Below are 115,343 nucleotides of genomic sequence, written 5' to 3' on the forward strand. Positions count from 1 at the left end.
GTGGGCACGGAGGAGAACCTCGCCGAGCACCTGACCGCGCTCTCGCAGGGCGCTGCGGTGGCCGGTGGCGGGTTGGTTTCCGGCCGTTCGGTGTTGGTGTTCCCGGGTCAGGGTTCGCAGTGGGTGGGGATGGCTGCGGAGTTGTTGGTCGGGTCGGAGGTGTTTGCGGGGCGGATGGCGGAGTGCGGTCGGGCTCTGGCGCCTTTTGTGGATTGGTCGTTGGGGGAGGCGCTGGGTTCGGAGGCGCTGTTGGCGCGGGTCGATGTGGTGCAGCCGGTGTTGTGGGCGGTGATGGTGTCGCTGGCGGAGGTGTGGCGTTCGTTCGGCGTCGTTCCGGACGCCGTGGTCGGCCACTCGCAGGGCGAGATCGCCGCGGCTGTGGTGGCGGGTGGTCTGAGCATCGACGACGGGGCTCGGGTGGTCGCGCTGCGCAGTCGGGCGATTCGGGTGTTGGCGGGGCGTGGCGGTATGGCGTCGGTGCCTTTGCCGGTGGGGGCGGTGCGGGAGCGCATCGCGGGGGGCTCGTTGTCGGTGGCGGCGGTGAACGGTCCGTCGTCGACGGTGGTGTCGGGTGACGCGGACGCGGTCAGCGCGCTGGTGGAGGAGTTCGTGGCGGAGGGGGTGCGGGCGAGGCTGATCGACGTCGATTACGCGTCGCACTCCGCGCACGTGGAGGAGATCCGCGAGCAGTTGCTGTCCGATCTGGACGGGATCGTTCCTGTGTCGGGTTCGGTGCCGTTCTTCTCGACGGTGACGGGCGGTTGGTTGGACACGGAGGCCCTGGACGCCGAGTACTGGTACGGCAACCTCCGGCAGACGGTCGAGTTCGCGGACGCCACGGAGGCGTTGCTGGGGGAGGGTTTCCGGTTCTTCGTGGAGTCGAGCCCGCATGCGGTGCTGGGTGTGGCGGTGGGGGAGTTGGTGGAGGCCGCGGGTGTGGACGCGGTGGTGCTGGGGACGTTGCGTCGGGGTGAGGGCGGCGTGGCGCAGGTGTTGCGTGCGGTGGGTCGTGCGTGGGAGTGCGGGTTGGCGGTGGACTGGTCGGTTGCGTTCCCGGGCGCGCGGCGGGTCGAGCTGCCGACGTACGCCTTCCAGCGCAGCCGCTACTGGCTCGACGTTCCGACCACGAGCTGGGACGTCGCCTCGGCGGGTCTCGCCACGACCGGGCACCCGCTGCTCGGTGCGGTGACGCAGGTCGCGGACTCCGAGGAGCTGCTGCTCAGCGGCCGGATCTCGCTGCGCACCCACCCCTGGCTCGCCGACCACGCGGTGTCGGGCGTGGTGCTCCTGCCCGGCACGGCCGTCCTCGAACTCGCGCTGCGTGCCGGGGCCGAGGCGGACTGCCCGGTGGTCGAGGAACTCACCCTCGGGTCGGCCCTCGTGCTCCCGGACGAGGGTGCTGTTCACCTGCAGCTCCGGGTCGCCGCGCCCGACGGTGACGGTCGGCGCAGGCTCAGCGTGTTCGCCCGCACGACGCGGGACGCCGATGCGCCCTGGACCGAGCACGCCACCGGCACCCTGGCGCCCAGGCCGGCCGGGGACCCGGTCGGAGCCGCGGCCGGCCTGCTGAGCTGGCCGCCGTCCGGGGCCGAACCCGTGGACACCGGCGACCTCTACGAGCGCTTCGCCGAGGCCGGCTACCAGTACGGCCCCGCCTTCCGCGGCATCCGTGCCGCGTGGCTCCGCGACGGCGAGGTGTTCGCCGAGGTGGTGCTGCCGGAGCCGCAGCACGCCGACGCCGCCGGGTGCGTGCTGCACCCCGCGCTGCTGGACGCGGCCCTCCAGACCGCCGCACTGCTGCCCGACCAGGACGGCCGGGCCCGGCTGCCCTTCAGCTGGAACGGTGTGACCGGCGGGATCACCGGGGCCACCACGCTGCGGGTGCGGCTCGCCGCCGACGCGCCGGACACCGTGACTCTGCACGCCCACGACCTGTCGGGACGGCAGGTGCTCGGCGTGGCGGGCCTGTCGCTGCGGCCCCGGGCCGCGGGCGGTCCGCTCTCCGCGACCGCCCACGCCGACCTGCTGTACCGCCTCGACTGGACCGCGTCCGCCGCCCAGGCCGACGGCGCCGTGCCCACCTGGGCCGCCCTCGGCGACGCCGTCCCGGGCGCCGGGGCGTGGCAGGACCTCGACGCCCTGGGGGCGGCCCTCGGCGGGGGTGCCGCTCTCCCCGAGGTGATCGTGGCGGCCGTCGCCACCGCCGACCTGCCCGACCCCGCTGACCGGGTCCGCGTCACCGCGCACCGGGGCCTGGCGCTGGTGCAGCAGTGGCTGGCCGACGAGCGGTTCGCCGAGGCCAGGCTGGCCCTGCTCACCAGGGACGCGGTCCGGACCGGACCGCTGGACCGTCCCGTCGACCCCGCCCAGGCCGCGCTGTGGGGCCTGGTGCGCAGCGCGCGGGCCGAGCACCCCGGGCGTTTCGTCCTCGTCGACGCGGCCGGGACCGGCGAGCCGGCGGACGACCTGCCCGCGGCGCTCGCCGCCGGGGAACCCGAGTTGGCGCTGCGGACCGGGCCGCCGCTGCTGCCGCGGCTGGTCCGCGGCGGCCGGCCGGACGGCACGCTGCCCCTGCCGGACGGTGCCGCCTGGCGGCTCACCACCGACGGCCGGGGCTCCCTGGAGGACATCGCGGCGGAGCCCGCTCCTGCGGCCCTCGCCCCGCTGGGCAAGGGCGAGGTGCGGATCGCGGTGCGCGCCGCCGGGCTGAACTTCCACGACGTCATCGCCGCGCTCGGACTGGACCCCGACCCCGAACAGCAGGGCCTGGGCAGCGAGGGCGCCGGAACGGTCGTCGAGGTCGGCCCGGGGGTGGACGACCTGGTGCCCGGGGACCGGGTGATGGGGATCTTCGGGGGCGCGTTCGGCCCGACCGTCGTCGCCGACCGCCGTACCGTCGCCCGGATACCGGCGGGCTGGTCCTTCGCCCGCGCCGCCTCCGTGCCGGTGGTGTTCCTCACCGCCTACTACGGCCTGTTCGATCTCGGCGGACTGCGGCGCGGGGAGTCGGTGCTGGTCCACGCCGCGGCCGGCGGGGTCGGCATGGCGGCGGTCCAGCTCGCCCGGCACGCCGGTGCGCGGGTGTTCGCGACCGCCTCCCCCGCCAAGTGGGACGTCCTGAAGGCCGGCGGACTGGACGCCGGGCACATCGCCTCGACCCGTACCACCGACTTCGCCGAGACGTTCCTGACGGCCACCGGCGGGCGGGGCGTCGACCTCGTACTCGACAGCCTGGCGCGGGAGTTCGTCGACGCCGGTCTGCGGCTGCTGCCGAACGGCGGCCGGTTCGTGGAGATGGGCAAGACCGACGTCCGCGACCCCGGGGCGGTCGCCCGGCAGCACCCCGGGGTGCGCTACCGGGCGTTCGACCTGATGGAGGCCGGTCCGGAGCGGATCGGCGAGATGCTCGCCGACGTCCTGGACCTGTTCGAGCGGGGGGTGCTGCGTCCCCTGCCCGTCACCGGCTGGGACGTCCGGCAGGCCCCGGCCGCGCTGCGCTCGCTCAGCCAGGCCCGGGGCGTCGGCAAGAACGTCCTGCTGCTGCCCGCCGCGCCGGACCCGGAAGGGACGGTCCTGGTCACGGGGGCCACCGGCACCCTGGGGCGGCTGCTGGCCCGGCACCTGGTCGTCGCACACGGCATGCGGCACCTGCTGCTGGCGGGCCGCCGGGGCGGATCCGCCGACGGAATGCCGGAGCTGGTGCGGGAACTGACCGGACTCGGGGCGTCGGTGACCGTCGCCGCGTGCGACGTCGCCGACCGCGCCGCGCTCACCGCGCTGCTCGGGTCGGTGCCGGCCGCGCACCCGCTGACCGCCGTCGTCCACGCGGCCGGTGTCCTGGACGACGCCACGATCGCCGGGCTGACTCCGGACCGGCTCGACCGCGTCCTGCGGCCCAAGGCGGACGCGGCGCTGGCCCTGCACGACCTCACCCGGGACCTCGACCTCGCGGCGCTGGTCCTGTTCTCCTCGGGCGCCGCCCAGTTCGGCGCGGCCGGGCAGGCGAACTACGCCGCGGCCAACGCGGTCCTCGACGCCCTCGCCGCCGAACGCCGGGCCGAGGGGCTGCCCGGCCTGTCCATCGGCTGGGGCCTGTGGGAGGAGCGCAGCGGGATGACCGCCGCGGTCACCGCGGGGCGGGGCGCCGGGGCGGGCGCGCTGACCTCGGCGGAGGGCCTCGCCCTGTTCGACGCGGCGCTGGACTCCCCGTACGCCTACCGGCTCGCGGCCAGGATCGCCCCGTCCGTGCTGCGGGCGGACGACCGGCTGCCCGCCGTGCTCCGCGGCCTGGCCCGGCCCGCCCGGGCCGCCGTCTCCGCCGCCGCGGCACCGGTCCGCTCGATGGCGCAGCAGCTGGCCGAGCTGCCCGAGGCCGAGCTGCACCGGACCCTGCTCGACCTGGTGCGCGGCAACGCGGCGGCGGTGCTCGGCCACAGTTCGCCGAACCTGATCCGCCCGGCCCGCCCGTTCAAGGAGGTCGGCTTCGACTCCCTCACCGGGGTCGAACTGCGCAACCGGCTGATGTCCTCGACCGGGTTGCGGCTGCCGGCCGCGCTGGTCTTCGACCACCCCACCCCGGAGGCGCTGGCCCGCCACCTCGCCGAGCGGGTCACCGCCGCCCGCCCGACCGGCGACGCGGCGGTCCGGGCCGGGCTGGACGCCCTGGAGACCCTGCTCGACGCCCTGCCGCCGGACGGCGTGAGCGACGAACTCGCCGCCCGGATAAGGGAAGTGCTGTCCCGTCCGCTGCCCGGCGGGACTCCGCCCGCCACCGCCCGGACCACCGGCGACGTGGACGATCTGGCCCCCGACCTGATCGAGGCGGCCAGCGACGACGAGATGTTCGACTACATCGACCGGCAGCTGGGATCCGCATGACCGGGGCACCGTTCCGCGCACCCTGCGCACCCCGTGCAGTCCGAGACGAGACCCGAGCAGCCCGAGACGAAAGCAGCGGTGTCCAGTGAGCGACCAGAGGATGCGCGACTACCTCAACCGGGTGACCATCGACCTTCGGGACACCCGGCAGCGGCTCCGGGAGGCCGAGGCGCGCACCAGCGAGCCGATCGCGATCGTGGCGATGAGCTGCCGCTTCCCCGGCGGTGTCCGCACCCCGGAGGACCTGTGGGACCTGCTCGCCGAAGGCCGTGACACCGTCGCGCCCGTCCCCGGCGACCGGGGCTGGGAGACCGCCTGGCCGTCCGGCGGCGCCGTCCCCGGGCAGGGGGCGTTCCTGGACGGCGCGGCGGACTTCGACCCGGAGTTCTTCGGCATCTCGCCGCGCGAGGCGGTCGCGATGGACCCGCAGCAGCGGCTGCTGCTGATGGCGTCCTGGGAGGCCGTCGAACAGGCCGGCATCGACCCGCTCACCCTGCGGGGCAGCCGCACCGGGGTGTTCGCCGCAGCCATCGACCAGGGGTACGCGACGCTGGGCGCCGGCGCCGCCGAGGCCGTCCAGGGGTTCCTGATGACGGGGAACTCGATGAGCGTGATGTCCGGGCGGGTGTCCTACGCGCTCGGCCTCGAAGGCCCCGCCGTCACCGTGGACACCGCCTGTTCGGCCTCGTTGGTGGCGCTGCACCTCGCGGCGCGGGCCCTGCGGGCCGGTGAGTGCTCGCTCGCCCTCGCCGGCGGGGTCAGCGTGATGGCGCTGCCGGCGGTGTTCGTCGAGTTCAGCCGGCAGGGCGCGATGTCCCCCGACGGCCGCTGCAAGCCGTTCGCGGCGGCCGCGGACGGCACCGGCTGGGGCGAGGGCGTGGGGATGCTGCTGCTGGAGCGGCTGTCGGACGCGCGCCGCAACGGCCACCCGGTGCTGGCCGTGCTGCGCGGTTCGGCGATCAACCAGGACGGCGCCAGCAACGGCCTGACCGCCCCCAACGGCCCCTCCCAGCAGCGGGTGATCCGGGCGGCGCTCGCGGACGCGGGGCTGACCACGTCCGACGTGGACGCGGTGGAGGCGCACGGCACCGGCACCACCCTCGGCGACCCGATCGAGGCGGACGCGCTGCTGGCCACGTACGGCCAGGACCGGCCCGCCGGGCGTCCGCTGTGGCTGGGGTCGCTGAAGTCGAACATCGGGCACACCCAGGCCGCCGCCGGGGTCGCCGGGGTCATCAAGACGGTGCTAGCGCTGCGGCACGGGGTCCTGCCGCGCACCCTGCACGTGGACACGCCCACCCCGCACGCCGACTGGTCCTCGGGCGCCGTCGAACTCCTCACCGAGGCCCGCGACTGGCCCGCCGTCGACCGGCCGCGCCGGGCCGGGGTGTCCTCGTTCGGCATGAGCGGCACCAACGCGCACGTCGTCCTCGAACAGGCGCCGGAGCCGGAACCGGCCGACGGATCGGAACCGGCCGACGGGCCGGAAGCGGTGGCCGCCGGACCGGACGCCGCGCCCGGGGCCGTGCTGCCCTGGGTGCTGTCCGGCCGCACCGCGTCCGCGCTCGGGGACCAGGCGGCCCGGCTGCGCGCCCGGCTCGCCACGCACGCGCCCGCACGCCCCGCCGACCTCGGGTTCTCGCTGGCGACCACCCGGTCCGCCTTCGAACACCGGGCCGTGGTGATCGGCGACGGGCACCCCGCCCTGCTGGACGGGCTCGCCGCCCTGTCCGGACCGGGCACGGACCTCCCCACCGCCCCGGCCGCGCCCACGCCCGCCGACGTCGTCGCGGGCACCGGCCGGGTCGTCGAGGGCCGGACGGCCCTGGTGTTCCCCGGCCAGGGCTCCCAGTGGGCCGGCATGGCACGGGACCTGCTCGCCACCAGCCCCGCCTTCCGGGACCGCCTCGCCGCCTGCGACGCCGCGCTCTCCGCCCATGTCGACTGGCGGCTCCCCGCCGTCCTGGAGGGCGCGCCCGGCGCGCCCTCCCTGGACCGGGTGGACGTGGTGCAGCCGGCGCTGTGGGCGGTGATGGTGTCACTGGCCGCGCACTGGGAGTCCTGGGGTGTCCGGCCCGACGCCGTGGTCGGCCACTCCCAGGGCGAGATCGCCGCCGCGGTGGTGGCGGGAGCGCTGAGCCTGGAGGACGGGGCGAAGGTCGTCGCCCTGCGCAGCCGGGCCATCCGGGCGCTGGCCGGACTCGGCGGCATGGTCGCGGTGTCCCTGCCCGAGGACCGGGTCCGCGCCGAGATCGCCCCCTGGGCCGAGCAGCTGTCGGTGGCCGCCGTCAACGGGCCCGCCGCCGTGGTGGTCTCGGGGGAGACCCGGGCGCTGGCCGAACTGCTCGCCCACTGCACCGCACAGGGCGTACGGGCCCGCGCCGTCCCCGTGGACTACGCCTCGCACTCGGCGCAGGTCGAGGGGATCAGGTCCGAGGTGCTGGCCGCACTGGCCGACGTACGCCCGCTCCCGGCCCGGATCCCGCTGTTCTCCACCGTCACCGGCGACCGGCTCGACACCACCGCCATGGACGCCGACTACTGGTACCGCAACCTCCGCGGGACCGTCCGCTTCGACGCGGCCGTCCGCTCCCTGGTCGAGCAGGGCCACGAGGTCTTCGTCGAGGTGTCGCCGCACCCGGTGCTGACCATGGCCCTCCAGGACACCGTCGAGGCCGCCGGCACCGAGGAACCGCCCGTGGTCGTCGGCACCCTGCGCCGCGACGACGGCGGACTTCGCCGGGCCCTGCTCTCGGCCGCCGAACTGTGGGTGGCGGGCGCGGCCGTCGACTGGCCAGCGGTGTACGCCGGCACCGGCGCCCGGCGGGTGGACCTGCCCGGCTACCCCTTCCAGCTGCGCCGCTACTGGCTGGAGCCGGAGGCGTCGCCCGGCACCGGACCGGCCGCCGCCGACCCGCACGACACGGCCTTCTGGCACATGGTCGACCACGACGCCCCGGCCGAGATCGCCGCCCACCTCGCCGTCGACGAGGACGCCCTCGCCCCCGTCCTGCCGGCCCTGCGCGGCTGGCGCAAACAGCGGCGCGACGAGAGCGTCATCGACGCCTGGCGCTACCGCATCGGCTGGCAGCCGCTGCCCGACCCGCCGGCCGCCGGCCCCGCCGCCGGCACCTGGCTCGTCGTCCTGCCCGCCGGACACGACGACGACGCACGGGTGCGCGGCCCGCTGCTCGCCCTCACCGAAGCGGGCGCCACCGTCGTCACGGCCGAACTCACGGCCGCCGCCGTCCGCCGCACGGACCTCGCGGACACCCTCGCCGCCGCCCTCGGCGACCGCGTCCCGACGGGCGTGCTGTCGCTGCTGGCCGCCGACGACCGGCCGCACCCCGACCACCCGGCCCTGCCCACCGGGACGGCGCTCACCGTCGCCCTGGTGCAGGCCCTGGGCGACCTCGCCCTCACCGCACCCCTGTGGTGCGCCACCGCCGGGGCCGTCTCCACCGGCCCGGACGACCCGGTCACCCACCCCCGCCAGGCCCAGGTCTGGGGCACCGGACTGGTCGCCGCGCTGGAACTGTCCGCCCGCTGGGGCGGACTCGTCGACCTGCCCCCGGACCTCGACGCCCGCGCCAGGGCCCGCCTCGCCGCCGTCCTGACGGCCCCCGGCACGGACGGCGCCGGCCGCGAGGACCAGCTCGCCCTGCGCCCCACCGGCCTGCTGGCCCGCCGCCTGCGGCGCGCCCCCCGGACCGGCAGCCGTACGAAGCACTGGAAGCCCCGCGGCACCGTCCTGCTGACCGGCGGCACCGGAGCCGTCGGCCCGCACCTCGCCCGCTGGCTGGCCCGCAGCGGCGCCACCCACCTCGTCCTGCCCGGCCGCCGCGGCCCCCAGGCACCCGGCGCGGCCGAACTCGCCGCCGAACTCGCCGCCCTCGGCGTACGCCTGACCCTGCCCGTCTGCGACCTGGCGGACCGTCAGGCCGTGGCGGCGCTGCTCACCGGCCTGGAGTCGGCGGGCGACCCGGTCACCGCGGTCGTCCACGCGGCCGCCTTCGTCGCGCTCGCCCCGCTGGACGGCACACCGATGAACGCGTTCGAACAGATCGTCGCCGCCAAGGCCGCCGGCGCCGAACACCTCGACGCGCTGCTCGACCGCGAACTCGACGCCTTCGTCCTGTTCTCCTCGATCGCCGGAGTCTGGGGCAGCGGCGACCACGGCGCCTACGCCGCGGCCAACGCCCACCTCGACGCCCTCGCCCAGCACCGCCGGGCCCGCGGCCTCTCCGCCACCACCGTCGACTGGGGCATCTGGCAGGCCGAGAGCGCCTTCCAGGACCGCGTCGCCGGAGACGACGCCGACCTGTTCAACCTGGAACAGCACGGCCTGCCCCGCATCGCCCCCGACCTCGCCGTGCACGCCCTGCAACAGGCACTGGACGACGACGAGACCGTACTCGCCGTCGCCGACGTCGACTGGGAGCAGTTCGCCGCCGTCTTCACCTCCACCCGCCCCAGCCCGCTGCTCACCGGCGTCCCCGAAGCCCGCCGCGCCCTGGAGGCCGCGCCCGGCGACACGGTCGCGCCCGCCGCCGCACTGCTGCGCCAACGGCTCGCCGCCCTCGGCGAATCCGAACAGCACCGCCTGCTGCTCGACCTGGTCCGCACCCACGCGGCAGCCGTCCTCGGCCATCCCTCGGTGGACGCGATCCGGCCCGGCATGGCCTTCCAGGACATGGGCTTCGCCTCCCTCACCGCCGTCGAACTCCGCAACCGGCTCAACACCGCCACCGGACTGCGGCTGCCGTCCACGCTGATCTTCGACCACCCGTCGTCCACCGCACTCGCCCGGGAGATCCGCGCCGAACTGCTCGGCCGGCAGGCCACCGAGCCGCGCCCCGCCGAGCCGGACGCCGCCGCGCACCGGCCCGCGCCCGACGACGAGCCGATCGCGATCGTCTCCATGGCCTGCCGCTTCCCCGGCGGCATCGGCACCCCCGAAGACCTGTGGCGCCTGCTCGCCGACGGCGGCGACGCCGTCTCGGACTTCCCCACCGACCGCGGCTGGGACCTCGAAGCCCTCTACGACCCCGACCCCGACCGCCCCGGCACCTCGACCACCCGGCGGGGCGGCTTCCTGCACGACGCCGCCGACTTCGACGCGGAGTTCTTCGGCATCTCGCCGCGCGAGGCCCTGGCCATGGACCCCCAGCAGCGGATGCTCCTGGAGACCACCTGGGAGGCGATCGAACGCGCCGCCATCGACCCGGCCGCGCTGCGCGGCAGCCGCACCGGAGTGTTCACCGGCGTCAACTACGCCGACTACGCGGCCGTCGTCGCCCAGTCGGAGGAAGGCGAAGGCCACCTGCTCACCGGCAGCGCACCCAGCGTCGTCTCCGGCCGGATCGCCTACACCCTGGGCCTCGAAGGCCCCGCGGTGACCGTCGACACGGCCTGCTCCTCCTCACTCGTCGCCATGCACTACGCCGGCCGGGCCCTGCGCGGCGGCGACTGCTCCCTCGCCCTGGTCGGCGGCGTCGCCGTGATGGCGACCCCCGGTGCCCTGATCAGCTTCTCCCGGCAGCGCGGACTCGCCGAGGACGGCCGCTGCAAGGCCTTCTCGGACGACGCGGACGGCATGGGCATGGGCGAAGGGGTCGGTGTCCTGCTGCTGGAGCGCCTCTCGGACGCCCGCCGCAACGGCCACCCGGTGCTGGCGGTGGTACGCGGCTCCGCCGTCAACCAGGACGGCGCCAGCAACGGACTCTCCGCCCCCAACGGCCCCTCCCAGCAGCGGGTGATCCGGGCCGCGCTCGCGGACGCGGGCCTGACGGCGTCCGACGTGGACGTGGTGGAGGCGCACGGCACCGGCACCACCCTCGGCGACCCGATCGAGGCGCAGGCCCTGCTGGCCACCTACGGCCAGGACCGGCCCGCCGACCGGCCCCTGCTGGTCGGCTCCCTCAAGTCCAACCTCGGCCACGCCCAGGCGGCATCGGGTGTGGCAGGGATCATCAAGACGGTGCTGTCCATGCACCACGGGCAGGTGCCCCGCACCCTGCACGTCGGCAGGCCCTCCGGGCACGTCGACTGGACGCGCGGAGCGCTGGCCCTCGCGACCGAGCAGCAACCCTGGCCGTCCCACGGCCGCCCTCTCCGGGCCGGGGTGTCCTCGTTCGGCCTGAGCGGCACCAACGTCCACACCATCCTCGAACACACCCCCCTGACGGACGACGACCCGCCGGCCGAGCGCACCCCCCTGCCGGCGGTGCCCTGGCTGCTGTCCGCGAAGAGCTCGCAGGCACTGCGCCACCAGGCCGACCGGCTGCGCCGCCACCTGCACGGCGGCCCCGACGCCGACCCGCGCGACATCGGGTCCGCCCTGTCCGCGCGCACCGCCTTCGAATACCGGAAGGCGCTGGTCGGGGACCGGGACCAGCTCCACACCTTGCTGGGCCGGACGGCCGACGACGACTCGGGAGCGTGGGACGGCGGTCGCCCGGTCGACGGTCGTTCGGTGTTGGTGTTCCCGGGTCAGGGTTCGCAGTGGGTGGGGATGGCTGCGGAGTTGTTGGTCGGGTCGGAGGTTTTTGCGGGGCGGATGGCGGAGTGCGGTCGGGCTCTGGCGCCTTTTGTGGATTGGTCGTTGGGGGAGGCGCTGGGGTCGGAGGCGCTGTTGGCGCGGGTTGATGTGGTGCAGCCGGTGTTGTGGGCGGTGATGGTGTCGCTGGCGGAGGTGTGGCGTTCGTTCGGCGTCGTTCCGGACGCCGTGGTCGGTCACTCCCAGGGCGAGATCGCCGCGGCTGTGGTGGCGGGTGGTCTGAGCATCGACGACGGGGCGAAGGTCGTCGCGCTGCGGAGCCGGGCCATTCGGGCGCTGGCGGGCCGTGGCGGTATGGCGTCGGTGCCTCTGCCGGTGGAGGCGGTGCGGGAGCGCATCGCGGGCCGGTTGTCGGTGGCGGCGGTGAACGGTCCGTCGTCGACGGTGGTGTCGGGTGACGCGGACGCGGTGGCGGCGCTGGTGGACGAGTTCGTGGCGGAGGGGGTGCGGGCGCGGCTGATCGACGTCGATTACGCGTCGCACTCCGCGCATGTGGAGGAGATCCGCGAGCGCCTGTTGTCCGATCTGGACGGGATCGCTCCTGTGTCGGGTTCGGTGCCGTTCTTCTCGACGGTGACGGGCGGTTGGTTGGACACGGAGGTTTTGGACGCCGAGTACTGGTACCGGAATCTGCGGCAGACGGTCGAGTTCGGGCGGGCCACGGAGGCGTTGCTGGGGGAGGGTTTCCGGTTCTTCGTGGAGTCGAGTCCGCATGCGGTGCTGGGTGTGGCGGTGGGGGAGTCGGTGGAGGCCGCGGGGCTTGATGCTGCGGTGCTGGGGACGTTGCGTCGGGGTGAGGGCGACGTGGCGCAGGTGTTGCGTGCGGTGGGTCGTGCGTGGGAGTGCGGGTTGGGGGTGGACTGGTCGGTTGCGTTCCCGGGGGCGCGGCGGGTCGAGCTGCCGACGTACGCCTTCCAGCGCAGCCGCTACTGGCCCGAGCCGGCGCCCACCACGGCGGCGGATGTGGGCTCGGCCGGGCTCGACCCGGCCGACCACCCCGTCCTCGGCGCGGCCGTCGAGCTGGCCGACACGGGTGAACTGCTGCTCACCGGCCGGATCTCGCTGCGTACCCACCCCTGGCTCGCCGACCATGCGGTGGCCGGTACGGTCCTGCTGCCCGGCGCGGCCTTCGCGGAACTCGCGGTCCGTGCCGCGGACGAGGCCGGCTGCCACACGGTGGAGGAACTGACGCTCCAGTCACCGCTGTTGATACCCGCCGAGACCGCCGTCCGCCTACAGGTCCGGGTCGGTGCCCCGGACGCGCACGGCAGCCGCTCCCTGGACCTGTTCTCCTGCCGTGAGGACGCGGTGACCCCGCACTGGACCGCGCACGCCACCGGCACGCTCACCGCCGACGCCGCGACCCGCCGGCCGACGCCGGAACCCGCACCGGACGGTGCCGGCGCCTGGCCTCCGCCCGGTGCCGTACCGATCGCCGTCGACGACCTGTACGAGCAGTTCAGTGCCTCCGGGTACGGCTACGGACCCGCCTTCCGCGGGCTCACCACTGCCTGGCGCCGGGGTGACGAGGTCTTCACCGAGGTGCGCCTGCCCGAGGACCAGCACCGGTCCGCCGCCGGCTTCGGCGTGCACCCGGCCCTCCTGGACGCCGCCCTCCAGGGGCTGTTCCTGCGGGCCCGGCCGGACACCGAACCGGGCCCGGACCGTCCGTCCGCCGGACTGCCGTTCTCCTGGAGCGGAGTCGGGCTGCACGCCTCCGGAGCCACCGCGCTCAGGGTGCGGCTCGGCTTCCGGCCGGACGGCTCGGTGTCGATCGACGCGACCGACCCGAACGGCCTCCCGGTCGCGTCCGTCGAGGCGCTCGCCGTCCGTCCGATCGACTTCGACGCCCTCCGCCCGGGCGGCGGCCCGGAATCCCTCTACCGGGTGCAGTGGTCGGCGGTGCCCGCCACCGCCCCCGCCGAGCCCGTCGGACACTGGGCCGTCCTCGGCGGCGGGGACCTCTTCCCGGACAGCCGTCCGGACCTGGCGGCGCTCGGCGCCGCGCTGGACGGGGGAGCGCCTGCGCCCGCCGCGGTGCTGGCCTGGTGCGGCGACCACACCCCGGACCGCCCGTCCGCGCCCGACGCCGCCTCCGTGCACGCCGCACTGGACGACGCGCTGCGGCTCGTCCAGGACTGGCTGGCCGACCCGCGGTGGGACGACGGCACCCGGCTCGTGCTGGTCACCCGGGGAGCGGTCTCCACGGCGGCCGGTGAGGAGGTCACCGACCTCACCGGCGCCGCGGTCCGGGGCCTGGTCCGCTCCGCCCAGTCCGAGCACCCGGACCGCTTCCTGCTGATCGACACCGACGACCCGGCCGCCGTGGCCGGCCTGCTGCCCCGGGCACTGGCCGGAACCGAACCCCAACTGGCGGTACGCGGCGGACAGTTGCTGGCCGCCCGCCTCACCCGGGCCACCGTCGCCACGGACCCGGACGCACTCCCGGACGTCCCGTCCGGCATCGCCGGGGCCGACGGAACCGTCCTGGTCACCGGGGCCGGCGGCGCGCTCGGCGGCCTGGTGGCACAGCACCTGGTGACGGCGCACGGCGTCCGGAACCTGCTGCTCGTCGGCAGGCGCGGTGCCGACGCCCCGGGCCTGGCCGACCTCGCCGCCGAACTGCGCGGCCTCGGCGCCCGGGTGGACGTGGAGTCCTGCGACGTCGCCGACCGGGACGCGCTCGCCGCCCTGCTCGCCGGCATCCCCGCCGACCGTCCGTTGAGCGCGGTCGTCCATGCGGCCGGTGTCCTGGACGACGGGACGATCGAGTCGCTGACGCCCGGGCGGATGCACCACGTCCTGCGGCCCAAGGTCGACGCGGCCCTCAACCTGCACGCCCTCACCCGCGACCTGCCGCTGTCCGCCTTCGTCCTGTTCTCCTCCGCGTCCGCCACGGTCGGCAACGCCGGGCAGGGCAACTACGCGGCCGCCAACGCCTTCCTCGACGCGCTCGCCCAGCACCGCCGGGCCCTGGGCCTGCCCGCCCAGTCACTCGCCTGGGGCCTGTGGGCGCGCCGCAGCACCATGACCGGCACGCTCACCGCCGCCGACCTGCGGCGGATGTCCCGGGGAGGCACCGCGGCCATCGGCAGCGAAGAAGGCCTCGCCCTGTTCGACGCGGCGCTCACTCTGGACGAACCGCTGCTCGTCCCGGTCAAGATCGACCTCGGCCGGCTCCGGACGGCGGCCCGGACCGGACCCGTCCCGGCCCTGCTCTCCGCGCTGGTCCCCGGCGCCGCCCGCCGCCCCGCCTCCGGGGCGGACGCCGCCGAAGCGGACTCGCTGCGCCGCCGGCTGACCGAACTCTCCCCGGAGGAACGCGCCGCCACCCTGCTCGACCTGGTCCGGAGCCGGGCCGCCGACGTCCTCGGCCACGGCGGACCCGGGGCCGTCGACCCCGACCAGGCGTTCAAGGACCTCGGCTTCGACTCGCTCACCTCCGTCGAGCTCCGCAACCGGCTCGGCGCCGCCACCGGCCGCCGGCTGCCCGCCACCCTGGTCTTCGACCACCCCACCCCGGCCGCCGTCGCCGCCTACCTCACCGGGCGCCTGGCACCCGACGGGCCGGGCGACCCCGCCGGCACCGGGAAGGCCGCCGGGACGCCGGGCCGGGCCGACCGCGGGGACCACGAGATCGGCTCCCTGCTGGCCGCGATCCCGCCCGCCGCGCTGCGTCGGGCCGGCCTCCTCGACGCGCTCCTGGACCTCGCCGACCGGTCGCAGACACCGGACACGCCGACTCCCGCCGCCGACATCGACGCCATGGCCGTCGACGACCTCGTCCGGATGGCCCTGGGTGGCGAACGTGACTGACCGACAGCCGCAGAAGGAGAAGCCCAACCCCATGCCCACCGACACGGACCAGGTGGTCGCCGCCCTGCGCGCCTCGCTGGTGGACAACCAGCGCCTGCGGCAGGAGAACCGGCGGCTCCGCGACGACTCCGCCGAGCCCATCGCCATCGTGGCGATGAGCTGCCGCTACCCCGGCGGCGTCCGCACCCCGGAAGACCTGTGGGAGCTGCTGGTCAAGGAACGCGACGCGGTCTCGCCGTTCCCCACCGACCGCGGCTGGGACGTCGAGGGCGGCTTCGACGCCGACCCCGACGCCCCCGGCACCTTCTACGTCCGGGAAGGCGGCTTCCTCCACGACGCGACCGGCTTCGACCCCGGTTTCTTCGGCATCTCGCCGCGCGAGGCGCTGGCCATGGACCCGCAGCAGCGGCTGCTGCTGGAAGCGTCCTGGGAGGCGGTGGAACGCGCGGGCATCGACCCGACGACCCTGCGCGGCAGCCGCACCGGCGTCTACACCGGAGTGATCTACAGCGAGTACGGGTCCCGGCTCGGCCGGGTGCCCGACGAGGTGGAAGGCTTCCTCGGCACCGGCACCATCCCCAGCGTCGCCTCGGGCCGGATCGCCTACACCCTGGGCCTCGAAGGCCCGGCGGTCACCCTGGACACCGCCTGCTCGTCCTCCCTGGTCGCCATCCACCTCGCCTGCCAGGGCCTGCGCTCCGGCGACACCACCCTCGCCCTGGCCGGCGGGGTGACCGTGATGTCCACCCCCGGCCTGTACGTCGGATTCAGCCGCCAGCGCGGCCTGGCACCCGACGGGCGCAGCAAGTCCTTCTCCGCCGCGGCGGACGGAGCCGGGTTCGGCGAGGGCCTGGGCCTGCTCCTGCTGGAACGGCTCTCGGACGCCCGGCGCGCGGGGCATCCCGTGCTGGCCGTCATCCGCGGCTCGGCCGTCAACCAGGACGGCGCCAGCAACGGGCTGACCGCCCCGAACGGGCCCGCGCAGCAGCGCGTCATCAACGGGGCGCTCGCCAAGGCCGGACTCGCCCCGTCCGAGGTGGACATGGTGGAGGCGCACGGCACCGGCACCGTCCTCGGCGACCCGATCGAGGCGCAGGCGCTGATGGCCACGTACGGGCAGGACCGGCCCGCCGGGCGGCCGTTGCGGCTGGGCTCGCTGAAGTCCAACCTGTCCCACACCCAGGCCGCGGCAGGCGTCGGCGGGGTGATCAAGTCGGTGCTGGCGATGAGGCACGGCGTGATGCCGCGCACCCTGCACGTCGACCGCCCCTCGACCCGCATCGACTGGACCGAGGGCGCCGTCTCCCTGCTCACCGAGGCCGCCCCCTGGCCGGAGACGGGACGTCCGCGCCGGGCCGGGGTGTCCTCCTTCGGCGCCAGCGGGACCAACGCCCACGTCATCCTCGAACAGGCGCCGGCCGCCCCGGCAGCTTCCGCGGACACGCTCGACAACGAGCCCGGGACACCGGAGACCGCACCCGCCGCCGTCCCCTGGATCCTGTCGGCGCGCACTCCGGACGCGCTGCGTGCCCAGGCGACGGCGCTGTACGAGCGGGTGGTGGCGGAACCGGGACTGAGCGTGCTGGACGTGGGCCAGTCGCTGGCGGCGGGGCGTTCGCGGTTCGCGGAGCGCGCGGTGGTGGTCGGGGCGGACCGGGACGAACTCCTGGCCGGTGTCGCCGCCCTGTCGCGCGGCGTGCGCGCGGCGGGCGTGACGGTCGGCGGCGGGCTGCTCCCGGGCCGTTCGGTGTTGGTGTTCCCGGGTCAGGGTTCGCAGTGGGTGGGGATGGCCGCCGAGTTGTTGGTCGGGTCGGAGGTTTTTGCGGGGCGGATGGCGGAGTGCGGTCGGGCTCTGGCGCCTTTTGTGGATTGGTCGTTGGGGGAGGCGCTGGGGTCGGAGGCGCTGTTGGCGCGGGTCGATGTGGTGCAGCCGGTGTTGTGGGCGGTGATGGTGTCGCTGGCGGAGGTGTGGCGTTCGTTCGGCGTCGTTCCGGACGCGGTGGTGGGCCATTCGCAGGGTGAGATCGCCGCGGCTGTGGTGGCGGGTGGTCTGAGCATCGACGACGGGGCGCGGGTCGTCGCGCTGCGTTCCCGCGCGGTGGCGGCGTTGACGGGCAGCGGGGGCATGGCCTCGGTGCCGCTGCCGGTGGAGGCGGCACGGGAGCGCCTCGCCCCGTGGGCGGGCCGGCTGTCGGTGGCGGCGGTGAACGGCCCGTCGTCGGTGGCGGTGGCGGGCGACGCGGACGCGGTCACGGCGCTGGTGGAGGAACTCCTGGAGGAAGGGGTGTGGGCGACCCGCATCGAAACCGACTACGCGTCGCACTCCGCGCACGTGGAGGAGCTCCGCGAGCGCCTGCTCTCCGACCTGGCCGGCATCACCCCCCGCTCGGGTGCGGTGCCGTACTACTCCAGCGTGACCGGCGGCCTGCTGGACACGAAGGCCCTGGACGCCGAGTACTGGTACCGCAACATCCGGCAGACCGTCGAGTTCGAGCGGGCGACCCGCGCGCTCCTCGCGGCCGGGCACCGCGTCTTCGTCGAGTCCAGCCCCCAGCCCGCCCTGATGTACGCGATCGAGGACACGGCCGCCGACGCGGGCGCCCCGGAGACGCTGGTGCTCGACACCCTGCGGCGCGGGGCCGGAGGACTCCGCCGGCTCCAACTCGCCCTCGCCGAGGCACACGTCCGGGGCCTGCGCATCGACTGGGAACGCCTGTTCGCGGGCACCGGCGCCCAGCGGGTGGACCTGCCCACCTACGCCTTCCAGCGACTCCGCTACTGGCTCGACGCCCTGCCGGCCGACCGCGACCAGGCGGCCGCCGGCCAGTCCGCCGCCGACCACCCGCTGCTCGGCGCCGCGGTCGACCTGCCCGACGACGCGGGCACCCTCTTCACCGGCCGGCTCTCCCTGGCCACCCACCCCTGGCTCGCCGACCACGCCGTGGCCGGAACCGTGATCCTCCCCGGCGCGGCCCTCGTGGAGCTGGCCGCGCACGTGGGCCGCCGCCTCGGCTGCGCCCTCGTGGAGGAACTGACCCTCGCCGCCCCGCTGCCGCTGCCCGACGACCAGGCCGTGCAACTGCGGATACGGGTGGGCGCCGACGACGGCACGGGGCGGCGCCCGGTGGAGTTCCACTCCCGGCCCGAGGCCGACCCCGGCGCCGCCGACCGGCCCTGGACCCGGCACGCGACCGGCACGGTCGGCCCCCGGGACCTCTCGGCCGACCTGGACGACCCGGCCGACCTGGCCGACCTGGCCGACCCGGCCGATCCGGACGACCCGGTCGGCACGTGGCCCCCGCCGGACGCGGTCCCGCTCGACGTGGACGAACTGTACGGGCTGCTCGAAGCCCGGGGCGTCGCCTACGGTCCGGCGTTCCGGGGCCTGCGCGCCGCCTGGCGCACCGCCGACGCGATCCACGCCGAAGTGGCCCGGCCCGACGGCCTCCCCGGCAGCGCAGCGGACGGCTTCGGCGTGCACCCGGCCCTGCTGGACGCAGCCCTCCAGACCACCGGCCTGCGCGAAGGCACCGCGACCGCGGAGCCCGCCGACGGCGTCCCCCTGCCGTTCTCCTGGCAGCGCGTCGCGATCGAGACCTCCGACGCGTCGGTCCTGCGCGTCCGGCTGCGCCCCGACGGCCCGGACGCCGTCGCCGCGCGGATCACCGACCCCTCGGGGCGCACCGTGGCGACGGTCGGTGCGCTCACCCTGCGCACGGCGTCCACCGCCGCCCTGCGGGTGCCCTCCGGCTCCCTCTTCCACGTCGGCTGGACGCCGGTCACCGCCGGGCCCGGCCCGCGCCCGGTCACCCGCTGGGGACTTCTCGGCCCGCGGGACGAGCGGCTGCTGCCGGCCGCCTTCCCCACCGAACCCCGGTCCGCGACACCCGACGCGCTGCTGCTGACCTGCCCGCCGTCGGCCGACACCGCGTCCGCCGACACCGCGTCCGGGGACGCGGACCTCGCGGCGGTGCACGCGGTCGCGTCCGAGGTCCTGGACCGCGTCCGGGCCCACCTGGCCGACGACACCGCCGCCCGGACGCCCCTGGTGGTGCTCACCCGGGGCGCGACCGGCCCGCTCGGCGCGCAGCCGGAGCCGGCGGACCTCGGCGCGGCGGCCGTCTGGGGCATGCTCAGGGCCGCTCAGCTCGAACACCCCGACCGGTTCGTGCTGCTGGACGTCGAAGGGCCGGACCCGGACGGTCTCGGCGACGCGCTCGCCGACCTCCTGGCGGCGGGCGAACCGCAGGCAGCCCTGCGCGGCGGCGTCCTGTACGCGCCCCGACTGATACGGCCGTCGGCCACTGCGGCCACCACCACCGCCACTGCGGAGACCGCCCCCGCGTCCGAGACCCGGCCGGCCGGCGCGTTCGGGCCGGCCGGGGGGACGGTCCTGCTGAGCGGCGGCGGCGCTCTCGCGGCCGTCCTGGCGCGCCATCTGGTCGCCGCGCACGGGGTGCGCCACCTGCTCGTGCTGAGCCGCCGCGGGGCCGACGCCCCCGGCATGGCGGAGCTGACGGCGGAGCTGGCCGGGGCCGGGGCCGAACTGACCGCTGTCGGCTGCGATGTGTCGGACCGTCAGGCCCTGGCCGCCGCCCTGGCGGCCATCCCCGAACACCGTCCGCTGTGCGCGGTGGTCCACACCGCCGGAGTGCTCGACGACGGTCTGTTGGACGGGCTGACGGGGGAGCGGATGACCGCCGTCCTGCGGCCCAAGCTCGACGCCGCCCGCCACCTCGACCGGCTGACCCGCGGGGCGGACCTCGCCGCGTTCGTCGTCTTCTCCTCCGCCGCGGGCGTGCTGGGCAGCCCCGGCCAGGCGTCCTACTCGGCCGCCAACGCCGCGCTCGACGCCCTCGCCGCGGAACGCCGACGCCTCGGCCTCCCCGGCCTGTCCCTGGCCTGGGGGCCCTGGGAGCGGGTGAGCGGAATGACGGCGGAACTCGGCGGCCCCGAACGGCGGCGGATCGACCGGCGCGGCGCCCGCGGCCTCTCCGACCAGGAGGCGATGGCCCTGCTGGACACCGTGTGCGCCGCGGACACCGCCGTGCCGGGGGATGGGAGTCCCGTCGTGCTGGCCCATCTCGACCTCACCGTGCGCGGCGACGGCCCGGTGCACCCGATGCTGCGCTCCCTGGTCCGGCGCAGCGCGACCGCGACCGGGGCGAAGGGGACGCCGACGGCCGCCGCAGCGCTGCGGCGCCGGCTCGACGCCGCCGCCGACGCAGCGGAACGCGAGCTGGTCCTGCGTGAACTCGTCCTGGCCGAGGCCGCCGAAGTCCTCGGCCACGCCGACTCCGGGGCGCTGTCCGCGACGGTGCCCTTCCTCTCCGTCGGATTCGACTCGTTGACCGCGGTCGAACTCCGCAACCGGCTGGCCGCCGCCACCGGACTGCGGCTGCGGCCCTCCGCCGTCTTCGACAGCGGCACCCCCGCCGCGCTCGCGGCGCGCCTCGCCGCCGAGGCCCGGGAGGAGGACACCCCCCGGCCCGGAGCGGCGCCCGCGACCGGCGCCGCCGTGTTCGGCGCCGACGTCGACCCGGTGAGCGTGCTGTTCCGCCAGGCCTGCGCACTCGGCCGGATCGACGAGGGCATCGCGCTGCTCAAGACCGCCTCCGCCCTGCGCCCGGCCTTCCGCAGCGGCAGCGACCTCGCGGCCGCCGGCGCCGGCCCGCGGCTGCTGCGCCTGAACGAGCGCGCCGACGCCCCCGTACTCGTCTGCTTCGGCTCCATCGTCGCGCTCGGCGGCGCCCACCAGTACGCCCGCTTCGCCGCCCGCTTCCGGGACCGTTACGCCGTCGCCGCCCTCGACGCCCCCGGGTTCGTCCCCGGGGAGGAACTGCCCGCCGACATGTCGGCCCTGCTGGACTTCCAGGCGGAGACACTGCTCCGGGAACTGCCCGGGCGGACGCTCGTGCTGGCCGGCTCCTCGTCCGGCGGCACGCTCGCCCACGGAGTGGCCGCCGCCCTGGAGCAGCGCGGCGAGGGCCCGGCGGCCGTGGTGCTGCTGGACACCTACCTCTCCGACAACCAGGGCATCACCCAGTTCAACGATGTCCTGCTGGGCGGCATGTTCGACCGCGAGGACCGGGCGGCCCCGATGGACGGGGCCCGGCTGACCGCGATGGGCGGCTACTTCCGGCTGCTCGACGACTGGAAGCCCCCGGCGGTCCGCGCCCCGCTGCTGCTGGTCCGCGCCTCCACCCCGCTCGGCCGCCCGTCCGCCGAAGCCGGTGACTGGCGCTCGACCTGGGCCGGCGCCGACACCGTCGTCGACGTCCCCGGAGACCACTTCTCGATCATGGAACAGCATGTCGCGACCACCGGCGACGCCGTCGCCGACTGGCTCGACAGCACCCTCCGCACCCCCGATGCCCGGTGAGAACGAAGGAGAACCCGTTGAGCACAGCCCCGTACGACGATTCGCCCCCGCGACCCGCCCTCACCGTGCTGGGAGCCGGGGTGATGGGCGTCGGAATCACCGTCCTCGCCCTCGGACACGGCCTGCCGGTCCACCTGGTCGACATCGACCGGGACCGGCTCGACCGGGCCGCGGACCTGATCGACGGCGAACTCCGGCTGGCCGAACTGATGGGCGCCCTGCCCGACGGGACGCCCCGCGGCGCGCTGGTCACCGGCACCTCGCTCAAGGCCGCCGCCGGAGCCACCGCCGTCGTCGAGGCCGTCACCGAGAACGCCGCGATCAAGACCGCCGTGCTGTCCGAGGTCTCCGGACTGGTCCGGCCCGGCACCCTGCTGATCACCAACACCTCCTCCATCCCCGTCGACGAACTGGCCGGGGCCCTGGAGCGGCCGGAGGAACTGGTCGGCACCCACTTCATGAACCCGCCCTACCTGATCGGAACCGCCGAGGTGGTCCGCGGCGCCAGGACCGGCGACGCCGCGATGGCCGCCGTGGCGGGCCTGCTCACGGCACTGCGGCGGCGGGCGGTGGTCGTCCGGGACGCACCCGGCTTCGTGACCAGCCGCATCCTGCACCCGATGATCAACGACGCGGCCCGGGTCGTGGAGGAGGGCACGGCGAGCGCCGAGGACGTCGACGCCCTGATGCAGGGCTGCCTGGGACACCCCACCGGCCCGCTGCGCACCGCGGACCTGATCGGCATCGACAACCTCGTCGACTCTCTCACCGTGCTCCACGAACGCACCGGCGACGACGGCTGCCGCCCCACCGAACTGCTGCTCCGACTGGTCCGCGAGGGCCGGCTGGGCCGCAAGTCCGGGCGCGGCTTCTACGACTACACCTGATCACCCCACCCCGACGAGGAGACAGCCATGACCGCAGCGAACACGCCCGACACCCACGACCTGGAGAAGGAACTGCTGGGATTCCTGGAAGGACGCACCGGAACCGCCTGGGACGCCGACACCGACCTGTTCGACGCCGGCGGCCTGTCGTCGCTCTTCGCCATGCAGGTGGTGGTGCACCTGGAGAAGACCTACGCCATCACCGTCCGCGGCGCGGACCTGCGGCTCGACAACTTCCGCACCGTCCGGCGGATGGCGGAACTGGTGGGCCGGCTCCGGGTGCCCGCCGCCGGGGGCCAGCATGGGTGACGACCTGAACAGCGCGATGACCGACGTCACCCTGCGGGTCGGCGACCTGGCGGCGGAGTGGGACCGGACCGGCCTCATCCCGCGGGACCTGCTCCGCGAACTGGGCGCCGAGGGCCGGCTGTGCGCCGAAGTCCCGGCGCAGTACGGCGGCTGGGGGCTCGGCAGCACGGACAGCGGCGCCTACACCGCCCACGTGGGAAGCCTGTGCAGTTCGCTGCGCAGCGTGATGACCTCCCAGGGCATGGCGGCCTGGACCATCCAGCGCCTGGGCACCGCCGAGCAGGCGGCCGCCCACCTCCCCCGGCTGACCGGCGGCGAACTGGCGGCGGTCGGCTTCAGCGAACCCGGCGCGGGCAGCGACCTCTCGGCGATGACGACGACCGTCCGCCGCGACGGCGACGAGGTCGTCGTCGACGGACACAAGAAGTGGGTGACCGCCGCCCACTACGCCGACCTGCTGGTGATCGTCGGCCGTCACGAGGACGGCGCGGTGGCCGTGGTGGTGCCCGCCGACGCGCCCGGCGTCCGGATCGAGCGGATCGCCGACCCGCTCGGCTGCCGCGCGGCCGGACACGCCGACGTCCACCTCGACGGGGTGCGGCTGCCGGCCGACAGCATCCTGGGCGGCCACCCGCTGCCGCCCACCCTGCTGGTGACGACCGCGCTGGCCTACGGGCGGATGTCCGTCGCCTGGGGGTGCGTGGGCATCCTGCGGGCCTGCCTGGCGGCGGCCACCGCGCACGCCGCCGGCCGGGAGCAGTTCGGCCGGCCGCTGGCGGAGCACCAGCTGGTCGCCGGACACCTCGCCGACCTCTACACGGCCGAGCAGGTGGCCTCCCGGGTCTGCGAGCACGCCAGCCGCTGCTGGGACGAAGGGTCGCCGGACCAGGTGGTGGCGACCGTGCTGGCCAAGCACGTCAGCGCGACCCAGGCCGCCCGGGCCGCGGCGACGGCCGTCCAGGTCCTGGCCTCGGCCGGCTCCCGGGACGGGCACGCGGTGGCCCGGGCGTACCGGGACACCAAGCTGATGGAGATCATCGAGGGCAGCAACGAGCTGTGCCGGCTGATGCTGGCACAGCACGCCCTCTCCGCCCCGGGGACGCCGTGAGCGCGCCCGCAGCCGACGCGACGAGGAAGGACGACATGGCTGAGACCGTCAAGTGCCTGGTCTGGGATCTGGACGGCACCCTCTGGCAGGGCACCCTGCTGGAGGACGGCGAGGTGCACCTGCCGGACGAGATCCGCAAGGTGGTGATCGAACTCGACTCCCGCGGCATCCTCCAGTCCGTCGCCAGCCGCAACGACCACGAGCACGCCTGGGCCCGGCTGGAGGCGCTCGGCGTGGCCGAGTACTTCGTCCTGCCGGAGATCGGGTGGGGCGCCAAGTCCGAGTCGGTGCGCCGGATCGCCGACCGGCTGAACTTCGCGCTCACGGCCATGGCCTTCGTCGACGACCGGCCCGCCGAACGCGCCGAAGTGGCCTTCCACCTGCCCGACGTGCGGTGCTACCCGGCCGAGCAGGTCCTCGACCTCCCCGGACTCGCCGAGTTCACCCCCGCGACCAGCACCGTCGACTCCCGGCGGCGCCGCCAGATGTACCAGGCGGGCTTCCTCCGCGAGGCCGAGCGGGCGGCCGCCCCCGGCCCCGACGAGGACTTCCTGCGCTCCCTGGACCTGCGGATGCGGATCGGCCGGGCCACCGGCGAGGAGCTGTCCCGGGTCGAGGAACTCACCCTGCGCACCAGCCAGATGAACGCGACCGGGGTCCACTACCCGGACGCGGTGCTGCGCGGCCTGATCACCGACCCCCGGCACGAGGTCCTGGTGGTCACCCTCACCGACCGGTTCGGCCCGCACGGCGCGGTCGGCGTCCTGCTGCTGGAGCGGCACCCGGGCCTGTGGCACCTCAAGCTGCTCGCCACCTCCTGCCGGGTCGTCGCCTACGGCGCGGGCGCGACCCTGCTGAACTGGCTGGCCGACGCCGCCGCCCGGTCCGGGGTCCACCTGGTCGCGGACTTCCGGGCGACCGAACGCAACCGGATGATGGAGATCGCCTACCGGTTCGCGGGCTTCGAGGGCCTGGACGAAGCCCCGTGCCCGTGCGCCGCCGTCCTCGAACCGGCCCCGGAGGACACCGGACTCCAGCGCCTGCACCTGGTTCCCGGCCCGCGCGTGGTGTCCACCGTCATGCACGTCGACGCACCCGACCTGAACGTGCCGGAAGGGGGCCCGGGAACGCCGTGACCGCTGCGGGGCCCGGCGCGCCCGGGCCCCGGGAGCGCCGGGCCCCGGCCCGCCCGCTCTCAGCGCTTGCGGACGAGCGTGATCCCGTCGGCCATCACCAGCAGCGACAACTCCACCCGGGGGTCCTCGTGCAGCAGCCGGTTCAGCGCCCGGACCCCGGCGGTATCCGGGTCCACGGCGGCCGGATCGGCGACCCGGCCGAAGAAGAGCGTGTTGTCGACCACGATCAGCCCGCCGGGGCGCAGCAGCGCCAGCGAACTCTCGTAGTAGCGGACGTAGTTGGTCTTGTCGGCGTCGATGAACACCAGGTCGAAGCTCTCCGGTCCGCGCTCCGCCAGCAGCCCGTCCAGGGTCGCGGCGGCATCGCCGATCCGCAGGTCGATCCGCGAGTCGACCCCGTCGCGCTTCCAGAAGTCGGCGCCGATGGCCGGCCACCGCTCCTCGATGTCGCAGGACACCAGCACCCCGTCGGCCGGGAGGGCGCGGGCCATGCACAGGGTGCTGTAGCCGGTGAAGGTGCCGATCTCCAGCACCGCCCGAGCCCCCGTCAACCCGACCAGCAGGGCCAGCAGTTGGCCCTCCTCCGCCATCACCTGCATGGCGGTCCCGCCGGGCAGGTCCGCGGTGGTCTCCCGCAGTTCCCTGAGCAGATCGTCGTCGCGGAGGGAGACCTCCCGGACGTAGGCGAGCAGGTCGCGGGTGGCTGCTGTCTGGTCGGCCATGGCGAGGGGTCCTCTCGGAGGGGATCGGGTCGAACAGGATCGGGTCGGACAGGATCGGGTCGAAGGGTGCCCGGGTTGCCGGGACGGTCACCCGGCGCGCATGTACGCGTGATCGTGCTGCGGCACGGCGACCGCCTGCGCCCGCTCGTGGGCGTAGGCCCGCAGCAGTGCGTCCAGCCGGTAGCGGCCTTCCGCTGGCGCGCCCAGCAGGTTCGCCTCGACCAGCGCGTCCAGGGCCTCCTCGGCCTGGTCCTCGGAGCAGCCGAGCATCACCGCGACCCTGCTGCTGGAGACCGACCACGCTCCGGCGGCCCCCAGCGCGGTGAACACCTCGGCCGGGTCGACCCCGGCCGGAGCCGTCCGCCGGAGCCCGGCGTGGTCGGCGTCGAGGCAGGGCCGGACGCCGAGGTCGCCCGCGCACAGTTCGTCGAGCAGCCGCGGGGCCTCCGTGAGCCGCTGGGCGAAGCGCCCGATGCTCCAGTGCGGGCGTTCCAGCAGCCGGGTCCCCGCGATCCGGATCGCCAGCGGCAGGCCCGCGCAGGCCGTCAGCACCGAACGGGCCGCCCGCGGTTCGGCGCCGAGCCTGGCCGGGCCGACGATGCCGCCCAGCAGTTCCAGCGACCCGGCCTCGTCCAGCGGGCCGAGCAGAACGGTGCGCGCCCCCTCCAGGTCGGCCAGCCGCCGTCGGCTGGTCACCAGCAGTCTGCTGCCCCCGCTGCCCGGTATCAGCGGCCGCACCTGTGCGGTGCTGGAGGCGTTGTCGAGCACCACCAGCAGGCGGCGGTCCGCGGTGAGCGAGCGGTAGAGGCTCTCCCGTTCCGACTCCTCCCCGGGTATCTCGTCCCGGGGCACCCCGAGGTCCGCCAGGAACCGCGGCAGCACCTCCCGGGCCGTCAGCGGCCGCGCGGCTCCGCCGAGATCCGCATAGAGCTGCCCGTGCACCGAGGAACCGCGTACGGCGTGCGCCGCGTGCAGGGCCAGTGCGCTCTTGCCGACACCGCCCCGGCCGGTCACCACGGTCGTCGCCACCGTGCCCGCGGGCATCGTGCCGGTCGTGAGCAGGTGCTGCAGCCGCGCCAGTGCGGCGGAGCGGGCCGACAGCGGCAGCGGCACCGAGGGAAGCTGCGCCGGACTCGGCCGGCCGGCCCGCTCCCAGGCGGCGGTCGGCCCCGGCGCGACGGCCGCCGCCGGGGCGGTCGCGGGCTGCTCCACCGGGTCGGGTGTCCGGGGTCGGTCGTGGGCCGAGAGGATGCGCCGGTGGACGTCGTGCAGCTCGGCGCCCGGTTCGGCGCCGAGCTGCTCGACGAGCAGCACCCGGGTGCGCCGGTAGAGGTCCAGGGCCTCCGACTGCCGTCCCGAGCGGAACAGCGCCAGCATCAGCTTGCCGACCAGGGCCTCCCGCAGGGGGTGCTTGCGCACCAGCCGCACCAGCTCCGGCACGACCTCGGCGTGCCGCAGCAGCGCCAGCTCGGTGTCGAACCGCAGCTCCATGGTCTGCAGGCGAAGCTCCTGGAGGTAGCGGCCCTCGACGTCGCGCAGCGTCTGCGACGGGATGTCCGCCAGCGGCTCCTCGCGCCACAGGGCGAGCGCCTCGGCCAGCTTGGCGGAGGAGCCCTCCAGGTCTCCGTGCTCGGCCAGCTCCGCCGCGCGCCGGCGGTGGGCCGTGAACTGTCCGAGATCGCTCTCGTGCTCGTCGAGTTCGAGGAGGTAGCCGGGCGCCCGGGTGAGGATCCGGGCGGAGGCCTTGCCCAACGACCGCCGCAGGCGCATCACATAGGTGCGGACGGTCGCGGCGGCACTCGGCGGCGGGGCGCCGTCCCAGACGTACTCGGCGATCCGGTCGACCGAGATGACCCGGTTGGCGTTGAGGAGGAGCGCCGCCATGACCACGCGCTGCCTCGGCGCCGACACGTGCACCTCACGTGCGTTCAACCGGACGGAAAGCGGGCCCAGCAGCAGGAAGTTCAACGGGAGACCTCTTCATCGCACGACCGGTGGGCAAGACGGCATCCAGCCTCTTGGGTGACCGTGTACGGGTCAACGCGGTCCTGTTGTGTCTAGATGTATTCCTAGAGTGCGGGTCTTGCGCTCACGCCGGGTTTACGCTGTGCGGCATCATCACGGCGGTCAGGGCCGGGCCCGCCCCGGCCCGCCGCTCGCCACGGCCCGCCGTCCGGCCGGACCGCCGCTGCCGGGCCGGGGCCGCGGGGCCGGGTCTGTAGGGGCCGGGTAAATCCCGCAACGTTCTCACCATTCACCGGAGAGATTGGCCGGAATTGAACCCGGACATGAGCGGCCGGATGCGATCCGATCCGTACTTGCTGACATTCCGGGCGGTATGGCAGGCTGTCATATGCGGTGTTCGTGACTCGCTCGCCGATCGCCGTCGACCGGGGCTCCCGTATTAGCGCGCATCAGACGGCTTGCCGGTGCGGACGATGTCCCAGGTGATCACCGCACCCCGCCCGTCGGCGCCGCGCGGATTTCGAAGGGAATGAAAGGCCGACATGACCTCCCTCTCTTTAGGCAGCGACCTGTGGTGCCGTCGCTTCCATCCCTCGCCGACGGCCACGCGCCGGCTGGTCTGCTTTCCGCACGCCGGAGGCTCGGCGAGTTTCTACTTCCCGGTGTCCGCCGCACTGTGCGGCCCGGTCGACCTCCTGGCCGTGCAGTACCCCGGCAGGCAGGACCGCCGGAAGGAAGCCGGGGTCCAGGACCTGCACCGCACGGCCGACGACGTGGCCGAAGCGCTGCGCCGCTGGGACGACCTTCCCCTGACTCTCTTCGGGCACAGCATGGGCGCGCTCGTCGCTTTCGAGGTGGCCCGGCGGATCGAGCGCGCGGGCGGCCGGATCGACCACCTCTTCGTCTCCGGCCGCAAGGGGCCGTCCACGGACCGGCCCGAGCACTCCGTCCCGGTCGACGACGCGGGCCTCGTGGCCGAGGCCAAGGCGATGGGCGGCACCGACGCCCGGTTCCTGGAGGACGAGGAACTGCTGCAGATGGTGCTGCCCGCGCTGCGCGGCGACTACCGGGCGCTGGGGGCCTACCGGGCCGACCGCGACGCCGCGGTCAGCTGCCCGGTCACCGCGGTGGTGGGGGACCAGGACCCGTGGACGCCGGTCCCCGAGGCCGGGAACTGGCGCGACCGCACGACGGGCGCCTTCGACCTCAAGGTCTTCCCCGGCGGGCACTTCTACCTCAGCAGCCGGGCGGACGAGGTGACCGCGATGCTCCGCGACCATCTCGCCGGCACGCTGCGGACCTGACAGCACGGACGACAAGGAGGGGGGACGGAGAAGTGGCACTGTCGGCGACCACTGAGGAGATCAAGCCCGTGCGGCGGCCGCTGCGGTCCGGGTCCGCCACGCGTCCGGCGGGCGGGGGCCCGGCCGGCGACGCGGGCGTCCGGCGGCTGACCGCCGTGGACGTCCGGATACTGGAGGGCGTCGCGGTCGGCATCTCGACCGCCCGGCTGGCGGCATCGCTCTATCTGAGCCCGCAGGGCATCGAGTACCGCATCGGGCTGATGATGCGCCGTTTCCAGGCCGCGAACCGGCCCGCTCTGGTCTCCCGGGCGCATTCCCTCGGTGTGCTGAGCGTCGGGACGTGGCCACCTCGTGTTCTCCCGGAATTCCTTGAGTCCTAGAAGAGGGCGGGGCGGAAAAATTCCATTCCCGGGACGGGAATGCGTTCCGTCGGTATGCTGGACCCCATTTTCCCAGACCCGGATATCGTATAGATAGCGTGCCGCGCGACGAGTTCCCGAACGTCTGGTCGAACGCCCGATTCTGCGGCATTGTGCTGTCGGGCCCACTTCTGCTGCACCACGCCCGGGCCGCACCACTGTCCCCTCCTTTCACACTGATCACACTGATTCACAGGAGTAGTCATGAGTTTGGGGTACCTGTTCGGCGGCGGCGTCGGGACCGAGCCGCACGGCCTGGAGCTCTACCGGACCTACGAGGTCGTGCAGAGCTGGTACGAACAGGTCTCCGCGTGGACCGGGCTGACGGTCGGACAGATCCTGGAGGAGGACCTCCCGACCGCCCAGGAGGAGCGCCAGAGCGTCGGCACGGTCCGCGAAGCCGCCCTCGCGATCGGCGTGCACGACGTCCTCGCCTCGTTCAACCTGCGCCCCGCGGCCATCGGCGGCCTCAGCCTCGGCGCGATGACCGCCAGTTGCCTCGCCGGATCGCTCGGGCGACGGGAACTGTTCGAGATGCTCGCCGCCTCCCGCGACACCCCGGAACCGTCCGCCGACGACCCGCAGCAGGGCATAGCCATCGCCTTCTCCGCCCTTGACGGCGGCGCCCCCTCCTACCCCGGCGAGAACCTGCCCGGCATCCACCTGGCGGGAGACTTCGGCCCCACGGCCGACGGCACCCGGCGCATCATCATGCTCGCCGGCCACGCCGAAGCACTCGGCGCGCTCGCCGCCGAAGTCCCGCCGGGAACGGTCGTACCGCTCCCCGGGCGCACCATCGCCGTCCACACCCCGCTGCGCCGGCCCTACCGGGACTTCATGGCCCCGCGGATCGACGCGATCCCCTTCGCCGCCCCCGGGATCCCCCTGCTGTCCTGCCTGGAGCGCAAGGTCCTGCGCACCGCGGCCGACGTCAGGGACCTCTTCCAGCGCAACTCCACGGACCCGATCAGCCTGGTCGACGTCTACACCGGGATGCAGGAGCAGGGCGTCCAACTCGGGCTGGTGATGGGCCCGTCGATCCCCGAGGGCATCCTCGCGTTCCCCTTCCCGGTGGTGCACATCGAGCGGCCCGAGCACATCGAGCAGGCCCTGACCACCGCCTACGACCTCGGCATCGACCTCTCCGGCACCCCGGTCCTGTCGTGACCGCCGCCACCCGCGCCGACCCGGACGCCCAGATCGCGCGCTGGCTCGACACCGACCTCGACGAGTGGACCCGCAGCGTGGTCCGACGGCACTTCGACCCGGTGTCCGGAAGCCCCTACTGGCTCCGGCAGGCCCCCCTGCTGGACTTCGACCCCCGCGACATCACCCGCTACGACCAGCTCGGCGCCTTCGGCCCGTTCCCGCTCGACCGGCTGCGCGTGGAGGACCCTGCGGACCTGGTGCCGCTGTCGGTGCCCAGGCCGCTCGCCGGACGGGTCTGGGACAGCGGCGGCACCACCGGCACCCCCTGCCGGGCGTTCTACACCCCCGACATGCTGCGGCACCGGGCGCTCTGGCGCCGCTGGTCCTTCGTCAGGGAAGGCTTCGTGCCCGGCCGCACCTGGCTGCAGGCCACCCCCACCGGACCGCACCTGATCGGGAACGGCGTCCACGAGGTCTCCGCGTTCCACGCCGGCCAGGTGTACGCCGTGGACATGGACCCCCGGTGGGTGAAGCGCCTCATCCGGGCGGGCCGCATGGCCGAGGTCGACGACTACACCACCCACCTGCTGGAGCAGATCACCGACGTCCTCAAGCAGGGCCGGGTCCACTACGTCAACACCACCCCGGCCCTGTTCCAGGCCCTGCGCCGACAACGGCCCGAACTGGTCGCCGCCCTCGACGGCGTACGCCTGAGCGGCACCCAGATCAGCGGCGACATGTACCGGACCTTCACCACCGCCCTGCAGGGCGGGATCTGCGGACTGACCTACGGCAACACCTTCGGCAACGCGGCCCTGCTGGACATCGAGCGGGACGGCGACCTGATCAGCTACGTCCCGAACTATCCGCAGGTCACCATGGCGGTGGTCGACAAGGGCGACCGCTCGACCCCGGTCGCCCCCGGCACGGTCGGACAGGTACGGCTCACCGTCCTGCACGAGGACCTCTTCCTCCCCAACATCCTGGAACGCGACCAGGCCCTCCGTCACCCGACCGCCCACTGGCCCACCGACGGCGTCGCCAACGTCCGGCCCCTCCAGACCACCAACTCGTCCCCCGAGGGCCTCTACTGAACGATCCGGGCTGCCCGCGAGGGCGACCGGCTCCTGCCTCCCGTCGCGCTCTGCGACCGGAGGCAGGAGCCGGTTCGCGCAGGTCCGCCGAACCGGAGGTGACCGAGGGGGTCACCGCTCCCGCGCGGCCGGGAGGCGCGGGGTGCGGGGCGGTTCGGTGCGGCGGCGCCCGGTCGTCTCGAAGGCGGCGGCGAGCCGGAGCAGGGCGGTGTCGTCGTAGGCGCGGCCGGCGAAGGTGAGCCCGACCGGCATGCCGGTGTCGGACATGGCGCCCATCGGGACGGTCACCGTGGGTATCCCGAGGTGGCGCGGCACGAGGTTGCCGTTGGCGACCCACACGCCGTTGCGCCAGCCCAGGTCGGCGGAGGCCTCGTTCACGTCCATGTCCGCCGGGCCGACGTCGGCGACCGCGGGGAAGACCACGGCGTGCAGGCCGAGTTCGTCCATCCACTGCTCCAGGTCGATCCGGCGGGTCTCCTCCAGGCCGCGCAGCCCCTGTTCGAGGTGCGGGATCTCGGTGACCGACGCGTACGGGCGGTCGCGCACCAGCCGCGGGTAGTCGGCGATCACGTCGTCGAAACCGGCGTAGCGGTCCGGCAGTTCGCCCGGGTGCTTGGGCCAGATGCTGGCGCCGTCGACCTCGGCGAGGGAGGGGAGCGCCGGGTCCGCGTTGGCCCGCAGGAAGTCGTCCCAGGCCCAGGCCGACAGGTCGAGGATCTCGTGGGCGAGGAACTCGCGGCCGACGAGGCCGCGGGTGAGGACGGAGGGCGCTCCGGGGCGGTCGGCCTCGTAGTTGGTCACCACGGGGAAGTCGACCTCGACGACCTCGGCGCCGGCGGCCTCCAGATCATGGCGGGCGGCCTGCCAGAGGGCGAGGACCGAGGCGCGGGTGTCGATCCGCTGCCCGGTCTGGCCGCCGATGCCGCCGTCGGGGTCGGTCCCGGCGTCGGGGTCGGCGTTGATGTACATCCGGGGCACGCCGACGCGCCTGCCGGCGAGCGTCGCGCGTGCCGCTGCCGCGTCCGCGGGGGCCAGGTCCGGGTAGGAGGCCGGACGGACCTGGGACGGTGCGGGCAACTGCACCCAGGGCTGGGTGCGCCACAGGTCGCCGCGGGTGTCCGGGTCGTCGGCGACGACGACGTCGAGCAGTTCGAGGAGGTCGGCCATGGTGCGGGTGTGCGGGACCACGACGTCCATGGTCGGGACGAGCGGCCAGTTGCCGCGCACCGAGATGACGCCCCGGCTGGGGGTGTACGCGCACAGGGCGTTGTTGGAGGCGGGGGCCCGCCCGGAGGACCAGGTCTCCTCGCCGAGGCCGAACGCGCCGAACGACGCCGCCGTGGCGGTGCCGGAGCCGTTGGAGGAGCCGGAGCCGTAGGCACTGGTGAGCCAGTCGGCGCTGTACGGGCTCTCGGCGCGGCCGTACACGCCGCGCTGCATGCCGCCGTTGGCCATCGGCGGCATGTTGGTCAGGCCGATCAGGACGGCCCCGCCGGCGCGCAGGCGCTCGATGGCGAAGGCGTCGCGCCGGGCGACGAGGTGCTCGAAGGCCGGCGAGCCGGCGGCGGCGGTGAGGCCCTTCGCGAGGTAGCTGTCCTTGGCGGTGTAGGGGATGCCGTCGAGCGGGCCGAGGCTCTCGCCGCGCGCGCGGCGGGCGTCGGAGGCTTCGGCGTCGGCGCGGGCGTCCGGGTTCATCACGACGAGCGAGTTGAGCGCCGTGGCGGTGCCGGGCCGGTCGTAGGCGTCGATCCGGGCGAGGTAGGCGTCGAGCAGGCCGACCGCGGTGGTCTCGCCGTTCTCCAACGCCGCGCGCAGCGCGGCGATGCCGGTCTCGACGACGTCGAATGCGGGTGTCATACGGGTGTCTCCAGGGTGGTTTCGGTCGAACGGCCCGAGACGTCGGGCCTCGAACGTGCGGCGCTCGGCCGCCGGTGGAACGCGCCCCCGTCCGGGACGGGGCCGCGGCGTCACCCGTCCCGGCCGCGCGGGACGGCGCCGACTACCGGACGGCGGGAGCGAGTTCGTCGGTGTGCGGGTGCTCCCGGTCGGCGTCGGTCGGGGTGTTCTCGGCCACGGGCTGAGCCTTCCAGATAAAACTAACTTTGTTAGCAAATGCTGCTGGTCTGGCACCATAGCTCCCGGAAGCGGGGAGCGGAAGAGGGGACTTTCGGTGGGCCGACCGAGCAAGGCACTGCTGACCGGCGAACGGATCGCGCTCGCCGCGCTCCAGGTGGTGGACGAGGAAGGCGCCGACGGCCTCACCATGCGCGCGCTGGCGGAGCGGCTCGGAGTCAAGGCGGCGTCGCTCTACAACCACATCCAGAGCAAGGAGGCACTGGTCGACACGGTGTCCGCGCTGGTCAACGACGAGATCGACCACACGCCGCTGGGCGATCCCGACTGGCGGGCCGGCCTCGCGGCGTACGCTCGCGGCTACCGCGCGGTCTTCCTGCGGCACCCGAACGCCGTCACTCTGCTCGCCCGCCGCCGCGTCGAAGCGGCCAGCGCGCTGCGCGGCTACGACGCCCTGCTCGCCCTCCTCTGCCGGGCCGGCCTCGCTCCCGCGGACGCGGCGGAGGTCGCCGCGGCACTGGACTACCTGGTGCTCGGCTCCGCGATGGAGACCTTCGCGGCCAGCTTCACCCGGGCTCCGGCCGCGTACCGGCCGGAGTACCCGGCGCTCGCGGACGCCCTGGACGGCTCCTTCGCCCGTGGCGGCGGCGCGACCGGCCTCGACGACCGCGGGTTCGAACTGGGGCTCCAGCTGCTGCTCGACGGCGTGGAACGCCGGACGGCGTAGGGCCGCGGGCGGGGTGTCGCGCTCCCGGGGAGGCCCCCGCTCCGGACCGCCCCGCAGGCGCGAATCCTGGCGGGCCGAGCATGCGGAACCGCAGTCCGGGGGCTGCGGCGACCTCCGCCGCGGTGCGCCCCGCCGATGGTCGGTGCCCAGGTCGACCGGTACGCAAGGGGGCGGCGTGATGAGCCCGAAGGCCCTCTGCGGCACCGGACTTGGACGACCCCGCGGCCGGTTCGGGTGCGCGGGGAGGCGCCCCGCCGACGGCGCCGTCGGCGCGCGGCCTCGACTCACCGACTGCGGACGGATGAAAGCCCCCGGCCCCGGCCCTCGGCACGGGCGGTGAACAATGGGGCCGTGCTGGAGTTTCTGCCGGGAATCGGTGTAGCCCTGCCCGCCGGGGCCGGGACGCTCAGGTTCGGGATGGCTCCCGACGAGGTCCGCGCGCTGCTGGCGGCAGCAACCGGGGTCCACCAGGGACGGCAGTGCATGTCACTGACGCGCGCCGACTACCCCGAACTCCGCCACGCCCACGATGCGTGGCTCTCCGGTGTGCTCTTCGACCCCGCGTGGACCACCGTCGCCACCTTCGGCGACGTCGTCCTGACCGTCGCGGGCGGCGGACCCGGCCGCCCGGACCGCCTCGCCCGCATCGGCCTGGGCCTCGATCGCTCCGAGGGCGTGTCCGCGACTCCTGTGGTGTGGGACGGCGTCGACCTGTTCGGGCACCCGGCCCAGGACGTGGTGTCCGTGCTGCCGGGGCCCGCTCGCCCGCCCGCCCGGTCGCTCCCGGACGTGACGGTGGAGCCGCTGGGGCTGCGGCTCCACCGGCCGCCGTCGGCGGCCGGCGACCACTGGTCCCAACTGGTCCTGTTCGGAGCGCCCGACGGGTGGGAGCCGTGCTGCACGGGCACCTTCGAGTGCGCCGAGGGCGGGGACGCCCTGGTGGGGATCTTCCGGTAGCAGGAGCCGCCAGCGCGACGTGTGCGGCACGAGCACCGGATGCCGGGTGGCCCCCGGGGGAGCGGGACGAGCCGGCGGAAATGTTTTATGAGTAAATCACCTGTTAAGCTTTTTGAATGCTCGAACAGTCCCGGCCCGCCCCGCACGTCCGCCGCATCCCGCTGCCGCCGCTGCGACAGGTCCTGAGACTGGGCGCCCCGGCGGACATCTGGCACAAGCCCGCCCTCAGCGCCGTCGTCGCCGCGGGGGCCGTGAACCTCACCCTGCTCGCGCTCGGCCGGCTCGACCTCGCGCTCTACACGATGGCGGGCTGCCTGTGCGCGCTCTACGGCCACGGGATGCCGTACCCCGCTCGCGCCCGCACCGTCGCGGCTGTGGCCGCCGGCACCGTGCTCAGCACGGCTGTCGCGCTCACGGCCGCCTCGCTCACGCAGTCCGTCGCCGTCCTGGTCGCGGTCTGCGCCGTCCTCGCCGCACTCCACAAGCTCGCCTGCGAGGCGGGCCGGGTCGGCCCGCCCGGCGCCCTCATCGTGACCTTCACCAGCACCACCTGCGCCTTCGTCCCGCAGCGCCTCGCCGAGGTGCCCGCACACCTGGCGCTCACCGCCCTCGGCGCCGCCGTGGCCTGGCTGGTCTGCATGGCCCCGGCCCTGGTCCGGCCCTTCGGACCCGAGAGGATCCTGACGGCACGCGCCCTCGAAGCCGCCGCCCGCCTCCTGTCCGGCCAACCCGACCGGCGCCCCGCCGACCGTACGGCGCTCGCCGCCGCCGTCAACGCCGCACGCCACGCCCTCGCGCCGGACTCGGCGCTCGCCGCCTCCGCGCCACGCCGCCAGGCCGTGGCCGGCCTGGAACGTCTGCTCGTCCGCAGCGAGTCCGCCCTGGCCCCGACACCGGCACACCACGACACCGACGCCGACACCGCCAGGCGGTACCGGCGCTGGGCCCGCGACCTGCGGCGCAACCGGCCGCTGCCCGCCGTCGAACTCACCGCCGCCGAAGCCGCCGAACTGCGCGCCGCCGCCGAAGCGACCGCGACGGCCGCACGCCCGCCGTCGCGGTGGCACGCGCTGCGCCCCGGCTCGCCGCTGCCGCCGATCGCCCTGCGGGTCGCGCTCGGCTGCGCGGCCGCCGGGTGGGCGTCGATGGCGCTCGGCGTCGGACGGCCCGGCTGGGCGGTGGTCACCGCCGCCTCGATCTACCAGGCGAGCGCCGGCCTGTCCTGGCAACGCGCACTCCAGCGCGTGCTCGGCAACCTGCTCGGACTGCTGGTGTTCACCGCCCTGCTGCCCGTCTCCAGAACGGGACAGCTTGCCCTGGTGCTGATCGCGCTGGCCTGCAACTTCGCGACCGAAGCGACGATCGCCCGCAACTACTGGCTGGCAAGCGGCTTCGTGACGCCGATGGCCCTGCTGATGACCGAGTTCGCCCACTACCAGGACGCCCGGACCATGGTGACCGACCGCTGGCTGGACACCTGCCTCGGTGCCGTCTTCGGCCTCGCCGCCTGCCTGGTGGTCACCAACCGCCGCACCGGCGCCCGCCTCGACCGCGCCCTCACCGCACTCCTGGCGGCCACCGAATCGGCCCGCACCGCCGACTCGGCCCGCACCGCCGACTCGGCCCGTGCCGCCGACTCGGCCCGCGCCGCCGTTGCGGGCGCACCGACCGCCGTTGCCGGCGCGCCGACTGCCGTGGCACCGACTGCCCTCGCGTCGACTGCCCTCGCACCGACTGCCGTTGCCCTCGCGCCGACCGCTGTCGCGTCCCGCGACGCCGTTACCGGCGCGCCGACCGTCGTGGCACCGACCGCCGACGCACCGACTGCCGTGGCCGACGCGCCGACCGCTGTCGCGCCCCGCGACGCCGTTGTCGACGCGCCCACCGCCGTCGCGGCCCGTCGCCGGCTCTCCCACGCACTCGTGGAACTGCGCGAGGCCACCGACATCGCCGCCGGCGAGTGGTGGCAGAGTGCCCTGCCTCAGCTCCGGATTGCCCAGGCCGAGCGCGAAGGCCACGGGCAACTGGCCGCCATGCTCGACCGCCGCACGGGCTACGAGCCGTCCGTGGTCTGCCCCTAGGATCGAAGCCCGGCCACCGGACCCGCCGCACCCGCGTGGCAGGCCGCCCCGGCACCGAGCACCGCGTTCGGGCGGCGACCGCCCGCAGCGGCAGAGATGGAGCACCGTCAGTGGAGGACGCCGTCGCGGGCGTGCTGCGCCAGTGGCACCAGGCCTACCCCGACCTGGACCCCGAACCGATCGCCGTGCTCGGCCGGATCAACCGCATCGCCGCCCTCCTGCAGCAGGGCCGAACCGGCCCACTGCCCCACGAAGGCCTCACCCGATCCGAGTTCGACATCCTCGGGGCCCTGCGCCGTACCGACCGTGAGCTGACGCCCTCCCAGCTCGCCCGGGAGACCTTCGCCTCCGGTGCCGCGGTCACCAAGCGGCTGCGGCAACTTGAGGAACGCGGCCTGATCGCCCGCCGCGCCGACGACCGCGACCGCCGCGTCTCCCACCTCTCCCTCACCGCCACGGGAACCGACCTGGTCGACCGGGTCTACCCCGACCTCCTCGCCTACGACCGGACCCTGCTCTCCGGCCTGACCCCCGCCGAACGCGAAGGCCTGTCCAGGGACCTCGGCCGCCTGCTGCTCGTCCTGGAGGGCAGCAGCGGCAGCACCCAGCCCTGACACCGCCACTGACGCTGCGCAACACGCCCGTCCGAATCCCGAACCCGGAACCCGGAACAGGCGTGCGGCGCTGTGCTTTTCCGCACCCCCGGTGAGGAGATCGCCTCCCACCACCGGGTCGCTGCGGCCACCGTCGACCGGCTGAACTCCTGCGCTGCGAGATCCGTGACCGGGCCCGCCGCCGAGAAGTCGAGTCTCCGGTGGCGCCGGACACGCGGAGAGTGTCCACGCTGCCGCCGGGGTCTCCGCTCCCCGACCGGCCGGGGCCTTGGCGGGGCTTCGCCCGGCTCGAACGCGCCGCCGTGTGCCGGGTCGGCCGATACGACGGACCGGTCTCCCATCGCCCGAACCTGAGATCGCATCCGAAGCTTCGATGAAACACAGGCCGGCTCGTCCGGGCACGAAGAGAATCCGGACCCGCACCGAGATCATCAGTGCGGCGGGACGCAGGCCTCCCTGAATTCAGGGCCATTTGGGCCGCCGCCTTTCGGGCCTCCGGCGGCGGGCGCGAGCTCGGGCGCGCCGTCCACTGCTCCCCTCGACTCCCAGGCTGGGCAAGCCAGTTGGTCCCCTGCTCCGGACCTTCGAGCGCCTTGACGCCAGGTGATGCACGCCCGGTGGCCGAAGGGCGACTTCTCCGGTCGGTCGACCACGTCGAAACGCCTCGGGATTGCGCTCAATGGGTTATCGGAGCCCGGTTCCGGCCCGAAGCTCAGCAATCGGGAATCACCCAAATGCCGACATTTAAATGACAAACATATGAGTCGAGGGCTCCTAGCATTCGTGCGAAACCGTCCTCGATTTGTCATACAACTCGGAGGCGGACTCTCCATCGCGTCGATCATGGGCAGCTCCGGAGGTAGACATGGGCAATGCGGGTGTAGGCCGCGCCGGCGGCAAGACGCCGGCCGGCCGGCTGTGGAAGTGGCGAAGGTGGCGTGACCCCGGACGCTCGGCCGGGTCCCCGCCGAGACCGCCGACCTGGCTGCACCGCTGGCGGATCGCCATGGTGGCCGCGGTGATGATGTGCGCCACCGTGCCGGCCACCGTTGCGCACGCCGCCACGCTGCTCACGGTCGCGATCGCTCCGGTGACGACTCCGGTGAACTCCGGCGACGTGGTGAGCTACGTGCTCAACGTCCAGTGCTCGAACCCGACCGGGTGCGGAACCATCACTGCCACGATCCCCGCGCCGCCCGGCTGGAGCAGCGCCGCCGGCACGCCCAGCGCGTCGCTCAGCCCGGCCCAGATCGCGGCGGGGATCACCGCAAGCGTCGACCCGACGTCGGGAGCGCTGACGCTGACCTGGCCCAACGCGGCTGCCGGTAACTCCCAGCAGATCCAGATCAACTGGCCGACCCTCAACTACCTGACGGCGCCCGGCCCGCAGACGGTCACCGCGAACGCCAGCGACACCGCCGGCGACACCGCCGCGCCCGCGAGCGCCACCGTCGACCTCAATGCGGTGCCCAACCCGCAGATCGGCAAGGGCGGGCCCTCCGTCGCGGTGCCCGGTGGCACGGTCTCCTACATCATCACGGCTTCGAACATTCAGACGAACCCGACGACGGCGCAGGGTGGACTCGCCCTGGAGAACGCGGTCGTCTCCGACCAACTACCGGCCGGGGTCACGTTCGTGGGCTGTGACGGCTGTACGTACGATCCCGCCACCAACACCGCGACCTGGCCGGCCATCCCGGAGTTCGCAGGCCAGACCGTCAACCACCAGCTCCAGTACACGCTGCCGGCCGGCGCGGCTCCGGGCGACGCCTTCACCGACACGGCGACCCTGACGGGCACGCCGTTCGGCTCGACCACGCCCGTGACGGTCACCGGCCAGGCGACGACGACGATCGCCACCGGCCCGCCGGTGCTCACGGCCACGACGAGAAAGGACGCCGGTTACGGGGTCGCGACCCCGGGCGGCCAGCTCACCTGGAACATCACCTCGGGCAACGACGGCAACATCGACGGGACACTCGTCATGAGCGACGACATCCCGGCGGGATTCGTCGCGACGGACATCGCCGGGATCTCGAACGCCGGCACGGGTGCCCAGCCGCCCAGCCCCACGACGATCCTGGTGACCTACAGTGACGGATCGCAGGAGACGTTCACCTGGACGGGCGTGCGGTTCGGCTTCACCAAGCCCGGTGTGAGCGTCACCAACGTCACCATCACCATCCCCGACGTCGGGCCGACGACCAGCTACGGGATCATTCTCAACGGCTCGGCCGACGTCAACGCGGCGCCCGGGATGGTGATCCAGAACTGCCAGACCACGACGCTCACGGCACCCGGCGTCACCACCGACTCGTCCACCGCGTGCGCGACGGCGACCATCCGGGAGTTCATCAGCGACGCGTTCCTCACCAAGTCCCTGATCAGCCCCACTCCGGCCGCGCCGGAAGCCGACGTGACCTGGGCCCTGACCATCAACTACGACCCGAGCCTGGCGAACACGCCGCTCCAGCCCCAGCTGATCGATCTGATCCCGCCCCAACTGACCTACCAGGCGGGCACCTTCGCCCTCGCCACCGGCCAGCCGGCGGACTGCCCGGTCGGGTCCGACTTCGGCGTGACGCTGGTGCCCAACTACCTCAACGGCCGCACCGCGTTGATCGCGACCACGGCCGCCTCCGGCGCCACCGTGCCGATCGGCGACACCTGCACGTACGTGTTCAACACGACCGTCAACCCGGGAACGCCGGCCGGCATCTACGGCGGCACCGCCAGCGGCGCCCCGCCGACAGCCATCACCTACCCCATCCAGCCGGACTACCAGGGCAATGCCGCGTACCTGTTCGACACGCGGGGCTACATGCTCGCCGCCGACTTCGGCAAGACCAATGACGCCGCCGACGTGAACCAGAACGGCAACACCCAGGAAGGCGTCTCGGCGGCCACCGCGGACTTCGCCGTCGCGCGGTCGGCGGCCCTGGGGGTCACCAAGCAGGTCATGGGAGACAAGGACACCAACTTCCTCGGATCCGCGGAGCAGGACCCCACCCAAGTGGGAACCTCCACCGTGGGCGGCACGGTCACCTACCGGGTGACCATCAGCGACGAGGGCAACGAGCCCATGACCAATCTCGTCGCCTATGACCTGCTCCCGTACCCCAACAACACCGGCGTGACAACGAGTCGGTACGCCGACCACAGCGACGTCAATGAATGGATTCCGACACTGACCGGGCCGATCAACACAGGCAGCGACCCGGTGACCGTCTACTACTCCACCAACCCAGACCCCTGCCGACCGGAGATGGACTCCACCGCCAGCGAGCCGTTCTACTGCGGCGGCGCATTCAACGCCAACGGCGACTGGACCACGGCATCCGGGGTGACTGACTTTTCGGCAGTGCGGGCGATCCGCTTCGACTACGGCAGCACGGTCATCGCGCCCGGTTCGAGCTTCAGCTACACGTGGACCATGAACGTTCCCACCACCACCGCCGCCGGCACCGCGTTCGTCGGTGGCGAGCGGACCTGGAACAAGATCGCCGCACAGGCGGCCAGCGACGTGTCGGGCGTACTGACCAACCTCCTCCCCACCGAGGCACCATGGGTCGTAGACCAGGTCGTCCCCGCCCAAGAACCGGCCAGCCTCGCCATCCTCAAGCAGGCCGACACCCCTGGCCCGTTCCACGTCGGTGACACCGTCCCCTACACGTACACCGTCACCAACACCGGCGGAAGCCAGATCAGCAACATCACCGTCGCGGACGACCATGTCACTTCGGTGACGTGTGACTCCACCACCCTTGCCCCTGGTGCCAGCACGTTGTGTCACGGCACGTATGTGGTGACGGCGGCGGATGTGACGGCCGGGCATGTGACGAACACGGCGGTTGCGAACGGCACTGATCCGCAGGGTCAGCCGGTGCAGAGCCCGCCGGCCGAGGTGACGGTTCCGGTGCTGGGTCAGGCTCAGCTGACGATCCAGAAGACTGCTGACAGTGCGGGTCCGTTCCATGTGGGTGACACGGTGTCGTACACGTACACCGTCACGAACCCGGGTACTGCTGCCGTCAGCAACATCACTGTCACGGACGACCATGTCACTTCGGTGACGTGTGACTCCACCACTCTCGCCCCTGGTGCCAGCACGTTGTGTCACGGCACGTATGTGGTGACGGCGGCGGATGTGACGGCCGGGCATGTGACGAACACGGCGGTTGCGAACGGCACCGACCCGCAGGGGCAGCCGGTCCAGAGCCCGCCCGCCGAGGCCACGGTCCCGGTAGCAGGCGAGGCCCAGCTGACGATCCAGAAGACGGCCGACAGCGCGGGTCCGTTCCATGTGGGTGACACGGTGTCGTACACGTACACCGTCACGAACCCGGGTACTGCTGCCGTCAGCAACATCACTGTCACGGACGACCACGTTGCGTCGGTGACGTGTGACTCCACCACCCTTGCCCCCGGTGCCAGCACGTTGTGCCACGGCACGTATGTGGTGACGGCGGCGGATGTGACGGCTGGTCATGTGACGAACACGGCGGTTGCGAACGGCACTGACCCGCAGGGTCAGCCGGTCCAGAGCCCGCCCGGCGAGGCCACGGTCCCGGTGGTCGGTGAAGCGGCATTGGCGATTCAGAAGACGGCCGACAGCGCGGGTCCGTTCCATGTCGGTGACACGGTGTCGTACACCTACACGGTTACCAACACCGGTACTGCTGCCGTGACGAATGTGTCGGTGACGGACGACCATGTCACCTCGGTGACGTGTGACTCCACCACCCTCGCCCCGGGCGCCAACACGCTCTGCCACGGCACGTATGTGGTGACGGCGGCTGACGTGACGGCCGGGCACGTCACCAACACGGCGGTTGCGAACGGTACTGATCCGCAGGGTCAGCCGGTCCAGAGCCCGCCGGCTGAGGTGACGGTTCCGGTGGTCGGCGAGGCTCAGCTGTCGATTCAGAAGGCTGCTGACAGTGCGGGTCCGTTCCATGTGGGTGACACGGTGTCGTACACGTACACCGTCACGAACCCGGGTACTGCTGCCGTCAGCAACATCACTGTCACAGATGACCATGTCACTTCGGTGACGTGCGACTCCACCACTCTCGCCCCTGGTGCCAGCACGTTGTGCCACGGCACGTATGTGGTGACGGCGGCGGATGTTGCGGCTGGGCATGTGACGAATACGGCGGTTGCGAACGGTACTGACCCGCAGGGTCAGCCGGTGCAGAGCCCGCCGGCTGAGGTGACGGTTCCGGTGGCCGGCGAGGCCGCGTTGTCGATCCAGAAGGCTGCTGACAGCGCCGGCCCGTTCCACGTCGGTGACACGGTGTCGTACACCTACACGGTCACCAACACCGGTACGGCGGTCGTCAGCAACATCACCGTGAGCGACGACCACGTGGCGTCGGTGACGTGCAGCCAGACGACCCTCAACCCCGGTGCCAGCACGCTCTGCCACGGCACGTATGTGGTGACGGCGGCTGACGTGACGGCCGGACATGTGACGAACACGGCGGTTGCGAACGGCACTGATCCGCAGGGTCAGCCGGTGCAGAGCCCGCCGGCTGAGGTGACGGTTCCGGTGGCCGGTGAGGCCCAGCTGTCGATCCAGAAGGCTGCTGACAGTGCAGGTCCGTTCCATGTCGGTGACACGGTGTCGTACACCTACACCGTTACCAACACCGGTACGGCGGTCGTCAGCAACATCACCGTGAGCGACGACCACGTGGCGTCGGTGACGTGCAGCCAGACGACCCTCAACCCCGGTGCCAGCACGCTCTGCCACGGCACGTACGTGGTGACGGCGGCTGACGTGACGGCCGGACATGTGACGAACACGGCGGTTGCGAACGGCACCGACCCGCAGGGTCAGCCGGTCCAGAGCCCGCCGGCTGAGGTGACGGTTCCGGTGGCCGGTGAGGCCCAGCTGTCGATCCAGAAGGCTGCTGACAGCGCTGGTCCGTTCCACGTCGGTGACACGGTGTCGTACACCTACACGGTCACCAACACCGGCACTGCTGCTGTGACGAATGTGTCGGTGACGGACGACCACGTCACCTCGGTGGCGTGTGTCTCCACCACCCTCGCCCCTGGTGCCAGCACGTTGTGTCACGGCATGTATGTGGTGACGGCGGCTGACGTGACGGCCGGGCATGTGACGAACACGGCGGTTGCGAACGGCACCGACCCGCAGGGTCAGCCGGTCCAGAGCCCGCCCGCCGAGGCCACGGTCCCGGTGGCAGGCGAAGCGGCGTTGTCGATCGAGAAGGCTGCTGACAGTGCGGGTCCGTTCCATGTCGGTGACACGGTGTCGTACACGTACACCGTTACCAACACCGGTACGGCGGTCGTCAGCAACATCACCGTGAGCGACGACCACGTCTCTTCGGTGACGTGCAGCCAGACGTCGCTGAACCCTGGTGCCAGCACGTTGTGTCACGGCACGTACGTGGTGACGGCGGCTGACGTGACGGCCGGACATGTGACGAACACGGCGGTCGCGAACGGCACCGACCCGCAGGGTCAGCCGGTCCAGAGCCCGCCGGCTGAGGTGACGGTTCCGGTGGCCGGCGAGGCCCAGCTGTCGATCCAGAAGGCTGCTGACAGCGCTGGTCCGTTCCACGTCGGTGACACGGTGTCGTACACCTACACGGTCACCAACACCGGCACTGCTGCTGTGACGAATGTGTCGGTGACGGACGACCACGTGGCGTCGGTGACGTGCAGCCAGACGTCGCTGAACCCGGGCGCCAGCACGCTCTGTCACGGCAGTTACGTGGTGACGGCGGCGGATGTTGCGGTTGGGCATGTGACGAACACGGCGGTTGCGAACGGTACCGACCCGCAGGGTCAGCCGGTTCAGAGCCCGCCCGCCGAGGCCACGGTCCCGGTGGCCGGCGAGGCCCAGCTGTCGATCCAGAAGGCTGCTGACAGCGCCGGCCCGTTCCACGTCGGTGACACGGTGAACTACACCTACACGGTCACCAACACCGGTACGGCGGTCGTCAGCAACATCACCGTGAGCGACGACCACGTCACCTCGGTGACGTGCAGCCAGACGTCGCTGAACCCGGGCGCCAGCACGCTCTGCCACGGCAGCTACGTGGTGACGGCGGCGGATGTTGCGGCTGGGCATGTGACGAACACGGCGGTTGCGAACGGCACCGACCCGCAGGGTCAGCCGGTCCAGAGCCCGCCCGCCGAGGCCACGGTCCCGGTAGCCGGCGAGGCTGCGCTGTCGATCCAGAAGGCTGCTGACAGCGCCGGCCCGTTCCACGTCGGTGACACGGTGAACTACACCTACACGGTCACCAACACGGGCACGGCGGTCATCACCAACGTGTCGGTGACGGACGACCACGTCACCTCGGTCTCGTGCAGCACGACGACCCTCAACCCCGGTGCCAGCACGCTCTGCCACGGCAGTTACGTGGTGACGGCGGCGGATGTGACGGCCGGGCATGTGACGAACACGGCGCACGCCAATGGCACCGACCCGCAGGGGCAACCGGTGCAGAGCCCGCCCGGCGAGGCCACTGTTCCGGTGGCCGGTGTGGCGGCGTTGTCGATCCAGAAGGCGGCTGACAGCGCTGGTCCGTTCCACGTCGGTGACACGGTGAACTACACGTACACCGTGGCCAACACGGGCACGGCGGTCGTCAGCAATGTGACCGTGACGGACGACCACGTCACCTCGGTGACGTGTGACGCGACGTCGCTGAATCCGGGTCAGAGCACGACGTGCCACGGCACGTACGTGATCACTGCCGCGGATGTTCAGGCCGGTCACGTGATGAACACCGCGCATGCGAGCGGTACCGGTCCTGACGGGCAGCCGGTGCAGAGTCCGCCGGGCGAGGTGGATGTTCCGGTGGTGGGCGTGGCCCAGCTGTCCATTGTGAAGAAGGCCGATGCGGCCGGTCCGTTCCGGGTCGGTGAGACCGTCAACTACACCTACACGGTGACGAATACGGGTACCGCGGCCGTCAGCAGTGTGGTGGTCAGTGACGACCGTGTCGCGTCGGTGACGTGCGGCGCGATGTCGTTGAACCCGGGGCAGAGCACGACGTGCCACGGCAGTTACACGATCACGGAGGAGGATGTTCAGGCCGGGCACGTGACGAACACGGCTCGTGCGTCGGGTACCGATCCCGAGGGCCGGCCGGTGGAGAGTGCGCCGGGTGAGGCGACGGTGGAGACCACGTCGAGTGCCTCGTCGCTGTCGATCACGAAGCAGGCGGATGTGAAGGGCTCCGCGCGGGTCGGTGACACGGTGACGTACACGTACACGGTGACCAACACCGGGGCGACGGTGCTGACGGACGTGACGGTCCGTGACGACCGGGTGGCGTCCGTGGTCTGTGAGGCGACGACGCTGAACCCGGGCGAGAGCACGACCTGTCGTGGGACGTACACGGTGACGGAGGAGGACGCGAAGGCCGGTCATGTGACGAACACGGCGACGGCTTCGGCCCGGGGCCCGCAGGGCCAGGTGGTCGAGAGTGCGCCGGTGGAGCTGTGCGTGACGGTGTCCGCGTGCCCGGAGAAGGAGGAGTGCGGGAAGCCGCAGCGTCCGTCGGAGCCGCCGCACGGCGGTGGGAAGGGCCATCTGCCGGACACCGGTTCCCCCGAGTTCGTCATGGTGGCGGGCCTGGCCGGTGGCGGGTTGCTGACGGTGGGCGGCGTGCTGCTCTACCGTGCGCGGCGCCGCTCGCAGGAGGAGGCCGACCGGTTCGTGGGGTAACACCCGTAGTGTCACCGCTCGGTCGGTGAGAACGCGGACCGCCTCCGGGGCCTTCGGGCCTCGGGGGCGGTCCGTTTGGTGGTGGGGGCTTCGGGCGGCAGGTGGTCGGGTCGACTCCGTTGGGATTCGTTGTCCGTGCTTCGACGGCTGCGGCGCGGGCCCGCTGGGTGAGCGAGCCTGTGGGGGTGGTGGTGCCGTCGCGCCGGAGCGGGGGCGATTCGTACGCCCGTAGGCGGACGGGGGGTCGTGTGCCAGGATGCACATCATGCTTACTGTGGACCGCCACCTTGCCGAGGATGAAGATCTCGTTTACGTCACCCGGCAGCATTGGACGCAGCTCGTCGGCGAGTTCGTCGTGCTGTGCCTCACCTGGATTGTGGCGGGCGGGATCCTGTGGCTGCTGCCCGGCGGCGAAAGCTGGGGCCGGGTGGGGAGCTACGTGGTGCTCGCCGTCGCGCTGTTCGTCTCCGTGCGGTACTGGCTGGTCCCGCTGATGAAGTGGCGCGGCACGGTCTACATCCTCACCACCAAGCGGCTCCACCTGCGCAGCGGCTTTCTGACCAAGACCGGTCACAGCGTCCCGCTCCTCCGGGTGAACGACATCTCGTTCGAGGCCTCGCTGTGGGAGCGGATCATCCGTTGCGGGACGCTCAACGTCGAGTCGGCTTCCGAGCAGGGGATGCTGACGCTGCGGCATGTTCCGGACCCCGAGGGGCTGAAGAACAGGATCTACGAGGCCATGGACGAGGCGCAGGAGCACCAGCACGGGTCCGACGGGACGACCTCCGCGACCCGATGACCGGGGGTCAGGTGCCGGGCAGGAGCTGGGTGCGGGCCAGTTCGGCGTAGAGGGCGTCGGTGGCCAGCAGGCTGGGGTGGGTGCCGGTGGCCCTGATCCGGCCGCCGTCCAGGACGAGGATGCGGTCGGCCTCGGTGACGGTGGAGAGGCGATGGGCGATCACCAGGACGGTGGTGGTGCGGGCGACTTCGGCGACCACCTCGCGCAGTGCGTGCTCGTTGACGGCGTCCAGGTGCGAGGTGGCCTCGTCGAGCAGGAGCAGGCGGGGGCGGCGCAGCAGGGCGCGGGCGATGGCCACCCGTTGGCGCTGGCCGCCCGAGAGCGCGGCGCCGCGCTGTCCGAGCTGGGTGTCCAGGCCGTCGGGGAGCCCGGCTGCGTCGTCCAGGCGGGTGACGGCCAGAGCCCGGTGCAGCTCCGGCCCGGTGGCGTGCGGGGCGGCGGCCAGCAGGTTCTCCCGGAGGGTGCCGGCCAGTACGGGGGTGTCCTGTTCGACGTAGCCGATCGCACCGCGCAGCTCGGCCAGCGGCCAGTCCCGCAGGTCGCGGCCGTCCAGGGTGATGCGGCCGCCGGTCGGCTCGTAGAAGCGTTCCAGCAGGGCGAAGACGGTGCTCTTGCCCGCGCCGGAGGGGCCGACCAGGGCGGTCAGGCCGCCGGGGGGAAGGTCGAGGCCGATGCCGTGCAGGGCGCCGGCCGCCCGCCCCGGGTAGCGGAACGAGACGTCGTGCAGGGCCAGGGCGGCCGGCGCGGTGGCGCTGGGTGCGGGCGCGGGGCCGGTCGGCTCCACCGGGAGTGCCTCGATCTCGGCCATTCGCTGGGCGGCGGCCAGGCCGCGCTGCAACACGCCCGCGTTGCTGATCAGTTGGGGGATCTGCGGCGCGATGAAGATCAGGTAGAAGAGGAAGGCGATCAGCCCGGAGAGCGGCAGCTGTCCGGTGGCGACCCGTGCGCCGCCCACCCCGAGCACGGCCAGGAAGGCCAGTTGGACGGCCAGTTGGGCCGCGGCGTCGGCAACGGCGAGCAGACCGGCGTTGCGTACGCCGCTGTGCCACGCGCGGTCGGCGGCGGTGACCGCCTCGGCGGTCAGCTGCTCCTCCATTCCGTTGGCCTTCACCGTCCGGAAGGCGCCCAGGGCCCGGTCCAGGACGGAGCCGAGTTCGCCGACCAGGGCCTGTCCCTGCTTGGCCGTGCGCATGATCCGGGGCAGGGTGAGGGCCGCCACCGCGCCGACCAGGGCCATCACGCCCAGGGCGGTGCCGCACAGGGCCGGGTCGAGCACGAGCATCGCGGCCAGCCCGCCGAGCACCATCAGCACGGAGGTGGCCGAACCCACCAGGGCCTGGCCGGTGGCCACTCGCAGCAGTGAGCTGTCGGAGGTCAGCCGGGAGATCAGGTCGCCGTGGGAGAGCTGCTCGAACTCGGCGACCGGCAGGCGCAGAATCCTGGCCGCCAGCCTCGCCCGGGCCCGGCGGACCACGCTCTCGGCGGTGCACTGCAACTGGTAGTCGCCGACGCCGGTGAGCAGCGCGCCGGTCAGCACCAGGCCGGCCAGGGCCGCCGCCGGGGCGGCGACGGACCGGCCGGCGGTGAGGGATTCGATCACGGACCTGGCGGCCATGGGCTGGACCAGCCCGGCCAGGCCGCCGAGCACCGTCAGCGCGGCGCCGGCGCCGAGTCGGGCGGCCTGGGGCCGGAGGTGACGTGCCAGCAGGCGCCAGGGGGTCGGGACCTCCCGGGCCGGGGCGGGTGCGGGGGTGAGCGCGGGGGCGGGGGCGAGGGCGGTCACCGGGGCTGCTCCCCCGAGGTCGCCAGCTGCTCCGCGAGGGCGGTCAGGTGGCCGGTGGCCGCGGGCGCCGGGGCGGCGCGTTGGGCGGCGCGGGCGGTGTCGAGCAGGGCGGCGGCCGTGACTGTGGCCAGCCCGTGCCGGAAGCGCTCGATCATGGCTTCGCCGCTCGCCAGCAGGGCGGCGTCGTCCGTCGGGCGGGCCGGCAGCCGCTGCTCGCCGAGCAGGATGCCCTGAAGGGCGCGGTACAGCTGCTGGCTGCCGACCTCGCGCACGGTCAGCGACAGGTGCGCGGAGAGGCCCTGGTCGCCGACCGCCGCGTGGGCGAACCCCCGTGGGATGTAGAGGACTTCGTTCTCGCGGAGGGTGTCCTCCAGCAGTACCGGGCCGGGTTCGGCGACTTCGCCGGGCGACCAGGAGCCGTCCGGCGGGCCGCCGTGCACGCGCCAGCGCTTGCGGCCCGCGATCTGGAGCAGCAGCACGTCGGCGTCGTCCCGGTGCACGTCGAGCCCCTGGGCGCCGGGCGGTGTCACGAAGTAGAACGCCTCGACCTGGCGGCCGAGTTCGGCCTGCAGGCGCTCGGTGAGCGCGCGGGTGGGCCGGTGCCAGTGCTCCGTGTTGCGCAGCACCAGCGTGGCGCCGCGCGTCAGTTGGGCCAGCAGGGCGGCGGGGTCGGCGATGCCGTGCACCGGTTCGCCGGCGACCGTTCTGCTCGTGGTGTAGGCGGTCTCGGGCACGGTGGCGCCGGCCCTGGCGAGTTCCAGGTACGGCGTGCGCAGCAGCCCGGAGTCCAGGGCCGCGTCCACGTCCGCCAGGGTCATCGGCGCGGCGGGCGGGTGTGCGGGGTGGAGCACGGCCGGGCGCCGGCGCCAGTGCTCGCGGCGGAACGCGGCCGGGTCGCCGACCCAGCGCGGGAGTTCGTCCCCGGTCATGGTGGGTGCCTCTTCCTCGGGCGGACGGGTGGGAGTGGGTCAGGCCAGGAGCAGGGCGCGGTCCCAGCGGGTGGCCGGGGCGGCGCCGGTCGCGAAGGTGTGCAGGGCCAGGGCCGCGCCGGCCGCGCCGGTCAGGAAGCCGGCCGGGTCGTCCGCCCAGTCGCCGCGCCGCACGGGGGCGGCGAATCCGAACGGCCGTTCTTCCTCGTGCAGGTCGAGCAGGCGCTCGGCCAACCTCGGGACCTCGGCCGCCAGTTGCGGGTCGCCGCTGTCCTGCGCCAGCCGCCAGGTGGTCTGGAGCAGTCCGCCCCAGCCGTGGCAGAGCCCGGCGTCGGTCGGTGCGCTGCCCGGGCGGGCGAGTGCGTGGCGCAGTGCGGAGATCCCCGCCTCGCGCCAGTGCGGTACGTCGAGCGCGGCGCCGGCCAGGTGGAGGGCGCGGGCGATCCCGGGGCTGCCGTAGCACCAGGAGGCGCGGGGCGGCCGGTCGGCGGGGCGGTCCGCCCGGGTCTCCGACGGGAGTTCCACGGACTCCGGCCACCAGCCTCCCGCCGGGTCCTCGCGCCGCTGGGCGAGCAGCCACTCGGCCAGGGTGTGGACGGCCTCCTGCTGCCCGGGCACCCGGACGCCCTGGCGCCAGGCGAGGGCGAGCAGGGCGAGCGGGCCGGGCACGCCGTGTGCGAGGCCGAGGTTGGCGTGCCCCTGCTCGGGTGCGGCGGGGCCGTACGTGCGGACGTCCTGGGCGACCCACCAGCCCGGCAGCGGGCCGAGCGGCCGGGTCAGGGCGACCAGGGCGGTCAGCACCTGCTCCAGCGCGCCCGCGGCGCTCTCCTCGCTCTCGTACAGCTCCAGCAGGTGGCCGCCCAGCCCGGTGAGGCCGGAGATCAGGTCGTAGGCCTCCAGCCGGGTGCAGCCGGCCGCGCCGGCCACGCGCCGCAGTTCGCGGGCGGCCAGCCGGCCCGCCACCAGGGCGACCTGCCCGCCGAGGTGGGCCCGCGCCGTCCGGTAGTCGGCGGGGGAGAGCGCGGCCCGGTGCATCGCGTACGAGAGCGCCGGGAGCGTGCTGTACAGGCCGATGGACTCCGGGCCTTCGGTGCGGCGGCCGCCGCCCGCCGAACCGGCCGCCCTGGCCAGCCAGTCGTGCGCGGGCACGCGGTACCGGCCGTCCTGGCGGGCGAGTTCGGCGTACAGCAGGGCGGTGCCCGCCCAGCCGTCGGCGAGGCCGTCGCCGGTCGGGGCCTGCCCGGCCGCCCGGCGGCGGAGGGCCGTCTCCTCGGGGTCGGCCAGCAGCCGGGCGGTGACGGCCACCGCCCGTGCGGCGCGCTCCTGCAAGCTCATGCCAGGGCCTTCCGGCGCTCGTGGTGGGCGTGGACGGTCTTGCGGGCGACGGACAGCGAGCGGTCCTCGGCGGTGCTGTCGATGCCGAGCAGACGGTTGTGGTGCATGTGCAGCAGCGAGCCGAGCGCGGTGTCGAGGCCGTCGGGCACACTGCCCAGCCGGGCCCGGTACTGCTCGACGGCGGCCGCGCGCCGCTCCCAGACGGCCAGCAGCTCGGGGCCGCCGGGCAGGGTGCGCAGGTGGTGCCAGTGGCCGTCGGGGTCGATCACCAGCCGGGCCTCTTCGCGCACCGCGCTCGCCGTCCTGATCCGGCCGGTGGACGCGTAGTGCCGAAGGAAGTGCTCCGGCTCGCCGAACCGGTGGGCCAGATCGACGTAGTTGGCGGCCGCCAGCACCGTCCGGTCGAGCCGGAGCCCGCCGCCGCGCAGCAGGTCGAGCTGCGCCAGGCAGGCCAGGCTGTCGGCCTCGAAGGCCCGCTCGGCGGCCGCCATCGCGGCCGGGCCGCCGTAGCGCTCGACTTCGGGCTCGTAGCTGTCCAGCACCAGCCGCCCGCTCAGCCCGGACCGGGCCAGCTCGTCCGCCCACCCGCTCAGGGCCGGCAGCAGCCGGGAGTTGAGGGCGGCCGGGTCGCCGTGGAAGCGCAGGCGCAGGTGCGGGTCGGGGTCGACGTAGCGGATGAAGAACCAGCGGCTCACCTCGGACGGCAACCGGGCCAGCAGCCCGGGCAGGTGCTGGGCGAGCACGTCCTCCTGGCGCTCCGGCGAGCAGTAGAGCTTGGCGAACAGCCAGTCGGAGCCGGGCGGGTGCACGGTGTGCGGGCGCGGCGCGGCGACCGCCGGGGCGCGCCACGTGCCGGGCTCGCGCCGCAGCAGGGAGAAGGCGATCTCGTTGCTGCGCCCGTCGGGCGCCAGCCAGCCGGTGCCGCCGCGCGGCACCTCCTGGAGGAACGAATCGGGCTGCTGGGACCACTCGTTGCGGAGCAGCTCCAGATGGTGGCGGTGCTCCAGGTCCAGGGTGATCCGATGGTCCCCGCTGACCACCTGCACCTCGCGCGGCACCCGCCACTGCTCGCGCCACCGCGCCAGCAGCGTCCGCCACTGCTCGAAGTCCGCCGAGGCGTCGCGCAGTCCGGGCTCGGCGCACTGCCAGCGGGCCGGTGCGAGCACGCTGCGGCCGCGCCGGACCCGGGGCAGGAACGGCAGCGACTGGGCCGGGCCCCAGCGCCAGCGCGGCCAGGTCGGCCGGCCGCTGCGGGAGATCTCCTCCAGCAGGCGGGCCGCGTTGGGGGCGTGCAGATCGGTGGCGATCATGCTCGGCAGGGTCACCACCACCTCGCGGCCCAGCCGCAGCGACCGCACGGCGAGCCGCTCCAGGTCGGCGACCACGACGAGGTCGCTCAGGCCCAGCGCGCCGGGCGCGCCGCGGTCGGCGTGGGCGCCCAGCGTGATGCCGTGCTCCAGCCAGCGCGGCACCCGGGCCACGTTCGCGGCCTTCGGGCGCGGCGTGCGGAAGGACAGCTGCGCCCGGACCGCCTGCGGATTGTCGGTGGGCAGCTCCCGGAGCAGCCGGCCGTACCGCTCGCCGGCCGTGCCCAGCAGGTGGCCGAAACGTCCGGCCAGGGCGCCCGCGGTCGGCCCGGTGCCGACCACGATCAGCTCGAACTCGCCGCGCCGGAGCGCCTGCGGGGAGTCGGCGTGGAGCTGGGCCAGCAGGTCGAGGGAGGGCGGCGGGGTGCCGGCGCCGGACAGCCGGGCGAGCAGCTCGTCGTCGAGTTCGATCTCCTCGGCGCCGGTCATCGCGGCCTGCTGGGCCAGTGCGAGCAGCAGTTGGTCGCGCTCGTCGGCGGGGTCGGAGCCCGCTCGCAGCCGGCGGGTTCCGGTCGGCACGAGGTATCCGGCGGGCGGCCCGAGCCCGGTGTCCGGGTCGAGCAGTTCCAGGACGGGGACGGCGCGCTGCGCCCCGTAGCGCTCCAGGAAGTCCAGGTGGTACTCGCGCAGGTGCGCCGGGCCGGGCCGGCCGGCCGCGACCGACCACAGGGCCTGCGCCGCCTGCTCCACCTCCTCCCGTACGGCGACGGGCAGTTCGACGTCCGCATCGAGGGCCAGGTCGACCTGGAGCAGCCGGTCGGTCGGGTGCAGTCGGCGCATTCTGGCGGTCGCGGACCGCCAGGCCGGGCGGCCGGCGCCCAGCGGGGCCGCGGCGTACTCGGCCAACTCGCGCCGGAGCGCGCGCAGTTCCTTGCCGACGGGGCCGTGCTCGCGGTCGGGCAGCCGGTCGATCAGGTGTCCGAGCGGGTCGGCGGCCTCCAGCGGCGGGCGCAGGTCGGTCAACAGCAGCTGGGTGCGGACGAGTCCGCCGATCAGCCGGTCGACCGCCCCGGCGTCCGCGCCGGGGTGGGCGGCGCTCAGCCGGCGGTGCAACTCCCGGTGGGTCAGCGGCAGTTCGGCCAGCTCCAGGGCCGAGCGGACGGCGGCCGTGTACCGGACCGAGACCTCTTGGGGCAGCGCCCCGGCCTCGCCCCCGAGCAGCGGCGCGTACGCGAGCACCACCCGGTCGCCGCGCACCCGGCGCAGGTCGTTGGCGCTGACCAGCAGCCCGGCCAGCACCTCCGGGTCGCTCTCCAGGGCGGCGGCCAGGCCCGAGAGCCACTCGGTGTCCGGGCGGACGGACTTGGTGTGCTGGTAGCCCCATCGCACCTCGGCCGCCGGGCCGAAGCCGGCCGGGGCGACGCCGGCCATCAGCCCGAACGGGGTGGCCCGGCCGGTCATCCGCAGCTGGTAGCGGGCGACCGCGCGGGCCGCGCGCCGCACCTGCTTGGCCGGGACCGGCTCCTGCGCGACGATCCTGTCCAGCACCCGGGCGAGCGAGGCGCTGGCCACGGCGACGGCCTCGTACAGCAGCGGGTCGTGCGCGGCCGCGCGCAGCAGGTCGAGGTCGGTCGGCGACGCGCCGGGAACCGCCCGCGGCGGGCGGACCGCCGCGCGCAGCAGCGCGATCTCCGTGCAGGCGTATGCGGTCGGGGGCGAGGACGGGCCGCTGGCGCCGGCCGTCCTGCCGGGTACGGGATCCGACATGGCGGCTCCTCCTCCGGGTCACTCGTGCGGGGAGACGGTGCGGCGAGGTGGCCGCCGGGGCCACCTCGCCGACGCGCAGACGTGGATCAGATGCAGCAGCGCGAGTTGCGGGTCGAGTCGCAGGAGAACGGCCAGGAGCTGCTCACGCCGAGCTCGCCCGCGTCGATGGCGTCCTGGGTGGGGGCGGCGATCTCGAGAACGTCGAGCTCGAAGATGTCGTCCATGGGAATTCCTCCACTACTACGGGGGCATGCACGGCTTGCCTGCCCCTGGCTGTCGGCGCCTCGCCGGTTGTTCCGGTCCGTGTCGACGACTTCAAGGTAGGAGACCGCGATCAACGCACGATCAACCTTCGGCCCCGGCGAATGTCCGTCCGCTCGACGCCACTTGAACGAATTCGTCGACAGCGGCCGGGAACTGCCCGGACACCGCGAGCGTCCTGCCGGTGGGCGTACGAGCGTCCGCCCGCCGACCTGAGCCGGACCGGGATCGCCGACGGCATTCCTGCGCCGGGGGAAATGGGGAGATGGTGGTGGAGGACCTCACGTTTTCGCTGCTGGGCCCGATCAGGGGCTACCGGGGTGCGGTCAGCCTGAAGCTCGGCAGTCCGCAGCAACAGGCCATGCTGGCCGTGCTGTTACTCCGGCCGGGCGGATCGGCCGGCGCGCAGGAGCTGATCACCGCCCTGTGGGGCGAGGAGCCGCCCCAGGCGGCCACCACGACGATCCGCACCTACGCCTGGCGCTGGCGCAAGGTGCTCGAGGCGGACCGCACGGCGCCCGAGGTGCTGCTCTCGCTGGGCGACGGGTACCGGCTGGTCCTCCCGCCGCACGCCCTCGACGTGCGCCAGGCCGAGCAGTTGGCCCACCAGGCCGAAGTGGCCGCCGCCGGCGACCGGTGGGAGGAGGCCAGGGACCTGCTGGCCCAGGCGCTGCGGCTGTGGCAGGGCGAACCGCTGGCCGGCGTGCCCGGCCCGTTCGCGGAGCAGCAGCGGGCCAGGCTGGCCGAGGTGCGCCTGGCCCTGCTGGAGGAACGCATCCGGCTGGACCTGCGGCTCGGCCGGGGCGCCCGCTGCGTCCCCGAGCTGACGGCGCTCACCGGCGAACACCCCCTGCAGGAGCGGCCGTACGCGCTGCTCATGCGGGCGCTGTGCCAGGCGGGCCGGCAGGCCGACGCGCTCGGGGTGTTCCGGGCCGCGCGGGAGCTGCTGGCCGAGCAGCTCGGCGTCGACCCCGGGCCCGAACTCGCCGAGCTTCAGCGCCGGATCCTCGACGGGGACCCGGAGCTGGTCTCCACCCCGGCCGACCCGCCGCCCACCGCCGCGGGCAGCGAGGCTGCCGCCGCCGACGCCCCGACCCCCGACCCGGCCGGCCGCGGGCTGCCCAGGCCGGCCCATCTCCCGCCGGACATCGCCGACTTCACCGGACGGCAGGACCTGGTCGACGCGCTGTGCGCGGTGCTCACCGCCCCGGACCGCGGCTCGCTCGCCCTGGCCTGCGTGGCGGGCATGGGCGGCGTGGGCAAGACCGTGCTGGCGCTGCACGCGGCGCACCTGGCCAGGTCCGCCTTCACCGACGGCCAGCTCTACGCCGACCTGCGCGGCAACGAGAGCGAACCGGCCGATCCCGGCGTCGTGCTGGCGAGCTTCCTGGCCGCGCTCGGCGCCTCCCCGGACAGCATCCCGGACGAACTCCCGGCGCGCTCGGCCCTGTTCCGCTCGATGGCGGACGGCCGGCGCCTGCTGATCGTGCTGGACAACGCCCACGACAGCGCCCAGATCCGGCCGCTGCTGCCCGGCACGGCCGAGTGCGCCGTCCTGGTCACCAGCCGGACCAGGCTGGTGGGCCTGTCGGCCGTCCTCCAGCTGGACCTGAACGTCTTCACCCCGGCCGAGGCCACCGACCTGCTCGGCCGGGTGATCGGCCCCGGACGCCTGGCCGCCGAACCGGAGAGCGGCCTGGAGCTCGTCACGGCCTGCGGCTGCCTGCCCCTGGCCGTGCGGATCGTCGCGGCCCGGCTGGCGGCCCGCCCGGCCTGGACGGTGCGCAACCTCGCCGACCGGCTGGCCGACGAACGGCGCCGGATCGACGAGCTGCGGATCGGCGACCTCGCCGTGGACGCCGTCTTCGAACTCGGCTACCGCCAGCTGACCGCCGAACAGGCGGACGCCCTGCGGCTGCTGTCCTGGGCCGACGGACCGGACGTCGGCCTCGGCGTGGCGGCGGCGCTCCTGGGACTGGACGTGCAGCGGACGGAGGACCTGCTGGAGTCGCTGGTCGACGTGGCGATGCTCGAATCACCCGCGGCCGGCCGCTACCGCTACCACGACCTGCTCCGGGCCTTCGCACAGCGCCGCTCCACCGCCCAGGACGCCCGGGAGTCCGCCCGCACCACCGACCGGCTGCTCGGTGTCCTGCTCGCGGGCGCCTGCGCCGCGTTCGAGCTGGGCGTGCCGGGGGATCCGACAGCGGGCGCACTCGGGCGCCCGGCCGGACCGGGCCCGGCCGGGCCGGAGTTCGGCAGCCTGCGGGCGGCCCGGAGCTGGGTGACCGCCGAACTGCCGGGGGCGATCGCGCTGGCCGGCCGGCTGGCCGGGGCGGAGCCGGCCTGCGCCCCGGCGGACCTGAGCACGGCGATCGACCTGCTGATCGCGCTCAGCCCGTTCAGCCCGGACTGCCACCACGGCCAACTGGCCGCCACCGCCGGCGCCCTGGTCCGGGCCTCGGTACGAGGAGGGGACCGCCGGGCCGAGGGCCGGGCCCGCTTCCTGAACGGCACGGTCGCGCTCGGCACCACCCGGCTGACCGAGGCCCGGACCGAGGCCCGGCTCGCCGTCGCGGCCTGCCGGGAGGTGGGCGACACCGTCATCCTGCGGCAGGCCCTCAACGACCTGGGCCTCATCGCGCACACGCTGCGCCGCTTCGACGAGGCGATCGACTGCTACGACGAGGCGATCGACCTGGCCCGCCGGCTCGGCCACCGCTCGGGCGAACTGGCCACCACGGTCAACGCCGCGATGTCCCGGTTGCGCGGCGGCCGCCCGGCGGAGGCGGCCCTGGCCTGCGAGGAGGTCCTCGCGGAGGTGCGGGCGCTGCGGGACACGGCCGGCACCGCCTACGCGCTGTACGTGCTCGGCCTGGCCCTGCACGACCTGGGGCGCTTCGAGGAGGCCGCGGTCCGGTTCACCGAGTGCCTGACCCTGGCGTCGGACGCGGGCCTGCGGGCCCGGCAGGCGCACGCCGGGTACCGGCTCGCGGACAGCCTGCGCGCCCAGGGCCACCCGCAGCAGGCCGTCCACCGGGCCGAGGAGGCGCTGGTCATCTGCGAGGAGCTCGGCGCGGAACGCGACCGGGCGCTCGCCCTGGTGGTGCTCGGCCGGGCGCTGGCCGACCTCGGCCACACCGAACCCGCCCGCCGACGCCTCCGGCAGGCCCACGCCCTGTTCGAGCGGCTGGCCCTGCCGAACGCGGCCGACACCGAGGCGCTCCTCGACCAGCTCGCGCCGGCCCGGAGCTGAAACGGAACCGTCCCCGCCCGGGAACCCGGACGGGGACGGTCCTCTGCTGCCCTCCGGCGAGGTCAGAGGCACCCGGTCCGGCCGGGCGGGACGAAGCAGTCGGAGGTGGTGCTGTTCCACACCAGTTCATGGGGCTCGTTGTAGCCGCCGGCGACGGCCGCCGTGCCGACCGCCTGGGGGGACCGGCCCGCCACGGCCTCGACCACGGCGGCCGGGCCGGCCAGGGCGGCGGCCACCGCGAGTGCCAGGACGACGCCGCGCAGGCGGGTGGAGCGAGCGGTGCGGTGCCAGGTCCGGTGCGTCATCAGATACCCCTCGGTCGGCCGTTCGTTGTGCCGTCAGCCTGGCAGAGGCCGATCTACGGAGGATCAACGCACGAGCAGCGCCCCGGATCCGGCCCGATGGGAGCCCGAGGGGGCGCGGGGTGTGACGCCGGGGCGCGGACGAGGCAGCTGTGCTTCGGCGGTACGCGAGGAACGCTACGTCGACGAACCTGTGGTGCCGATAACGCACACGACGTGCTCCGTGACCATGCCACGCCCGCTCCCAGGAAGGCGCACGCTCTTGGACGGCTCCTCGACGACCGCGTTGGCCGACATCGCGGTCATCCTGCTGATCGGACTCCTCCTGTCGCCGCTGCGCACCCGGCTGCGCCAGCCGGTCGTGGTCGGTGAGATCGCGGTGGGGGTGATCCTCGGCCCGAGCGTCCTCGGGCTGCTCCCGGGCGACCTCCCGGACCTGCTGTTCCCGCCCCAGGCCCGGACGTACCTCGCGGGGATCGCCCAACTCGGCATCGTGTTCACCCTGTTCGCCGCCGGGTGGGAGCTGGACCTGAAGCAGCTGCACGGGCGGGCCCGCGCCGTGCTGGCCGTCACCGTCGCCTCGGTCGCGGTTCCGCTGGCCTGCGCGGCGGGTCTGGCCGCCGCGCTCGTCGCCGGCCGGCCGCACCTCGTCGGCGGGGCCGGCTCCCCGGTGCTGCTGACGGTGTTCCTGTGCATCGTGCTGTCGGCCACCGCGCTGTCGGTGATGGCGCGCATCGCGGGGGAGAACCGGCTCCAGTCCACCCGGATCGGGGCGATGGCCGCGGCCTGCGGGGCGCTCACCGACGTCGGCGTGTGGTGCGCCGTCGCCGGTCTCGCCCCCGCGGCCCGCGGCGCCGGCACGGGCCACCTGGTGCTCGCCCTCGTCGAACTCGCCTGCTACTCGGCGGTGATGGCGTTCCTGGTCCGCCCGCTGCTGCGGCGGCTGCTCCGCCGACCGGCCGGCGGCGGGCACCCCTCGCTCGTCCTGCTCGCCCTCGGCAGCGGGATCCTGCTGTCCGCCTGGATCGCGTCCCGGCTCGGCGTCCACCCCGCGGTCGGGGCGTTCGCCTTCGGGCTCGTCATGCCGCGCGACGCCGCGCAGGAGCTGCGGAACGCCGTCGAGGCGCCGCTGCGCAACGCCGGGGCGCTCCTCGTGCCGGTGTTCTTCGCGCTCACCGGCCTGTCCGTGGACCTCGGCGGACTCGGCGTCGCGGGCCTGGCCGCGGCGGCGGTGTTCCTGCTCGTCACCTGGGGCGGCAAGTTCGCCGGTGTCCGGATCGGCGCCCGGCTGGCCGGCCTGCCGCGGCGCGAGGCGGTGGCCGTGGGCGTGCTGCTCAACACCAAGGGCCTCGGCGAGGTCATCATCCTGACGATCGGCCGCGACCTCGGCATCATCGGCGATCGGCTCTTCGCGATCCTCCTCGTCGGCGCCGTCGCCGCCACCCTGCCCGTCAACCCGCTCGTGCGGCACCTCACCCGCCCGCCCGAGCGGGCCGACGGGGCCGGCGCCGCCGTCCTGCCCCGCCAACAGGTCGACGCCGCCGCCCCGGCGGGTGCCGACGACACCCGTGGGGCGTGACGCGCCGTCCCTGCCCGACGCCCGTGGGGCGTGCGCGCCGCCTTGTCGCCGTCCCTGCGCGCGGTGCGTCGACGGGATCCGCCGTCAGCGGCGGGAGGGCGCGTACGCCGCGATCGGGTTGACCAGCTCGCCGACCAGTTGGAGCGCCGCCGACGGGTCGGCCAGGTCGACCATCTGACGGTTGTTCCGCAGTTGGAGGCGGTTGAGGCAGGAGAGCGGGAAGGTCCGGGCGAACGGGTCGAAGCGCTCGAACTTCTCGGCCAGCTCCGGTACTTGCGCCCGGTAGTCGGCGACGCACTCGGCGACGGTGCGCCAGAAGGCGTCCGCCGGCAGCGTGCCGGCCTCGTCCAGGGTGGCGGCCAGGTAGCGGAAGAAGCAGTCGAAGACGTCGGTGAAGACCGACAGCAGCTTCATGTGGTCGGGGACGTCGGCGCGGACCCGCCGGACCGGCTCCGGCAGTTCGGCCGCCGGGTCCATCACCACGATCTCCTCGGCGATGTCCTTGAAGATCGCCCGCTGCACCGTGCCGGCCTCGTCCAGGACCAGGACGACGTTCTCGCCGTGCGGCATGAAGGCCAGGTCGTGGGCGTAGAAGCTGTGCAGCAGCGGGGTGAGGTACGCGTCCAGGTAGCGGCGCAGCCACACCTCGGGGGCCAGGCCGGAGCGCTCGGCCAGTGCGGCGGCCAGCGAGCCGCCGGCGCGGTCGGTGTGCAGCAGCGCCGCCATGGTGGCCAACCGTTCGCCGGGGGCGAGCGAGGGGACCGGGCTCTCCCGCCAGAGGGCGGCGAGCATCTTGCGGTAGGGGGAGTACCGGTCGGTGGCGGCCTCGAACTGCCGGTGCCGGTAGCCGATCGCGGCGTGCTCGCGGATGATCGTCAGCCCGGTGCCGCGCAGCACCTCGTCCCGCTCGATCAGCTCGGCCAGCCAGTCGTTGATCGCCGGGGTGGCCTCCATGTAGGCGGCGGACAGCCCGCGCATGAAGCCCATGTTCAGCACCGAGATGGCCGTTTTGACGTAGTGCCGGTGCGGGTTGCCGGAGTTGAAGAAGGTGCGGATCGACTGCTGCGGGAGGTACTCGTCCGAGCTCTCGCCGAGCAGCACCAGGCGGCGGCGGGCCAGCTCGCCCGCGAAGGTGACGGAGAGCCTGTTGTCCCACTGCCAGGGGTGCACGGGCAGCAGGTGGTAGTCGGCCGGGTCGAGGCCGAGGCCGGTGAGCACCGCTGCGAAACGGTCCCGGTCGCGCTGCGAGAGTTCCTGGGCGATGTGCCGCTCGTAGTCGGTGTCCGCGCCGCAGGTGAAGACCGAGTGGTCGCGGTGCGCGGCCAGCCAGACCAGCCGGACGGGGTGGCCGGCTTCCGGGGCGTAGCGGTGGTACTCCGCGCCGTCGAAGCCGATTCGGCCGTTGTTGGCGACGAAGCCCGGGTGGCCCTCCGTCATGCCGGCCTCGATCGTCTGGAAGTCGGCCGCCGCGAGTTCGGCGGCGGTCGGCTCCGGGCGGTCGAGTTTGTAGGCGGCGGCGGCCAGCGTGGAGGTGATCTCCTCCAGGTAGACCGGCAGCACCTGGTCGGAGAGGCCGAGGGCGGTGCGCAGTTCGAGGAAGAAGTCGACGGCGTCGAGCGGGAGTTCGTCCTCGCCGCGGTGCCGGGTGACGGAGTCGGCGGGGATCTGCCAGTGGTCCAGGTGGAGCCGTCGGGCGGTGAAGCGGTACTCGACGGCGCCGTCGTCGGAGCGCACCCGGTGCCGCCCGTCGGGGAGCGGTTCGGGGGACAGCAGCCGCTCGTGGGAGAACTCGGCGAGGGCCTTGCGGATCAGCCGTCGGTTCGCCTCGTCCCAGGTGTCCGGCCGCAGGTGGGAGATGTGGCGGTCGGTGGTGGTCATGGGCGGGCTCCAGTGGTGGCGGCGGCGAACTGCTCGCGGGTGCAGAAGCTGAGCAGCGCGTCCTTCTCGGGCTTGGTGATCGGGCCGTGCGGGACGAAGCCCACGGCGGCGTTGAGCGCGTGCACGGCGGTGTTGCGCAGGTCCGGCTCGACCACCACCCGGCGGGCGGCCGGGTCGGCGAGGACGAACCCGACCACGGTGGTGATCACCGCGAGGGTGAAGCCGTGCACCGGCCGTTCGGCGGGCGGGCAGAGGAAGTGCATGCCGACGTCGCCGGGCCGGGCGGGGTAGAGGCCGACCAGTTCGGCCTCCGCCGGGTCGTAGCGCTCCAGGAGGAAGGCCGGCTCGCCCCGCCAGAGGCCGATGAAGGCGTCGTGGTGGGGGTGTTCGGCGATCCTGCGGTATTCGGCGGTCACCTCGGCCTCGGAGAGGCCCTGCATCATCCAGTAGACGGCCTTGGGGCTGGTCACCCAGCGGTGCAGCACGGCCGCATCGGCGTCGAGGTCGAGCGGGCGGACCGCGAACTCGCCGAGCGCCGGGTCGGTGCGGGTGTACAGGGGGGTGGCGGCGCTCATGCGACCAGCCCCTCGGGGGCGCCGAACTCCTGGAAGGCGATGGACTTTTCGACGGGGTAGACCTCACGGCCGGTCAGTTCGCGGAGGATCCACGAGTTGCGGTACGGGCCCATGCCGAGGTCGGGCGAGGTGATGCTGTGGGTGTGGGTGCCGGCGTTCTGGAGGAAGATCCCCCGGCCGGTGGTGTCGATGCTGTAGTTGCGGGCCACGTCGAAGCGGCCCCGCCGGTCGTGCCGGATCCGGTCGAGCACCGGGGCGAGGAAGGCGGGGGCGGTGTACTTGTAGCCGGTGGCCAGCACCAGGCCCTCGGTCTCCAGGCCGAAGCCGCGCTGCTGTTCGGCGTGGTGCAGGCCGAGGGTGTAGCGGCCGGTGTCCGCGTTCCAGGAGGCCGTCTCCAGCGCGGTGTTGGTGAACAAGCGGGTGGGGACCGGGCCGGCGACGCTCTTCTGGTACAGCAGGTCGTAGATGCTGTTGATCAGGTCGGCGTCGATGCCCTTGAACAGGCCCTTCTGCTCGGCCTCCAGGCGGTAGCGGGTCTCCTCGGGCAGCGCGTGGAAGTAGTCCACGTACTCGGGAGAGGTCATCTCCAGCGTCAGCTTGGTGTACTCCAGCGGGAAGAACCGGGGCGAGCGGGTGACCCAGTTCAGTCGGTAGCCGTGCACGTCGATCTCGGCCAGCAGGTCGTAGTAGATCTCGGCGGCGCTCTGGCCGCTGCCGACCACGGTGATGCTCCGCTTGCGCTGGAGAGCCGATTTGCCGTCCAGGTAGCGGGAGTTGTGCAGCAGGTCGCCGCCCAGCTCCCGGCAGGCCCCGGGCAGGTGGGGCGGGGTTCCGGTGCCGAGCACCAGGTGGCGGGCGCGGTGGCGGACGGTGCCGTCGGCGGTGGTGGCGGTGACGGTGTAGAGGGCCTCGGCCTCGTCGTACTCGACCAGGTCGACGCGCCGGCCGAAGCGCACCGAGTCCAGCTTCGCGGCGGCCCAGCGGCAGTACTCGTTGTACTCGGCGCGCACCGGGTAGAACATCTCACGGATGTAGAAGGGGTAGAGCCGCCCGTTCTCCTTCAGGTAGTTGAGGAAGGAGAACGGCGAGGTCGGGTCGGCCAGGGTCACCAGGTCGGCCATGAACGGGGTCTGCAGGGTGGCGAAGTCCAGCAGCATTCCCGGGTGCCAGTCGAACTGGTCCTTCTCCTCCAGGAACAGGCCGTCGAGGTCCTGGATCGGTGCGGTCAGACAGGCGAGGCCCAGGTTGTAGGGGCCGAGCCCGATCGCGATGAAGTCATGGGTGGACACAGGCGTCTCCGGGGCAGGCGGGCAGGCAGAAGGGGAGGGCAGGGTGCGGCGGGGGTTCAGTCGGTGGCCCCGGCCAGGTGGCCGGCGGCGTGGCCCGCGAGCAGGTCGAGCACGTGCGCGATGTCGTCGAGCGTCGTCTCGGGGTTGAGCAGGGTGAACTTGAGGTGGTGCCGGCCGTCGACCCTGGTGCCTGCGACCACGGCCTCGCCGGAGGCGGCCAGCGCCTCCCGGGCGTGCAGGTTGGCGCGGTCGAGGTGCTCGCCGTCCGGCTCGCCGTCGGGCCGGTAGCGGAAGACGACGGTGGACAGCTGCGACCTGGTCACCACCTCGAAGCGCCGGTCGGCGGCGAGCAGGTCGTGGGCGGCCGCGGCCCGGTCGACCACCTCGTCGAAGAGGCTGCCGACGGCGTCCGCCCCCATGATCCGCAGGGTCAGCCAGAGCTTGAGGGCGTCGAAGCGACGGGTGGTCTGGAGCGACTTGTCCACCTGGTTGGGGATCCGCTGCTCGACCGCCCGGGCCGGGTTGAGGTAGTCGGCGTGGTGGGTGGCGTGCCGCAGCACGGCGCTGTCGCGGACCACCAGGGCGCTCGAACTGACCGGCTGGAAGAAGGACTTGTGGTAGTCGACGGTGACCGACCGGGCCCGTTCGATGCCGTCCAGCAGGTGCCGCCGGGTCGGGGAGACCAGCAGGCCGCAGCCGTACGCGGCGTCCACGTGCAGCCAGGCGCCGTGCTGCTCGCACAGGTCGGCGACGGCCGGCAGCGGGTCGATGGTGCCGAAGTCGGTGGTCCCGGCGGTGGCGACCACGGCCAGCACCGGCAGGTTCTCGACGCGGCAGCGGTCCAGCTCGCGGGCGAGTGCCGCGATGTCCATCCGGCGGTCGGCGCCGGTGGGGACGGTGATCACCGCGTCCGGGCCCAGGCCGAGCAGTTTGGCGGACTTCTGCACGCTGAAGTGCCCGGCCTCGGAGGCGATCACGCGCAGCCGGGGCAGCAGGGCGGTGCGGTCGGCGCCGGTCAGCGCCTCCTCGCGGGCCAGCAGCAGGGCCTGGAGGTTGGACTGGCTGCCGCCGCTGGTGAAGACGCCGTCGGCGTCCACGCCGAAGCCGATCCGTCCGGCCGTCCAGTCGATCAGGCGGCGCTCGATCAGGGTGCCGCCGGCGCTCTGGTCCCAGGTGTCCAGCGAGGAGTTGACGGCGGTGAGCACGGCCTCGGCGAGCAACGCCGGTATCACCACCGGGCAGTTGAGGTGGGCGAGGTAGCGCGGGTGGTGGAAGTACACCGCGTCGCGCAGGTAGACGTCCTCCAGCTCGTCCAGGGCCGCGGCCGGGTCCTCCAGCGGGCGGTCCAGGTCGATGTCCACGATCTCCGGGGCCAGCCGGTGCGGGGCGATCCCGCTGAACGGCCGGTCGGCGCGGGCGATCCGGTCGCCGACCCGGTCCACCCCGGCGGCCAGCGCGTCGCGGTAGGCGTCGAGCGTCCGGTCGTTGAAGAGGTGCTGTCGTGCGCGCACCGCGCTGCCGGCCGGACGGTTCTGGACGGCACGTCCCTGAAAGCTCATCAATTCGGTCCTCAACGGTCTCGGAACACGGAGGGAAAGGGGGGCCTGGGACGGGCGGGCATGGCCGTCCCGTCAGGAATTTAGGTAAGCCTATCCTAACTTTCTGACGCCGCGAAGGCCCGCCCCGGGCGCGGGGGCGGGCCTTCGCGAAAGCTGACGACAGATCAGGAAGCGGCTGCGGCAGCTCTTTCCGAGCGGAGCTGCTCCTCGGAGGCGCCCCGACGCCAGTACCCGGAGAACGTCACCCGGGTGCGGTCGACACCGACCTCGCGGACCAGGTGCCGGCGCAGTGCGCGGACGGCGGAGGCCTCGCCGGCCAGCCAGGCGTACGGGGTGCCGCCGGGCAGGGCGGCCGATTCGAGGGCCTCGGTCAGCGGGCTTCCGGCGGCGCCGGGTTCGCGGACCAGCCAGACGATCTCGGACCCGGGGCCGTGCGGCAGGTCCTGGATGTCGGACGGGTGCGGCACCTCGATCCAGGCGCGGACCACGGTGTCCGCCGGGAGGTGCTCCAGGATGCCGCCGAGGGCGGGCAGGGCCGTCTCGTCGGCGGCCAGCAGGACCCAGTCCGTGCCGGGCGGCGGCCGAAAGCCGACGCTGCGGTTGTCGGCGAACGCCGGGCCGAGCAGCACCGCCCGGTCGCCCGGGGCGGCGTGGGCGGCCCAGTGCGAGGCCGGACCGGCGGCGCCGGGCGGGTCGTCGGGGCCGGTGCCGTGCAGGGCGAAGTCCACGTCGACCTCGTCCGGGTCCCGCCGCTGTGCGCGGACGGTGTACGAGCGCAGCACGGCCCGCTCCGCCTCCGGCAGCGCCCGCCACGCCCGGTGCCAGCCGTCGCCGGTCCGGTCCGGCAGCAGTGGGGCGTCCTGGCCGGGGTGGGGGAGGAAGAGCGAGAAGCTCTGGTCCCGTCCGCCGGAGGCGAAGCCGGCCAACTGCGGCCCACCGAAGGTGATTCGGGTCAGTGTCGGGCCGAGCCGCCGGGTGCGCAGCACCCGGGCGTCGAAGAACCGGAATCGGCCGGCGACCAGGCCGGGGTCCTGGGGCGGGGTGGCGCTCGTCGGCGTTTTCCCGGGCGTGCCGGTGGGGTCGCCGCTCCCGCGGGCGGTCGGCGGGCCGCCGGGCGCCGGCGCGCCGTCGGCGGCGGGCAGGTCTCGGCGGGTGGGTCGACCGACGGTTCCGGATTGCGTCACGGCGTCTCTCTCACAGCTGCTCGGGGGTCGGGGCATGGTCGGACCGGCACCGGGCGCAGGGGCGGCGCGGCGCGGAACTTAGGTTAACCTAACCTGAGTTTCCGTCAGGGGTGCTCCTTCGACGCCCCCCTTCGACGCCCTCCTTCCCCGCCGCCGAACCCGGAGCCGCCGCGTGCCCGACACCACGTCACCACCCCCGCCGGGGCGGACGACCGACCACCCGGCCGCCCCTGCGAACCTCGCCCCGGCCCCCGCCCCGGCCGCCGTGGCGGTGGTCGCGCCGTGACCGCCCGGCTGTACCGCGACGCCCACGGCGTCCCGCACCTGCGGGCCGCCGACCCGCTCGCCCTCGTCCACGCCCAGGGCCGCAACGCCGCCGCCGACCGCGCCTGGCAACTGGAGGTCGAACGCCACCGCGCCCAGGGCACCTCGGCCGCCTTCCTCGGCCCCGACCACCTGGACTGGGACGTCTTCGCCCGGCAGGCCCGGATCGCCGACACCGCCCGCCGCTGCTCCGCCGCGCTGGACGGGCCGACCGCCGCCTGGGTCCGCGCGTACGTGGCCGGCGTCAACGAGGGGCTGCGGCAGCACGCCCACCGCGCCCCCGAGTTCGCCGCCACCGGGCTGGCCCCCGGCCGCTGGGAGGAGTGGACGCCGCTCGCGCTCTGGCTCTCCCACCACATCCTGTTCGCCGGCTTCCCCGGCAAGCTCTGGCGCGACAAGGTCGCCCGGGCACTCGGCGAGCACGCCGTGCACCTGTTCGCCACCGACGGCCTGCCCGCCTCCGGCAGCAACGGCTGGCTGGTCGCCCCCGAACGCACCGAGGCGGGCGGCGCGCTGATCGCCGGAGACCCGCACCGCTTCATCGAGACGCCGGGCGTCTACCAGCAGATCCGGCTCTCCTGCCCCGACTACGACGTGGTCGGCCTGGCCGTGCCCGGCGTGCCCGGCATCGCGCACTTCGGCCACACCGGCGGCGTCGCCTGGGCCATCACCAACTCCATGGCGGACTATCAGGACCTCTACCACGAACGGCTGCGCCGCACCCCGGACGGCGTCGAGGCGCTCGGCCCGGACGGCTGGCGGGCCGCCGAGGCGCACACCGAGACCGTCGAGGTCGCCGGCGCCGCGCCCGTCGCCGTCGAGGTGGTCGAGACGGCGCGCGGCCCGGTGATCATCGCGGGCGCGGACGGCGCCGGCGCGGCCGTCAGCCTCCGGTACCCGCCCCGGGTCACCGGCCGGCTCGGCTTCGAGGCGCTGCCCGCCCTGCTGCGGGCCCGCACCGTCGACGACCTCGACCGGGCGCTCGACAGCTGGGCGGAACCGGTCAACGTCGTCCTGGCCGCCGACACCGCCGGCGGCCTGCTGCACCGGGTGGCCGGCGCCGTCCCCGCCCGCGACCCGCGCAACCTGGTCCGGCCCGTCCCCGCCTGGGAGCCCGGCCACGAGTGGCGGGGCTGGCAGCCGCTGCCCCGCGCGGAGATCCGCGGCAGCGCCGTGATGGCCAACGAACGCGGCCTGGCCGGGCCGCTCGGCATCGAGTTCTGCGCCCCGCACCGGGCCGGGCGGATCGCCGAACTCCTCGCCGACGGCGCCGACTGGACCGCCGACCGGATGGCGGCCGTCCACACCGACACCCTGCTGCCCTCCGCCCGGCCACTGCTCGACCTGCTCGCGGAACTCCCCGGCCTCGGCCCCCGCGCGGCCGAGCTGCGCGACGAACTCCTCGGCTGGGACCGGCGGATGGCCGCCGACTCGGTCACCGCCGCACGCTACGCGGACCTGCGCTCGGCGGTGGTGCGCCGCTGCGCCGCCGCTCCCGAACTGGCCGTCCTCGCCGCACCGGACGACCTGCCGCCGCTCTTCGCGCCCTGGCTGTCGGCGACCGCCCGGATCGGCTTCGCCCTGGAACACGTCCTCGCCGGCGGGCTGCCCGGGACCGACCCGGCGGCGCTGGTCCGGGCCGCCGTCGAGGAACTCGCCGCCGCCGGACCGACCGGCGAAACCTGGGGCGACCGGCACCGGCTGTTCGCCTGGTCCGCGCTGCCCGCCGAGGCCGCCGAACCCGGCCCGGGCCTGGCCGGCGACCACGACTGCGTGCTCGCGACCTCCAGCGTCCCCGGCGTCACCGACGTCAGCGCCCGGGCCTCGGCGGCCCGCCTGGTCTGGGACCTCGCCGACCGGGAACGCAGCGGCTGGATCGTGCCGCACGGCGCCCACGGCCGCCCCGACCACCCCCACCACCGGGACCAGCAGCCGCTCTGGCTGCGCGGCGCGCTCGCCCCGGTGGTCACCGACTGGAACCGACTGACCGAGGAGCACCGTGAGCACTGACCGACCCCGCCCCGCCGTCGACCACCGCGCCCCGGGCGGCGCCCGGTACGAGCAGGCCGTCCCCGGCTTCGGCACCGTCACGATCCGCCCGCTCGACCCGGCGGGCGACGCCGCCGTGGTGCACCGCTGGGTCGACGACGAGCGGGCCCGGTTCTGGGGCATGGTCGGCCGGACCCGCGAACAGGTCCGGGAGACCTACGAGTTCGTCGACTCGCTGGACACCCACCACGCCTACCTGGCGCTGCGCGACGGGGAGCCCGCCGGGCTCTTCCAGACCTACCTGCCCGAGCACGACCCGCTCGGCGCGCACTACCCCGTCCAGGACGGCGACCTCGGCATCCACCTGCTGATCGCCCCCGCCGACGGCCCGCCCCGACCGGGCCACACCCGGGACCTGGTGAACGTCTTCCTCGCCTTCGTCCTCGCCGACCCGCACGTGCGCCGGATCGTCGCCGAGCCCGACGTCCGCAACGAGAAGTCGGTCGCCCGCCTGCTGCGCAGCGGCTTCGAAACGGGGCCGCAGCTGGACCTCGCGGAGAAGCGGGCGCAGCTGGTGCACCTCACCCGCGAGCGGGCGGAGAGCCGCGCCGGCGCGGCGGGTTGAGGTCTCCCGGCGGCGGGGGAGACGCGCCCCGGGGGCTCAGTGCGGGCGGGCGGTGGATCCGCGTTCGTGCAGGGTCGCGGGCACGGTCCTCGGGGGCACCGATCCCGGTTCGCCGGCCAGGCGTTCGAGCAGGAGCTCGATGGCGAGTCGGCCGGTGGCCTCGGGGGCGAGGTCGAGGGCGGTGATGCCGGGAGTGGCGAAGCGGGTCTGCTCGCTGTCCGATCCCGCGGCGACGAGCAGGCGGCCGGGGATGTCCCAGCCGAGGTCGATCGCGGTGCGGGCGATGCTGGCGGCGTGGCGGCCGGTGTTGGCGAAGATGGCGTCCGGCGGGTTCGGGCGGGACAGCAGCAGCCCGCCGACCTCGCCGCCGGCCGCCTCGCCGTGTTTCTCGGGGACCTGCTCCAGGATCGGCTCCTGGCCGTGCTCCTCGGCCCAGGACAGGTAGGCCTCGATCGTGTCGTGGTTCCAGGCGTTGTCGTCGGTGCCGGCGACGAAGGCGATCCGGCGGGCGCCGCGTTCGGCGAGCAGGTCGAGCACGCGCCGGGTCTCGGCGCGGTCGTCGGTCCCGGTCCACCAGAGGTGTTCGGGCCGGGCGGGGTCGCGGCCGGTGGAGACCACGGGCAGGCCCCGGTCGAGGAGTTCGGCCAGGACCGGGTCGCCGACGAACGGGTCGACGACGATGCCGCCGTCCAGGTTCAGGGCGGCGGGCACGGAGCGGCGGGTGAGGTCGGGCACGAGCATGAGCCCGAAGCCGTGGTCGAGCGCGGCCGTCGCGGCGGCCCCCGCCAGCCGGACGAAGTAGTCCACGCCCTGGAGCGTGTAGCCGATGGCGTCCAGCGGGCGGATGGCCAGGGCGATCACCCCCGTGCGGCCGCCGCGCAGGCTCTGGGCGACGGGGTTGGCCCGGTAGCGCAGCTCGGCGGCGGTGCGCAGGATGCGTTCGCGGGTCGCCGCCGCCACGGCGCCCTTCCCGTTGAGCACGTGCGAGACGGTGGTCGCCGAGACGCCGGCCGCCCGTGCGACATCGCGGATCGTCGCTCTCCCCGATGGAGCCATCACGCCCTGTCCAGCCTTTCCGGATGTTGGCGAAAAGATACCACCAAAACGATTGACCAAATCGTTTTGGTAGGTGAATCTACCAGTCAAGTCGGCCCACTCCGGTGCCTGCGACCCCCCGCGTGCGTGCCCGCCCCCGTGCCGCCGCCGCATGCCCCGGAGACAGGCCAGGAAGGACTCGAAATGCGCAGAAGAGCGTTTGCCGCCGTCGCCGTCGCGAGCGTGGTCTCGCTGGCCGGGTGCGGATCACCGGCGCAGTCACCGAACGCCGACCGCGGCTCCGCCGCGGGCACCCGCATTGACACCCCCGCCGCCGAGGCCGACGCGGACCGTGTGACCTGGAACGTGCCCTACGGCGAGCCCACCTCGCTGGATCCGCTCAAGTCCTACAACTACCCGGAGAACGAGGTCCTCTCGAACCTCTGCGAAAGCCTGATGCGGATCAACCCCGACTTCTCGATCACCCCGGGACTGGCCGAGTCGGTGGACCACCCCACGCCCACCACCTGGACGTACAACCTGCGCAAGGGCGTGCGGTTCTGGGACGGCCAGGAGATGACGGCCGACGACGTCGTCTTCAGCCTCAAGCGCCACCTGGACCCCGCCGAGGGCTCCTTCTGGGCCGCGGACATGCTCACCGGCAACATCGCGAGCGTCGAGAAGACCGGCGACCTCCAGGTCACCGTCACCCTCAAGACGCCCGACGTCGTCATCAACGACTACCTGGCGACCCCGCTCGGCGCCGTCACCCAGGCCGCGTTCACCCAGCAGGCCGGCGCCGGGTTCGGCACCCCGGACAAGGGCGTCATGTGCACCGGCCCGTTCCAGCTCACGTCCTGGGAGAAGGGCTCCCGGATCAAGCTGTCGCGCAACGACGCGTACTGGGACCGGACGCTCAAGGCGAAGGCCAAGGAGTTCGACTTCCGCTTCATCACGGACCCGGCCACCCTCACCAACGCGCTGAAGACCGGTGAGATCGACGGCACCTACGACGTGCCGACCGACGCCGTCGACCAGTTGTCCAACGCCACCAACGGCACCCTCTACCTGGGCAGGTCCCTGCAGATGGTGGCCGTCATCGGCACCGGCGAAGGCCCCTTCGCCGATCCGCGGCTGCGTACCGCCCTGCTGATGGCCACCGACCGCGAGGCCATCGGCAAGACCGTCTTCGCCGGCACCGCCGCGCCCCTGCGCTCGGTGATCCCCCCGGGCAGCTACTCCTACGGGTCCGCGGCGTACGAGGAGGCCTACGACAAGCTGCCGCCCACCACGGTGGACATCGAGGGCGCCAAGAAGCTGGTCGAGGAGGCCGGCCGGCCCAGCGGGCCGATCACCATCGCCTACCCCAGCGAGCGGCGCGTCTACGAGGACCTGCTCGCCGAGGTGCAGAGCGCCGGCAAGAAGATCGGCCTGGACATCCAGCCCAAGGGCGTGCCGAGCGCACGCTACGGCGCCTTCTTCTCCGACGCCGAGGCCCGCAAGGGCTACTCGGGCTTCATGACCACGAACTACTTCGACGTGGCCGAGCCGCTGGCCTTCCTGCGCAACCGCATCGACCCCGGCGCCCCCGAGAACTACGACAACTTCTCCGACCCCGAGGTCACCGCGCTGCTGGGCCAGGCCTCCGCGGAGAGCGACGACGCCAAGCGGGCCGAACTCACCGCCCGGATCGAGACGAAGTACATGGCCACCACCCCGTGGCTGCCCATCGTCGCCCCCTCGACGCGGCTGTTCATGAACAGCCGGATCACCGGAGCACCCGCCTCCTTCGTCTACCTGTACTACCCGTGGGCCGCGTCCGTGGGCTCCGCCAAGTGACCCGGTAGCACCCGCCCCCACCGCCCCTTCGGCACCTCCGCCCCCTCGGCACGCTCCGCCCGGGGCCGCGGCCCACCCCCGGCCGCGCCCCCGCACACCTCCCCACAGGAACAGCCCATGCTCGGATTCCTCGTCCGACGCCTGCTCGGGCTGGCCGCGACCCTGCTCGTCGCCAGCTTCCTCATCTTCGGTGCGCTCTACCTCGCACCCGGCAGGCCGGAGACCTTCCTCACCCAGGGGCGCTCGATCAGCCCCGAGACACTGGCCGCGATCCGCGCCCAGTACCACCTCGACGACCCACTGCCGGTCCGCTACTGGGACTGGCTCACCGGAGTGCTCCGCGGCGACCTCGGCCAGTCCCTGGTGTTCCGCCAGGACGTGTCGAGCCTGCTCGCCCCGCGCGTCGGCTCCACGCTGCTGCTCACGCTGTACGCCGCCGTGCTCATCGTCGTGTTCGGCATCCTGGTCGGCGTGGTGTCCGGGCTGCGCGGCGGCCGGCTCGACACCGTGGCACTGGTCGCCACCAGCACGGGCTTCGCCGTCCCCACCTTCTTCGCCGCACTGCTGCTGATGAACCTGTTCTCCGTGCAGCTCGGCTGGTTCCCCGTGTTCGGATCCGGCGAGGGCCTGGCGGACCGGCTCTGGCACCTCACCCTGCCCGCGATCGCGCTCGCCGTGCCGTCGGGCTCGGTGGTCGCCCGGATCACCCGGACCGCGATCGCGGAGGAGAAGGACTCCGAGCACGTCGCCACCGCGATCGGCCGCGGACTGCCCCGCTCCCTGGTCGTCCGGCGCCACGTGCTGCGCAACGCGCTCCTGCCGGTGACCACGATCGTGGGCGTCAACATCGCCGCCCTCATCGCCGGCGCGACCGTGATCGAGAAGGCCTTCGCCCTCGACGGCCTCGGCTCCGCACTCGTCGACGCCGTCAACCAGAAGGACTTCGCCGTCGTCCAGGCCATCGCGCTCGCGCTGGTGGTCGCCTTCGGCCTGGTCAACCTCGCCGTGGACGTGCTCTACGCATGGCTGGACCCCCGGTTCAAGCTCGGAGGGAAGCGCGCATGACCGACCGCACCACCCCCGCCGCGGACACCCCCGCCGCGGACACCCGGGCCGCCCGGCCCGGGGACCCCGCCCGCCGGAACCCGCTCGCACGGCTGACGGCCCGCCTGGTCGCCCGCGTCGGCATCGCCGGCACGATCGCCGCCGCCGTCATCGCCCTGCTGGCCGCCCTCGCGATCCTCGCCCCCTGGATCGCCCCCTACGACCCACTCCAGGTCGACCTCGCCCACACCTACCAGCCGTCCAGCGCGGAGCACCTGCTCGGCACCGACAACTCCGGCCGCGACCTGCTCTCCCGGCTGATCTGGGGCGCCCGCACCAGCCTGCTGGGCCCCTTCGTCGTCGTCACCGTCACCGCCGTGCTCGGCACCGCGCTGGCACTGACCGCCGCCTGGTTCGGAGGCCGCGTCGACGGACTGATCTCCCGCCTGCTCGACCTGCTGTTCGCCTTCCCCAGCCTGCTGCTGGCCATCATCGTCATCGCGCTCTACGACCGCGGACTGCTCCAGGCCTCCCTCGCGCTCGCCGTGGGCTTCACCCCCTACACCGCACGCGTGCTGCGCAGCGTCTCCCTGCGCGAACGCATGATGCCCTACATCGCCTCCGGAGAGATCCAGGGCTTCTCCGGATTCGTCATCTGCGTCCGGCAGATCCTGCCCAACATCACCCCCCAGATCCTCACCGGCGCCACCATCAACTTCGGATCCGCCATGATCGAACTCGCCGCCATCTCCTTCCTCGGGCTCGGCGTCCAGCCGCCCGCGGCCGACTGGGGACTGATGGTCTCCAGCGGCCAGGCCTCCCTCGTCAAGGGCTTCCCCCAGCAGTCCCTGTACGCCGGCCTGATGATCGTCATCACGGTCGCGGCGTTCAGCGTCCTCGGCGAACGCCTCGGCGGACGCAAGGCCGGAGGCCGCGCATGAGCCCGCTGCTGCGCCTGGACGCCCTCCACGTCACCCTGGACGTCGACGGCGAGCGACGCCCCGTCCTGCACGATGTCTCGCTCGACGTCGCCGCGGGCGAAGCCGTCGGCCTGGTCGGCGAGTCCGGCTCCGGCAAGTCGATGACGGTGCGCTCGATCCTGCGGGTGCTGCCCCGCGCGGCCCGGACCTCCGGACGCATCGAGTTCGACGGCACCGACGTCCTGTCCATGCCCGCCAAGGATCTGCGGCACCTGCGCTCCCACGAGATCGCGGTGATCCACCAGGACCCGCGCGCCGCCATCAACCCCGTGGCGACCGTGGGCGACTTCCTGATCGAAGCACTGGTCGCCAACCACCACGAGAACCCGCGCCAGGCACGCGCCCGCGTCCAGGGCATCCTGTCCGACGTCGGCATCGCCGACGCCCCGCGCCGCATGCGCCAGTACCCGCACGAACTGTCCGGCGGACTCCTCCAACGCGTCGTGATCGCGGCCGCGATCGCCGTCCGCCCCCGGATGATCCTCGCGGACGAGCCCACCACGGCCCTGGACGTCACCACCCAGTCCGAAGTGATGGGCATCCTCGACGAGATGCGCCGCGAACACGGCCTCGCCATGCTCTTCATCACCCACGACCTGGAACTGGCCGGCGCGGTGTGCGACCGGATCGCCGTGATGTACGCGGGATCCGTCGTCGAGGAAGCCCGGCCGCAGGCACTCGAGGACCGCCCCCAACACCCCTACAGCCGGCTCCTGTTGGACGCCCGGCCGCGCATCGACCAGGCCGCCGACCGCCTGGAGGTGATCCCGGGCCGGCCGATCTCGGCCTTCGAGGTCGGCCCCGGCTGCGCCCTCGCGCCGCGCTGCCCGTACGCCCTGCCGCAGTGCACGGCCACCGCCCCGGCCCTGCGGCCGGCCGGCGAGGGACGGGTCAGGTGCCTGCGCAGCGAAGAACTCCAGCCCGTTCTGCGACGTTTGGACCCGGAGGCGCGCGATGCCTGACCACACCCCCGCCGCGACCCCCGCCGGGCCCGGCTCCACCCCCGTCGTGGAAGTGGCCGAGCTGCGCAAGGTGTTCCGCGTCCGCCGCCCCGACGGCCGGGGCTCCGCCGACTTCACCGCCGTGGACGGCGTCGGCTTCCGGGTCCGGGCCGGCGGAGCACTCGCGATCGTCGGCGAGTCCGGCTCCGGCAAGTCCACCGTCGCCCGGATGCTGGTCGGCCTGGAGACCCCGACCTCCGGCAGCATCACCGTCCTCGGCCGCTCCCGCACGGCCACCCGCGCCACCGCGGCCGAACGGCGCCGGCGCGGACGCGAGATCCAGATGGTGTTCCAGGACCCGTACGGATCCCTCAACCGCCGCCGGACGGTCCGCGACGCCCTCGGCGAGGTGATCGACCTGCACTTCAAACCCGCCCGCGACGAACGCGAGGAACGGATCAACCGGCTGCTGGAGGACGTCGGCCTCGACGAACGGCAGTCCCGCGCCCTGCCCTCCGCACTGTCCGGCGGACAGCGCCAGCGGGTCGCCATCGCCCGCGCCCTCGCCGCCGACCCGCAGGTCCTGGTGCTGGACGAAGCGGTCGCCGCACTGGACGTGTCGATCCAGGCGCAGATCCTCAACCTGCTCGCCGACATCCGCGAACGCACCGGCCTCACCTACCTGTTCATCAGTCACGACCTGTCGGTCGTCCGGCAGATCAGCGAGGAGGCGATCGTCATGCGCAAGGGCCGGATCGTCGAATCCGGCCCCACCGCCCGCATCCTCGACGACCCGCAGCACCCCTACACCCGCATGCTGCGCCGATCGGTGCCCGGCCCCGGCTGGAAGCCGCGGCGAATGAGCCAGGACGAGCGCGACGCGCTCGCCACGGAGGAGACATCGTGACCACCCCTACGGTTTTCCGGTCGGCCAAGGCAGCCCCCGGCGATCGCGGGCAGCAACTGGGCAAGGCCTTCCCCGACCGCATCGCGCGGGCCGGCGCCTTCTACGACCGGCTCTTCGCCGCGGCGGGCGCCGAGCCCCGGGACGTCACCGACTGGGCCCTGCAGGCCTTCGAGCACATCGGCGCCTGGGCCCCGGACCTGGCCGAGGAGATCGACGGCATCGCCCGCGGCGCGGGCCTGCCGCTGTGGCGGATCGCCGCGCTCAACGCCCGCACGGAGATCGTCGGACGCTTCGGCCGGACCCAGCACCCGGAGTGCTCCACCGTCGTGTACGCGCCCGCCGACGGCCGGCCGCCGGTCACCGCCCAGACCTGGGACTGGCACGACGGCATGCGCGACGGCTGGTTCGTCTGGACCGTCGAGCACCCCGACGGCCGGATCGTGCACACGGTGACGGAGTTCGGCATCGTCGGCAAGATCGGGGTCAACACGGCGGGCCTGGGCCTGCACTTCAACATCCTCGGCCACACCTCGGACAAGTCGGCCGCGCCCACCGGCCCGTGGATACCCGTGCACGTCCTGGCCCGCCGCATCCTCGACACCTGCGCGAGCGTCTCCGAGGCCGCCGCCCTCGCCACCGGCACACCGGTGGCGGCATCCAGCTCACTGACGCTGGCCGACCACGCGCACGGGCGGACCACCGCCGCCGCGATCGAACTCAGTGCGGCCGGATCGGTGCTGCTGCGCCCGGACGAGGACGGCTTCCTGCTGCGGACCAACCACTTCGTCGACCATGGCCTCGCGGCCGGCGAGGTCCTGGGGGCCGAGGACCCGGGCACCTACCGGCGGATGGACGTCCTGCGGGAACGCACGGCGGCCGTCACCGCACCGGACCGGGAGAACCTCGTCGAGGCCCTCACCTGCCATGTCGACGAGGGCGCGGAACTCTGCTGCCACGCCCAGCCGGACGCGGCGCTCGGCAAGCGCTGGGAGACGCTCGCCACGGTCTCCCTCGACGTCGCCGCCGGAGGACTCCTCGCCCACGCGGGCGGACCCTGCACCTTCCCCCTCGCGTCCTGGGCCGAAGTGTCCTGACCCGCACCGGCCGGGGGCGGTGACTCCAAGAACGTCTACGCGACCCTGTGGACCGAGTGCCGCTGGTGGAAGATCATCGGCTGGGCGGCGCCGCCCAACGGCTGTCGGATCTGGGAGCCCAGCTCCTACAAGGTCACCGCACCGGACGGCACCGTGTACCAGGGCGACTTCCCCGGCGCTTCCGGTTCGAGCTCGGCCGCGTCGGAGAGCAGCCGGTTCCCCTGCCAGGAAGGCAGCTGGACGGTGTGGAGCTACTACGGCGTCCAGATGAAGGACATTCTCGGCAACTGGGGCAGCAGCGTGGCCGGCACCCACGAGGGCACCTTCACCGTCCACTGCCCCTGACCAAGCCCGGTTTCACCGGTGTGGCCCGGCCCTCGGAACCGTCGAGAGCCGGGCCGCACCGCTTCGGTCCGCCGACCGGCGGCCCGAGGACAGGCGCACATACGCGCCGGCCGGGCGGACGGTCCGCTAGGCCGCCGGGCTTGCCGCGGTGGCGGGCTCGTGGTGCCTGGGGCCGGGGACGATGCGCTTCTGGAGCAGCCAGGCCATGTCGTTCGCGAAGAGGGAGCGGGCGGCGGCCGGGTCGATCTCCGGCACGCGCAGGCTCTCGGGCAGCGTGGAGGCGGGGAAGGCGTCGCCGTCGCCGAGTGCGAGCGCGCTCACGTAGAGGTTGCCCAGCGCCCGCCGCACGGACCGCCGGGTGGTCTCCCACTGGGGGTAGTCCGTCAGGTCGGTGGTGAACGGGTCCAGCAGGGCGGGGCGTTGGAAGGGCAGGCCGGCGGCGGTCACCGAGGCGCCGAGGACGTCGATCCATTCGGCGGCGGTCAGGGCGGCCGGGCCTGCGGTGGCCCAGTACTCGCCGGGCAGCGGCGACCCCTCCACGGCCAACCGGGCCAACGCGTTGACGGCGGCCGCGACATGGTCGCGCGGGACCATGTCCACCCGCTGGTCGGGCCGGGCGAAGATCGCCGGCAGCCCGGCGGCGATGAACATCATGATCTGGTGCATGTTCTGCAGCTCGGGCATCGCGCCGTCCAGCGAGTCACCCATGACGATCGAGGGACGGATGATCGACCAGGGTTGGGTGCAGGACCGGATCCGATCGTCGGCGGCGGCCTTCGACCGGTGGTAGGCGGACGGCCGCGAGGAGCACACCGCGCCGACCGAGGCCTCCCGGGCGGCCTGGGTGTGACGCGCCGCGAAGGCCGTCGACGCGTAGAGCAGCGGGCTGCCGGCCGCCTCGGCGAGGGCGACCATCTGTGCCGCGCCGCCCTCGTTGACCGCGTGCAGGTCCTCGGCGGAGGCGGTGTAGCGGACGTTGCCGGCCAAGTGGACGATCACGTCGGCCTGTTGGGCGAGTGCCTTGAACGCGGCGGCGTCCAGCCCCAGCCGCGGGGCCCGCAGGTCGATACCGACCTGCCGGCACGGAAGGTCGATCGGGCGGCGTCCGGTCAGGGCCACGATTTCGAACGACTGGGCCAGGGCCGGAACCACGGCCGAGCCGAGGACTCCTGAGATCCCGGTGACCAGGGCGACGGGTCGCATGAAGGCTGCTCCACTTTCTTTCGTTTTCGCGGGTTTCGTCGGCACGGGCTTTCGCCGTCATGAGCCGAGGAGGGACTCGCGATTCGGTTCGTGCTGATGCAGGTCGAGGGCGAGGTTGCGGAATGTCTCGACGAGGTATTCGCCGGGCAGGTCCTTCCGGTGGAAGACCGCGCATCGGACATTCGTTCCGGTGGTGGCGAACGACACGTAGGCGTCGAGTGCGATGGAGGAGGGAGCGGAATGCGCCATGCTGGCGCCCACCAATGGGGCTCCGCCGATTTCCAGATTCGGGAGGGACCCGGAACTCGCGGTCAGTCGGACGTTCACGATGACCGGCCTGGCCGCTCTTCGGGCGATTGCGTTCGGGAGCAGGGACAGAACGGCACGTCGGGTGTCCCGTTCATTCGTCCGGCGGGCCCGGCTGGTCTGCCGGTGGATTTCCCGGAGCATGTCGTCCGGCGACACCGGGGCTTCGGCCGGAATCCGGAGGAGGTACCCGGCCGTGAAATTTCCGGGGGCGTACCGCTCGGAAGGGCGACGGGTCGACATCGGGACGAGCAGCGTCGGGTGCGGCATGCCGACGGCCCGGGCGGCGCGGGCGAGCGTGGCGAGGCACAGGTCGTTCTCCGTGACGCCCCGGCGCTTCGCCGCAGCCGCCAGGAACGACCGGTCGATGTCCCTGAAGTGCCACTTCAGCGGAGTCCGAGGGTCGTCGACCGCGCCCGTCCGCGCGTTCTCCAGGGTGGCGCCGACGTCCCGGACGATGTTGATCGCCGCGCGCGCGGTCGGCCGGCGTCCGGGGCGCAGCCCCAGCGGCCCGTCCTGCGGATCGCCGAGCAGGGCCTGGAGGTTCTGGACCATGCCGACTCCGTCCTGGAGGGCATGGTTCGCGCGGTAGATCACCGTGAACCGGTGCGCGCTGTAGCCGGAAAGGAACAGCATGTCCCACTGCGGATCCGGTGCGGCCGGGAACGGGCGGTCGAAGAGTTCGGTGATCGCGCCGCGAAGGGATTCCTCGCCGGAGATGTCCGGCCGGTGGGAGAAGGTGATCGAGGCGGTCGGAGTGCCGACGCGCCACCTTCTCGCTCGTGCGGAATCCGGAAAGGTGAGGCCGAGGGTGGGGAGTTCTGATGCCCGATCGCGAATGCGCGCATGCAGGGCGACTGTGTCGGGGAGGCTTCCGGCGAATTCCAGAATGAATCCGGCGGTCAGGCCCGGGCGCAGGTCCAGGAACACTTGATCCACCGGGCCGATGCGCCGCACGTGCCGTCGCTGCGGCATTGTCATGGTGACCCGGGACTCTCTTTTTGTTCGAGGAGAAGAATGGCCGTCTTCGTGCGCCGATGAGGATCTTGCCCTGAGGGCGCGTTCAAATGCCAGGCCGATCACGCGATCGAGTGATATAACGCCAATTCCCCGGCATGGTAGAAGGGCGGCGGGGTATTTCGCGGGCGGGCCCGCACCCGGGCGGGCGGCAGGCGCCCGGGGCCGGGTCGGCGACACCGGGTGGCACCGGCCCGCCCCGGAGCGGGGTGGGCCGGTGCGGCGGTCCCGGCCACGACGGTCCGGGACGACGGGACGTCAGGGGAACGGCGTCAGAAGTTGACCCGGGGCATGAGCCCGATCCAGGTCTGGTTGAGGCCGCCGTTGTAGCCCCAGGTGACCACGGGGGTGCCGTCGGCGGAGTTGAAGCCCGGTACGTCCAGGACCAGACCGAGAGCGTCGATCGGGCCGACCGAGGGCGAGTTGACGCCGGGCACACCCCAGTCCTGGTTGGCGGGCGCGGGCCGCTCGCCGCACTTCCACTGGATCACCTGGGTGCCCCACACCGTGCTGGACCCCGGGATGTCCAGGCACATGCCGCTGTGCGCGTTCACGGTGAAGTTGTTGCTGCTCACCGTCCACAGCTGATTGTCCCCGCCGTGGCAGGTCCACTCGCGCACCGGGGCGCCCGCGTCGGTCCGCCAGTCCGCGACTTCCAGGCACTTACCGGTCGCCTGGTTGCGAAGCTCGAAGCGCGGCGTGCTGCGCGGGATCTGTTCGGCCCGGGCCACACCCGGTGCCGCTACGAGCAGCCCGGCGACGAGCAGCCCGGCCGTGACGGCGGGTGGAACGGCCCGGAGGCGGGGTCTGGCGGCGGGAACGGAATCGGTCATGACGATCCTCCAACACTGCGACGGGTGACGGAATCGACCGGGAAGGAGAACACAACTCCCTTCCGGTACCGCAGGGTTGGACCACCGAACCGGCAAGAAGGTTGTACCGGCCGCGGAAACCCGCCGCACGGCGAGAGCGCGCGCCAGGGCCTGCTCCCGCCGCGCGGCGAGAGCGCGTGCCAGGGCCCGCAGGCCAGGAACCGGGCATCGACGGGCAGCGTCCCACGGACGCGGACGGCGAGCCGCGCACCGGGACGACCGACCTGGCAGCTCAGGACAGCGACGCCGGTGTCCGCCGCCGCGTCACCGACCCCCTCGCCCGACTCGCGCTCCGCGCGCCCCGGCGCCGGAGACAAGCACTGGTCGACGGCGCCCCCGGGGAGTCGGGGTCAGCCCTGGGCGGGGCTCAGGACCCAGACGCCATAGGAGTCGTTCGCGGGGTGCAGCTCGTAGCTGCCCGCCCGCAGGTCGACGCGGAGTCCGGCGTCCGTCAGGTCCGCCTCGAACTCCGCCGGGGTGTAGGCGCGGGCGTGGGCGGGTGCGTCCCGGAGGTGGAAGCCGACCAGGATCCGGCCGTTCTCGCCGAGCACGGAGCGCATCGCGCGCAGGGCCTCGCGTTCGGTGCCCTCGGCCAGGTAGACCATGACGTTGCCCACGCAGACGACCAGGTCGAACGGGCCGTCGCCGGGGGCGAGGTCGAGGATGTCGCGCTCCTCGATCGGCAGTCCGGGGTAGGTCTCCCGGGCCTGCCGGACCAGTGCCCCGTCGGGCTCGATCGCGACCACGTCGTGCCCCCGCCGCAGCAGCGCCGCGGCTACCCGACCCATGCCCGCGCCCGCGTCGAGCACCCGGCCGCCGCGGGGCAGGAGCGTGTCGGCGAGTCGGGCTTCGCCGTCGATGTCCTTGCCGGAGGAGACCAGCTCGGCGAACCGCTTGCCGAAGTTTCCACTGTTTCCCGCCTCCTGCCAGCGGGTTCGTCGGGTCGCCATCGGTATGAGCCCTCCGTCTGTCGGCGTGATCCTGTCCATGGTTCGCATCCTAGGACGACGCCGCCGCCGGTCACGGCCACCGATCCGGGACTGCCCCCGGGGCCCGCGGAACACAGGGACGCGGAACACGGGCCCGCGGAACACGGGCCCGCGGAACACGGGGACGGTGCCGCGGGGTCGGGGACGAACCGGGCTACCGGGTGACCCACAACGCCAGGACGCCGAACACGGTGATCGACGCGAGGAGTTGCGCGAGCATGGCGGGCGGAGCCGCCTCGTCCTCCGACTCGCCCTTCTCCTTCGCCTCCATCAACCGACGCGCCAGCTTCCTGCGGTGGCCGACGATGCCCACCGGGAAGCACGCCATCGCGAACGAGTACATGGCGAGCACCGTGGCCGCTTCCATGTGCTTCCCGAAGTAGCTGCCGACCCCGAAGAGTGCCATCGCGAGCGGCACCGACGCGGTGCTGATCCGATGCGTGCGGGTGGGCATCTTCGGCACCAGGAGCACCCAGAACACCACCGTCGTCAGGACCGCCAGCCACCACCACGACGCCGTACCAAGTCCCAGCGGATACATCGCACACCCCCAAGGCCCCCGGCTGTGGAGCCCGCATCGAACACCGGCACCACAGCGCTGCTCCGTCACGGCCGATCGATCACAGCCGATCACTCGCAGCCTAGCGACAACCTGGCCGGTCGGGCGGAGAGACCGTAGGTGATCGAACTGAAACGGCCGACCCGGCCGGCGGGAGTACCGCCGGCCGGGTCGGCCGTGTGGTGGTCGGTGATGCGTTGTCAGTAGCTCAGGCCGAGCATGAAGTAGCAGATGAAGACGGCCAGTTGGTAGAGCCCCGGGGCGAGGGGGGACCAGCGGGGAGCCCGTTTTCGCCAGAACTGCCGGCCGGCGAGGGCGGGCAGCAGGAGGGGGAGGACCGCCAGTGGCACCAGGGTGGGTGTCGACCGGGCCCCGGTGATCAGGAGCGCGGCGGAGAGGACCGGGGCGGCGAGGGCGATGCCGATCGTGCCGGCGAGGCCGAAGATGTCGACGTAGCTGCGCTCACCGGGCCGACGGATTCGGGTGATCTTCTTCGCCAGCTCCAGGTGGACCGAGGCGAACACGAGGATCACCACGGCGAGCACTCCGTGCCGGTCCGGGGAGAGCGAAGTGGTGTGCAGGTAGCGGGCGTAGAGGTAGAGGTGGAGCAGCAGCGGCGCCGGATAGCTGACCGCCAGACTGAGCAGCAGCCGGTCCCCGGAGGGCCAGCGCAGCCAGTGGTGGAGGGAGAGCACGATGGCGCAGTAGACGAGCTGGCCGGCCATCAGGGCCAGCGCGACGGGGTTGTCCACGTTGAGTGCCAGCACCACCACCGACCCCACCGCGCACAGCACGGCCAGGTCGCGGACGCTCACCGCGCCGCTCGCCAACGGCCGCCGGGGGTTGTGCCGGCGGTCGTAGTCGAGGTCCCGGAAGTCGTCCGCGGCGCGGTGCATCAGCAGCATGACGGTGAGTGTCACCGCGGCGACGACGGTGTCCGCACCGGGCCGCCAGGGCGGACTGTGCGGCTGGACCGCGGCGAACAGTCCGGTGACGCCGAAGGCCCAGGCCCAGGCGAACAGCACCGAACGCACCGGGGGGTAGCTGCCGGCCACGTAGCGGGCCCAGCGGCGGATCACGTCGCGTCCCCCGTCGTCCGCCACCGCACCGGCAGCGTCCACACCCCGCGCATGAACATCCGGGTGCGCCAGTCGAGTTCCGTCTCGTCCACGGCGAGTTCGAGGCGGTCGAGGCGGCGCAGGATCGCGGCCAGGCCTTCCTGGAGCTCCACCCGGGCGTGGGCGGCGCCGAGGCACAGGTGCCGGCCGTACCCGAAGCCCAGGTGCGGGTTGGCCGCGCGGTCGGGGCGGAACTCGTCGGGATCGGCGAACACGTCCTCGTCCCGGTTCGCCGAGTCCGTGAGCGGGACGACGACCTGCCCGGCCTCGACGACCGTCCCGGCCAACTCCACCGCTTCGAGCGTCACATGCGGCTGGCCGCCGGTGCCGCCGAACCACACCCAGCGCAGCAACTCCTCGACCACGGCGGGGATCGTCGACGGGTCACGGCGGAGCGAGTCGGCCAGCCCCGGGGTGCGCAGCACCTGGAGCACGCACATCGCGAGGTGCGTGGCGGTGGTCTCGCCGCCGGCCATCATGAGGCCGAAGCCGAAGACGACGATCTCCTCGTCGCTGAGCCGGCTCCCCTCGGGCGCGGTGAGCAGCGAGGTGAGCAGGTCGTCGCCGGGCTCGCCGGCCCCGATCGCCTGCCGCCGCTGCGCCACCTGCTCGAAGAAGTAGGCGTACATGGCCCGGTGGGCGGCGTCGACCTGGTCGGCCGGGAACCGGCCGGCGGACATCATGACGGTCACCTGCGGCAGCAGCAGGTCGAGGTCGGCGATCGGGACGCCGAGCATGTCGCAGATCACCCGGTAGGGGTAGGGGGTGGTGAACTCGGCTATCAGGTCGGCCGTTTGGCCGCCGGATTCGAGGCGGTCGAGCAGTTCCTCGGCGATCTCGGCGATGCGGGGCCGGTCCTGTTCCGCCCGGCGGTGGGTGAACCGGAACTGGACCTCGCTGCGGCGCCGGGTGTGCGTGGGGGCGTCGCTGGTGACCAGGGCGAGCGATGTCGACTTCCGGGCGAACAGGGTGCCGTTGGCCCAGGCCTCCCGGCTGAAGCGCGGATCGGACAGCACCGTTTTGACGTCGGCGTGGCGGGTGACCAGCAGCGCGCTGCGGCCGCCGGCCATCCGGACCGGAACCAGCGGCTCGCCGCGGAAGAGGGCGAGGTACTCGCGGTCCAGGCTGACGCCCGGTCGGTCGGCGAGCGGGAAGTGCGGGCACGCGGCGGCGGAGGAGGCGGAAGCGGGGTCGGATCCGGCGTCGGGTCCGGCGTCGGGTCCGGCGGGGCGGTGCGCGGTCCGGTCGGTCACGCGAACCATCCCTCGGCGGGCTCGCGTCCGGCGTCCGGGTCGCTGTGCCAGTACTCGTGCAGGCTCGCGCAGCGTCCGTCCTCGGCGAAGCGCAGCGCGAGGCAGCCCGCGGCGGTCCGGGGTGCGCCGGTGGCGGGGTCGTGCAGGATGCACCACCACTCGACGCTGGCGCGGTCGCCGGACGCGATCGGGGTGCCGAACCAGACGATCGGATCGGTCTGCCGCGACAGCGTGGTGGTCCAGTGCTCGGCGATCGCCGGTCGGCCGACGTGGGCGGTGCCGTAAGGGCCCTGGTGGTACGAGGCGTCCTCGGTGAACAGCTCGGCGATGGCCTGCGGGTCGCGGGCCTTCCAGCGTTCCCCGATCAGGTCGATCCACTGGTGGACGTGCACATCGTCTCCTTGAACGTTGGCGGACTCCCGGTGTTCCGGGAGGGGAGGCAGGTGATCTGGGCCGGGCACGCGCACGGCTACTCCGTCCCTGCTCGGGTCACTGCCTCGGCTGCGGCTGCGGCTGCGGTTTCGGCTGCGGCTTCGGCCTCGGACAGCAGGCGCACCGTTCCGGTGTCGCCGTCCAACTCCACCCAGGCGCCGTCCGGGACGGCCGTGAGGGCCCGGGGCACGGCGACCACGGTCGGGATGCCCAGCAGCCGGCCGCTGATCGCCGTGTGCGAGATGAGGCTGCCGCGCTCGACGACGATGCCCTTGGCCGCCATCATCAGCGCCAGCCAGCCCGGATCGGTCTCCTTGGCGATGAGGATGCGGTCCGTGCAGGACTGCGGAGGGACCGAGGCGTCCCGCACGATCTTGGCGCGGGCCCGGACCCGGCCGCTGCTGGACGCCAGGCCGCGCAGTACGCCGTCCTCGGTCTGGCCCGCGGCGCGGTGGGTGTCCTGACGCGACGTCAGTGCGACGGGCACCGGGACATCGGCGGGCACGGTGAAGTACGCGGGCGGCTCGGCCTTCTCGGCGGACCGGTCCAGCTCGGCCCTGCGCCGGAGCACGACGGCGCGGAGGTCGGTCTCGGTGAGGGTGCCGTCGAACGCGCCGAGGACTTCCTCCACGTGCAGGTGCACCAGGTCGGCGGTGTCGTCGAGCATTCCCGCGGCGACCAGCCGGTCGCCCAGTCGCCACAGCACCTCACGGGAGATGCCGTACAGCTGGCTGCGGCAGAACCGGGTGTCCTCGCGGGCCTTGACCGAGAACCGCAGCGACGCCAGTGCGGCGCCCAGCGCGGCTCGGGGCAGCGGGTTGGGGCACGCCTCGCGCAGCGCCTGCCGCGCCTCGGCCCCGGCCCGCGCCTCGTCGGCCAGGTTGGCCGCGACGGTCAGGCCCTGGGTGATGAACGGCCGCAGGGTCGGCAGGATCATCCACGGCTCCTGGCGGGGGGTGCGCGCCTCCAGCTTCAGGTCGTGCAGCGCGCGGTCGCCGTAGGTCGTCAGGTGCTTCCTGAAGGCGGCCTCGATGTCGGCGCCGTACCGGCCGTCCACGATCTCGGCCCAGACCTCGCGCTCCGGCCGCTCCAGTACGGCGTCACGCAACTCGGGCCGGGCGGCGGCCAGTTCGGCCAGTGCGATGGACGAACGGACGGATGCGAGGGTGCGGTTGGGCTTGCCGCCGCCGAGCAGCCGCGGCAGCAGCGCGGAGCCGCCGGCTACCCAGCGGTTCAGCAGCGCGTTGGCGGACGCGAGGGCGGCCAGCGTGAAGTAGGTCGTCACCATCGTGGTGCCCCACCGCTGTTCGGCCTCGGCCCACATCCGCCGGTAGCGGGCGATCAGTTCGTCGGTCGAGCAGTGCTCCAGCGACGCCGAGTCGGCCGCCAGGGCGTCCCACCAACGCAGGAAGCGGCGCAGTCGCGCGGGCTGCCGGGCGTACATCCAGACCAGCCGCGGGAGGGCGGGCAGGACGGTCGCCCACGGCCTGCGGTGCTCCGGATGGACCACGCCGGTCCGCTCGGTGAGCCCGAGCGAGCGCTCCCACAGCGGTCGCATCAGTGCGAAGCCGGGGACCTGGCTGTGCAGCGCGTACCAGGCGTCCAGCCGGTAGAACACCCGGCCGTCCAGGTAACCGATCATGCGGCTGAGGTGGTACTGGTTCTGCCGCAGGGACTGCCCGCTCACGCCGAAGCGCCGGTAGAAGTCGGTGAACCCCATCCGGTAGAAGACGCGGGCCTGGGAGTAGGTCAGGGCGCTGGTCAGGCCGGGGAAGCTCTCGGTGAGGTTGTGGTTGGTCCACGGCGTTCGCCGGCCGGCGTCCGGCTGATCGGCGTCCGACCGTTCGGCACCGGGCCGTTCGGCGTCCCGCGCGCCGGTGTTCCGAGTGCCGGCGTCCCGCGTGCCGCTGTTCTGCGTGCCGGTGTTCTGCGGGGCGGCCACCACCACGGGCCGGGACTGCACCAGGTGGATTCGGCCGTCCGCGGTGATGGCGCCCTCGACGTCCTGCGGCCCGCCGAAGAGTTCCGCCGCCTCGGCGGCCAGGGCGCAGATCCGGCGCACGTCCGCGTCCGTGAGCACCGGCGGGTCCGCGAGTTCGGCGGGCACCGCGAGCGGGACCGGTCCGTCGCCGGGCCGGTCCGCGACCAGGCCGACCATGACGGACTTGCGGACGGTGTCGCGTTCGATCGCGCCGGTCGGGCCGTCCACGAAGAAGTGGTCGATGTCCGCCTTCTCCTGCACGATGCCTTCGCCGATGCCGTGCGCGGCGGCGATCACCCGCCGGTCGGCGCCGCTGCGCGGGTCGCGGGTGAACACCACGAACGACCGGACGCCCGGCACCATGCGCTGCACGCCGACGGCGACCCGGGCCGCCGTCGGATCGACGCCCCGGCGCACCCGGTAGAGCACGGCCTCGGGGTTGTACGCGGAGGCCCAGCAGTCCACGATCCGGGCGAGCACGGCGTCGCGGTCCACGTACAGGAAGCTGTCGGACAGGCCGGCGAACGGATCGTCGGCGCCGTCCTCGCCGGCGCCGTCGGCTGCCGCCGCCACGCAGGCCCGGACGGCCACCAGGCCTGTGCCGTCCGTCAGTTCGTCGAACTCGGCCAGCACCTGCTCGGCCAGTGCGGCCGGCACGCCGCCGGCGCGGATGCGGGCGCGGGCCGCCGCCGCCCAGTCGACCAGTTCCTCGGTGGTCGCCTCCGGTCCGGGGAACGCGGCGGCGGTCCGCTCCGAGGCCGGGAACGCCTCCGCGCTCACGCAGTAGAACCCGGGCACGGGCAGTCCGGCCCGGCTCATCGCGTACTGCCGGGCGAACTTGTGTCCCACCGTCGCGGGATCGGCCAGGGCCGGTCCGTTCAGAACGAGCTCCACGGCTACCACACTCCCGGGATGAGGCGGGCCCGCCCGCTCGCGTAGTCGGGGTAGCCGGGCACGACCCACAGCACCCGTTCCTCGACGAGGATCCGCCAGATGACGCACGTGCACAGCGCGACGAACATCAGCACGCTCAGCGGGTTGAGGAAGAACGCGACGAACCCGGCGTTGGCCAGCAGCATCCCGGTGTAGGCGGGGTGCCGCGCGAACCGGTACGGGCCGGTGCTGACGATGGAGTGGTCCGAGTAGCGGACCACGTGGTGCGAGTAGAACCGGCCCAGGGTGCGGATCGCCACCAGCCGGAGCGCGACCGCGCCGGCGGACACCGCGATCGGCGCGATCAGCCACGGCGACCACCGGTCCCACGGCAGCGGCCACAGCACCGCGGCCATCGCGGTGCCGGCCCGGCTGAGCGCGTACGGCAGGAGGGTGCTGTTCTCGGCGGCACTCTGCGACGGGTGCCGCACGCTGATCCGGGCCTCGGCCAGGATCCACAGCAGATAGGCGGAGGCGAACAGGGCCGCCACCAGGTGCGGCGCGGGGCCGTCCGCGGTGAGCAGCAGCACGATCGCGACGACGATCGCGGCGGACGCCACCGGCAGCAGGGCGCGCAGGCAGAGCACGACGGCACGCTGGTTCATCGGGCGCTCCGACTCGCCGACCGGAAGCGGGCGTACACCTCGGGCCGCATGATCTTGCCCGTGAAGGTCAGCGAGCCGACCACCTGGCCGTCGTCGCCGTCCGCGTCGCCACCGGCGATCAGGTCGAACCGGAACTCGGTGCGGCTGGCGGAGATCGGCACCGTCTGCCAGCGCAGCGCCAGCGGGAGCGAGTGCGGTAGTCCGAGCGGCAGGTCGACGGCGACTCCGCGCAGCAGGACCTGGGTGTCCAGCGACCAGCCGCCCGTACGGTGGGTCAGCCAGGTGGACAGCTGCCGGCCGGCCTCGACGACGGCCTCCGTCCGGTGGACGCCGGGGCGTCGGCCGCTCATCGCGTGGCTCTCGGCCGGGGGCACCACGGCGGCGGTGACCAGGCCGTCGGCCACGGAGGGATCGCCGATCATCACGTTCTCCGGGCGCACCCGGTGCACCAGTGACGCCTGTGCGGGCGGATGCCCGGTCCGGTCGGGGCGGACCGGCCAGGCGGGCGCGGCCGCCGACGAGATCGCCACCCAGCCGTCGGCGACGAGCTCCGACTCCTGCGCTATTCGTACCGCGTGCCGCCCGTCCTCGAACGGGCCCACGCACAGCTCCAGTTCCGGTCCGAGCTCGGCCATCGAGCGGAACGAGATCGCCGCCTCGACCCGGCCCGCCGCGGGTACGGGGGCGCCGACCACCACTAAGTCCGCCATGGCGCAGACCAGCAGCATGCCGGGAACGTGGTCGAGCGGGTGGTCGAAGAAGAACGGATCGCTCTGGTCGACCGTCAGGCCGGCCAGCCAGCCGTCCCCGCCGTTCGACGGCCGAACGGGGCCGAGCAGACTGCTTCGGGACACGTCCGGAATTTCGGACGTCAGTGCTGCATGCGTCATTGTTCCGAATACCTCGATTTCCTTGCCTTCCAGGCCCAAAGGGCGCGGAGCGCACCCGTGGGACCGGGGCAGGCGGTGGGGGGCAAAAGGCGCACGGCGGTGTCTACTGCTCGTTTCTTGATTTTGGCTCGTGTCCAACTCGCAGTAACCTCGGGCCAGTACGAGGTCCGAGTGTGGGGGACGCCCCGGCCGGGCGGTACGCGCAGCGGGCGGGTCTGCGTATACGGGCAGCGGGTCTGCGCATACGGGCAGAGGAAATGCACCGTCAACCGTCGTATGGCAAACAGTTGCTACTCTTCTGTATTCTCCAGATCCCGGTTGCTCCACCGGTATCCCCTCGATCCCGTTGGCACGGCGCCGGATTCCTTCCAATGACGGGAATGTGCGCTGTGATTCTTCTGACTGGCGTCACCGGGACGATCGGCCGCGAGGTGGCCCGACTGCTGGTGCCGACCCGGCCGGTGCGGGTGCTCGTCCGGGACCCGGCGCGACTGGCCCTGTCGGGCCCCGGCGTCGAGAACGTCGAGGTCGCCACGGCCGCCTACGCGGACCGCGACGCGCTGCTCCGGGCGCTCGAAGGCGTCCGGGCGGCGTTCCTGGTGACCAACGACCCCACCCAGCCGGACGACGAACGGTTCGTGGCGGCGGCGGCCGCGGCGGGGGTGCGCCGGGTGGTGAAGCTGTCCGCCTTCGCCGTCGGCGAGGAGGACGCGGACGATCTGATCACCCGTTGGCAGCGGGCCAACGAGGAACTGATCCGCGGGTCCGGCCTGGAGTGGACCTTCCTCCGCCCGCGGGCCTTCATGTCGAACAGCCTCGCCTGGGCGTCGTCCGTCCGCGCGGAGGGGGTGGTCCGGTCCCTGAACCCCGGCTCGGGCAACGCGTGCGTGGATCCGCGCGACGTCGCCCGGATCGCGGCGTCGGCCCTGACCGGGCCGGGCCACGCCGGCCGGATCCACTCCCTGACCGGGCCGGAGGCCGTCACCCCGGCCGAGCAGGCGGCGCACCTCGCCGAAGTCATCCAACGCCCGCTCGACGTCGAGGAACTGACGCTGGATCAGGCCCGTGCGCAATGGTCGCGGCGCTATCCGGCCCCGATCGTGGAGGCGCTGCTGGAGAGCGCCGTGCGGCAGGCCCGCGGGCTCAAGGCGACGGTCGACCCGACCTTCGAGCGGCTGACCGGCGAGCGACCGCGGCCGTTCCGGACCTGGGCGGCCGACCACGCCGCGGCCTTCGCCTGACGGGCGACCGGCGCCCCGGCTCCGGGTCAGGCCCCGCCGGCCCGCCCCGCGAGGTGCAGGGCGCCGTCGTCGGAGCGGGCCGCCGGCGCCGGTCCGTCCGGGAGCCCGGCGTCGGCCGGGAGCACCGTGTACGGCAGCGGGGCGAAGCCGTTGAAGCCCTGGGTGAGGTAACTGACGGCGTACGCGCCGCTGGAGAGGATCCACACCGGGTCGCCGGAGGCCACCGCCCGGGGCACCGGCACCCGGCCGGTGGCGGGCCCGTTCGGGAACGCGTCGTCGCTGTCGCAGGTCGGGCCCGCCACCACGGCCGGGACGTACTCCGGGTCCGGGTGGGTCGGGAAGACCAGCCGGTACTGCAACTGGTCCATCTCGTACAGCCCGTTGAACTTTCCGCAGCTCAGGAACAGCCAGTGCTCCCGCTCGCCGCCCGGCTGCCGGCGGGAGGTCAGCCGGTAGACGTGCGCCCGGATCGCGCCCTGGTCGGCGACCAGGTGGCGGCCGGGTTCCACCACGAAGTCCAGCCGGCCGCCGTGCAGTCGGCGCAGCCGGTCGATGCCCTGCCGGACGGTCCGGAAGATCTCGTCGAGCGGCGGGTCGAGGGCGGTGCCGTGCCGGTCGACGTACCCCAGGGCGGGCAGGCCGCCGCCGAGATTGATGTGGTCCAGCCCGATCCCGTGCTGTTCGAGCTCGATCAGCACGTCGCCGAGCAGTTCGAAGGCCGCCGTCCAGGCCTCGGACGTCAGCTGCTGCGAACCCACGTGCACGGAGAGCCCGGCGGGGGTCAGCCCGGTGTCCCGGGCGGCCGTCAGCACCTGGACGGCGTCCGCCGCCGAGCAGCCGAACTTGCGGCTCAGGCCCCAGAGCGCGCCCTCGCCGCTGGTGGCGAGTCGGCAGAACACCCGGGATCCCGGGGCGTGTCGGGCGATCGCGGTGACGTCGGAGAGGCTGTCGGTGGCGAAGTCCCGGATGCCCAGGCGGTACGCCTCGGCGATGCCCCGGTCCGATTTGACGGTGTTGCCGAAGTGCACCCGGCCGGCCGGCACGCCGGTGCGCAGGGCCTGGGCGATCTCGTCCGGTCCGGCGGCGTCGAAACCGGCTCCGAGCGCGGTCAGTTCGGTCAGCACCTCGTCCACCGGGCAGGCCTTCATGGCGAACCGGACGGCGACGCCCGGCAGTTCGTCCAGCAGGGCGGCGTAGCGGCGGGCGATGCCGGCCAGATCGTAGAAGATCCGGTCGTCGGTGGACGCCGTCAGGGCGGAGCGCAGCGCGGGGGTGAGGGAGCGGAGTTCGGCTGTCCGGTTCAACGGGCCGGGTCCTCGTCGTGCCGGGAGCCGGTCTTCATGACGGAGCGGACGGCGTCGCGCAGTTGGTCGCGGTGGGGTTGCAGGGCGCGGTCGAGCGGGCGGGCGAACGGCAGCACGGTGCCGTCCGGGCGGGTGATCCGCCGGGGCGGGGCGACCAGGCGCATCTCCTCGGCCGCGGTGGCGAGGACCTCGGCGCCGATGCCGCAGCTCCGGTTGGAGTCGTCGACGACGACGAGCCGGCCGGTGCGTTCCAGCGACTCGGCCAGGGCCGTCCAGTCGAAGGGGTGGAGGGTGCGCGGGTCGAACACTTCGACGGAGATCTCCGGGGCGAGGTCCTCCGCGACGGCCAGTGCGTCGTGCACCAGGTGGCCGACGGCGACCACGGTGACGTCGGTGCCCGCGCGGTGGATGCGGGCGGCGCCCAGCGGGACGGGGGCCAGCTCCCAGGTGACGGTCTCCCGCACCGGCAGGGCGCCGGCCGGGGCGAACACCACCACCGGGTCCGGGTCGGCGATCGCCGACCGCAGCAGCCCGTAGGCGTCGGTGGGGGTGGCCGGGACGACGGTCTTCATCCCGGCGTGCGCGAAGAGGCTGTAGGGGTGGTCGGAGTGCTGGCCGGCCCAGCCGTCCCGGGAGCCGGAGCCCGGCACCAGGCAGGTGAGCGGCACACCGGCCTGGCCGCCGGTCATCAGGGAGAACTTGTGGGCCTGGTTGACGAGTTGCTCGAAGACCAGGAAGAGCAGCGAGGGGATCTGGAACTCGATCACCGGTCGCCGTCCGGTCAGCGCGGCGCCGATGGCCATCGAGGTGAAGGCCTGCTCGGAGAGCGGGGTGTCGACGATCCGGCCGGGGCCGAACCGGTCGAGCAGGTTGAGGGTGGGGCCGGCCAGGCCGGCGCCGATGTCCTCGCCGAAGACGCAGACCGCCGGGTCCTCGGCGAGGGCGTCGGCCAGGGCCCGGTTGAGCGCCTTGGTGTAGGAGAGCCTCATGTCCTCGCCCCCGCCCTCGGGCGCAGCCCGTCGGCGTAGAGGTGGTCCAACGCCCCGGCCGGGTCCGGCTGTTCGGAGGCGAGCGCGAACTCCCTTGCCGCGTCGAGCTGTTCGGCGACCGAGGCGTCCAGCTGCGCGGCGAGGCCGGGCGGCAGGAGTGCGGCGGCGCGCGGCAGCGGGTCGAGGCTGCGCCAGTCGGCGATCTCCTGCGGGGTGCGGTAGTGCAGTTTCATCAGCCGTTCCATGGTGTGGTGACCCTCGAAGCGGTAGGTGCGGCACTCGACGAAGCCGGGACCACCGCCGGAGGAGGCCCGTTCGACGGCCTCGGCGGCGGCCGCGCGGACGGCCTCGGTGTCCATCCCGTCCACCTCGACGGCGGGGATTCCGAAGGCGGCGGCCCGGCCGGTGGCGCCGCCGGCCACCGAGGTGGCGGCCGGCAGTGTGGTGGCGTAGCCGTTGTTCTCGCAGACGAACAGCACCGGCAGCCGCCACATCGCGGCCAGGTTGAAGGACTCCAGCAGGACGCCCTGGTTGAGCGCGCCGTCGCCGAAGAACGCCACGGCGACCCGGTCCTCGTCGGCCTGCCGGGCGGACCAGGCGGCGCCGACCGCGATCGGGCCGCCGGCGCCGACCATGCCGTTGGCGCCGAGGATGCCGAGCGAGAAGTCGGCGGCGTGCATCGAGCCGCCCCGGCCCCTGTTCAACCCGCCGGTGCGGCCGAGGAGTTCGGCCAGCAGCCGGTCCGGGGCCGCGCCCCTGGCGAGCACGTGTCCGTGGCCGCGGTGGGTGGAGGTGATCCGGTCCTGCGGGCGCAGCGCGGCGCAGACGCCGACCGCCACCGCCTCCTGCCCGATGTACGGGTGGATGCCGCCGGCGATCTCCCCGGACTTCACCAGGTCGAGCGCGAGCTCCTCGAAGCCGCGGATCAGCCGCAGCATCCGGTACCGCCCGGCGGGGGAGTCGAGACCGTCGGGGCCGGGGCCGTGGGAGCCGGGGCGGGCCGGGCCCGTCACAGGGCTCCCCGCCAGACGACCGGGCAGATGTCGGGGTCGGCGTAGTCGGGGCGGCCGTCGGCGGTGCGGCGGACCAGCACGTCGTGGTTGTAGGAGGCGGGGGTGCCGTCCGGGCGGGTGGCGTGGCGGTACTCGTTGGCGCCGTCCTGAAGGTGCAGCGAGATCGCCCGGCGCGGGAAGTCGGCCAGGTTGGCGCCGCTGCCGTGGTAGGTGCGGCAGTGGTGGAAGCTGACGTGCCCGCGCGGGATGACCACCGGGACCTTGCGGACCTCGGCGCCGTTGTGGGCGGCGTTGGCGGCGAGGATCGACTCCAGCTCGGCGCGGTCGCGCTGGGCGAAGTGCCGGGTGGCGTCCTCGCCGGAGGGCAGTTCCTGCCAGCGGTTGCTGCCGTCGACCATGGTGATGGTGCCGTTCTCCTCCCCGCAGTCGTGGAACGGGATGAAGGCGGTCAGCATGTCGTCCGAGGACGAGGTGTGCCAGTAGTGCTTGTCGAAGTGCCACGGCACCTGGTTGGAGGGCTCCTCGGGCACCGGCGGCTTGAGGATCAGGGTCGACTGGAAGACCCGGATCTCCTCGGCCCCGGCGAGCACCGCGGCGACGGCGCCGACCAGCGGCTTGCGCAGGATCGCGGCGATCGCGTCGCTCTCGTGGTGCACGTAGTCGTTGTGCCGCTGGACCGGCCCGTGGGCGGGCTCCCAGGCGGCCAGGTTCGGCGGCCGGACGGCGAGGGTGCGGTCGCGGTGGCCCTCGTAGTACGCGTCGGTGGCGGCCTGGAGGGTGTCGATCTCCCGGTCGGTGAACAGCTTCCGGGAGAGGTACCAGCCGTGCTCGCGGTAGCCGGCCACCTCCTCGGGCGTGGGCAGCAGGGCGCGCTCGGCCGCGGTCAGCTCGAACTCGGTCACGGTGGTCACGGGGTGCTCCTCCTCGGAAGGACGGGTGCGGGGCGGGTGGGTCAGGCGGAGGCGGCGGCGCGCTGGCGCTCGACGGCCTCGTACAGGGCCTTGATGTTGGCGGTGCCGAAGGTGCCCGCGCCCTGGCGCTCGATCAGCTCCAGGAAGAAGGTCCGCCGCGGGTGGGTGGAGCGGGCGAAGATCTGGAACAGCTGGCCGCCGTGGTCCTGGTCGACCAGGACGTTCAGTTCGCGCAGCGTCCGCACCGGGATCGCGGTGTCGCCGAGCCGCTCGGCCAGGCTGTCGTAGTAGGCGCCCGGGGTGGTGAGGAACTCGACGCCGTGCGAGCTCGCGGTGCGGACGGCGGTGGCGATGTCGCCGGTGCGGAAGGCGAGGTGCTGGACGCCGGCGCCGTCGTGGTCGGCGAGGAAGGTGTCGATCTGCCCGGCCCGGCGGCCGGTGTCCGGTTCGATCAGGGTGAAGGTGACGTCCCCGGAGGGGCTCTGCACCACGCCGGAGTCCATCGCCTGCTCGCCGACCGCGATGTACTCGCCGAAGATCCGGTGCATGCCGAGCGCGGCCTCGCAGAACCGCACGGCCGCCGCCAACTGCCCGGCGGGGACGCAGATCGCGACGTGGTCGAGGGCGTCCAGCAGTTCGCCGCCGGCCGGCTCCGGGGCGTCGGGCAGCGGGACGAAGCGCAGCGCGGTGTCGCCGAACCCGGCGATCAGCGCCCCGTCCCGGTCCAGCACCTCGGCGCCGTGCCGCTCGGCGCGCTCCAGCGCGGCCAGCGGGTCGGCGCAGCCGAGCGCCAGTACGGCGACGCCCTCGCCGTGCCGCTCGACGTAGCGGGCCACCGGGTGGTCGGCGATCTCGCTGGAGTACAGCCGCATCCGGATGCTGCCCTGGTGGAGGTGGACGGTCCGCACCCCGGGCTGCCACACCGGCTGCTCGGCGTCGCGGCGGAAGCCGAAGCCGGTTCGGAGTTCGGCGGCGGTCTGCCCGACATCGGCGCAGTGGTACTCGACATGGGTGATCGTCTGGATGGTCAACGGGACTCCCGGGAGCCGGAGTTGGAAGCGGAGAAGGCGAAGTGGCGGGCCGCGGCGGCTATTCGGCGGCGCGGATGGGCGTCGGCCCGAAGACCAGGCTGGTGTTGTGGCCGCCGAACGCGAAGGCGTTGCTCAGCGCGGCCCGCAGCTGGGCCGGGCGGGCGGCGCCGCGGACGTGGTCCAGGTCGCACGCCGGGTCCGGCTCGTCCAGGTTGAGGGTCGGCGGGAGCAGGCCGCGGGCCACGGCCAGCGCGGTGACGGCGGCCTCCACCGCCCCGGCCGCGCCCAGCAGGTGGCCGGTGGCGCCCTTGGTGGAGCTGACGGCGGGCCGGTGCGCGCCGAACACCGCGTTCAGCGCGGCCGATTCGGCGACGTCGCCGAGCCTGGTGCCGGTGCCGTGCGCGTTGACGTAGCCGATGTCGGACGCGTCCAGCCCGGCATTGGCGAGGGCGGCGCGCATCGCGTCGGCCGCGCCCGCGCCGTCCGGGCGCGGCATGGTCGGGTGGTGGGCGTCGGTGCTGGAGCCCCAGCCGATCAGCTCGGCGTAGCCCGCCGCGCCGCGGGCCTCGGCGTGCGCGGCGCTCTCCAGCACCAGCACGGCGCTGCCGTCGCCCAGCACGAAGCCGTTGCGGCGGACGTCGAACGGCCGCGAAGCCTGCGCCGGGTCGTCCCAACCCTGGGACAGTGCACGGGCGTTGGTGAACGCGGAGACGATCGTCGGGTGCAGCGAGGCATCCGTCCCGCCGCACACCACCACGTCCGCGTCGCCGGCCCGGATCAGCCGCAGCCCCTCGGCCACCGCCTGGGCGCCGGCCGCGCAGGCCGTCACGATCGAGGTGCTGAAGCCCCGGACGCCGTGCTTGATGGCGACCCGGGCGGTCGCCATGTTGGAGAGCATCCCGGGCAGCAGGTACGGGCTGACGCCGGGCCGGCCGCGCTCCTGGCGGCGCTGCGCCTGCTGCTCGTAGGTCTCCAGGCCGCCGCCGCCGGTGCCCAGCACCACGGCGGTGCGGCGGGCGTCGACGTCCCGGCCGACCAGCAGCCCGGCGTCGGCCAGTGCGTCGTCCGCGGCGGCCATCGCCAGCAGCACGAAGCGGTCGACGCAGCGGGTCTCGGTCGGCGGCAGCACCTCCCGGCCGTCGATGTGCGGGGCGATCCCGGCGGCGGGCAGCCAGCCGTGCGCGACGTGGCCCTCCGGGACGGCGGTGATGCCGCTGAGCCCGGAGGTCAGCGCCTCGAAGACCTCGGCGGGCCTGCGGCCCAGCGAGGTGACCAGGCCGATGCCGGTGACGACGGCGCCCGGCCGTCCGGTCCGGGTCATCGGGCGGCGGCCGAGGTCGTCGCGGCGAGGTGGCGCTCGCGCAGCAGGACCTTGCGGACCTTGCCGGTCGGGCCGAGCGGGATGTCCGCGTCGTCGACCACCAGGACCGAGCGGACGGTGGCGGCGGTGTGCCCGTCGAGCGCGGCGAGCACCTCCGCGGTGCGGTCGGCGGCCGGGTCGGCGCCGTCCGCGAGGATCAGCAGCACGTCGGTGACCACCCGGTCGCCGTCCTTCACCGCGACGACCGTGCAGTCCTGCACGCCGGGGACGTCGGCCAGCACCCGCTCCTCGGACATCGCGGTGTACAGCCGCCGGCCGCCGCCGAGGTCGACCGCGTCCACCAGCCGGTCGACGTGGTAGTAGTAGCCCTCCTCGTCCCGGTACATCAGGTCGCCGGTGAGGAAGCGGCCGCGCAGCCGGGTGCGGTAGGTGGTGACCGAGTCGTTCCAGTAGCCGAGCGCCAACGTCGGTGAGTCGGTGGCGAGTTCGCCGACCTCGCCGGGGCCGAGCGGCTCGCCGTCCGGGCCGACCACCTCGCAGTCCACGAAGGTGTGCGGGCGGCCGACGCAGCGCCCGTACTTCTCGGTGCCGGGGGCGTGGGTGATGTGGAAGTGCGAGTGGCCCATCTCCGAGGAGCCCAGGCCGTCGATGAACACCGAGCCCGGCAGGCGGACCCGGCCCTCGCGGGTGACGGTCTCGCGCGAGCCCTGGGCGATCAGCCGGCGGATGTGCGCCTCGTGCGCGCAGTCGCCGGTGTTCCACCACAGGCCGACCGAGGACAGGTCGCGGGCCGAGAGGTCCTGCCGGGCCAGGTCGGCCCAGGTGGTGGCGAAGCCGAACACGCTCTGCGGCCGCCACCCCTCGATCGCCGCCGGCACGGCCGGGCCGGTCTGCTGCGAGATCAGGTGCAGGCGGGCGTCGAAGCTGAGCGCCAGGTTGAGCGCGATCAGCGTCGCGGCGTGGGCGGCGGGCAGCGCGCTGAGCACCCGGTCGATGCCCTGCGGCCGGGGCAGCGTGGCGCGGTGCCGGATCGACGCGTACAGGCTCCGGTGCGAGTGCACCACGGCCTTGGGCATCCCGGTGGTGCCGGACGAGTGGGTGATCGCCACCGGGTCGTCCGCGTGGTGGCGGTACGGCGCGGGCGCCGCGTCCGGGTCGCCGGCGCCGAGGGCGGCGGCGTCGGCGAGCACCGGGGCCGCCGGGTCGTGCCCGGCCAGTTCGGCCCGGTGCGCGGGGTCGGTGAGGATGCCGGCGGCGCCGAGGCGGGCGATGTAGCGGGCCGCGCGCTCGCCCTCCACGCCGGGGTTGAGCAGCGCCGGGATCGCGCCGAGCCGGGCCAGCGCCAGGAAGGACAGCACCTGGTCGGCGGCGGCGCTCGCGTACACCACCACCACGTCCCGCCGGTCGACCCCGAGGGCGTGCAGCGCGGCGGCCCGGGCCCGGACGGCGCGGTCGGCCTCGCGCAGGGTGAGGGCCTCCCCGGCGGCGCGGCCGTCCACCGCGGTGTCGAAGGACAGCAGCGGCTCGTCGAGGCCGGCGCCCAGGGCGATCCGGCGGGTCAGCACGTTCCCGGCGCCGACGTCCGGGTCGTTCGCCAGGAGGCTGCGGATACTGCGGATGCTCACGGTGTGGATCCCTCCCACGGACCACGGCGCTGGCCGTGCGGGTGCGGTGCGGCGTCCGGGGACGCGTACGGACGGGGGTCGATGAGGGTGCGCGGTCAGTCGGCGGCGACCAGGACGGCGGTGGCCCGGTCGGCGCACCCGGCCTCCCCGGCGGGTTGCTCGGCCTGCTCCGCGGCGATCACCAGGATCTGGTCGGCGTCGCCGTCGGCGAGCAGCAGGGCGGCCAACTCCAGTGCGTCCGGCGGGACTTCACCGGGCGCGGCGGCCTCCGGGGGGCTGATCGCGACGACCGGGCCGGTCAGGCCCCAGCGGGCGGCGACGTGCCCGAGGACGGCGTTGGGGTTGGACTGGAAGAACAGCAGCGGCGGCATCCGGCGCCCCTCGGCGGCGGTGTCGATGGCCAGCGCGGTGGCGCGGTCGCCCCCGGCGCTGGCGAGCAGCAGGCCGGTGCGGCGCGGCTCCCCGGGCTCGCCGTAGTGCGCGGTGAGGCAGCGTTCGGCGACGGCCGCGACCAGCGGGTTGAAGGTCGAGGCCGAGAAGCCGGGCAGCGGGGGCGGCGGTTCGCCGTGGTTCCAGTGCGCGGTGGCCAGGGTGCGCAGGGCATTCACGCGGCGGCCACCAGGAGTGCGGTGTTGGCGCCGCCGAAGGCCGAATTGAGGCTCAGCGCGCAGCGCGGACGGGCGTCCGCGCGGGGCCCGGCCAGCACCAGGTTCAGCCCGATCTCCGGGTCCGGGCCCAGCCAGCCGGCGTTGACCGGCAGCCGTCCGCCGTCCAACGCGCCGATGGTGACGGCGAGTTCGAGCAGTGCGGAGGCCTCCAGGGCGTGCCCGTGGACGGACTTGCTGGAGCTCACCGGGAGCGCGGCCAGGGCCTCGCCGAACACCTCGCGCAGGGCCCGCGCCTCCGCCAGGTCGGACATCGGCGAACCGGTGCCGTTGGCGTTGACGTAGTCCACCGCGGACGGGGCGACCCCCGCCCGGGCCAGCGCGGACCGGACGGCCCGGGCCACGCCCGCGCCGTCGGGCCGCGGACGGCACACGTGGTGGGCGTCCCCGGAGCGGCCCCAGCCCGCCAGTCGGGCCAGCGGGCGGACGCCGCGCGCGGCGGCGGCGCTCTCCGCCTCGACGACCACGGCCACCGCGGCGTCGCCGAGCAGGGTGCCGCTGCGCCCGCTGCTGAACGGCCGCAGCTCGCCGTCACGGGCCAGCGCCCGGCCCGCGTCGAAGGCCGCGAAGACGCCCGGCTCCACCAGGTGCCCGGCCGCGACCACCACCCGGGGGTGCCGGCCGGAGGCCACCAGGGCGGCGGCGTCGGCCACCGCGGTGGCGGCCGCCACGCAGGCGCCGGTGTAGACCCGGGTCGCCCCGGCCAGGCCGAGGGCGGTGGAGCCCTTCGACACCTCCTCGGCGACCCCGCGGGTCCGGAGGTCGCTGTGCAGGGCGAGCAACAGCGGTGCGCCGGGCGGGAGTTCGGACTGTTCGCAGGCGTCGGCGACGGTGCCGAGCAGCGCGTCGGCGAGCGGCGGCGGGTCGGGCAGCAGGGCCGCCCGCCGGGTGCCGCGCCGGCCGACGTCGAAGCGGGTCACCTCGGCGAAGCCGGTCTCGGCCCGGGCGGCCGCGGCCGCCAGCGGGGCGAGTCCGGCGCCGAAGGCGCTGAGCACCCCGAGGCCGGTGAACACCGGCCGGGCGGCCGGCGGTGCGCTGGGACTCATGGCCGGGCGACCCCACCGGTGCCGGGGGCGGCCGGGGCGGTGGCGAGGACGGCCGTGCGCAGCACCGCGACGGCGTCGTCCACCGTGCGGACGGCCGCGAACTGTTCGTCGGAGAGCTCCAGCTCGATGCCGTAGCGCTGCTCGAACTCGGCCGTCAGCCAGGTGAGTTCGAGCGATCCGAGGGTCTCGGGCACGCTGCTCGCGGCCCGCTGCCCGAACGCCGCGAGCATCTCCACGACCGCGTCCCGGTCCGGCAGCACGGGCGTGCTCACGCGGCGCTGCCGGCCGCGGCGGCGCCGGCGGCGACCCGGCGGGCCACGTCGGCGGTGAACTGGTCGAGGGTCATCAGCGCGGTGGTCTCCATCTCGTCCAGGTCGAACTTGACCCCGAACTCGTCCTCGACCTGGACCGAGAGCTCGGCGAGGGCCAGCGATTCGAGGTCGAGGCCGGCCGGGCCGAGGTCGGTGTCGCCGGTGACCTCGTCGACGTCGTAGTTCATCTCGGCGAGTGCCGCGAGGACGAACGTGCGGATCTGCTCCTGCATGGTGGTGCTCCTCGTACTGGGTCGGGGTGTCGGTGCGGTGCGGCCGGTCAGGGTGCGGCGGCGCGCAGCGCGGCGGTGTCGCGGACGAGCTTGCCGGTGGCGGTGCGGGGCAGTGCCGGGAGGAAGGTGAGCTGCCGGGGCCGTTTGAAGGGGGCCAGTTCGCGGGTCAGCGCCTCCCGGACGGCGTCGGCCTGATCGGTGACGCCGGCGGTTTCGGCGGTCTCGGTGGCCAGGTAGGCCTCGATGGCGCCGTCCGCGAAGACCACCACGGCCTCGCGGACCTCCGGCAGGGCGGCCAGGGTGTGCTCGACCTCGTTGAGGTCGACCTTGAGGCCGCCGATCGAGACCTGCGAGTCGCGCCGGCCGAGCACGGTGACCCGGCCGGTCGCCGGGTCGACGCGGCCGGCGTCCCTGGTGTGCAGGCGGCCGTCCGACCAGCGGGTGGGATCGGTGAGGCCGGGGTAGGGGGAGGCGGCCATGGCGATGTGCAGTTCGCCGCCGTCCTCGCGCACCTCCATGCCGTGGACGGGGACGGCCTCGGGGTGCAGGGCGCCGTCGAGGTCGGTGGCGATCACCCCGAGCTCGGTCATCCCGTACATGGTGCCCAGCGGCACGCCGTACCGGGCGGTGAAGGCGGCGGGCAGCCCCGGGCGGACCAGCTCGCCGGCCACGATCATCCGGCGCAGCTGCGGCAGCGGCGGCGGGTCGGCCGCACCGGCCAGCAGCTCGGCGTGGAACGGGACACCGATCACGGTGGTCGGCCGGTCGTCCGCGCCGATCGCGGCCAGGATGCCCGCCGTCGTGGTCCGGGCGGGGACGGTCAGCGGCACCCGGGCGTACAGGCTGTTGAGCAGCCCGCCGACCAGGCCGAGGACGTGCACCGTCGAGGAGAGCAGGACGACCCGCTCGCCGGCCTTCGGGAACGCCTCCAGCCGCGCGTAGCAGTCGAGTTCGCGCAGCAGGTCGGCCGCGGTACGGGCGATCACCTTGGCCGGGCCGGTCGAGCCCGAGCTCAGCTGCACCAGGGCGTGGCCGGTCGCGGCCGGGCGGCCGTACGGCAGCGCCACCGGCACCGGGTCGGTCTCGGCGAAACCGCGCATGGCCGCCGCCGGGCCGTGCGCCGACTCCACCAGGACCTGCGGTGCCAACCGTTCGACGGCGAGCGCGACTTCACGGTCGGTCAGCCGGTGGTCCAGCAGGACGGCCTGCGCGCCCAGCTGCCAGCAGGCCAGCAGGGCGGCGGTGTACCCGAGCGAGGGCGCCAGCCGCAGCGCGGCCGTGCCGCCGCGCGACAGGCCGGCGGCGGCGAGCCGCTCGGCGTGCTCGGCGACCAGGGCGCGCAGCGCGGCGCGGTGCACGGGGGCGCCGAAGCGCAGGCACTCCTGGTCGTCCGGGCCGGCGAGCAGGAAACGGTTCACCCAGTCGTCCGGGGCCTCGGCGGGCGGGGCCCCGGCCGGGCGGGGAGGGAAGGAGGAAGATCCGGTCAACGCCACTCCACGAAGGGGAGGTTGGAAGGACGCCGGTCACGGCCGGCGGGGCCGGTTCGGCGTCCTGACGATTACACAGCCGATCGAGCCGAATCAAGGTCTAGACCATTGGGCGGGTGGCCTCCTACGCTGCCGGGCCGGAGCGGGCCCGAGCGCGGTCTGCCCGGAAAGGCAGACCCGTGGAACCACTCGAACCGGCGGACTTCGAACGCGCGGCCCGCGCCCGACTCCCCGCCGAAATCTGGGACTTCGTCCAGGGCGGCAGCGGCGCCGAACGCACCCTCGCCGCCAACCGCGCCCAGTTCGAACAGGGCCGCCTGCGGCCGCGCACCCTGGTCGACGTCTCCGTCACCGACCAGCGGCTCACCCTGCTCGGCAGCCCGCTGAGCACCCCGATCGGCATCGCGCCGATGGCCTACCACCAGCTGTTCCACCCCGACGGCGAGACCGCCACCGCCCGCGCCGCCGGCCGCGCCGGGGCGCTCATGGTCGCCGGGATCTTCGCCAGCCGCACCCTGGAATCCATCGCCGAGGCCGCCACCGGCCCGCTCTGGCTCCAGCTCTACTGGCTGCGCCGCCGCGACGCGCTGGCCGCCGTCGTCGAACGCGCCGAAGCCGCCGGCTACCGCGCCCTGGTGCTGACCGTGGACGCCCCCCGGATCGGCCGCCGACTGCGCGACGCCCGCAACGGCTTCGCGATCCCCGCGCACGTCCGCGCCGTCAATCTCGACCCGGCCCTGATGGCGGCCAGCCACCGCGCGGAACAAGGGAGTTCGGGCCTCGCCGACCACGCCAGGGAGCAGTTCGACCCCACCCTGACCTGGGCGGACCTGGCCTGGCTGCGCGAGCGCAGCAGCCTGCCGATCGTCCTCAAGGGCATCCTCACCGCCGAGGACGCCCGGCTCGCCGCCGAACACGGCGTCGACGCCGTCGTGGTCTCCAACCACGGCGGCCGCCAGCTCGACGGTGCCCTGGCGTCCCTCGCGGCGCTGCCCGAAGTGGCCGCCGCAGCACCGCCGGATCTGCCCGTCCTCCTGGACGGCGGTGTCCGGACGGGCACAGATGTTGCCCTCGCGATCGCCCTCGGCGCCCGCGCCGTCCTGATCGGCCGCCCGATCCTGTGGGGCCTGGCCGTCGACGGCGAGAACGGCGTCGCCCGGATCCTCGACCTCATGAAGACCGAACTCGACGACACCCTGGCCCTGCTGGGCCGCCCCCGCCTCACCGACCTCGACCCCACCGCCGTCGCCACCCCGCCCCCCGACCACGCCGGGTGACCGATGGACCGACCGACAACGGCCGTCCGGCGGCCCGGACTTCGGGCCTCCGCCCACGGCGGGCTGCGGGTGGTGATCCGTTGCTGACCGGTGGTCGGATTCCCGGGAGCGCCTCATGCCCTCGCACTTCCACAAGCTGTCGCGCTCTCGCGGCTGGCCGGCGGCCGAGGCCAGTGCGCGGGACGCTTTCGCTGCCGCGCCTCCGGACCCGATTCGCCCCTTGCCGCCGACCGGCGTCCCGACTCCAGGGACGTTCTCCGCCGCCGTGCCTTCGAGCTCGTGCCGACTCTTGCCACCGGGCGGTGGTCCGAGCCCGGGAGGGTCTGTTGTCGTCGTGCTTCCGCGCGTTGTCGCGTTCTGGCTGCTGATCGGTGGCCGTGGCGCGCGGCGCGGGGTGCTTTCGCTGTCGTGCCTTCGGACCCGTGCCGACTTGTGCCGCCGAGTGGCGGTGCGAGCCCGGGAGGGTCTGTTGTCGTCGTGCTTCCGCGCGTTGTTGCGTCCTCGCTGCTGATCGGTGGTCGAGGCGTCTGCGCGGGGTGTTTTCGCTGTCGTGCCTTCGAACCCGTACCGACCCCTGCCGCCGATCGGCGGCCCGACCCCAGGATGGTCCCTTGCCACTGCACCCCCAGGCCGAGGCGCTGCGCCGGCAGCGCGCTGCGGCCGGCACGCCCCCGCTCTATACCCGCACCCTTGCCGAGGCTCGTGCGGCCGATCTTGCCGACATCCGGGCCGCCGCCGGGAACCCGGAACCGGTCGGCTCTGTCGAGGAGTTGACCGTCCCCGGGCCCGGCGGTCCGCTGCCGCTGCGGGTCTACCGCCCGGCCGGCCGAGTCGCGGCCGCCGGGGATGGGGCCCAACTCCCGGTCCTGCTCTATCTGTTCGGTGGCGGATGGACGCTGGGCTCGCTCGACACCGGGGATGCGATCTGTCGTCGCCTCACCAACGCCGTCGGCTGTGTCACCGTCGCGGTCGGCTACCGGCTCGCCCCCGAGCACCCCTTCCCGGCCGCCGTGCACGATGTCCTTGCCGGCGCCGAGTGGATCGCCGCGCACGCCGCCGAACTGGGCGCCGACCCGGGGCGGTTGGCCGTCGCGGGGGACAGCGCGGGCGGCAATCTCGTGGCCGCGCTCACGCTGCTGGCCCGGGAGCGTGGTGGCCCCGTGTTGCGTCACCAGCTGCTGGTCTACCCGAACACCGATCATGCCGCGGACACCCCGTCCGTCCGCGAGCACGACGACCCGTTGCTGTTCAACCGCCGTTCGGTCGCCTGGTACTGGGGCCACTACCTGGCCGATCCCGCCGACGGTGCGAACCCGCTGGCTTCCCCGCTGCGCGCCCCCTCGCTGGCAGGGCTTCCGCCCGCCACGGTGATCACCGCCGAGTACGACCCGCTGCGCGACGAGGGCGAGCAGTACGCGGATGCGCTGCGTGCCGCCGGCGTGTCCGTCGAGCTGCGCCGCTACGACGGCATGCCGCACGGTTTCTTCGCCATGTCCGGCGTGCTGGACGGCGGCCGCGACGCCCAGAGCTACGCCGCCGGCCGACTGCGGGAGGCCCTGCGATGAGCACTGTCACGACCGCCGGCACGACCACCGTCACGACCACCGGCACGCCCGCCGTCACGCTGCCGCTGGGCGACCTGCACGCCAGTCTCGCCGATCCGCTGCTGGACGCGATGACCTTCCTCAACGAGGTCACCGAGCGCTACCCGGACGCGCTCTCCTTCGCCCCCGGCCGCCCGCACGAGGGCTTCTTCGAACCCGAGGACGTCCACACGTATCTGGACGCCTACCTGGCCCACCTCGCCGACCGCGGCCTGAGCCGCAGCGCGGTGCGCACCGCGCTGTTCCAGTACGGGCCCACCAAGGGCATCGTCGCCGACCTGGTCGCCCGGACGCTCGCCAACGACGAGGGCATGGACGTCGCCCCGGAGGCGCTGGTGCTCACCGTCGGCGCCCAGGAGGGCATGCTGCTGGTGCTGCGCGCGCTGTGCGCCACGCCCGAGGACGTGCTGCTGGTCAGCTCGCCCTGCTACGTCGGCGTCACCGGTGCCGCCCGGCTGCTCGACCTGGCGACCGTCCCCGTCCCCGAGGGCCCGGACGGCGGGCCCGACCCGGAGGCGGTGCGCGCGGCGGCCCGCGCCGTCCGGGCCTCGGGCCGCCGCCCCCGCGCGCTGTACGTGGTCCCCGACTTCGCCAACCCGTCCGGCACCAGCATGCCGGTGCGGGCGCGGGCCGGGCTGCTGGCGGTGGCGGCCGAGGAGGGGCTGCTGGTGATCGAGGACAACCCGTACGGCTTCTTCGCCCGGGAGCCGGACGAACAGCCGGGCGAACGCCCCACGCTGAAGGCCCTGGACGGGAACCGCGGGCAGGTGGTCCATCTCGGCTCCTTCGCCAAGACGTGCTTCCCCGGCGCCCGGCTCGGCTATGTCGTCGCCGACCAGCGGGTGCTCGCCCCGGACGGCCGGACGACGCTGCTCGCCGACGAACTGGCCAAGCTGAAGAGCATGACGACGGTCAACACCCCGGCGCTCAGCCAGGCCGTGATCGGCGGCATGCTGCTGCGCCACGACTGCCGGCTGCGCACCGCGAACGCCCCCGCGCGCGCCCACTACGCGGCCAACCTCGCTGTTCTGCTGCGGGAGTTGGAGCGGCAGTTCCCGGCGGCCGAGCGGGCCCGGCTCGGGGTGTCCTGGAACGAGCCGGAGGGCGGCTTCTTCGCCGTGCTCCGGGTGCCGTTCACCGCCGACGAGGCGGCGATGGAACGCTGCGCCCGCGACCACGGGGTGCTCTGGACGCCGATGGCCCCGTTCTACCCGGCGGGCGGCGGCGAGCGCCGACTGCGGCTGTCGATCAGCGCGCTGAGCGAGAGCGGGATCGAGGCCGGGGTGGCCCGACTCGCCGACTTCGTCCGGGCGGCCGCAGCCGCAGCCTGAGCACGAAGGGGAGGGGAGGGGCCGCGGCCCCTCCCCTCCCCGTGTACGTGTGCGCGGCTACCGGATCCGGGCCGAGAACAGCCGGGCCGACCAGCCGACCGCCGCGGTCGTCATCACCACGACGATCAGCAGCCCCTGCCAGACCACGCTGTCGCCGGGGTGCCCGGAGAACAGCGCCCGCATGCCCTCCACCGCCCAGTAGAAGGGGTTCCACTTGGCCACCGCCTGCAGCCACGCCGGTGCCAGCGCCAGCGGCAGCAGCACGCCGGAGAGCAGGCCGATCGGCTGGGCGAGGGTGTTCACCACCGGCGCCATCGCAGCGTCGTTGGGCAGGGCGAGGGCGATGCCGTAGGAGATGGCCGAGGCCATCAGCGCCAGCAGCGCGAGCAGCACGTAGGCCAGCAGCAGGCTCAGCGGGTCGACCCGCAGGCCGAACGGCAGCGCGACCAGCGTGATGATGACGGCCTGCACGATCAGCCCGACCATCTCGCGCAGCGCGCGCCCCAGCAGCAGGGCGAGCCGGCTGACCGGGGTCACCCGGGAGCGCTCGATGATGCCGGCCTTCAGCTCGCCGAGCAGGCTGAAGCCGGTGAACAGGCCGCCGAAGATGCAGAGCACCGCCAGCAGGCCGGGGACGTAGATCTGGTACGCCTCGGCGTAGCTGGTGGCGCCCATGGGCGCGAGCACCTTCTTGAGCAGCGGGGCGAACAGCAGCAGGTAGAAGACCGGCTGGGTGATGCCGATGACGATCCAGATCGGTGTGCGCCACATCAGCAGCGCTTGCCGCTGGAAGACCAGCCAGGTGTCTCGGGCGAGCTTCACGGAAGGAACCCCACGGATTTCTCGTCAGGACTGTTCGATGGAGCGGCCGGTGCGGGCCAGGAACACGTCGTCCAGGCTGGGCCGTTGGAGCTGCACCGTCCCGGGGACGAGGCCCGCCCCGTTCAGGACGCTCAGCAGCTGAGGGATCGCCGCCGCGCCGTCGTCGAGGTAGAGCCGCAGGCCGTCCTCGCCCGGCTCCAGCCGGTGCAGGTAGGGCTGCCCGCGCAGGGCGTCGGCCGCGGGCTCGGCCTCCCCGGCGGCGAGGCCGAGCAGGACGACGTCGCCGGAGATCTCGCGCTTGAGCGCCTCGGGCGTGCCCTCGACCACGACCTGTCCGTGGTCGACGATGGCGACCCGGTCGCAGAGCGCGTCGGCCTCGTCCAGGTAGTGGGTGGTCACCACCACCGTCATGCCCTCGGTGCGCAGCCGCTCGATCTCGGTCCACACCTGGCCGCGGCTGGCCGGGTCGAGGCCGACCGTCGGCTCGTCGAGGAACAGCACCTTCGGGGAGTGGATCACCCCGAGGGCGATGTCCACCCGGCGGCGCTGGCCGCCGGAGTAGGTGCTGCACGGGCGGTCGGCGAACTCGGTCAGGTCGAACGCCTTCAGGGCGTCCTCGGCCTGCTGCTGGGCCTCGGCCTTGCGGCTGCCGTACATCCTGGCCTGCATCACCAGCTCCTCCCGCCCGGTGACCGCGTCGGCGGTGCCGCCGCCCTGGGCGACGTAGCCGATCCGGCGGCGGACCCCGGCCGGGTCGGCCAGCAGGTCGGCTCCGGCGATCAGGGCTTCGCCGCCGTCCGGGCGGATGAGCGTGGCGAGCATGCGCAGGGTGGTGGTCTTCCCGGCGCCGTTGGGGCCGAGGAAGCCGAAGATCTCACCTTCCTGGACGTCCAGGTCGATGCCGCGGACGGCGTCGACGACGGTACGGCCGCGTTTTCCGGACGGATAGGACTTGCGAAGTCCCTTGGTCTCGATCAACCAGAACTCCCGGGCTGGGATGGGGTACGGGGGCTCGCGCCCGCCGACTCCCGTGCAGCGGACGAGGATCGGTGGACGCGAGGTGGGATCAGCGGGCGACCAGTGCCTCCAGCCGGTCGGCTGCGGTCGACGCCCCGCCACCGGACAGCAGGTGACGACCGATCAACTCGGCGGCCGCCCGGTGGGAGGGCTCGTCGAGCAGGCGCCGCAGCCGTTCGGCGATCACCGGCGGACCGACCCGGGCGAACGGGACCCGGAGGCCGGCACCGGCCTCCACGACCCGCTGCGCCACGAACGGCTGGTCGTTGCGGATCGGCGCCGCCAGCACGGGAACACCGTGTGCCAGCGACTCGACCACGGTGTTCATCCCACCATGGCAGAGCACCGCGTCCAACCTGCCTTCGGACAGGAGCTCCAGCACAGGTGCCCGATCGACCACCACGGCGGAGTCCGGAAGGGCAGCCGGAAGCGCCCCTCGGGGCGAGGCGATCACGGCCTGCACGCCGTCCCCGTCGAGCAGCGCCAGCGCCTCGACGGTGCGGTGCAGGAAGTCCGCGCCGACCGCGTCCGACATGGTCCCCATGGTGACCAGCACGGTGCGCCGGCCCGGCTCCAGCCGCTCCCACGGGAACGCCGGGTCGGTCGGACGCGCGGTCAGCACCGGCCCCACCAGGGCGTGGTGGGGCTGCGGCGGCAGGTCGCCGAGCAGCGCCCGGCCGGAGGTGGCCAGCAGCAGGTGCGGCGAGAACCGCGGATCGGTGAAGTCGTCGGCGGCCAGCCCGGCCCGCTCCCACAGCCCCGCCAGCAGGCCCGCCGTCCAGGCCTCGACCTGCGGCAGGTGCCGGTACGGGCGGCCCAGCTCCATCGCCCCCGGCGCCAGCGTCGCCCACGGCAGCCCGTACCGGTGCGCGACCAGCGCGGCGGCCGGGGTGTGCTGATCGACCAGCAGCGCGTCCGGCCGGAACTCCCGCACCACCGCGTCCAGCGGCTTCAGGGTGAACTTGGCGTACGGGACGACGAAGCCCTCCCACAGCGAGCGCAGCGAGGCCAGGCCGTGGCCCCCCATCGCGCGGAACATCCGGTTGCCGGTGCCGAAGATCCGGGCGTCGGGGCCGAGCAGCGGCCGCAGCATCGTTTCGGTGCCGGTCCAGGCCACCTCGTGGCCGCGTGCGAGCAGTTCGTCCGCGATCCCGGCCGCCGGGTTGACGTGCCCGGCCAGCGGGGGCACCGCCATCAGGAAGCGGCTCATCGGCGCACCAGCTCCGCCAGGTCGCCGACGGTCAGGGCCGTCAGGCCGTCCAGTCCGAGGCCGGCCCGCAGCGCGCCCAGGTCGACGCCGAAGCGCTCCCGCAGCAGCGCGTCCAGCGCGGCGAACTCGCTCTCGTCCAGGGCGAGATCGCCGTCAAGTCGGTCCTCGGGGGCGAGCGACTCTGCCCAATCGGGCAGAGCGTCGGCGGCCTGGGCCAGCGCGGCCAGCAGCCCCGGATCCAGGGCGGCGGGCGGCTCGGAAGGCAGCTCGGAAGCGGTTTCTGGGTACACGAAGGAAGGCTGGGAATCAGTCATCGGAAGGCTCCACCGGCTCGACGGCAACGGGGTGAGGGAGAGGGCTCCGGATCGGTGATTGCTTGTGCGACCCACGGAGCGTGGGAATACTAACCGGGGTGACCGCACTGGAGGCAGTGGCCGTCCACCTCCCCCCGCGACTCGAACCGATCGAGGACGTGGGCGCCCGGATCGGCCTTACCCCACGTCAACTCCGACTCTTCCGCCGCTTCCACGGCCTGGACCAGGTGCGCCTGGACCCGGACGGGACGCTGCTCGACCTGCTGGACGCCGCCGTCCGGGCCCTGCCCGAACTGCGCGGCAACGAACACCGGATCCGGTACCTGCTGTACGCCCGCAACACGCCGGTCGCCGAGCCCTACCCGCTCAACTCCCTCCACCAGCTCCAGGAACGCTTCGGCCTCGATCGTGCCGACGCCTTCACCGTCACCCAACAGGCCTGCGCCGCCTCCCTGTTGGCCGTCGACCTGGCCGGACGGCTGCTGGCCGACGACGGCGACAGGTCGGCGCTGGCCCTGGTGGTGGCGGGGGAGAAGACCTTCACCCGGGACGCCCAACTCCTCCCCGACACCGCGATCTTCGCCGAGGCCTCGACGGCCTGCCTGGTCAGCCCCGGCGGCGACCGCAACCGGGTGCTCTCCTACGCGGTCCGCCAACGCCCCGAGTTCTACGGCCGACCGGCCGAGGACCCGGAGCTGATGGTCCGCTACCAGCGGGAGTACCAGCCCGCCATGATCGAGACCGTGCAGGCCGCGCTCGACCAGGCAGGTCTGGACCTCTCGGACATCGCGCTGCTGCTCCCGCACAACGTCAACCAGGCCTCCTGGCGGATGATCTGCCGTCAACTCGGCTACCCTGTCGAGCAGGTGGTCCTGGAGAACGTCCTCACGGTCGGGCACAGCTTCGCCGCGGACGCCTTCATCAACCTCCGCACCGCCATCACCGGCGGAGCGCTCCGGCCGGGCGACCACTACCTGATCGCCGCCGCCGGCATCGGCGCCACCTTCGCGGCCATGGTCCTGCAGCACTGACGCGCAGCCGCCGCAGCTCCGTTCCTCCCCACCCACCCACTGGACGGTCCACCCATGTCAGAATCCGCCCCGCCCGCCGCCGAGCCCGCAGCCGAGCCGGTCGACCCCGAGGTACGCGACCGCATCCGGCGCGGCATCGAGGACGTCCTGCCGCGCGTCCTGGGCGTCGAGCTCGCCGACATCCCCGCGAACGCCTGCTTCTTCGACGACTTCGGCCTCACCTCCTCCGCCATCGTCGAACTGGTCCTGGACATCGAGGAGACGCTCGCCATCCAGGTCGACGTCGAACAGCTCGGCATCGACGACATCCGCACCGTCGACAGCCTCACCGACTACGTCGTCGGGCACTACGCCGACGAGGACTGACCCGATGCCCGCCGAGACCCGCGGCCTGCGCGTGACCAGGGCGGTCGCCGCCGGATTCGACGGCCGCTCCGCAGCCGCGCTCCACCCCGACCTGCGCACCTTCACCGGTGACCTGGTCCGCCCGTACGGCCTGCCGCTGCGCGAGGACCTGCTGGCCGAAGGCGCCGGGCACGACTACGGCGAGATGGCCGCCGGCCTGTTCGCGCAGGCCCTGCCCGGGGGCGAACCCGCGGATCTGCTGATCCTCGCCTTCTCCTCCCCGGACGTGCTGCCCGCCGCGCCCGCCTCGCTCCGGCTCAGCCGCCACTGCCCCGGGCAGCCGACCGCCTTCGCCATCTGCGACCAGGGCAGCGCCACCGCCTTCGCCGCGCTGCGGATCGCGGCCGCCCACCACCGCACCGGCGGCTGCCGCCGGGCCGTGATCGTGCTCGCCGAGCAGAGCGCCCTGCACTACCGGCCCGCCGAGCCCGTCGAGCTGCCCGCCGAGCACCGCGCCGTCGTCCTGGTCTGCGAGGAGGCCCCCGGGGAGGGGATGCGGGTGCGTGGGCAGGCCCAGCCGGACGGCCCCCGGGCGCTGCGCTCCGTCCTCGACGAACACCGCCGACTCGGGCCGGGCGCCGGGCTGTTGCTCGCCGCCGGGCTGGCCGCCCACGGCAGCGCCGAAGGCGCCGAGGCGGCCGGCCCCGGACAGCCGTTCACCGGCGTCTGGACCCTGCTCGCCGACCGCCTCGCCGCGGGCCGCCCCGACGCCCCGCTGCTGGTCGCCGACCACGACCGGCGCCTGGGCCGGCTCAGCACCCTCGCGCTCCCGTGACGGACGCCGCCGCCGACGTCATCGACGTCATCGACGTCTGGAGCATCCCCACCGACCAGCCCCCGGCCGTCGTCCGCCGGCTGTACGGCCTGCTCGACGCGGAGGAGCGGGAGCGGGCCGACCGGGCCCACGACCCGCGGCAGGGCGGACGCTTCACCGTGGTCCGGGGCGCCGTCCGGCTGCTGGTCGCCGAACGGCTCGCCGTCGCGCCCGCCGACCTGGCGTGGCAGCGCGGCCCGCACGGCAGGCCCAGCCCCGCGGCCGACGGCGGGATCGACGTCAACTGGTCCGCGTCGGGCGCCCTCGGACTGCTCGCCGTCGCGGCCGGCCGCCGGGTCGGCGCGGACGTCGAGCAGCTCCGCCCGCCCGGCGTGGGCGCCCGGATCGCCCGCCGCCACTTCCCGCCCGCCGACGCGGCACTCGTCCTCGACGCACCCACCCCCGCCGACGGCGCCGACCGCTTCACCCGCCTGTGGTGTCGCCGGGAGGCCTGCGTCAAGGTCTACGGCGGCCGGCTCGCCCAGGGCCTCGGCCTCCCGCTGGCCGGGCCCTCCCCGCTGCGGCTGGCCGACGCGGCCCCGCTCGGCCCCGGCCCGCTCCGGCTCGCCGACGTCCCCGTCCCCGGCCCGTTCCGCGCGGCCGTCGCCGCCGACCAGGACCGGCCCTTCGCCGTCCGCCACCGCACCTGGACCGCGTCGATCTGAACTCCCTTGTGGGAAAAGCGCGTTGAGCCCGACCGGCGTCAAGCCGGTCGGGCTCAACGGGTGCGTTTGTCAGCCCACGGGCCTCGACATGTAGACCGCGCGCCGCCCGTACGACGCGGGCACCGCCACCTCCCGGTGCGCGCGGTAGCCGAAGAAGCGCAGCAGGATGTCGGAGCCGCGCACCGCGACCATCGAGATCTGCGTGAAGCCCCCCTCCACCGCCCGCGCGTGCACGTGGTCCATCAGGTTCGAGGCGAGCTCCCGGCCGCGCAACTCCTCGGCCAGCACCAGGTCGTGCACGTGCAGGTTGTCCGACTCGAACGCCCCGCCCTCCGCCACGGCGAGGTCCGGGCACTCCAGCGGCGGGTACGGCAGGCTCAGCAGGTAGCCGCGGACGGTGCCGCGCTGCTCCAGCACGTAGCAGGTCTCCGGTGAGCAGCGGGCCCGGGACTGCAGCGCCTCCCGGCCCTCGGAGAGGCCGTCGGCCGCGTAGGCGTCGTGCTCCAGCGCGACCACGGCGTCCCAGTCCCCGTCGGCCAGCTGCCGGATCAGGAACTCCTCGTTCACCCGGCGAGCCCCCGCTCGCGGGCGGCGGCCACCATCGGGGCCCAGGCCTCGATCAGCACCCCCCAGCGCTCGGCGTCCTCCCGGGCCTCGTCCAGCAGCTGCTGCCGCTGCCCGGCCACCACGTCCGCCAGCTCGGCGTACTTGCCGCCCAGCTTGCGGTACAGGCGGTCCACCTCGTCCAGGCACTGCTCGTTCACGTCCCGGTCCAGGTCGAAGGTGCTCCGCACCAGGCCCAGGATCGGCTCGACCCTCAACTCGTGCCGCTCGTCCAGCAGTTCCTCGCCGAGGTCGATCATCTGGCCGTAGACCGGGTACAGGTACAGCATCGAGAGCAGCATCTTCACGAAGCGCAGCTGGTACGAGATGAACCCGGCGCCGATCCGGCGCTCCGGCGTGTAGTAGTTGACGATGTGCCGCTTGTGGATGACGGCGGGCAGCTTGGAGTGCACCAGGGCGTGCAGCAGCGCGTAGTCGGCGCCGATGGTGCGCAGCGACGGCACCAGCGGCAGCACCTCGTAACCCCGGTGGTCCAGGGCGACGTTGCACATGTAGACGTCCCAGATGTCCGGCACGCCGAGCACCGAGTCGCCGCTGTCGAACGTGTCGTGCCCGGCGCCCTTGAAGGAGATCTCCACCATGGCGTCCTGCTCCTCGCGGGTCCACACCCGCGGGGTCCACAGCCGCACCAGGTCCCGGTAGACCTCCGGGTCGAGCTCGTTGATCTCGCCGATGTCGACGTTGAGTTCGCCCATGAAGGCGGCGCTGACCAGCATCACCGGCTTGTCCGCGTCCGCCGGGTCGAGCTCGGAGCGGGACACCCCGGCCTCCGCCTCCCCGGCCGGCTTGCCGATCGACAGCAGCTCGTGGTGGATCGGGAACATCTTCTCCCCGTCGACGACCTGGTAGTCGAAGTCGTCGTTGCGCAGGTGCGACGAGGTGCAGCCCAGGGCGGCCGCGCCCAGGAAGATCCGGTTGACGCAGGAGCCGTACGCGACGGCCGGCGGCAGCATCAGGTCGAGCAGCAGCTCGGGGTCGGCGCCGCCGGAACGCCGCGCCACGTCGAGGAAGAACTCGCGCTGCGCCTCGTTGCCGAGGTGGTGGACGAACACGCCGGGGGAGGGTGCCAGCGCGG

General features: G+C 73.9%; 80 protein-coding genes (2 of these 80 cut by a window edge). 36 read left to right on the plus strand and 44 right to left on the minus strand.

The window, feature by feature from the left end; translation table 11 throughout:
• The 7 genes from ACIQF6_RS00095 to ACIQF6_RS00125 form a co-directional block, all read left to right on the plus strand.
• Nucleotides 1-4,878 carry the 3' end of an SDR family NAD(P)-dependent oxidoreductase gene (locus ACIQF6_RS00095; RefSeq protein ID WP_400890049.1) on the plus strand. The gene continues 6,927 nt to the left of window position 1, outside the view, so the window shows 4,878 of its 11,805 coding nt (coding positions 6,928-11,805); the start codon falls outside the window, past its left edge; its stop codon occupies nt 4,876-4,878.
• 100 nt (nt 4,879-4,978) lie between these two features.
• Entirely contained in the window at nt 4,979-15,253 is a 10,275-nt protein-coding gene (locus tag ACIQF6_RS00100) for a type I polyketide synthase (RefSeq protein WP_400890051.1), read from the plus strand.
• Between the two features lie 31 nt (nt 15,254-15,284).
• Nucleotides 15,285-21,635, plus strand: a complete 6,351-nt coding sequence (locus tag ACIQF6_RS00105) for a type I polyketide synthase (RefSeq protein WP_400888170.1) — start codon at nt 15,285-15,287, stop codon at nt 21,633-21,635.
• 17 nt (nt 21,636-21,652) lie between these two features.
• Nucleotides 21,653-22,522: a 3-hydroxyacyl-CoA dehydrogenase family protein gene (locus tag ACIQF6_RS00110; RefSeq protein ID WP_400888172.1), complete on the plus strand. Its 870-nt coding sequence runs from the start codon at nt 21,653-21,655 to the stop codon at nt 22,520-22,522.
• Between the two features lie 27 nt (nt 22,523-22,549).
• Nucleotides 22,550-22,831 (plus strand): acyl carrier protein, encoded by a 282-nt coding sequence (locus ACIQF6_RS00115; RefSeq protein WP_400888174.1) that lies wholly within the window; start codon nt 22,550-22,552, stop codon nt 22,829-22,831.
• Nucleotides 22,824-23,939, plus strand: coding sequence for an acyl-CoA dehydrogenase family protein (locus tag ACIQF6_RS00120; protein ID WP_400888176.1), 1,116 nt, complete (start codon nt 22,824-22,826; stop codon nt 23,937-23,939). The genes ACIQF6_RS00115 and ACIQF6_RS00120 overlap by 8 nt, the downstream gene beginning before the upstream one ends.
• 35 nt (nt 23,940-23,974) lie before the next feature.
• Nucleotides 23,975-25,075 carry an HAD-IIIC family phosphatase gene (locus ACIQF6_RS00125; protein ID WP_400888178.1) on the plus strand — a complete coding sequence of 367 codons (1,101 nt, stop codon included), beginning with the start codon at nt 23,975-23,977 and terminating at the stop codon, nt 25,073-25,075.
• A gap of 59 nt (nt 25,076-25,134) precedes the next feature.
• On the opposite strand, the gene ACIQF6_RS00130 is transcribed toward ACIQF6_RS00125, so the two are convergent.
• The gene (locus ACIQF6_RS00130; protein ID WP_400888180.1) at nt 25,135-25,797 is read right to left on the minus strand and encodes an O-methyltransferase; all 663 of its coding nucleotides are present in this window, start codon (nt 25,795-25,797) and stop codon (nt 25,135-25,137) included.
• An 87-nt stretch (nt 25,798-25,884) separates the two neighbouring features.
• Entirely contained in the window at nt 25,885-27,714 is a 1,830-nt protein-coding gene (locus ACIQF6_RS00135; protein WP_400890053.1) for a BTAD domain-containing putative transcriptional regulator, read from the minus strand.
• Between the two features lie 590 nt (nt 27,715-28,304).
• On the opposite strand from ACIQF6_RS00135, the gene ACIQF6_RS00140 reads away from it, so the two are divergent.
• The 4 genes from ACIQF6_RS00140 to ACIQF6_RS00155 all read left to right on the plus strand — a co-directional run bounded on the left by ACIQF6_RS00140 (nt 28,305) and on the right by ACIQF6_RS00155 (nt 31,728).
• A complete protein-coding gene (locus ACIQF6_RS00140) occupies nt 28,305-29,066 on the plus strand; it encodes a thioesterase II family protein (protein ID WP_400888182.1) in 762 nt (253 codons plus the stop codon).
• 32 nt (nt 29,067-29,098) lie between these two features.
• On the plus strand, nt 29,099-29,446 hold the full coding sequence (locus ACIQF6_RS00145; RefSeq protein ID WP_400888184.1) for a helix-turn-helix transcriptional regulator: 348 nt from the start codon (nt 29,099-29,101) through the stop codon (nt 29,444-29,446).
• 243 nt (nt 29,447-29,689) lie between these two features.
• Nucleotides 29,690-30,652: an ACP S-malonyltransferase gene (locus ACIQF6_RS00150; protein ID WP_400888185.1), complete on the plus strand. Its 963-nt coding sequence runs from the start codon at nt 29,690-29,692 to the stop codon at nt 30,650-30,652.
• A complete protein-coding gene (locus ACIQF6_RS00155; RefSeq protein ID WP_400888187.1) occupies nt 30,649-31,728 on the plus strand; it encodes an arylcarboxylate reductase in 1,080 nt (359 codons plus the stop codon). The genes ACIQF6_RS00150 and ACIQF6_RS00155 overlap by 4 nt, the downstream gene beginning before the upstream one ends.
• A 111-nt stretch (nt 31,729-31,839) precedes the next feature.
• On the opposite strand, the gene ACIQF6_RS00160 is transcribed toward ACIQF6_RS00155, so the two are convergent.
• Nucleotides 31,840-33,585: an amidase gene (locus tag ACIQF6_RS00160; protein WP_400888189.1), complete on the minus strand. Its 1,746-nt coding sequence runs from the start codon at nt 33,583-33,585 to the stop codon at nt 31,840-31,842.
• Nucleotides 33,586-33,898: 313 nt separating this feature from the next.
• On the opposite strand from ACIQF6_RS00160, the gene ACIQF6_RS00165 reads away from it, so the two are divergent.
• From ACIQF6_RS00165 to ACIQF6_RS00190, 6 genes are all read left to right on the plus strand, one after another.
• Entirely contained in the window at nt 33,899-34,528 is a 630-nt protein-coding gene (locus ACIQF6_RS00165; protein ID WP_400888191.1) for a TetR/AcrR family transcriptional regulator, read from the plus strand.
• A gap of 351 nt (nt 34,529-34,879) precedes the next feature.
• Nucleotides 34,880-35,485 carry a hypothetical protein gene (locus tag ACIQF6_RS00170; protein WP_400888193.1) on the plus strand — a complete coding sequence of 202 codons (606 nt, stop codon included), beginning with the start codon at nt 34,880-34,882 and terminating at the stop codon, nt 35,483-35,485.
• 116 nt (nt 35,486-35,601) lie between these two features.
• Entirely contained in the window at nt 35,602-37,566 is a 1,965-nt protein-coding gene (locus ACIQF6_RS00175) for an FUSC family protein (RefSeq protein ID WP_400888194.1), read from the plus strand.
• Nucleotides 37,567-37,676: 110 nt separating this feature from the next.
• Nucleotides 37,677-38,180, plus strand: a complete 504-nt coding sequence (locus ACIQF6_RS00180; RefSeq protein WP_400888196.1) for a MarR family winged helix-turn-helix transcriptional regulator — start codon at nt 37,677-37,679, stop codon at nt 38,178-38,180.
• A gap of 865 nt (nt 38,181-39,045) precedes the next feature.
• Nucleotides 39,046-46,893, plus strand: a complete 7,848-nt coding sequence (locus ACIQF6_RS00185; protein ID WP_400888198.1) for a hypothetical protein — start codon at nt 39,046-39,048, stop codon at nt 46,891-46,893.
• Between the two features lie 265 nt (nt 46,894-47,158).
• Entirely contained in the window at nt 47,159-47,692 is a 534-nt protein-coding gene (locus ACIQF6_RS00190; protein ID WP_400888200.1) for a PH domain-containing protein, read from the plus strand.
• Between the two features lie 7 nt (nt 47,693-47,699).
• On the opposite strand, the gene ACIQF6_RS00195 is transcribed toward ACIQF6_RS00190, so the two are convergent.
• From ACIQF6_RS00195 to ACIQF6_RS00215, 5 genes are all read right to left on the minus strand, one after another.
• Complete coding sequence (locus ACIQF6_RS00195) at nt 47,700-49,475, minus strand: ABC transporter ATP-binding protein (RefSeq protein WP_400888202.1); 1,776 nt, start codon at nt 49,473-49,475, stop codon at nt 47,700-47,702.
• On the minus strand, nt 49,472-50,404 hold the full coding sequence (locus ACIQF6_RS00200; protein WP_400888204.1) for a JmjC domain-containing protein: 933 nt from the start codon (nt 50,402-50,404) through the stop codon (nt 49,472-49,474). Before ACIQF6_RS00200 ends, ACIQF6_RS00195 begins: the two co-directional genes overlap by 4 nt.
• A gap of 39 nt (nt 50,405-50,443) precedes the next feature.
• On the minus strand, nt 50,444-51,739 hold the full coding sequence (locus tag ACIQF6_RS00205; protein ID WP_400888206.1) for a lanthionine synthetase C family protein: 1,296 nt from the start codon (nt 51,737-51,739) through the stop codon (nt 50,444-50,446).
• On the minus strand, nt 51,736-54,813 hold the full coding sequence (locus ACIQF6_RS00210; protein WP_400888208.1) for a lantibiotic dehydratase: 3,078 nt from the start codon (nt 54,811-54,813) through the stop codon (nt 51,736-51,738). The genes ACIQF6_RS00205 and ACIQF6_RS00210 overlap by 4 nt, the downstream gene beginning before the upstream one ends.
• Nucleotides 54,814-54,899: 86 nt before the next feature.
• Nucleotides 54,900-55,037, minus strand: coding sequence for a hypothetical protein (locus ACIQF6_RS00215; protein WP_400888210.1), 138 nt, complete (start codon nt 55,035-55,037; stop codon nt 54,900-54,902).
• A 308-nt stretch (nt 55,038-55,345) separates the two neighbouring features.
• On the opposite strand from ACIQF6_RS00215, the gene ACIQF6_RS00220 reads away from it, so the two are divergent.
• Complete coding sequence (locus ACIQF6_RS00220; protein ID WP_400888212.1) at nt 55,346-58,330, plus strand: AfsR/SARP family transcriptional regulator; 2,985 nt, start codon at nt 55,346-55,348, stop codon at nt 58,328-58,330.
• A gap of 62 nt (nt 58,331-58,392) precedes the next feature.
• Here ACIQF6_RS00220 and ACIQF6_RS00225 read toward each other — a convergent pair whose 3' ends face one another.
• Nucleotides 58,393-58,635 carry a hypothetical protein gene (locus ACIQF6_RS00225; RefSeq protein WP_400888213.1) on the minus strand — a complete coding sequence of 81 codons (243 nt, stop codon included), beginning with the start codon at nt 58,633-58,635 and terminating at the stop codon, nt 58,393-58,395.
• Between the two features lie 259 nt (nt 58,636-58,894).
• Here ACIQF6_RS00225 and ACIQF6_RS00230 point away from each other — a divergent pair, with 259 nt between their 5' ends.
• Nucleotides 58,895-60,211, plus strand: coding sequence for a cation:proton antiporter (locus tag ACIQF6_RS00230; RefSeq protein ID WP_400888214.1), 1,317 nt, complete (start codon nt 58,895-58,897; stop codon nt 60,209-60,211).
• Between the two features lie 84 nt (nt 60,212-60,295).
• Here the strand turns inward: ACIQF6_RS00230 and ACIQF6_RS00235 are convergent, their stop codons facing one another.
• From ACIQF6_RS00235 to ACIQF6_RS00255, 5 genes are all read right to left on the minus strand, one after another.
• Complete coding sequence (locus ACIQF6_RS00235) at nt 60,296-62,089, minus strand: IucA/IucC family protein (protein WP_400888215.1); 1,794 nt, start codon at nt 62,087-62,089, stop codon at nt 60,296-60,298.
• On the minus strand, nt 62,086-62,664 hold the full coding sequence (locus ACIQF6_RS00240; protein WP_400888217.1) for a GNAT family N-acetyltransferase: 579 nt from the start codon (nt 62,662-62,664) through the stop codon (nt 62,086-62,088). The genes ACIQF6_RS00235 and ACIQF6_RS00240 overlap by 4 nt, the downstream gene beginning before the upstream one ends.
• Nucleotides 62,661-63,953 carry a lysine N(6)-hydroxylase/L-ornithine N(5)-oxygenase family protein gene (locus ACIQF6_RS00245; RefSeq protein WP_400888218.1) on the minus strand — a complete coding sequence of 431 codons (1,293 nt, stop codon included), beginning with the start codon at nt 63,951-63,953 and terminating at the stop codon, nt 62,661-62,663. The genes ACIQF6_RS00240 and ACIQF6_RS00245 overlap by 4 nt, the downstream gene beginning before the upstream one ends.
• A gap of 56 nt (nt 63,954-64,009) precedes the next feature.
• Nucleotides 64,010-65,512, minus strand: a complete 1,503-nt coding sequence (locus ACIQF6_RS00250; RefSeq protein ID WP_400888220.1) for a pyridoxal phosphate-dependent decarboxylase family protein — start codon at nt 65,510-65,512, stop codon at nt 64,010-64,012.
• 164 nt (nt 65,513-65,676) lie between these two features.
• Nucleotides 65,677-66,534 (minus strand): siderophore-interacting protein, encoded by an 858-nt coding sequence (locus tag ACIQF6_RS00255; protein ID WP_400890055.1) that lies wholly within the window; start codon nt 66,532-66,534, stop codon nt 65,677-65,679.
• A 444-nt stretch (nt 66,535-66,978) separates the two neighbouring features.
• On the opposite strand from ACIQF6_RS00255, the gene ACIQF6_RS00260 reads away from it, so the two are divergent.
• Nucleotides 66,979-69,030 (plus strand): penicillin acylase family protein, encoded by a 2,052-nt coding sequence (locus ACIQF6_RS00260; RefSeq protein WP_400888222.1) that lies wholly within the window; start codon nt 66,979-66,981, stop codon nt 69,028-69,030.
• A complete protein-coding gene (locus tag ACIQF6_RS00265; RefSeq protein WP_400888224.1) occupies nt 69,020-69,634 on the plus strand; it encodes a GNAT family N-acetyltransferase in 615 nt (204 codons plus the stop codon). Before ACIQF6_RS00260 ends, ACIQF6_RS00265 begins: the two co-directional genes overlap by 11 nt.
• Before the next feature lie 36 nt (nt 69,635-69,670).
• Here ACIQF6_RS00265 and ACIQF6_RS00270 read toward each other — a convergent pair whose 3' ends face one another.
• A complete protein-coding gene (locus tag ACIQF6_RS00270; RefSeq protein WP_400888226.1) occupies nt 69,671-70,843 on the minus strand; it encodes a LacI family DNA-binding transcriptional regulator in 1,173 nt (390 codons plus the stop codon).
• Nucleotides 70,844-70,873: 30 nt separating this feature from the next.
• Here ACIQF6_RS00270 and ACIQF6_RS00275 point away from each other — a divergent pair, with 30 nt between their 5' ends.
• From ACIQF6_RS00275 to ACIQF6_RS00305, 7 genes are all read left to right on the plus strand, one after another.
• Nucleotides 70,874-72,508, plus strand: a complete 1,635-nt coding sequence (locus tag ACIQF6_RS00275; RefSeq protein ID WP_400888228.1) for an ABC transporter substrate-binding protein — start codon at nt 70,874-70,876, stop codon at nt 72,506-72,508.
• Between the two features lie 117 nt (nt 72,509-72,625).
• Nucleotides 72,626-73,573 carry an ABC transporter permease gene (locus ACIQF6_RS00280; protein WP_400888230.1) on the plus strand — a complete coding sequence of 316 codons (948 nt, stop codon included), beginning with the start codon at nt 72,626-72,628 and terminating at the stop codon, nt 73,571-73,573.
• A complete protein-coding gene (locus ACIQF6_RS00285) occupies nt 73,570-74,493 on the plus strand; it encodes an ABC transporter permease (RefSeq protein WP_400888231.1) in 924 nt (307 codons plus the stop codon). The genes ACIQF6_RS00280 and ACIQF6_RS00285 overlap by 4 nt, the downstream gene beginning before the upstream one ends.
• Nucleotides 74,490-75,494 (plus strand): ABC transporter ATP-binding protein, encoded by a 1,005-nt coding sequence (locus tag ACIQF6_RS00290; RefSeq protein ID WP_400888233.1) that lies wholly within the window; start codon nt 74,490-74,492, stop codon nt 75,492-75,494. The genes ACIQF6_RS00285 and ACIQF6_RS00290 overlap by 4 nt, the downstream gene beginning before the upstream one ends.
• Nucleotides 75,487-76,380 (plus strand): ABC transporter ATP-binding protein, encoded by an 894-nt coding sequence (locus tag ACIQF6_RS00295; protein ID WP_400888235.1) that lies wholly within the window; start codon nt 75,487-75,489, stop codon nt 76,378-76,380. The genes ACIQF6_RS00290 and ACIQF6_RS00295 overlap by 8 nt, the downstream gene beginning before the upstream one ends.
• Complete coding sequence (locus ACIQF6_RS00300; protein ID WP_400888238.1) at nt 76,377-77,474, plus strand: C45 family autoproteolytic acyltransferase/hydolase; 1,098 nt, start codon at nt 76,377-76,379, stop codon at nt 77,472-77,474. The genes ACIQF6_RS00295 and ACIQF6_RS00300 overlap by 4 nt, the downstream gene beginning before the upstream one ends.
• Nucleotides 77,475-77,627: 153 nt before the next feature.
• On the plus strand, nt 77,628-77,819 hold the full coding sequence (locus ACIQF6_RS00305; protein WP_400888240.1) for a hypothetical protein: 192 nt from the start codon (nt 77,628-77,630) through the stop codon (nt 77,817-77,819).
• Between the two features lie 126 nt (nt 77,820-77,945).
• Here ACIQF6_RS00305 and ACIQF6_RS00310 read toward each other — a convergent pair whose 3' ends face one another.
• The 11 genes from ACIQF6_RS00310 to ACIQF6_RS00360 all read right to left on the minus strand — a co-directional run bounded on the left by ACIQF6_RS00310 (nt 77,946) and on the right by ACIQF6_RS00360 (nt 89,941).
• A complete protein-coding gene (locus ACIQF6_RS00310; RefSeq protein ID WP_400888242.1) occupies nt 77,946-79,022 on the minus strand; it encodes an SDR family oxidoreductase in 1,077 nt (358 codons plus the stop codon).
• 57 nt (nt 79,023-79,079) lie between these two features.
• Entirely contained in the window at nt 79,080-80,309 is a 1,230-nt protein-coding gene (locus ACIQF6_RS00315; protein WP_400888244.1) for a hypothetical protein, read from the minus strand.
• 308 nt (nt 80,310-80,617) lie between these two features.
• Complete coding sequence (locus ACIQF6_RS00320; RefSeq protein WP_400888246.1) at nt 80,618-81,178, minus strand: RICIN domain-containing protein; 561 nt, start codon at nt 81,176-81,178, stop codon at nt 80,618-80,620.
• A 389-nt stretch (nt 81,179-81,567) separates the two neighbouring features.
• Nucleotides 81,568-82,167: a class I SAM-dependent methyltransferase gene (locus ACIQF6_RS00325; protein ID WP_400888247.1), complete on the minus strand. Its 600-nt coding sequence runs from the start codon at nt 82,165-82,167 to the stop codon at nt 81,568-81,570.
• A gap of 193 nt (nt 82,168-82,360) precedes the next feature.
• A complete protein-coding gene (locus ACIQF6_RS00330; protein ID WP_400888249.1) occupies nt 82,361-82,747 on the minus strand; it encodes a hypothetical protein in 387 nt (128 codons plus the stop codon).
• Between the two features lie 218 nt (nt 82,748-82,965).
• Nucleotides 82,966-83,886: a UbiA family prenyltransferase gene (locus tag ACIQF6_RS00335; RefSeq protein ID WP_400888251.1), complete on the minus strand. Its 921-nt coding sequence runs from the start codon at nt 83,884-83,886 to the stop codon at nt 82,966-82,968.
• Nucleotides 83,841-85,136: a cytochrome P450 gene (locus ACIQF6_RS00340; RefSeq protein ID WP_400888254.1), complete on the minus strand. Its 1,296-nt coding sequence runs from the start codon at nt 85,134-85,136 to the stop codon at nt 83,841-83,843. Before ACIQF6_RS00340 ends, ACIQF6_RS00335 begins: the two co-directional genes overlap by 46 nt.
• Entirely contained in the window at nt 85,133-85,528 is a 396-nt protein-coding gene (locus tag ACIQF6_RS00345) for a nuclear transport factor 2 family protein (RefSeq protein ID WP_400888256.1), read from the minus strand. Before ACIQF6_RS00345 ends, ACIQF6_RS00340 begins: the two co-directional genes overlap by 4 nt.
• 77 nt (nt 85,529-85,605) lie before the next feature.
• Nucleotides 85,606-88,443, minus strand: a complete 2,838-nt coding sequence (locus tag ACIQF6_RS00350; RefSeq protein WP_400888257.1) for a PEP/pyruvate-binding domain-containing protein — start codon at nt 88,441-88,443, stop codon at nt 85,606-85,608.
• A 2-nt stretch (nt 88,444-88,445) separates the two neighbouring features.
• A complete protein-coding gene (locus ACIQF6_RS00355) occupies nt 88,446-89,087 on the minus strand; it encodes a methyltransferase family protein (RefSeq protein ID WP_400888259.1) in 642 nt (213 codons plus the stop codon).
• On the minus strand, nt 89,084-89,941 hold the full coding sequence (locus ACIQF6_RS00360; RefSeq protein WP_400888261.1) for an AfsA-related hotdog domain-containing protein: 858 nt from the start codon (nt 89,939-89,941) through the stop codon (nt 89,084-89,086). Before ACIQF6_RS00360 ends, ACIQF6_RS00355 begins: the two co-directional genes overlap by 4 nt.
• Before the next feature lie 425 nt (nt 89,942-90,366).
• On the opposite strand from ACIQF6_RS00360, the gene ACIQF6_RS00365 reads away from it, so the two are divergent.
• The gene (locus ACIQF6_RS00365; protein ID WP_400888263.1) at nt 90,367-91,218 is read left to right on the plus strand and encodes an NAD(P)H-binding protein; all 852 of its coding nucleotides are present in this window, start codon (nt 90,367-90,369) and stop codon (nt 91,216-91,218) included.
• 26 nt (nt 91,219-91,244) lie between these two features.
• Here the strand turns inward: ACIQF6_RS00365 and ACIQF6_RS00370 are convergent, their stop codons facing one another.
• From ACIQF6_RS00370 to ACIQF6_RS00425, 12 genes are all read right to left on the minus strand, one after another.
• Nucleotides 91,245-92,522 (minus strand): type III PLP-dependent enzyme, encoded by a 1,278-nt coding sequence (locus tag ACIQF6_RS00370; protein ID WP_400888264.1) that lies wholly within the window; start codon nt 92,520-92,522, stop codon nt 91,245-91,247.
• Nucleotides 92,519-93,511, minus strand: coding sequence for an alpha-ketoacid dehydrogenase subunit beta (locus ACIQF6_RS00375; RefSeq protein WP_400888266.1), 993 nt, complete (start codon nt 93,509-93,511; stop codon nt 92,519-92,521). The genes ACIQF6_RS00370 and ACIQF6_RS00375 overlap by 4 nt, the downstream gene beginning before the upstream one ends.
• Nucleotides 93,508-94,524, minus strand: coding sequence for a thiamine pyrophosphate-dependent dehydrogenase E1 component subunit alpha (locus ACIQF6_RS00380; protein ID WP_400888268.1), 1,017 nt, complete (start codon nt 94,522-94,524; stop codon nt 93,508-93,510). The genes ACIQF6_RS00375 and ACIQF6_RS00380 overlap by 4 nt, the downstream gene beginning before the upstream one ends.
• Nucleotides 94,521-95,435 (minus strand): phytanoyl-CoA dioxygenase family protein, encoded by a 915-nt coding sequence (locus ACIQF6_RS00385; protein WP_400888269.1) that lies wholly within the window; start codon nt 95,433-95,435, stop codon nt 94,521-94,523. Before ACIQF6_RS00385 ends, ACIQF6_RS00380 begins: the two co-directional genes overlap by 4 nt.
• Nucleotides 95,436-95,476: 41 nt before the next feature.
• A complete protein-coding gene (gene hppD, locus ACIQF6_RS00390) occupies nt 95,477-96,466 on the minus strand; it encodes a 4-hydroxyphenylpyruvate dioxygenase (protein ID WP_400888271.1) in 990 nt (329 codons plus the stop codon).
• Between the two features lie 58 nt (nt 96,467-96,524).
• Complete coding sequence (locus ACIQF6_RS00395) at nt 96,525-97,787, minus strand: beta-ketoacyl-[acyl-carrier-protein] synthase family protein (protein WP_400888273.1); 1,263 nt, start codon at nt 97,785-97,787, stop codon at nt 96,525-96,527.
• Nucleotides 97,784-99,412, minus strand: coding sequence for a class I adenylate-forming enzyme family protein (locus tag ACIQF6_RS00400; protein WP_400888275.1), 1,629 nt, complete (start codon nt 99,410-99,412; stop codon nt 97,784-97,786). The genes ACIQF6_RS00395 and ACIQF6_RS00400 overlap by 4 nt, the downstream gene beginning before the upstream one ends.
• A 95-nt stretch (nt 99,413-99,507) precedes the next feature.
• Complete coding sequence (locus tag ACIQF6_RS00405) at nt 99,508-100,020, minus strand: beta-ketoacyl synthase N-terminal-like domain-containing protein (RefSeq protein WP_400888277.1); 513 nt, start codon at nt 100,018-100,020, stop codon at nt 99,508-99,510.
• Nucleotides 100,017-101,123: a beta-ketoacyl synthase N-terminal-like domain-containing protein gene (locus ACIQF6_RS00410; RefSeq protein ID WP_400888279.1), complete on the minus strand. Its 1,107-nt coding sequence runs from the start codon at nt 101,121-101,123 to the stop codon at nt 100,017-100,019. Before ACIQF6_RS00410 ends, ACIQF6_RS00405 begins: the two co-directional genes overlap by 4 nt.
• Nucleotides 101,120-101,395: an acyl carrier protein gene (locus tag ACIQF6_RS00415; protein WP_400888281.1), complete on the minus strand. Its 276-nt coding sequence runs from the start codon at nt 101,393-101,395 to the stop codon at nt 101,120-101,122. The genes ACIQF6_RS00410 and ACIQF6_RS00415 overlap by 4 nt, the downstream gene beginning before the upstream one ends.
• Nucleotides 101,392-101,667 (minus strand): acyl carrier protein, encoded by a 276-nt coding sequence (locus ACIQF6_RS00420; protein WP_400888282.1) that lies wholly within the window; start codon nt 101,665-101,667, stop codon nt 101,392-101,394. The genes ACIQF6_RS00415 and ACIQF6_RS00420 overlap by 4 nt, the downstream gene beginning before the upstream one ends.
• 47 nt (nt 101,668-101,714) lie before the next feature.
• Nucleotides 101,715-103,160, minus strand: coding sequence for a class I adenylate-forming enzyme family protein (locus tag ACIQF6_RS00425; protein ID WP_400888284.1), 1,446 nt, complete (start codon nt 103,158-103,160; stop codon nt 101,715-101,717).
• A gap of 173 nt (nt 103,161-103,333) precedes the next feature.
• Here ACIQF6_RS00425 and ACIQF6_RS00430 point away from each other — a divergent pair, with 173 nt between their 5' ends.
• The 3 genes from ACIQF6_RS00430 (at nt 103,334) to ACIQF6_RS00440 (ending at nt 107,366) form a co-directional block, all read left to right on the plus strand.
• Complete coding sequence (locus ACIQF6_RS00430; RefSeq protein ID WP_400888286.1) at nt 103,334-104,431, plus strand: alpha-hydroxy acid oxidase; 1,098 nt, start codon at nt 103,334-103,336, stop codon at nt 104,429-104,431.
• Nucleotides 104,432-105,042: 611 nt separating this feature from the next.
• Nucleotides 105,043-105,996, plus strand: a complete 954-nt coding sequence (locus tag ACIQF6_RS00435; protein ID WP_400888288.1) for an alpha/beta hydrolase — start codon at nt 105,043-105,045, stop codon at nt 105,994-105,996.
• Nucleotides 105,993-107,366, plus strand: coding sequence for a PLP-dependent aminotransferase family protein (locus tag ACIQF6_RS00440; RefSeq protein ID WP_400888289.1), 1,374 nt, complete (start codon nt 105,993-105,995; stop codon nt 107,364-107,366). The genes ACIQF6_RS00435 and ACIQF6_RS00440 overlap by 4 nt, the downstream gene beginning before the upstream one ends.
• Before the next feature lie 57 nt (nt 107,367-107,423).
• Here ACIQF6_RS00440 and ACIQF6_RS00445 read toward each other — a convergent pair whose 3' ends face one another.
• The 4 genes from ACIQF6_RS00445 to ACIQF6_RS00460 all read right to left on the minus strand — a co-directional run bounded on the left by ACIQF6_RS00445 (nt 107,424) and on the right by ACIQF6_RS00460 (nt 110,729).
• The gene (locus tag ACIQF6_RS00445) at nt 107,424-108,188 is read right to left on the minus strand and encodes an ABC transporter permease (protein WP_400888291.1); all 765 of its coding nucleotides are present in this window, start codon (nt 108,186-108,188) and stop codon (nt 107,424-107,426) included.
• Between the two features lie 24 nt (nt 108,189-108,212).
• Nucleotides 108,213-109,166 (minus strand): ATP-binding cassette domain-containing protein, encoded by a 954-nt coding sequence (locus ACIQF6_RS00450; RefSeq protein WP_400888293.1) that lies wholly within the window; start codon nt 109,164-109,166, stop codon nt 108,213-108,215.
• A gap of 88 nt (nt 109,167-109,254) precedes the next feature.
• A complete protein-coding gene (locus ACIQF6_RS00455; RefSeq protein ID WP_400888295.1) occupies nt 109,255-110,415 on the minus strand; it encodes a glycosyltransferase in 1,161 nt (386 codons plus the stop codon).
• Nucleotides 110,412-110,729, minus strand: a complete 318-nt coding sequence (locus ACIQF6_RS00460; RefSeq protein ID WP_400888297.1) for a hypothetical protein — start codon at nt 110,727-110,729, stop codon at nt 110,412-110,414. The genes ACIQF6_RS00455 and ACIQF6_RS00460 overlap by 4 nt, the downstream gene beginning before the upstream one ends.
• A gap of 98 nt (nt 110,730-110,827) precedes the next feature.
• Here ACIQF6_RS00460 and ACIQF6_RS00465 point away from each other — a divergent pair, with 98 nt between their 5' ends.
• The 4 genes from ACIQF6_RS00465 to ACIQF6_RS00480 are packed head-to-tail and all read left to right on the plus strand — an operon-like array spanning nt 110,828 to nt 113,644.
• Nucleotides 110,828-111,760, plus strand: a complete 933-nt coding sequence (locus ACIQF6_RS00465; protein ID WP_400888298.1) for a 3-oxoacyl-[acyl-carrier-protein] synthase III C-terminal domain-containing protein — start codon at nt 110,828-110,830, stop codon at nt 111,758-111,760.
• 54 nt (nt 111,761-111,814) lie between these two features.
• Nucleotides 111,815-112,126: an acyl carrier protein gene (locus ACIQF6_RS00470; RefSeq protein WP_400888300.1), complete on the plus strand. Its 312-nt coding sequence runs from the start codon at nt 111,815-111,817 to the stop codon at nt 112,124-112,126.
• Between the two features lie 4 nt (nt 112,127-112,130).
• On the plus strand, nt 112,131-112,940 hold the full coding sequence (locus ACIQF6_RS00475) for a hypothetical protein (RefSeq protein WP_400888301.1): 810 nt from the start codon (nt 112,131-112,133) through the stop codon (nt 112,938-112,940).
• Nucleotides 112,937-113,644, plus strand: a complete 708-nt coding sequence (locus ACIQF6_RS00480; protein ID WP_400888303.1) for a 4'-phosphopantetheinyl transferase family protein — start codon at nt 112,937-112,939, stop codon at nt 113,642-113,644. The genes ACIQF6_RS00475 and ACIQF6_RS00480 overlap by 4 nt, the downstream gene beginning before the upstream one ends.
• Before the next feature lie 69 nt (nt 113,645-113,713).
• Here the strand turns inward: ACIQF6_RS00480 and ACIQF6_RS00485 are convergent, their stop codons facing one another.
• Both ACIQF6_RS00485 and ACIQF6_RS00490 read right to left on the minus strand, forming a co-directional pair.
• Entirely contained in the window at nt 113,714-114,211 is a 498-nt protein-coding gene (locus ACIQF6_RS00485; protein ID WP_400888305.1) for a GNAT family N-acetyltransferase, read from the minus strand.
• Nucleotides 114,208-115,343: the 3' portion of a DUF6271 family protein gene (locus tag ACIQF6_RS00490; protein ID WP_400888307.1), read on the minus strand. 169 nt of this gene lie beyond the right edge of the window; the window shows 1,136 of its 1,305 coding nt (coding positions 170-1,305); its start codon lies beyond the right edge, outside the window — the gene reads right to left on this strand; it ends in the stop codon at nt 114,208-114,210. Before ACIQF6_RS00490 ends, ACIQF6_RS00485 begins: the two co-directional genes overlap by 4 nt.

The sequence above is a fragment of the Kitasatospora sp. NPDC092948 genome (assembly GCF_044754805.1).
Taxonomy (GTDB): domain Bacteria; phylum Actinomycetota; class Actinomycetes; order Streptomycetales; family Streptomycetaceae; genus Kitasatospora.

Coding starts and splice junctions, on each gene's coding strand:
- ACIQF6_RS00100 (WP_400890051.1), top strand. CDS start 4,979: ATGCGCGACTACCTCAACCGGGTGACCATCGACCTTCGGGACACCCGG.
- ACIQF6_RS00105 (WP_400888170.1), top strand. CDS start 15,285: ATGCCCACCGACACGGACCAGGTGGTCGCCGCCCTGCGCGCCTCGCTG.
- ACIQF6_RS00115 (WP_400888174.1), top strand. CDS start 22,550: ATGACCGCAGCGAACACGCCCGACACCCACGACCTGGAGAAGGAACTG.
- ACIQF6_RS00120 (WP_400888176.1), top strand. CDS start 22,824: ATGGGTGACGACCTGAACAGCGCGATGACCGACGTCACCCTGCGGGTC.
- ACIQF6_RS00125 (WP_400888178.1), top strand. CDS start 23,975: ATGGCTGAGACCGTCAAGTGCCTGGTCTGGGATCTGGACGGCACCCTC.
- ACIQF6_RS00130 (WP_400888180.1), bottom strand. CDS start 25,797: ATGGCCGACCAGACAGCAGCCACCCGCGACCTGCTCGCCTACGTCCGG.
- ACIQF6_RS00140 (WP_400888182.1), top strand. CDS start 28,305: ATGACCTCCCTCTCTTTAGGCAGCGACCTGTGGTGCCGTCGCTTCCAT.
- ACIQF6_RS00150 (WP_400888185.1), top strand. CDS start 29,690: ATGAGTTTGGGGTACCTGTTCGGCGGCGGCGTCGGGACCGAGCCGCAC.
- ACIQF6_RS00160 (WP_400888189.1), bottom strand. CDS start 33,585: ATGACACCCGCATTCGACGTCGTCGAGACCGGCATCGCCGCGCTGCGC.
- ACIQF6_RS00175 (WP_400888194.1), top strand. CDS start 35,602: ATGCTCGAACAGTCCCGGCCCGCCCCGCACGTCCGCCGCATCCCGCTG.
- ACIQF6_RS00185 (WP_400888198.1), top strand. CDS start 39,046: ATGGGCAATGCGGGTGTAGGCCGCGCCGGCGGCAAGACGCCGGCCGGC.
- ACIQF6_RS00190 (WP_400888200.1), top strand. CDS start 47,159: ATGCTTACTGTGGACCGCCACCTTGCCGAGGATGAAGATCTCGTTTAC.
- ACIQF6_RS00200 (WP_400888204.1), bottom strand. CDS start 50,404: ATGACCGGGGACGAACTCCCGCGCTGGGTCGGCGACCCGGCCGCGTTC.
- ACIQF6_RS00205 (WP_400888206.1), bottom strand. CDS start 51,739: ATGAGCTTGCAGGAGCGCGCCGCACGGGCGGTGGCCGTCACCGCCCGG.
- ACIQF6_RS00210 (WP_400888208.1), bottom strand. CDS start 54,813: ATGTCGGATCCCGTACCCGGCAGGACGGCCGGCGCCAGCGGCCCGTCC.
- ACIQF6_RS00215 (WP_400888210.1), bottom strand. CDS start 55,037: ATGGACGACATCTTCGAGCTCGACGTTCTCGAGATCGCCGCCCCCACC.
- ACIQF6_RS00225 (WP_400888213.1), bottom strand. CDS start 58,635: ATGACGCACCGGACCTGGCACCGCACCGCTCGCTCCACCCGCCTGCGC.
- ACIQF6_RS00235 (WP_400888215.1), bottom strand. CDS start 62,089: ATGACCACCACCGACCGCCACATCTCCCACCTGCGGCCGGACACCTGG.
- ACIQF6_RS00240 (WP_400888217.1), bottom strand. CDS start 62,664: ATGAGCGCCGCCACCCCCCTGTACACCCGCACCGACCCGGCGCTCGGC.
- ACIQF6_RS00250 (WP_400888220.1), bottom strand. CDS start 65,512: ATGAGCTTTCAGGGACGTGCCGTCCAGAACCGTCCGGCCGGCAGCGCG.
- ACIQF6_RS00270 (WP_400888226.1), bottom strand. CDS start 70,843: ATGCGGCGGCGGCACGGGGGCGGGCACGCACGCGGGGGGTCGCAGGCA.
- ACIQF6_RS00275 (WP_400888228.1), top strand. CDS start 70,874: ATGCGCAGAAGAGCGTTTGCCGCCGTCGCCGTCGCGAGCGTGGTCTCG.
- ACIQF6_RS00280 (WP_400888230.1), top strand. CDS start 72,626: ATGCTCGGATTCCTCGTCCGACGCCTGCTCGGGCTGGCCGCGACCCTG.
- ACIQF6_RS00285 (WP_400888231.1), top strand. CDS start 73,570: ATGACCGACCGCACCACCCCCGCCGCGGACACCCCCGCCGCGGACACC.
- ACIQF6_RS00290 (WP_400888233.1), top strand. CDS start 74,490: ATGAGCCCGCTGCTGCGCCTGGACGCCCTCCACGTCACCCTGGACGTC.
- ACIQF6_RS00295 (WP_400888235.1), top strand. CDS start 75,487: ATGCCTGACCACACCCCCGCCGCGACCCCCGCCGGGCCCGGCTCCACC.
- ACIQF6_RS00310 (WP_400888242.1), bottom strand. CDS start 79,022: ATGCGACCCGTCGCCCTGGTCACCGGGATCTCAGGAGTCCTCGGCTCG.
- ACIQF6_RS00315 (WP_400888244.1), bottom strand. CDS start 80,309: ATGACAATGCCGCAGCGACGGCACGTGCGGCGCATCGGCCCGGTGGAT.
- ACIQF6_RS00320 (WP_400888246.1), bottom strand. CDS start 81,178: ATGACCGATTCCGTTCCCGCCGCCAGACCCCGCCTCCGGGCCGTTCCA.
- ACIQF6_RS00325 (WP_400888247.1), bottom strand. CDS start 82,167: ATGGCGACCCGACGAACCCGCTGGCAGGAGGCGGGAAACAGTGGAAAC.
- ACIQF6_RS00330 (WP_400888249.1), bottom strand. CDS start 82,747: ATGTATCCGCTGGGACTTGGTACGGCGTCGTGGTGGTGGCTGGCGGTC.
- ACIQF6_RS00355 (WP_400888259.1), bottom strand. CDS start 89,087: ATGAACCAGCGTGCCGTCGTGCTCTGCCTGCGCGCCCTGCTGCCGGTG.
- ACIQF6_RS00375 (WP_400888266.1), bottom strand. CDS start 93,511: ATGAGGCTCTCCTACACCAAGGCGCTCAACCGGGCCCTGGCCGACGCC.
- ACIQF6_RS00395 (WP_400888273.1), bottom strand. CDS start 97,787: ATGACCCGGACCGGACGGCCGGGCGCCGTCGTCACCGGCATCGGCCTG.
- ACIQF6_RS00410 (WP_400888279.1), bottom strand. CDS start 101,123: ATGAGTCCCAGCGCACCGCCGGCCGCCCGGCCGGTGTTCACCGGCCTC.
- ACIQF6_RS00420 (WP_400888282.1), bottom strand. CDS start 101,667: ATGCAGGAGCAGATCCGCACGTTCGTCCTCGCGGCACTCGCCGAGATG.
- ACIQF6_RS00440 (WP_400888289.1), top strand. CDS start 105,993: ATGAGCACTGTCACGACCGCCGGCACGACCACCGTCACGACCACCGGC.
- ACIQF6_RS00455 (WP_400888295.1), bottom strand. CDS start 110,415: ATGAGCCGCTTCCTGATGGCGGTGCCCCCGCTGGCCGGGCACGTCAAC.
- ACIQF6_RS00460 (WP_400888297.1), bottom strand. CDS start 110,729: ATGACTGATTCCCAGCCTTCCTTCGTGTACCCAGAAACCGCTTCCGAG.
- ACIQF6_RS00470 (WP_400888300.1), top strand. CDS start 111,815: ATGTCAGAATCCGCCCCGCCCGCCGCCGAGCCCGCAGCCGAGCCGGTC.
- ACIQF6_RS00475 (WP_400888301.1), top strand. CDS start 112,131: ATGCCCGCCGAGACCCGCGGCCTGCGCGTGACCAGGGCGGTCGCCGCC.